The organism is Pediococcus sp. M21F004, assembly GCF_051122535.1.
Lineage (GTDB): Bacteria > Bacillota > Bacilli > Lactobacillales > Lactobacillaceae > Pediococcus > Pediococcus inopinatus.
Window position 1 is genome coordinate 1,207,444 of sequence record NZ_CP177314.1, and the last position, 115,343, is coordinate 1,322,786.

99 protein-coding genes, 2 tRNA genes, 3 rRNA genes, 6 pseudogenes and 1 other annotated feature (1 of these 111 running past the window's edge) are annotated in these 115,343 nt (G+C 39.2%); of the genes and pseudogenes, 25 read left to right on the forward strand and 85 right to left on the reverse strand.

Annotated features, from left to right (window positions below):
- The 17 genes from ACLHK8_RS06255 to ACLHK8_RS06335 all read right to left on the reverse strand — a co-directional run.
- Window positions 1-1,164: the 5' portion of a metal-dependent hydrolase family protein gene (locus ACLHK8_RS06255; RefSeq protein WP_057775161.1), read on the reverse strand. 42 nt of this gene lie to the left of the window's left edge; only the first 1,164 of its 1,206 coding nucleotides appear in the window; it begins with the start codon at window positions 1,162-1,164; its stop codon lies beyond the left edge, outside the window.
- 140 nt (window positions 1,165-1,304) lie between these two features.
- Window positions 1,305-2,072, reverse strand: a complete 768-nt coding sequence (locus ACLHK8_RS06260; protein WP_057775164.1) for a sulfite exporter TauE/SafE family protein — start codon at window positions 2,070-2,072, stop codon at window positions 1,305-1,307.
- 570 nt (window positions 2,073-2,642) lie between these two features.
- The gene (locus tag ACLHK8_RS06265) at window positions 2,643-4,118 is read right to left on the reverse strand and encodes an MFS transporter (RefSeq protein ID WP_434520231.1); all 1,476 of its coding nucleotides are present in this window, start codon (window positions 4,116-4,118) and stop codon (window positions 2,643-2,645) included.
- A 155-nt stretch (window positions 4,119-4,273) separates the two neighbouring features.
- Window positions 4,274-5,500 carry a KxYKxGKxW signal peptide domain-containing protein gene (locus tag ACLHK8_RS06270; protein WP_434520232.1) on the reverse strand — a complete coding sequence of 409 codons (1,227 nt, stop codon included), beginning with the start codon at window positions 5,498-5,500 and terminating at the stop codon, window positions 4,274-4,276.
- A 139-nt stretch (window positions 5,501-5,639) separates the two neighbouring features.
- Window positions 5,640-6,797, reverse strand: a complete 1,158-nt coding sequence (locus ACLHK8_RS06275; RefSeq protein WP_063696540.1) for a cation:proton antiporter — start codon at window positions 6,795-6,797, stop codon at window positions 5,640-5,642.
- A gap of 18 nt (window positions 6,798-6,815) precedes the next feature.
- The gene (locus tag ACLHK8_RS06280) at window positions 6,816-8,147 is read right to left on the reverse strand and encodes a dihydrolipoyl dehydrogenase family protein (RefSeq protein ID WP_434520233.1); all 1,332 of its coding nucleotides are present in this window, start codon (window positions 8,145-8,147) and stop codon (window positions 6,816-6,818) included.
- A gap of 27 nt (window positions 8,148-8,174) precedes the next feature.
- Entirely contained in the window at window positions 8,175-9,146 is a 972-nt protein-coding gene (locus ACLHK8_RS06285) for an ABC transporter ATP-binding protein (protein WP_082623322.1), read from the reverse strand.
- The gene (locus ACLHK8_RS06290) at window positions 9,143-10,672 is read right to left on the reverse strand and encodes an ABC transporter permease/substrate-binding protein (protein WP_323714710.1); all 1,530 of its coding nucleotides are present in this window, start codon (window positions 10,670-10,672) and stop codon (window positions 9,143-9,145) included. The genes ACLHK8_RS06285 and ACLHK8_RS06290 overlap by 4 nt, the downstream gene beginning before the upstream one ends.
- A 145-nt stretch (window positions 10,673-10,817) precedes the next feature.
- Window positions 10,818-12,053: a cytosine deaminase gene (gene codA / locus ACLHK8_RS06295; protein ID WP_434520234.1), complete on the reverse strand. Its 1,236-nt coding sequence runs from the start codon at window positions 12,051-12,053 to the stop codon at window positions 10,818-10,820.
- Window positions 12,054-12,074: 21 nt separating this feature from the next.
- The gene (locus tag ACLHK8_RS06300) at window positions 12,075-13,451 is read right to left on the reverse strand and encodes a cytosine permease (RefSeq protein WP_063696535.1); all 1,377 of its coding nucleotides are present in this window, start codon (window positions 13,449-13,451) and stop codon (window positions 12,075-12,077) included.
- 194 nt (window positions 13,452-13,645) lie between these two features.
- Window positions 13,646-14,494 carry an IS3 family transposase gene (locus ACLHK8_RS06305; protein WP_320531864.1) on the reverse strand — a complete coding sequence of 283 codons (849 nt, stop codon included), beginning with the start codon at window positions 14,492-14,494 and terminating at the stop codon, window positions 13,646-13,648.
- Between the two features lie 20 nt (window positions 14,495-14,514).
- Window positions 14,515-15,000 (reverse strand): helix-turn-helix domain-containing protein, encoded by a 486-nt coding sequence (locus ACLHK8_RS06310; RefSeq protein WP_063698689.1) that lies wholly within the window; start codon window positions 14,998-15,000, stop codon window positions 14,515-14,517.
- A 93-nt stretch (window positions 15,001-15,093) separates the two neighbouring features.
- Window positions 15,094-15,167 (reverse strand) — tRNA-Thr (locus ACLHK8_RS06315).
- A 78-nt stretch (window positions 15,168-15,245) separates the two neighbouring features.
- A 5S ribosomal RNA gene (rrf, locus tag ACLHK8_RS06320) occupies window positions 15,246-15,362 on the reverse strand.
- Between the two features lie 92 nt (window positions 15,363-15,454).
- Window positions 15,455-18,377: ribosomal RNA gene (locus ACLHK8_RS06325) — 23S ribosomal RNA — on the reverse strand.
- 228 nt (window positions 18,378-18,605) lie between these two features.
- Window positions 18,606-20,183: ribosomal RNA gene (locus ACLHK8_RS06330) — 16S ribosomal RNA — on the reverse strand.
- Together the 16S, 23S and 5S rRNA genes with 1 tRNA gene alongside form the textbook arrangement of a ribosomal RNA operon.
- Window positions 20,184-20,550: 367 nt before the next feature.
- Entirely contained in the window at window positions 20,551-21,744 is a 1,194-nt protein-coding gene (locus tag ACLHK8_RS06335) for a PLP-dependent aminotransferase family protein (RefSeq protein ID WP_434520235.1), read from the reverse strand.
- 130 nt (window positions 21,745-21,874) lie between these two features.
- Between ACLHK8_RS06335 and ACLHK8_RS06340 the strand changes: the two genes are divergently transcribed.
- On the forward strand, window positions 21,875-22,780 hold the full coding sequence (locus ACLHK8_RS06340) for a LysR family transcriptional regulator (RefSeq protein ID WP_057774962.1): 906 nt from the start codon (window positions 21,875-21,877) through the stop codon (window positions 22,778-22,780).
- A gap of 423 nt (window positions 22,781-23,203) precedes the next feature.
- Here ACLHK8_RS06340 and tyrS read toward each other — a convergent pair whose 3' ends face one another.
- The 3 genes from tyrS to ACLHK8_RS06355 form a co-directional block, all read right to left on the reverse strand.
- Complete coding sequence (tyrS, locus tag ACLHK8_RS06345) at window positions 23,204-24,457, reverse strand: tyrosine--tRNA ligase (RefSeq protein WP_434520236.1); 1,254 nt, start codon at window positions 24,455-24,457, stop codon at window positions 23,204-23,206.
- Between the two features lie 63 nt (window positions 24,458-24,520).
- Window positions 24,521-24,724: a binding site (T-box leader), on the reverse strand.
- A 47-nt stretch (window positions 24,725-24,771) separates the two neighbouring features.
- A complete protein-coding gene (locus ACLHK8_RS06350; RefSeq protein WP_057774956.1) occupies window positions 24,772-25,098 on the reverse strand; it encodes an AzlD domain-containing protein in 327 nt (108 codons plus the stop codon).
- Window positions 25,083-25,793 carry an AzlC family ABC transporter permease gene (locus ACLHK8_RS06355; RefSeq protein WP_057774953.1) on the reverse strand — a complete coding sequence of 237 codons (711 nt, stop codon included), beginning with the start codon at window positions 25,791-25,793 and terminating at the stop codon, window positions 25,083-25,085. The genes ACLHK8_RS06350 and ACLHK8_RS06355 overlap by 16 nt, the downstream gene beginning before the upstream one ends.
- 92 nt (window positions 25,794-25,885) lie before the next feature.
- Here ACLHK8_RS06355 and ACLHK8_RS06360 point away from each other — a divergent pair, with 92 nt between their 5' ends.
- Window positions 25,886-26,383 (forward strand): methylated-DNA--[protein]-cysteine S-methyltransferase, encoded by a 498-nt coding sequence (locus ACLHK8_RS06360; RefSeq protein ID WP_057774949.1) that lies wholly within the window; start codon window positions 25,886-25,888, stop codon window positions 26,381-26,383.
- Here ACLHK8_RS06360 and ACLHK8_RS06365 read toward each other — a convergent pair.
- Window positions 26,380-26,832 (reverse strand): ASCH domain-containing protein, encoded by a 453-nt coding sequence (locus ACLHK8_RS06365; RefSeq protein WP_057774967.1) that lies wholly within the window; start codon window positions 26,830-26,832, stop codon window positions 26,380-26,382. The genes ACLHK8_RS06360 and ACLHK8_RS06365 overlap by 4 nt on opposite strands.
- 211 nt (window positions 26,833-27,043) lie before the next feature.
- Here ACLHK8_RS06365 and ACLHK8_RS06370 point away from each other — a divergent pair, with 211 nt between their 5' ends.
- From ACLHK8_RS06370 to ACLHK8_RS06380, 3 genes are all read left to right on the forward strand, one after another.
- Complete coding sequence (locus ACLHK8_RS06370; RefSeq protein WP_434520237.1) at window positions 27,044-28,090, forward strand: tagatose 1,6-diphosphate aldolase; 1,047 nt, start codon at window positions 27,044-27,046, stop codon at window positions 28,088-28,090.
- Between the two features lie 120 nt (window positions 28,091-28,210).
- Entirely contained in the window at window positions 28,211-28,804 is a 594-nt protein-coding gene (locus ACLHK8_RS06375; RefSeq protein WP_434520238.1) for a hypothetical protein, read from the forward strand.
- Between the two features lie 163 nt (window positions 28,805-28,967).
- The gene (locus tag ACLHK8_RS06380) at window positions 28,968-29,417 is read left to right on the forward strand and encodes a hypothetical protein (protein WP_156406537.1); all 450 of its coding nucleotides are present in this window, start codon (window positions 28,968-28,970) and stop codon (window positions 29,415-29,417) included.
- Between the two features lie 65 nt (window positions 29,418-29,482).
- On the opposite strand, the gene ACLHK8_RS06385 is transcribed toward ACLHK8_RS06380, so the two are convergent.
- The 8 genes from ACLHK8_RS06385 to ACLHK8_RS06420 all read right to left on the reverse strand — a co-directional run bounded on the left by ACLHK8_RS06385 (window position 29,483) and on the right by ACLHK8_RS06420 (window position 37,323).
- Window positions 29,483-30,286 carry a Cof-type HAD-IIB family hydrolase gene (locus ACLHK8_RS06385; protein WP_057774938.1) on the reverse strand — a complete coding sequence of 268 codons (804 nt, stop codon included), beginning with the start codon at window positions 30,284-30,286 and terminating at the stop codon, window positions 29,483-29,485.
- 148 nt (window positions 30,287-30,434) lie between these two features.
- On the reverse strand, window positions 30,435-30,695 hold the full coding sequence (locus ACLHK8_RS06390) for a hypothetical protein (protein ID WP_057774935.1): 261 nt from the start codon (window positions 30,693-30,695) through the stop codon (window positions 30,435-30,437).
- A 149-nt stretch (window positions 30,696-30,844) separates the two neighbouring features.
- On the reverse strand, window positions 30,845-32,113 hold the full coding sequence (locus ACLHK8_RS06395; RefSeq protein WP_063696525.1) for a sensor histidine kinase: 1,269 nt from the start codon (window positions 32,111-32,113) through the stop codon (window positions 30,845-30,847).
- Entirely contained in the window at window positions 32,113-32,799 is a 687-nt protein-coding gene (locus ACLHK8_RS06400) for a response regulator transcription factor (RefSeq protein ID WP_057774931.1), read from the reverse strand. Before ACLHK8_RS06400 ends, ACLHK8_RS06395 begins: the two co-directional genes overlap by 1 nt.
- 109 nt (window positions 32,800-32,908) lie before the next feature.
- On the reverse strand, window positions 32,909-33,565 hold the full coding sequence (locus tag ACLHK8_RS06405) for an ABC transporter ATP-binding protein (RefSeq protein ID WP_063696523.1): 657 nt from the start codon (window positions 33,563-33,565) through the stop codon (window positions 32,909-32,911).
- A gap of 147 nt (window positions 33,566-33,712) precedes the next feature.
- A complete protein-coding gene (locus ACLHK8_RS06410) occupies window positions 33,713-35,173 on the reverse strand; it encodes an ABC transporter permease (RefSeq protein WP_057774926.1) in 1,461 nt (486 codons plus the stop codon).
- A gap of 735 nt (window positions 35,174-35,908) precedes the next feature.
- The gene (locus ACLHK8_RS06415; RefSeq protein WP_105782238.1) at window positions 35,909-36,838 is read right to left on the reverse strand and encodes an IS3 family transposase; all 930 of its coding nucleotides are present in this window, start codon (window positions 36,836-36,838) and stop codon (window positions 35,909-35,911) included.
- Window positions 36,787-37,323, reverse strand: a complete 537-nt coding sequence (locus ACLHK8_RS06420; protein ID WP_063698703.1) for a helix-turn-helix domain-containing protein — start codon at window positions 37,321-37,323, stop codon at window positions 36,787-36,789. Before ACLHK8_RS06420 ends, ACLHK8_RS06415 begins: the two co-directional genes overlap by 52 nt.
- Here ACLHK8_RS06420 and ACLHK8_RS06425 point away from each other — a divergent pair.
- Complete coding sequence (locus ACLHK8_RS06425; protein ID WP_434520239.1) at window positions 37,217-39,535, forward strand: DUF6056 family protein; 2,319 nt, start codon at window positions 37,217-37,219, stop codon at window positions 39,533-39,535. The genes ACLHK8_RS06420 and ACLHK8_RS06425 overlap by 107 nt on opposite strands.
- 352 nt (window positions 39,536-39,887) lie before the next feature.
- Window positions 39,888-40,292 (forward strand): iron-sulfur cluster biosynthesis family protein, encoded by a 405-nt coding sequence (locus ACLHK8_RS06430; RefSeq protein WP_434520240.1) that lies wholly within the window; start codon window positions 39,888-39,890, stop codon window positions 40,290-40,292.
- A gap of 73 nt (window positions 40,293-40,365) precedes the next feature.
- On the opposite strand, the gene ACLHK8_RS06435 is transcribed toward ACLHK8_RS06430, so the two are convergent.
- The 6 genes from ACLHK8_RS06435 to licT all read right to left on the reverse strand — a co-directional run bounded on the left by ACLHK8_RS06435 (window position 40,366) and on the right by licT (window position 47,318).
- On the reverse strand, window positions 40,366-41,241 hold the full coding sequence (locus ACLHK8_RS06435) for an ROK family protein (protein ID WP_434520241.1): 876 nt from the start codon (window positions 41,239-41,241) through the stop codon (window positions 40,366-40,368).
- 123 nt (window positions 41,242-41,364) lie between these two features.
- Window positions 41,365-41,943, reverse strand: a complete 579-nt coding sequence (efp, locus tag ACLHK8_RS06440) for an elongation factor P (RefSeq protein WP_057775292.1) — start codon at window positions 41,941-41,943, stop codon at window positions 41,365-41,367.
- A gap of 303 nt (window positions 41,944-42,246) precedes the next feature.
- A complete protein-coding gene (locus tag ACLHK8_RS06445) occupies window positions 42,247-42,894 on the reverse strand; it encodes an FMN-dependent NADH-azoreductase (RefSeq protein ID WP_434520242.1) in 648 nt (215 codons plus the stop codon).
- Between the two features lie 132 nt (window positions 42,895-43,026).
- Window positions 43,027-44,469 carry a glycoside hydrolase family 1 protein gene (locus ACLHK8_RS06450; protein WP_434520243.1) on the reverse strand — a complete coding sequence of 481 codons (1,443 nt, stop codon included), beginning with the start codon at window positions 44,467-44,469 and terminating at the stop codon, window positions 43,027-43,029.
- A gap of 14 nt (window positions 44,470-44,483) precedes the next feature.
- Window positions 44,484-46,385 (reverse strand): PTS beta-glucoside transporter subunit IIBCA, encoded by a 1,902-nt coding sequence (locus ACLHK8_RS06455; RefSeq protein ID WP_434520244.1) that lies wholly within the window; start codon window positions 46,383-46,385, stop codon window positions 44,484-44,486.
- A gap of 93 nt (window positions 46,386-46,478) precedes the next feature.
- Window positions 46,479-47,318, reverse strand: coding sequence for a BglG family transcription antiterminator LicT (licT, locus tag ACLHK8_RS06460; RefSeq protein ID WP_057775282.1), 840 nt, complete (start codon window positions 47,316-47,318; stop codon window positions 46,479-46,481).
- A 411-nt stretch (window positions 47,319-47,729) separates the two neighbouring features.
- On the opposite strand from licT, the gene nagE reads away from it, so the two are divergent.
- Window positions 47,730-49,727, forward strand: coding sequence for an N-acetylglucosamine-specific PTS transporter subunit IIBC (gene nagE, locus ACLHK8_RS06465; RefSeq protein WP_323714717.1), 1,998 nt, complete (start codon window positions 47,730-47,732; stop codon window positions 49,725-49,727).
- Between the two features lie 58 nt (window positions 49,728-49,785).
- Here the strand turns inward: nagE and ACLHK8_RS06470 are convergent, their stop codons facing one another.
- Entirely contained in the window at window positions 49,786-50,934 is a 1,149-nt protein-coding gene (locus tag ACLHK8_RS06470) for a glycosyltransferase (protein ID WP_063698531.1), read from the reverse strand.
- 18 nt (window positions 50,935-50,952) lie between these two features.
- Window positions 50,953-52,326 (reverse strand): sugar porter family MFS transporter, encoded by a 1,374-nt coding sequence (locus tag ACLHK8_RS06475; protein ID WP_063698533.1) that lies wholly within the window; start codon window positions 52,324-52,326, stop codon window positions 50,953-50,955.
- Between the two features lie 866 nt (window positions 52,327-53,192).
- Here ACLHK8_RS06475 and ACLHK8_RS06480 point away from each other — a divergent pair.
- Together ACLHK8_RS06480 and ACLHK8_RS06485 are read left to right on the forward strand one after the other, a co-directional pair.
- Complete coding sequence (locus ACLHK8_RS06480) at window positions 53,193-53,687, forward strand: ABC transporter permease (protein WP_057775438.1); 495 nt, start codon at window positions 53,193-53,195, stop codon at window positions 53,685-53,687.
- Between the two features lie 153 nt (window positions 53,688-53,840).
- Complete coding sequence (locus ACLHK8_RS06485) at window positions 53,841-54,482, forward strand: helix-turn-helix domain-containing protein (protein WP_323714719.1); 642 nt, start codon at window positions 53,841-53,843, stop codon at window positions 54,480-54,482.
- Between the two features lie 20 nt (window positions 54,483-54,502).
- On the opposite strand, the gene ACLHK8_RS06490 is transcribed toward ACLHK8_RS06485, so the two are convergent.
- The 3 genes from ACLHK8_RS06490 to ACLHK8_RS06500 all read right to left on the reverse strand — a co-directional run bounded on the left by ACLHK8_RS06490 (window position 54,503) and on the right by ACLHK8_RS06500 (window position 55,924).
- Window positions 54,503-54,727, reverse strand: a complete 225-nt coding sequence (locus ACLHK8_RS06490; protein WP_063698536.1) for a hypothetical protein — start codon at window positions 54,725-54,727, stop codon at window positions 54,503-54,505.
- 309 nt (window positions 54,728-55,036) lie between these two features.
- Entirely contained in the window at window positions 55,037-55,342 is a 306-nt protein-coding gene (locus ACLHK8_RS06495; protein ID WP_057775443.1) for a hypothetical protein, read from the reverse strand.
- A gap of 378 nt (window positions 55,343-55,720) precedes the next feature.
- Window positions 55,721-55,924: a hypothetical protein gene (locus ACLHK8_RS06500; protein WP_057775447.1), complete on the reverse strand. Its 204-nt coding sequence runs from the start codon at window positions 55,922-55,924 to the stop codon at window positions 55,721-55,723.
- A 949-nt stretch (window positions 55,925-56,873) separates the two neighbouring features.
- Between ACLHK8_RS06500 and ACLHK8_RS06505 the strand changes: the two genes are divergently transcribed.
- Window positions 56,874-57,074: a hypothetical protein gene (locus ACLHK8_RS06505; RefSeq protein ID WP_057773259.1), complete on the forward strand. Its 201-nt coding sequence runs from the start codon at window positions 56,874-56,876 to the stop codon at window positions 57,072-57,074.
- Between the two features lie 22 nt (window positions 57,075-57,096).
- Here the strand turns inward: ACLHK8_RS06505 and ACLHK8_RS06510 are convergent.
- Window positions 57,097-57,755: pseudogene (locus tag ACLHK8_RS06510) on the reverse strand (transposase).
- A gap of 255 nt (window positions 57,756-58,010) precedes the next feature.
- Between ACLHK8_RS06510 and ACLHK8_RS06515 the strand changes: the two are divergent.
- Window positions 58,011-58,460, forward strand: a complete 450-nt coding sequence (locus ACLHK8_RS06515; protein WP_434520245.1) for a DUF2188 domain-containing protein — start codon at window positions 58,011-58,013, stop codon at window positions 58,458-58,460.
- Between the two features lie 65 nt (window positions 58,461-58,525).
- Here the strand turns inward: ACLHK8_RS06515 and ACLHK8_RS06520 are convergent, their stop codons facing one another.
- From ACLHK8_RS06520 to ACLHK8_RS06580, 13 genes are all read right to left on the reverse strand, one after another.
- Window positions 58,526-59,692, reverse strand: coding sequence for a MalY/PatB family protein (locus ACLHK8_RS06520; protein WP_434520246.1), 1,167 nt, complete (start codon window positions 59,690-59,692; stop codon window positions 58,526-58,528).
- Entirely contained in the window at window positions 59,692-60,558 is an 867-nt protein-coding gene (locus tag ACLHK8_RS06525; protein ID WP_063698542.1) for a DUF3737 family protein, read from the reverse strand. Before ACLHK8_RS06525 ends, ACLHK8_RS06520 begins: the two co-directional genes overlap by 1 nt.
- A gap of 62 nt (window positions 60,559-60,620) precedes the next feature.
- A complete protein-coding gene (locus ACLHK8_RS06530) occupies window positions 60,621-60,944 on the reverse strand; it encodes a carboxymuconolactone decarboxylase family protein (protein WP_063698544.1) in 324 nt (107 codons plus the stop codon).
- Between the two features lie 3 nt (window positions 60,945-60,947).
- Window positions 60,948-61,361: a cupin domain-containing protein gene (locus ACLHK8_RS06535; protein ID WP_057773273.1), complete on the reverse strand. Its 414-nt coding sequence runs from the start codon at window positions 61,359-61,361 to the stop codon at window positions 60,948-60,950.
- 41 nt (window positions 61,362-61,402) lie between these two features.
- Entirely contained in the window at window positions 61,403-62,146 is a 744-nt protein-coding gene (locus ACLHK8_RS06540; RefSeq protein ID WP_057773275.1) for an SDR family oxidoreductase, read from the reverse strand.
- 15 nt (window positions 62,147-62,161) lie between these two features.
- Window positions 62,162-62,671, reverse strand: coding sequence for a flavodoxin (locus tag ACLHK8_RS06545; protein WP_057773277.1), 510 nt, complete (start codon window positions 62,669-62,671; stop codon window positions 62,162-62,164).
- Window positions 62,672-62,828: 157 nt separating this feature from the next.
- Window positions 62,829-63,416 (reverse strand): pentapeptide repeat-containing protein, encoded by a 588-nt coding sequence (locus tag ACLHK8_RS06550; RefSeq protein ID WP_057773279.1) that lies wholly within the window; start codon window positions 63,414-63,416, stop codon window positions 62,829-62,831.
- Window positions 63,417-64,304 carry a LysR family transcriptional regulator gene (locus ACLHK8_RS06555; protein WP_057773281.1) on the reverse strand — a complete coding sequence of 296 codons (888 nt, stop codon included), beginning with the start codon at window positions 64,302-64,304 and terminating at the stop codon, window positions 63,417-63,419.
- A 130-nt stretch (window positions 64,305-64,434) separates the two neighbouring features.
- Window positions 64,435-66,015 (reverse strand): MFS transporter, encoded by a 1,581-nt coding sequence (locus tag ACLHK8_RS06560; protein ID WP_057773284.1) that lies wholly within the window; start codon window positions 66,013-66,015, stop codon window positions 64,435-64,437.
- 5 nt (window positions 66,016-66,020) lie between these two features.
- Window positions 66,021-66,572, reverse strand: coding sequence for a PadR family transcriptional regulator (locus tag ACLHK8_RS06565; RefSeq protein WP_179947330.1), 552 nt, complete (start codon window positions 66,570-66,572; stop codon window positions 66,021-66,023).
- A gap of 117 nt (window positions 66,573-66,689) precedes the next feature.
- Window positions 66,690-68,504 (reverse strand): diguanylate cyclase, encoded by a 1,815-nt coding sequence (locus ACLHK8_RS06570; protein WP_236698826.1) that lies wholly within the window; start codon window positions 68,502-68,504, stop codon window positions 66,690-66,692.
- Window positions 68,505-68,730: 226 nt separating this feature from the next.
- Window positions 68,731-69,315 (reverse strand): uracil-DNA glycosylase family protein, encoded by a 585-nt coding sequence (locus ACLHK8_RS06575; protein ID WP_057773291.1) that lies wholly within the window; start codon window positions 69,313-69,315, stop codon window positions 68,731-68,733.
- A gap of 21 nt (window positions 69,316-69,336) precedes the next feature.
- Window positions 69,337-70,116, reverse strand: a complete 780-nt coding sequence (locus ACLHK8_RS06580) for a Cof-type HAD-IIB family hydrolase (RefSeq protein ID WP_434520247.1) — start codon at window positions 70,114-70,116, stop codon at window positions 69,337-69,339.
- 202 nt (window positions 70,117-70,318) lie between these two features.
- On the opposite strand from ACLHK8_RS06580, the gene ACLHK8_RS06585 reads away from it, so the two are divergent.
- The 3 genes from ACLHK8_RS06585 (at window position 70,319) to ACLHK8_RS06595 (ending at window position 71,924) form a co-directional block, all read left to right on the forward strand.
- Entirely contained in the window at window positions 70,319-70,750 is a 432-nt protein-coding gene (locus ACLHK8_RS06585; RefSeq protein WP_057773295.1) for a MarR family winged helix-turn-helix transcriptional regulator, read from the forward strand.
- Window positions 70,751-70,767: 17 nt separating this feature from the next.
- Complete coding sequence (locus tag ACLHK8_RS06590) at window positions 70,768-71,088, forward strand: DMT family transporter (protein WP_057773297.1); 321 nt, start codon at window positions 70,768-70,770, stop codon at window positions 71,086-71,088.
- Window positions 71,089-71,174: 86 nt separating this feature from the next.
- Window positions 71,175-71,924, forward strand: a complete 750-nt coding sequence (locus tag ACLHK8_RS06595) for a sulfite exporter TauE/SafE family protein (RefSeq protein WP_057773299.1) — start codon at window positions 71,175-71,177, stop codon at window positions 71,922-71,924.
- 93 nt (window positions 71,925-72,017) lie between these two features.
- On the opposite strand, the gene ACLHK8_RS06600 is transcribed toward ACLHK8_RS06595, so the two are convergent.
- From ACLHK8_RS06600 to ACLHK8_RS06655, 12 genes and pseudogenes are all read right to left on the reverse strand, one after another.
- A complete protein-coding gene (locus tag ACLHK8_RS06600) occupies window positions 72,018-72,452 on the reverse strand; it encodes a GNAT family N-acetyltransferase (protein ID WP_057773301.1) in 435 nt (144 codons plus the stop codon).
- A 51-nt stretch (window positions 72,453-72,503) separates the two neighbouring features.
- Complete coding sequence (locus tag ACLHK8_RS06605; RefSeq protein ID WP_057773302.1) at window positions 72,504-72,830, reverse strand: hypothetical protein; 327 nt, start codon at window positions 72,828-72,830, stop codon at window positions 72,504-72,506.
- 96 nt (window positions 72,831-72,926) lie between these two features.
- Window positions 72,927-73,310: pseudogene (locus ACLHK8_RS06610) on the reverse strand (GTP pyrophosphokinase); the annotation flags it as partial.
- A 51-nt stretch (window positions 73,311-73,361) separates the two neighbouring features.
- Window positions 73,362-74,534, reverse strand: a complete 1,173-nt coding sequence (locus tag ACLHK8_RS06615) for an IS256 family transposase (RefSeq protein ID WP_056986907.1) — start codon at window positions 74,532-74,534, stop codon at window positions 73,362-73,364.
- Between the two features lie 82 nt (window positions 74,535-74,616).
- Window positions 74,617-74,934 (reverse strand): hypothetical protein, encoded by a 318-nt coding sequence (locus ACLHK8_RS06620; RefSeq protein WP_434520248.1) that lies wholly within the window; start codon window positions 74,932-74,934, stop codon window positions 74,617-74,619.
- 112 nt (window positions 74,935-75,046) lie between these two features.
- Window positions 75,047-76,009, reverse strand: a complete 963-nt coding sequence (locus tag ACLHK8_RS06625) for a 2-hydroxyacid dehydrogenase family protein (RefSeq protein ID WP_057773306.1) — start codon at window positions 76,007-76,009, stop codon at window positions 75,047-75,049.
- A gap of 202 nt (window positions 76,010-76,211) precedes the next feature.
- Complete coding sequence (locus ACLHK8_RS06630) at window positions 76,212-77,264, reverse strand: DUF6933 domain-containing protein (protein WP_057773307.1); 1,053 nt, start codon at window positions 77,262-77,264, stop codon at window positions 76,212-76,214.
- A gap of 40 nt (window positions 77,265-77,304) precedes the next feature.
- Complete coding sequence (locus ACLHK8_RS06635; protein ID WP_323714727.1) at window positions 77,305-78,024, reverse strand: alpha/beta hydrolase; 720 nt, start codon at window positions 78,022-78,024, stop codon at window positions 77,305-77,307.
- A gap of 58 nt (window positions 78,025-78,082) precedes the next feature.
- Window positions 78,083-79,054 (reverse strand): DUF5655 domain-containing protein, encoded by a 972-nt coding sequence (locus ACLHK8_RS06640; RefSeq protein ID WP_057773311.1) that lies wholly within the window; start codon window positions 79,052-79,054, stop codon window positions 78,083-78,085.
- Window positions 79,055-79,361: 307 nt separating this feature from the next.
- Window positions 79,362-80,093, reverse strand: a pseudogene (locus ACLHK8_RS06645) (class I SAM-dependent methyltransferase).
- A gap of 15 nt (window positions 80,094-80,108) precedes the next feature.
- Window positions 80,109-80,987 carry a proline iminopeptidase gene (gene pepI, locus ACLHK8_RS06650; RefSeq protein WP_057773316.1) on the reverse strand — a complete coding sequence of 293 codons (879 nt, stop codon included), beginning with the start codon at window positions 80,985-80,987 and terminating at the stop codon, window positions 80,109-80,111.
- A 125-nt stretch (window positions 80,988-81,112) separates the two neighbouring features.
- Entirely contained in the window at window positions 81,113-81,568 is a 456-nt protein-coding gene (locus ACLHK8_RS06655) for a hypothetical protein (RefSeq protein ID WP_057773318.1), read from the reverse strand.
- A gap of 228 nt (window positions 81,569-81,796) precedes the next feature.
- On the opposite strand from ACLHK8_RS06655, the gene ACLHK8_RS06660 reads away from it, so the two are divergent.
- Window positions 81,797-82,297 carry a DUF2798 domain-containing protein gene (locus tag ACLHK8_RS06660; RefSeq protein ID WP_057773320.1) on the forward strand — a complete coding sequence of 167 codons (501 nt, stop codon included), beginning with the start codon at window positions 81,797-81,799 and terminating at the stop codon, window positions 82,295-82,297.
- A 54-nt stretch (window positions 82,298-82,351) separates the two neighbouring features.
- Here the strand turns inward: ACLHK8_RS06660 and ACLHK8_RS06665 are convergent, their stop codons facing one another.
- Window positions 82,352-82,996, reverse strand: coding sequence for a DNA alkylation repair protein (locus tag ACLHK8_RS06665; RefSeq protein ID WP_057773322.1), 645 nt, complete (start codon window positions 82,994-82,996; stop codon window positions 82,352-82,354).
- 24 nt (window positions 82,997-83,020) lie between these two features.
- The gene (locus ACLHK8_RS06670) at window positions 83,021-84,991 is read right to left on the reverse strand and encodes an elongation factor G (RefSeq protein ID WP_063696477.1); all 1,971 of its coding nucleotides are present in this window, start codon (window positions 84,989-84,991) and stop codon (window positions 83,021-83,023) included.
- A 559-nt stretch (window positions 84,992-85,550) separates the two neighbouring features.
- On the opposite strand from ACLHK8_RS06670, the gene ACLHK8_RS06675 reads away from it, so the two are divergent.
- The gene (locus tag ACLHK8_RS06675; RefSeq protein WP_434520249.1) at window positions 85,551-87,191 is read left to right on the forward strand and encodes a peptide ABC transporter substrate-binding protein; all 1,641 of its coding nucleotides are present in this window, start codon (window positions 85,551-85,553) and stop codon (window positions 87,189-87,191) included.
- A 45-nt stretch (window positions 87,192-87,236) separates the two neighbouring features.
- On the opposite strand, the gene ACLHK8_RS06680 is transcribed toward ACLHK8_RS06675, so the two are convergent.
- Complete coding sequence (locus ACLHK8_RS06680) at window positions 87,237-87,884, reverse strand: Crp/Fnr family transcriptional regulator (protein ID WP_057773326.1); 648 nt, start codon at window positions 87,882-87,884, stop codon at window positions 87,237-87,239.
- A gap of 93 nt (window positions 87,885-87,977) precedes the next feature.
- On the opposite strand from ACLHK8_RS06680, the gene ACLHK8_RS06685 reads away from it, so the two are divergent.
- Both ACLHK8_RS06685 and ACLHK8_RS06690 read left to right on the forward strand, forming a co-directional pair.
- Window positions 87,978-88,535 (forward strand): hypothetical protein, encoded by a 558-nt coding sequence (locus ACLHK8_RS06685; protein ID WP_057773329.1) that lies wholly within the window; start codon window positions 87,978-87,980, stop codon window positions 88,533-88,535.
- A gap of 282 nt (window positions 88,536-88,817) precedes the next feature.
- Window positions 88,818-90,794 (forward strand): CDP-glycerol glycerophosphotransferase family protein, encoded by a 1,977-nt coding sequence (locus ACLHK8_RS06690; RefSeq protein ID WP_434520250.1) that lies wholly within the window; start codon window positions 88,818-88,820, stop codon window positions 90,792-90,794.
- Between the two features lie 139 nt (window positions 90,795-90,933).
- Here ACLHK8_RS06690 and ACLHK8_RS06695 read toward each other — a convergent pair whose 3' ends face one another.
- Window positions 90,934-91,278 carry a hypothetical protein gene (locus ACLHK8_RS06695; protein ID WP_057773333.1) on the reverse strand — a complete coding sequence of 115 codons (345 nt, stop codon included), beginning with the start codon at window positions 91,276-91,278 and terminating at the stop codon, window positions 90,934-90,936.
- Between the two features lie 173 nt (window positions 91,279-91,451).
- Between ACLHK8_RS06695 and msrA the strand changes: the two genes are divergently transcribed.
- Window positions 91,452-92,291, forward strand: coding sequence for a peptide-methionine (S)-S-oxide reductase MsrA (gene msrA / locus ACLHK8_RS06700; RefSeq protein WP_057773335.1), 840 nt, complete (start codon window positions 91,452-91,454; stop codon window positions 92,289-92,291).
- A gap of 40 nt (window positions 92,292-92,331) precedes the next feature.
- Here msrA and rlmH read toward each other — a convergent pair whose 3' ends face one another.
- The 7 genes from rlmH to yycF form a co-directional block, all read right to left on the reverse strand.
- Window positions 92,332-92,811 carry a 23S rRNA (pseudouridine(1915)-N(3))-methyltransferase RlmH gene (gene rlmH, locus ACLHK8_RS06705; protein WP_057773337.1) on the reverse strand — a complete coding sequence of 160 codons (480 nt, stop codon included), beginning with the start codon at window positions 92,809-92,811 and terminating at the stop codon, window positions 92,332-92,334.
- A 671-nt stretch (window positions 92,812-93,482) separates the two neighbouring features.
- On the reverse strand, window positions 93,483-94,745 hold the full coding sequence (locus ACLHK8_RS06710; protein WP_434520251.1) for a S1C family serine protease: 1,263 nt from the start codon (window positions 94,743-94,745) through the stop codon (window positions 93,483-93,485).
- A gap of 110 nt (window positions 94,746-94,855) precedes the next feature.
- Window positions 94,856-95,659, reverse strand: a complete 804-nt coding sequence (locus ACLHK8_RS06715; protein WP_057773341.1) for an MBL fold metallo-hydrolase — start codon at window positions 95,657-95,659, stop codon at window positions 94,856-94,858.
- A gap of 51 nt (window positions 95,660-95,710) precedes the next feature.
- The gene (locus ACLHK8_RS06720) at window positions 95,711-96,793 is read right to left on the reverse strand and encodes a two-component system regulatory protein YycI (RefSeq protein WP_057773343.1); all 1,083 of its coding nucleotides are present in this window, start codon (window positions 96,791-96,793) and stop codon (window positions 95,711-95,713) included.
- 14 nt (window positions 96,794-96,807) lie between these two features.
- Window positions 96,808-98,130 carry a YycH family regulatory protein gene (locus tag ACLHK8_RS06725; RefSeq protein ID WP_063696465.1) on the reverse strand — a complete coding sequence of 441 codons (1,323 nt, stop codon included), beginning with the start codon at window positions 98,128-98,130 and terminating at the stop codon, window positions 96,808-96,810.
- On the reverse strand, window positions 98,127-99,974 hold the full coding sequence (walK, locus tag ACLHK8_RS06730; protein WP_434520252.1) for a cell wall metabolism sensor histidine kinase WalK: 1,848 nt from the start codon (window positions 99,972-99,974) through the stop codon (window positions 98,127-98,129). Before walK ends, ACLHK8_RS06725 begins: the two co-directional genes overlap by 4 nt.
- Before the next feature lie 18 nt (window positions 99,975-99,992).
- Window positions 99,993-100,694 (reverse strand): response regulator YycF, encoded by a 702-nt coding sequence (yycF, locus tag ACLHK8_RS06735; RefSeq protein WP_057773349.1) that lies wholly within the window; start codon window positions 100,692-100,694, stop codon window positions 99,993-99,995.
- A 382-nt stretch (window positions 100,695-101,076) separates the two neighbouring features.
- Between yycF and ACLHK8_RS06740 the strand changes: the two genes are divergently transcribed.
- Window positions 101,077-101,149, forward strand: a tRNA-Lys gene (locus tag ACLHK8_RS06740).
- A gap of 169 nt (window positions 101,150-101,318) precedes the next feature.
- On the opposite strand, the gene ACLHK8_RS06745 is transcribed toward ACLHK8_RS06740, so the two are convergent.
- Window positions 101,319-102,188 (reverse strand): MurR/RpiR family transcriptional regulator, encoded by an 870-nt coding sequence (locus tag ACLHK8_RS06745; protein ID WP_063696460.1) that lies wholly within the window; start codon window positions 102,186-102,188, stop codon window positions 101,319-101,321.
- A gap of 188 nt (window positions 102,189-102,376) precedes the next feature.
- Here ACLHK8_RS06745 and ACLHK8_RS06750 point away from each other — a divergent pair.
- Together ACLHK8_RS06750 and ACLHK8_RS06755 are read left to right on the forward strand one after the other, a co-directional pair.
- Window positions 102,377-103,392, forward strand: a pseudogene (locus ACLHK8_RS06750) (Gfo/Idh/MocA family oxidoreductase).
- 21 nt (window positions 103,393-103,413) lie between these two features.
- Window positions 103,414-104,375, forward strand: a pseudogene (locus tag ACLHK8_RS06755) (Gfo/Idh/MocA family protein).
- Between the two features lie 276 nt (window positions 104,376-104,651).
- On the opposite strand, the gene ACLHK8_RS06760 reads toward ACLHK8_RS06755, so the two are convergent.
- On the reverse strand, window positions 104,652-105,284 hold the full coding sequence (locus ACLHK8_RS06760; RefSeq protein WP_082854792.1) for a LysM peptidoglycan-binding domain-containing protein: 633 nt from the start codon (window positions 105,282-105,284) through the stop codon (window positions 104,652-104,654).
- 537 nt (window positions 105,285-105,821) lie between these two features.
- Here ACLHK8_RS06760 and ACLHK8_RS06765 point away from each other — a divergent pair.
- Window positions 105,822-106,190: a DUF1304 family protein gene (locus ACLHK8_RS06765; RefSeq protein ID WP_434520253.1), complete on the forward strand. Its 369-nt coding sequence runs from the start codon at window positions 105,822-105,824 to the stop codon at window positions 106,188-106,190.
- A gap of 68 nt (window positions 106,191-106,258) precedes the next feature.
- Here ACLHK8_RS06765 and ACLHK8_RS06770 read toward each other — a convergent pair whose 3' ends face one another.
- From ACLHK8_RS06770 to ACLHK8_RS06790, 5 genes are all read right to left on the reverse strand, one after another.
- On the reverse strand, window positions 106,259-106,804 hold the full coding sequence (locus ACLHK8_RS06770) for a C40 family peptidase (RefSeq protein ID WP_156486304.1): 546 nt from the start codon (window positions 106,802-106,804) through the stop codon (window positions 106,259-106,261).
- A 280-nt stretch (window positions 106,805-107,084) separates the two neighbouring features.
- Window positions 107,085-108,281, reverse strand: coding sequence for an MDR family MFS transporter (locus ACLHK8_RS06775; RefSeq protein ID WP_057775224.1), 1,197 nt, complete (start codon window positions 108,279-108,281; stop codon window positions 107,085-107,087).
- Between the two features lie 114 nt (window positions 108,282-108,395).
- Window positions 108,396-109,787 (reverse strand): replicative DNA helicase, encoded by a 1,392-nt coding sequence (gene dnaB / locus ACLHK8_RS06780; protein ID WP_063696455.1) that lies wholly within the window; start codon window positions 109,785-109,787, stop codon window positions 108,396-108,398.
- 106 nt (window positions 109,788-109,893) lie between these two features.
- Window positions 109,894-110,346 (reverse strand): 50S ribosomal protein L9, encoded by a 453-nt coding sequence (gene rplI, locus ACLHK8_RS06785; protein WP_057775228.1) that lies wholly within the window; start codon window positions 110,344-110,346, stop codon window positions 109,894-109,896.
- Between the two features lie 5 nt (window positions 110,347-110,351).
- Window positions 110,352-112,376 carry a DHH family phosphoesterase gene (locus tag ACLHK8_RS06790; protein ID WP_063696453.1) on the reverse strand — a complete coding sequence of 675 codons (2,025 nt, stop codon included), beginning with the start codon at window positions 112,374-112,376 and terminating at the stop codon, window positions 110,352-110,354.
- A gap of 354 nt (window positions 112,377-112,730) precedes the next feature.
- Between ACLHK8_RS06790 and ACLHK8_RS06795 the strand changes: the two genes are divergently transcribed.
- Entirely contained in the window at window positions 112,731-113,909 is a 1,179-nt protein-coding gene (locus ACLHK8_RS06795) for an MFS transporter (RefSeq protein ID WP_057775233.1), read from the forward strand.
- Between the two features lie 52 nt (window positions 113,910-113,961).
- On the opposite strand, the pseudogene ACLHK8_RS06800 reads toward ACLHK8_RS06795, so the two are convergent.
- Window positions 113,962-115,323: pseudogene (locus tag ACLHK8_RS06800) on the reverse strand (FAD-dependent oxidoreductase).
- Between the last annotated feature and the right edge of the window lie 20 nt (window positions 115,324-115,343).

Here is a 115,343-nt window from a genome sequence, read left to right on the forward strand (position 1 = left end):
TTGTTGAACAGCTTCAATCTTTTCTAAAGGGTTCTTGTTTAAAACTAAGAAATCAGCAACTTTTCCAGTTCCTAAACTTCCATAATCCGCACTAATTTTCAATAAATCGGCTGCATAACTAGTTGCTCCCAGCAAAGCTTGATAGGGAGTGGCACCAATTTTATGGACCATTAACCCCATTTCCTCCCAGGTTCCCGTTTTAAAACTATTAAATGGCGTCCCGGCATCGGTTCCAACCACAAATTTGACGCCTTTTCGCATTGCCATTGTCATGTGTTCATAAAAAGCCTTTTCTACCTGTTCATTCTTAGTACTCATATACGCAGGAATTTTGCCTTTACCGTACTTAGAAATACATGCCGGTGCATTCAAAGTGGGGACTAGGTATACATGATTAGCTTTCATAAATTCGGCCTGCTGTTCGTCAATGTAGATTCCATGTTCAATAGAATCAACCCCGGCATCTAAAGCCTTTTGAATTCCTTGGTGACCTTGCGCATGAGCTGCCACAATCATATGTTTTGAATGGGCTTCTTCAACAGCCACTTTCATTTCTGCTGTCGTCAGTTCTGTATCATCAACTTGATCAGTTGCAGACATAACGCCACCAGTCGCCATTAATTTAATGTTTTTTGCACCATTTTTAAAAGCAATTCGAACTGCTTTTCGCATTTCGTCTGGAGAATTAATTAAATAAGAAAAATTAACACTGCCATCTTCATTTTCAGGGGCATCGCCATGACCACCGATGATTGAAAAAGGCCGCCCACTTGGCATGATTTCGGGGCCAAAAACTTCGCGCTGTTTTGCGAGCCGATTTAGTTTGATGTCGGTATTAAATGCACAACCGCATTCACGAATATATGTCACACCAGATTCCAAAAGATCCTTCAAATTTTGTAATGCTGTAAAGGCGACTTCCGTTTCTGTTAAAAAATCCATTTTACTTGTGACGGGATTCATCATAATATGCGTATGGGCATTAATCAGTCCCGGCATCACATACTGTCCATGCAGATCAACCTGAAGATTATCATTTGAAGGGGTTTTAGTCCCCATTTCCATAAACTTGCCAGTCTCATCATCTACCGTAAACCAAGCATCCGAAATAATTTTGTTATCGACTCCGTTAAATACCTCAGCATTATAATATGTTGTTTTCATTTTGCGTTTTCCTCATATTTTCTTTAAGATTTCCTAATGCAATTTTAACATTGATGGCATAGTTTAGACACTTTCAATTTAAATCTCTCTAAACAAAAAGCGATTTTCACTGAGGATTTCCCAGCAAAAATCGCATTCTTTTAAAAGTAGGCGGTATAAAATAAATAGCCCGCCAGTCCAAACGCCGCAAACGCAATAATTGTCCGCAGTGGTTTAATCGGAACATGGCGAATTACCACTGGCCCTATATACCCGCCGACGAACATGCCAATTCCTAGCGGCACTACCATCCACCAATAAACTTTCGTGGTGAACGCATAAATGATCAATGATAAGATGTTTGTCATAAAGGACGCGAAGTTTTTAATCGCATTGATCTCCGCAAAGGGTTCGCTCAAAGTCACAATCAAAATTGATAACAGGATCATCCCCGCTGAGGCACCAAAATACCCGATATAAACCCCAACCAAAAGAATCGTGAAATTTTTAAAAATAGTCACTTTTAAACTTTTCTCAGTTGGTTTAGGTTGGGTCGGCTTTTTCCTAAATTGAGACCAAAGCATCAAAATTCCAGCACCGAAAACTAAAAATGGCACCACCCGTTCAAACGTGGCAGCCGGAGCAAAAGCTAATAAAACACTCCCAATAACGCCACCAATTAGGGCATAGGCTGTAACCTGAAGTGCTGTTTTTCGACTGTGGTGTAACTCTCTCAGTGAGGATAAACTAGAACCGGCTCCAGTAAAAATCAGAGCGGCAGTGTTCGTCACGTTGGCACTAATCGGTGGTAAACCCAACAATAGTAGAACTGGGTACGACACTAACGAAGCCAGACCGGCAATCGAAGATAAAAGTCCGGCAGCAGCGCCTGTAGCCAGTAAAATAATCAATATAAGCCATAATGACAAAACAGCCAACTTCTTTCTAATCTAATTTGTAATAACCTCGAAGGGAAAGATAGCCTTCCTTCTGTAGTTAACCAGCCTCCATATTACAACTTATTACTCAGATAGGAAACTTAGCGGATTTTCAAGTATGTGGCAGGTTTTAGTAGGTAGTGCCGCTAATCAGATTTTGTTTAAGTTCTTATCTGCTTTTGGTTCCGTTCCGGTGCTGATGTGGGGCCGTGTGGGTCGCTTGCGAGCTAATTTCTCACCCTTCAGGCCAGAAGTGGATCTCTCCAGTCTTCCCATGTCTCTAAGCGATAAATCGCCAAGTGACATCGCCACACTCTCCCATCAACGCCTCCACTACACCTATCATCCAGGTTTCACGAAATAATCTTCACCAAATTACCCATGGTGCTGCTGGCTGCTGTACCCAATTAGAAGATTAACGGTCTTCTCGTGTTGCGAAAAGGCTTTTTCACTTTCCTACTAAAACTTTACACTAACAATTTTTAACTGTTATACCTGGAGTCCGTTTGAAAACCAGAATGATTATTTGGGGCTGAATGTCGCTTGCGGCCTAGATATTAACTATTCTTGTGGCTGAACCCGTTTTTCCATTCTTTGCGCCCAGATATTAATTGCCAAAGAAATTAACATCAAAACCAAGGCCACCACCATAATATTATGGAGCCCACTATGCAAAATGACCCGCATTTGCGGAATCAAATGTGCCGGTAAGGACTTGATATTGGTCGCATCACTAAGTTTATTCATCATCTTCATTGTAATTGATCCGTTTGACCGATTAACACCTTTTCGCAAGGCATCATTCATTACCAGCCCAAAAATAGAAGCCGTGAACGTTTGACTAAGCATTCTGACCAAAAAACTAAACGATGTTGCAACCGGAATATCGGTCTTGTCCGCATCTTGTTGAACCTTTACCTGTAATTCATTAAAACAAGCCCCATTACCAAAGCCTTCAAAGGCTCCAGCCACTAGCAAAACCCAATAAGGAGTTTTAACACCACCCACAACTAAGAGCAGAAACGAGGCAATCAACATAATAATCCCTAATGCCACAACTTTATGTGGTGTGAAATAACGGCGTAACGGCGCCACTGATCCGGATCCCATAAAATTAGTAAACGAACTAGGAATTTGCGTAGCCCCACCAATTAATGCGCTGGTACCCAGCAATCCTTGAGCCCACATAGGACTATAAATGAGGAATCCAACAAACGCACCCCAAATTAATGTAAATAACGTAAAATCAATCATTAAGGCCCGATTTTTAAACAGTCGACTAGGAATAATCGGATCAATAGCGCTTTTTTCAAAGCGAGCCATACTTCCCAAACAAATAATTGCTATCACGAAGAGCCCACCTACAAGCATCCCGCTAGCGCTCCCAATCATTTCAATTCCGGCCAATAAGCTGATTAACCCTAGGCTCATAAAAATTGACCCCAGATAATCAACTGGTCTGTTTTTATGTGGATCTTTTTCTAGTTTGTAGTAAATCTGAACTAGGAGGGCGGAAAGCAATCCAATTGGAATATTTAAATAGAAAACCCAATGCCAAGTAAAAGCATCCACAATGAATCCACCCACTAAAGGTCCGATAATCGTTGCCGTACTATAACTTGCCGAAACCAGCCCTAACACCTGCATACGTTTACGCGGATTTTCATACATTCTTGCATAAATAATGTAGGGTAACGAAACCACACCTCCATTACCAATTCCAGCAATAGTTCTGGCAATAATCAGAAAAACGATATTTGGAGCTAGCCCTTGGAGTAGGGAACCGCCCACAAAAAATAACGCAGCCAACTGATAACTCCGCTTATTTCCAATATGTTCTCCCAACTTGCTCCATAATGGTGTACTGACAGCTGTTCCAAGTAAAAATACGGCCACGATCCAGCCCATCATTTCAATTCCGTGTAAATCAGAAATAATTGCTGGTAATGCCGTATTAATAATGGTGCTGTCCAAGCCACTCATCGCGTTTGATAACAATAAAGCGCATGTCACAATTAATATATTTCGTTTTGACAAAGAATTTCTCTTCTTCCCTTAAAAAGTTCACGCCTTTTATCTTACAACTTATTTAGTTTTGGTGGTACACCATTTCGCTGAATCTTTTCAAACAAAAATAGCCATCCAACTCACAGTTTAGTGAGCGGAATGGCTATTCTAATCTCTATTAAACTCTATTTTTGTTTATTATTTTGGATGACATATGTGCCACCAGCTAATTCCGAATGTCCATCAGCATCAAATCCGGCACTTTGCGCCATCATTTCAGAAGATGAATTATCATCTTTATCACTATTGGCAGATGCCTTCTCTGTTGTCTGGGCAGCTTCACTTTGAGCATTACTAATAGCCCGTGAAGTTGTTTGGAACTGAACTACAGGAATTGCAGCTTGTTGATAATCATCATTTAAATCAGCAACTTCAACTTTTGTAGCCGCCTTTGTGTCCGCAAATACACTCAAATCACTCAAATAAGCGCTTCGATCAACACGCTGATGAGCCGTTGTAGCTCTTTGAACGTCTGCAGTTGCTTGGCTCATTACTTTTGAAACCGTTGCGTTCATAACAGTTGTTTGCACAGTTGTAGTCGTTGTCACTGCCTTAGTAGCCATTGTTGTGGTGGCGCTGCTGGCAGCTGAAGAACTTGACTTAGCATCTGAGCTGACTGATGCTGAACTAGCAGTTGAAGGCGTTGAAGCACTGGAAACTGCTGAACTAACACTTTCTGAACTTGCAGCAGAAACGGAAGTCGCTTCACTGCTTGTTTGGTCAGTATTTAAATCTGAAGATGAACCTGGAGTTGCTTCACTTGCGGCAGAAGATGCAGCGCTAGTTGCATCTGAACTAGTTGAAGCAACCGCACTACTTGCAGCACTACTAATTGGTGAAACGCTCGCAGCACTAGAAGATGCTGGATAAACCACGCTCGATGATGAACTAGGTGTTGTGCTTAAACTAGGAGCTAACGAAGCGGCCACCGAACTGCTAGCACTACTTGCAGCAGCTACTGAGCTAGCAGCAGAACTAGCTGCTGCGGAACTCAAAGCTGAACTTGAAGCCTCAGATGCCTTTTTAGCACTTTCACTAGCAGCCGATTTTTTTGCACTGCTTGAACTTGCTGCACTACTAGAGCTGGCAGAAGAAGCGTTACTTGCTGTACTTGCTTGACTCACACTACTAGTAGCTGAACTAGTTGCATAAGAATCTGAATAAGCATAGCTACTAGACTTAGTCTGATTTGCACTAGTTTCTGTTGAAGTTGCTGAAGTATCCGCTGATACATGGGGTGTATTAAATACGCCTACAGCATTAATGCCCACCAAAACAAGGCCTGCATACAACCATTGTTTATGTACCTTATACATTTTGAAATGTAATTTATTATCTTGATTATTCTTCATTTGACAAACCTCCAAACCCTTTTGACTGATTAAGAAACTTTTAAGTTCATTATACGACATTTTTTAAGATTTGGATACTCTTTATCCGAGTTAATTGCAATTATTTTTACTATTTTTATTTCTTTTGTTAGAATTCGTCTTATTTAGCCAAAACTTTTCTTTGGTGGCCAATTGCATGCTTCAATATAAATGGTGCAATCATCGTCACCAGAATAATAACCAAAATCACGTCAGAGTAGTGGGTTGGATCAATTAAGTGGGCTGAAAATCCAATTTGCGCAGTAATCAACGCCATTTCTCCTCGCGAAATCATCCCTGCACCGATCACATAATTACTGGTTAAGTCAAAACCTGATAGTTTGCCACCTAGGCCACAACCGATTAGTTTTGTGCCAATCCCAAGCACAGTCATCAAAATGACAAACCCTAATGACTGCAATAAATGGGAAAAGTCCATATTTAATCCAACACTGATAAAGAACATCGGAATAAACACCGCGTACCCAATTGGTTCAATACTTTGATCAATTTCTTCATGAGCGGGAGTCATCGCAACCGCAATCCCAGCAAAGAAGGCCCCAACGGCACCACTAAGCCCCACAGACTCCGCTAGCCAGGCCATCCCTAAACAGATAATCATCGACATAATCGTGCGACTAGACGTCATAAATAATCTATCTGCCGTACGCATCAAATATGGCGCGATCCATTTAATCACAAGATAAACGCCAACGAAATACAAAACCTGTTTTAAAATAACTAGACCCAGATTCTCATTTCCAGCCGAATCGCCCATCATGCTGACCATGATGCTCAACAAAATAACGCCAATAATATCATCAGCCACAGCCGCTCCTAAAATCGTTGCGCCCTCTTTAGTATCCAACACGTGAAACTCTTTAAGTACTTCAACTGAGATACTTACCGAAGTTGCTGAAAATACGACACCAATAAAGAAACATTCTAAGCGACTAAAATGAAATAATAATCCTGCGCCACCCATGATTACCCCAGGGAAGATCACCCCAATCACGGCCACCACAAGTGCCGGACGTAAATACTTCTTTAGTAAGGCGATATTGCTTTCCAAACCAGCGATAAACATCAGAATAATCACGCCAAGATCCGCAAAGGTTTGAACCAAGGTATTCAAATGAATCCAATTTAAAATAGCCGGACCCAAAATGACTCCGACTAAAAGCTGCCCAATAACCCCTGGGACACCCATCCGTTGGCTATAATGACCAAAAAATAACGTTAAAAATAGTATTAAACAAAGTGTCCCAATGAATTCCATATAACAGCCTCCGTAAAGTTAGATTAAATAGGATAAATCGCTAGCTGCGGTTGGATAAGAGAAAATTGTTTGTTTTAAATTTTCTGGAGTCAATTGACCATTAATTGCCATCGCAAAATAATTAATAAAATCATCTGCTTCACTACTCATCAAGCTGGCTCCAACAACCGCACCTGTTTTTCTAGATGTTATTACTGTAACATGTGCCAACGGTTCGTTCAAGCGCCGATAAGTAAACCAGCTCGTTAAATCTAAATCTTTAATTTCAAATTGATCGGCATCTTTTTCAGCTTCAGAAGCTTTGATTCCTACCATTGCTAAACGAGTTTCCCCGTACACAACAGTTGGGATTGCCGGATACGTGATAGCCGCCTGATTGCCAGCTAGATACCCAGCTAAATATTGTGCTTCAAATCCAGATACTGGTGTGAGTTTGGGTTGGCTTTTATCCACAACATCCCCAATGGCAAAAATATTTTCAGCCGTTGTTTGTAAATGATCATTTACTTGAATTCCCCGTTTGGAATACGTAACACCGGCCTGTTCTAAAGCTAGCGCATCGTCATTAGGCACCCGCCCAGCGGTACAAAAGACTTCATTCGTCTGTAAACTGAATCCTTGAGCACTCACAAGCTCAAAGCCTTGCGCATTTTTATCAATCCGACTAACGTCCACCCCAAAATGGAATTGAACACCCTTTTCTTCCAGTTGGGTAATTAACCGTTTTACATCCGCTTTTGGAAACGCCTTAAGTGGTCGATCGTTATGATGCACAATGTGAACCTGCGCACCGGCAGCACTTGCAATTGCCGCAAACTCAAACGCAATGTAGCCACCGCCCACAAAAGTAATGATCTTAGGCATTGTTGGCATTTTTAGGAAGTCCGTACTAGTTTTAAAATGTTTTTTACCATCAATTTCTAGGATTCCAGGACGAGCGCCAGTTGCAATCACAAACTTATCAGCTTGAATCTGTTTTTCGCCCACTTGGATTGTATGGGCATCCTTAAATTTTACTGACCCATCAATCACCGTAATACCGGCGTCTTCTAAACCTTTTTTTGTGCCCGAAGAAACCGGATCCGTGAATGTTTTTTCGAATTTCATTAAGTCGACCCAGTTAATCTCCGGAGCCTTTTGAATGCCTTTTCCCACCAAATGTTCTGCATGCCGTTTTGCATCCAAAGCAGAAATTAAAACTTTTTTAGGATCACATCCGCGATTAGGGCAGGTTCCACCCCATAGATTTTCTTCAACAACGGCCACTTTCAGGTTTTGAGCCTTTAAGTCATACGCCAATGCACCACCGCCAGGGCCAGCACCAATAATCACAACATCAAATTTTTCCAATTTTGATTCACTCCTCTGATTTTTAGTTTATCGTTGAACTTCACTTAAATAACGCATGACTTGTTGCCGATTTAGATATCCGACTTTCTTTTGATCATGCATCACCAAAATCTCATCATTTTCTGCCAGTTCCATAAAGGCACTCTCCAAGGTCTCCGTATCGTCGAGCTCCTTCAAGTTATTTGCAGCATTACTACTTTTTAGGACATATCCCGATTTTACTAGTTTAGCCAGCTGGGTTTCATAGATATTTTTTGCAACTGAACTAGCAAAGAAATTTTCTATAAATTGGTTAACCGGATGCTGCACGATATTTTCCGGAGTATCCGTTTGAAGGAGCTGGCCGTGACTCATCACGCCAATTCGGTCACCCAATTTCAATGCTTCATCCATGTCATGGGTCACGAAGATAATCGTATTATGCATTTTTTGATGTAAATCTAACACTAAATCTTGTAGTTGTGTTCGCACAATTGGATCCAAAGCACTAAAAGGTTCATCAAATAAAACAACTGGGGGCTTGGCCGCAATTGCTCGAATAATGCCAATTCGTTGCTGTTCTCCACCTGATAATTCATCCGGCATCCGATCACGATATTCTTTGGGGTCCAGACCAACTTGGGTAAGGAGATTATCAACAATTTCGGCCGTTGTTTTCTTCGGAATTTTCTTCATTTCTGGAATGACACTCACATTTTGGGCAACTGTCATCGTTGGAAATAGCGCAATTTGTTGGAGGACATAACCAATATCAAGTCGTAAACTTTGCGTATCAAATTCTTTCAATTTTTTGCCGTTAAAAAGAATGTCACCATCTGATTGGGTAATCAATTGGTTAATCATTTTTAAAGTCGTTGTTTTTCCGCTTCCAGAAGTCCCAACCAGGACAAAAAGTTCGCCCGGTTGAATTGCCAAATTCAGATCTTGAATGGCCAAGTTTTCACCAAATTCTTTTCGGACATCTTTAAACTCAATAATGGGTACTTTGGGTTTCATCATTTATCATCCCTCAACAATCCATGAGAAATTAAGTACTGCTTGGCGACTTTCGCAGCGGACTCTTTTTTCACATTTACTTTATAATTCATTTCCTGCATATCCGAATCCGAGATCTTACCCGATAACTTGTTCAAGGATTTTACAATCTGAGGATGACTGGTTGCAAACTTTTCAGACATGATGGGGGCTCCTTGATAAGGGGGAAATACATGCTTAGTATCTTTTAACATTACTAAATCGAGCTGCTTAATCTGACTATCCGTCGAATAAGCATCTCCCACGTTAATATTTCCGCGCTTCAGTGCCTCATACCGTAAACTGGCTTGCATTGAACTTACCTTGAAATCTAAGCCATACTTTTTCTTAATCCCTTTTAATCCATCTTGGCGGTTCATAAATTCCAAGGTCATCCCGGCATTAATTTGGTTTTCGATTTTACGTAAATCTCCGATTGATTTCAAATGATATTTTTCTGCAAATGATCTTTTAACAGCCACCGCAAAAGTATTTTGATATTTCATGGGCTTCAAATAGGCCATATCGTTTTGCGACTTGAGTTCATCTCGAGCCTTCACATAAGTTTTATGAGCACTCAAATTAGCGGTATTGCCTTTGCTTTTAACCAGGCTTTCGAGCACAGTCCCAGAAAATTCCGGATACATATCAATACTTTTACTTTTAAGTGCATTGAATAGGAAACTAGTTGTCCCAAAGTTTGGTTTCAGGGTCACGGTGACATGTTTATCATCTTGTTCAATCAAATCTTTATACATATTAATTAAAATATCCGGTTCTGAGCCGAGTTTGCCGGCAATAATAATATTTTCTTTAGGTTGGGCCGCGGCCTGATAGCCGATCACTCCAACAAACCCGACAATAATCACAGCAATGGTCACGATAACGGTTCGTAACCGGGCTTTTTGGAGAACTTTGATCAGGGTACTTAAAATAATCGCAAGTAAAGCTGATGAAATTGCCCCAATTAAAATTAATGCCGTATCGTTTTGGTCAATTCCGAGTAAGATAAAGTTACCTAGACCACCCGCGCCAATCAAAGCAGCCAAAGTTGCAGTCCCAACAATCTGGACTAAAGCAGTTCGAATCCCAGATATAATTACAGGTAGCGCAATCGGGATTTCCACTTTACTCAGTTTCCGCAGTCGCGACATTCCGAATGCATCCGCAGCCTCTTCGATGGAGGGATCGATTTCATCAATTCCCACATATGTATTTTGAAAAATAGGTAATAGTGCATAAACAACTAGCGCGATAACTGCTGGTACACTTCCAATTCCCACCAGAGGGATTAACAACCCCAACAAAGCCAGTGAAGGAATCGTTTGTAGCACACTCGTAATTTGTAAAAGGACCTCTGCCACACTTTTATGGTGAGTTGCCCAAATTGCCAAAGGTACCGCAATCACAATGGCAATCAGTAAAGAGGTTAGTGAAATCTGTAAATGTTCCCACAATGCTTTAAGAAGTTCGGTTCTTTGATCTAAAAATGTATTCCATAATGTCGTCATAATAGCGCTCCAAAATTAGTTTATGTTTTCATTCTCTCACATTCCAGTTGAATTGCCATGCAATATACTCAAGAGCTTGCGTAAAAAAACAGATGAAACCGCGGCATATCGGGCACTGTTTCATCTGTTTATTTCTCTGGAATTATCAGAAATTAAGTTTTACTTCTTTAGGTTTAGTTTCAACTAATACTTTCCCTTGGCGAATCGAATATAAGACTTCCGGATGCTCATTTAAGGCATTATAAAAATTATTGTTATTCATAATAATGCAATTAGCAGGTTTCCCGACTTCGATTCCATAATGATCACTTATATGCAGAGTCTTTGCGGCATTGTTCGTTACAAAATTATATGAATCCATGATACTTTGGTAACCCATGAGTTGCTCAGCATGAATCCCCATATGCACGGCATCCATCATATTACCGTTTCCCATTGGGTACCAAGGATCCTTAATATCATCTTCTCCAAACGATACATTAATCCCTGCTTCATTCAATTCTTTAATACGGGTAATCCCGCGCCGCTTCGGATACGTATCAAAACGACCACCTAAATGAATGTTCACCAGTGGATTTGAAACCATGTTAATGTTGGCGAGTTTCAATAAACGAAACAGTTTGTAGCAGTATGCATTATTATATGAGCCCATCGCAGTGGTGTGACTGGCTGTGACACGATCAGACAACCCAGTTTCATAGGCTAAAGTTGCAAGTACCTCTAAGTTACGCGAGTTGGGATCGTCAATTTCATCACAATGCACATCGATCAAACGATCATATTTTTCGGCCAGGTCTGCAATATATTTTAAGGATTGGACGCCATAATCACGCGTAAATTCGTAGTGGGGAATTCCGCCAATCACATCTGCACCCTCTTTAACGGCCGTCTCCAATAGTTCTTTACCCTGAGGATAAGATAATACCCCTTCTTGTGGGAAAGCGACCAACTGAATTTCCACTTCATCTTTCATTTCGGCTTTAACTTCTAACAAAGCTTCCAAAGCCGTCATTGTAGGATCTGTCGTATCCACATGGCTTCGAACTACTTGAATACCATTTTCAATTTGTTTCCGAATGGTGGCTTTTGCTCGGGTTTTAACATCTTCGCGTGTTAATTTTTTCTTCCGTTCTGACCAAATTCGAATGCCATCAAACAGCGTGCCACTTTGATTCCACTCCGGATCTCCAGCAGTTAACGTTGCATCCAAATGAACATGAGAATCAACAAATGGGGGTAATAATAATTTTCCATCAGCTTCGATGATCTTTTCATTTTCTCGTGCAGTTAAGTGTGCGTCAATTTCTGCAAACTTACAATCCTCAATCCTTATGTCCTGTTTATTCGCATTATTTTCAATATAAACATTTTTAATTAACATGATTTACGCTCCTCGGTTTTATTAATTTGAATGACTAAGTAATATATGGCATTTAATCTTCATAACGACGTAATACGCAATTCCTACCAAAATCATGGTAATGAATGTTGCACCGGTATAATTTCGAATCCAAGCTACATGTTGAAGCAGCAAGTAAACTAGCACACCCACGACCCACAAGCAAAAGGCCAGCCAATGAATACCGCCTCGATACCAATACCGACCACCTTTTCGAGATAACTCTGTGGCTTGATAGTGTCGTCTTCGAACCAAGTAGAAATCCACACATATAATACTGACGATGGGGCCAAGCACCATGCCAACGTAATCCAAAAATGCCGTAAATGTGTCCAAGAAGCTTCCGACAAAGACCGGAATAAAAGTAACTAAAGTGGCAAGAATTGTGACAATCCACAGCGATTTTTTAAGACTTAGTTTTGGAAAAATATTATTAACGGCTGATCCGGCTGCTTGTAAATTAACCGCATTGGCAGTCATACTGGTTAACACAATGACAATCATGGCAATTGATCCTAGTCCCAACCGATTTGCAATTGTGCTTGGATCAGAATTGTTGGCATCGTAAACTCCAGAAGTTACTGCAATACTAATTGTGGCAACCAAACCAATAAAGGCAAACCAGAACACACCTATGTCAGCCCCAAGAAACGGAGCGGTAACTGCAGTATTCTTTTTATTAGTAAACCGGGTAAAATCTGCGCCGGCCGTAACCCAAGCTAGATTAAATGCAGCAAGTGTATCGATTGCACTGCCAAAAGGCATTTTTTGATGAGTTGGCACCTTCCAATTCGCAATTTGAGAAAACGATACATCACGAAAAACAACGATCGATTCCCATATAACGAATATAATAACGAGAATTATCCCTATTCGCTCAATGATTTGAATCGACCGTTGTCCGGCGGAAATACTTATTAAGTGTAAGATACTCATAACTAAGATACCAAAAATCAATCCTTTAGCGCCACCGGGTTGTCCATAAACTGGCCAACCTAATAATGAATGTAAAATATATGACATGGAAGTAGCAGCGATAAAAGTGTTAACAGCTGTCCAACCTACGAATTGAGTCACGTTAACAACTGAAGGAACAACACTCCCCCGAATTCCAAAAGAAGCACGGGAAACAGCCATCGTTGAAGCGCCTGTTTTATATCCCATGTAGCCTACAAGTGATAAAAATATGTACGAAATACTTGAAGCAATAATTAAAGCATGAATACCACCCCAGAAACCACAGGCAGCAATAATTCCACCTACAAACCACGTTCCATTGTTTGCGTTAGCACCAATCCAAGTAGCGAACATATCCCAATAAGACATATGACGGTCTTCAAAGGGAACAATATCTACTGCGTATCGATCTTTGGTTTCCATTAAAAATTTCCTCCTTAGAATTTTACACATTTTTATTGATTATACACTTCTCACGAAAAAAATCGAGGACTTTTTGGTAGCGGTTCATAAAACGAAGTATATTTATTGTTCGCAACCTAAGCTTAAATATCTACCAGCCTTTGATTCGACACAAAAAAAGCCATTGAACTGAACCCCATAATTTGGAGTGAATTTTAAGCAACCAACTGGTCGGATAGGTTTCGGTATTGTACCGGAGTTTTTCCGGCCAGTTTTGTTCTAATTCTTTTATTATTATAATAACTAACGTATTCAGTTATGGCTATTCTTAATTCTTCGTAGGAGGAATAGTGGTTATTATGCACCGTTCCAACTTTTAAAATATGGAAACAACTCTCAGCAACCGCATTATCCAGACAAGTCGCTTTGCGACTCATACTCTGCATAATGTGGTTTTTCTTTAGCTTGGAAACATACTGATAATTCTGATATTGAAAACCTTGATCTGAATGAATTGTCATCTTATAAGGTAATTGTGGTTTTGAACGAATTAAATCCATTAAAGGTTTTGTGACAAACGCTACATTAGGGCTAAGACCAATATTCCATGACAATATCTCGTTACTGTAAAGATCAACAAATGAAGTAAAATAAGCACGCTCAGAAATCGAACCAGAACCCCAGCGAACTTCAGTCACATCGGTCACTACTTTTTGATAAGGTCGATCCGTATTGAATCTGCGATTCAGTTTGTTTTTAGCAAGTTTACCAACAGTACCTCGATAAGAATTATATTTTCTAGTTTTTCGATCAAAAGCATGACAAAGCACGTCATTTTGTTTCATGATCTTTAATACCACTTTATGGTTAACAATTTTACCGTTGTTCCTTAATGCATCGGTAACCGTACGATACCCGAAATCTGGATTATCTTGTCTAATTTGAAGAATTTCATCCACTAAGTCCTGGGAATAATTAGTTTTATATTGTCGGTTAAGTGCATCATGATAACTACTACTTGACATACCGACAACTTTTAAAATAAAGCTAAGCACTTCGTTCAAATCACGCCTTAATTCAGCAACTATTTGTGCTTTTTCCTGGTTTTTAATGCTTTCTTTTTCTGAACCAAGGCGTGTAATTTTTCCAAATAAGCTAATTTAACTCTCAATTCACGGTTTTCTTCTTCTAATTCCTTTTTAGACTTTTCATTATTACTATCTGACATGGTATTTGACCGCCTTTGATTAGGATTAAGGCGTCCTTGTTCAAGAGCTCGTTCCCATTGCCAAATTACAGCTGGATGTTTAATTCGAAACTGCTTAGCAGTTATCGGCAAGGATGCATTTTGATCTAAACGCCATTTAATTACTTTCATTTTAAACGAATAATCAAAGTAAGTCTTCTTATGGTTTAAACTTAGACCTTCAACACCGAACTGTTCTAACCTGCGTTTCCATTCATATAAAGTGGCAGAGCCCTTGATACCGTACTTTTTCATGATAATACTTTGCGGCAGGCCACTAGTTAATTCTAAAACTGCATTTATTTTATTTTCCTTTGAGAACATAACAAAACCCCGATAATTTGGATTACTCCAATTATCGGGGTTCAGTTCACCATTGATTTTTCAATGACTTTTTCTCATGATATTTTTTATTTAAGCCACTTATCGGATTCGGACCGATGACCCCTTCCTTACCATGGAAGTGCTCTACCTAGCTGAGCTACAGTGGCAATAATAAGTATACCATATTTGATTAAAATGACTATTTAGACACAAAAAAAGCTCCCAATTAAGGGAACTTACTAAGTGCATGGCAACGTCCTACCCTCGCAGGGAGCGATCCCCCAACTACTCTCGGCGTTAAGAAGCTTAACTTCTGTGTTCGACATGGGAACAGGTGTATCCTTCTCACTATCGTCACCACACTTCTCCGATCCACTTCCGCGGCTCGTGTGAAAGAAATTTATTCTCTCAAAACTAAATAATATCGAAATCTTCTCTTTGAGAACACCACTTTGTGGTTAAGTCCTCGACCGATTAGTATTGGTCCGCTCCATGTATCACTACACTTCCACTCCCAACCTATCTACCTGATCATCTCTCAGGGGTCTTACTTCCATAAATGGAATGGGAAATCTCATCTCGAGGCGAGTTTCACACTTAGATGCTTTCAGCGTTTATCTCATCCATACGTAGCTACCCAGCGATGCTCCTGGTGGAACAACTGGTACACCAGCGGTATGTCCATCCCGGTCCTCTCGTACTAAGGACAGATCCTCTCAAATTTCCTACGCCCGCGACGGATAGGGACCGAACTGTCTCACGACGTTCTGAACCCAGCTCGCGTACCGCTTTAATGGGCGAACAGCCCAACCCTTGGGACCGACTACAGCCCCAGGATGCGATGAGCCGACATCGAGGTGCCAAACCTCCCCGTCGATGTGAACTCTTGGGGGAGATAAGCCTGTTATCCCCAGGGTAGCTTTTATCCGTTGAGCGATGGCCCTTCCATACGGTACCACCGGATCACTAAGCCCGACTTTCGTCCCTGCTCGACCTGTCTGTCTCGCAGTCAAGCTCCCTTGTGCCTTTACACTCTGCGAATGATTTCCAACCATTCTGAGGGAACCTTTGGGCGCCTCCGTTACTCTTTAGGAGGCGACCGCCCCAGTCAAACTGCCCACCTGACACTGTCTCCCGCCACGCTTAGTGGCGCGGGTTAGAGGGTTCACACAACGAGGGTAGTATCCCACCAACGCCTCCACCGAAACTAGCGTTCCGGTATCTACGGCTCCTACCTATCCTGTACAAGTTGTACAAACACTCAATATCAAGCTACAGTAAAGCTCCATGGGGTCTTTCCGTCCTGTCGCGGGTAACCCGCATCTTCACGGGTATTATAATTTCACCGAGTCTCTCGTTGAGACAGTGCCCAGATCGTTACACCTTTCGTGCGGGTCGGAACTTACCCGACAAGGAATTTCGCTACCTTAGGACCGTTATAGTTACGGCCGCCGTTTACTGGGGCTTCATTTCAAAGCTTCGCCGAAGCTAACTCATTCACTTAACCTTCCAGCACCGGGCAGGTGTCAGCCCCTATACGTCATCTTACGATTTTGCAGAAACCTGTGTTTTTGATAAACAGTCGCCTGGGCCTATTCACTGCGGCTGATCTTGCGATCAGCACCCCTTCTTCCGAAGTTACGGGGTCATTTTGCCGAGTTCCTTAACGAGAGTTCTCTCGCACACCTTAGGATACTCTCCTCGACTACCTGTGTCGGTTTGCGGTACGGGTAGTTAAACTCTAACTAGAAGCTTTTCTCGGCAGTGTGACATCAGGAACTTCGCTACTTAAATTTCGCTCCCCATCACAACTTGTCCTTAAAAGATAAAGCATTTGACTCTATCTAAGACTTGTTGCTTGGGCACACTTATCCAACTGTGTGCTTTCCTTAGCCTACTGCGTCCCTCCATTGTTCAAACAAGTTTAACTAGTACAGGAATCTCAACCTGTTATCCATCGTCTACGCCTCTCGGCCTCGACTTAGGTCCCGACTAACCCTGGGAGGACGAGCCTTCCCCAGGAAACCTTAGTCATTCGGTGGACAGGATTCTCACCTGTCTTTCGCTACTCATACCGGCATTCTCACTTCTAAGCGCTCCAACAGTCCTCACGGTCTGCCTTCATCGCCCTTAGAACGCTCTCCTATCACGCCACCTTACGGTGGCATCCACAGTCTCGGTAATATGTTTAAGCCCCGGTACATTTTCGGCGCAGAATCACTCGACTAGTGAGCTATTACGCACTCTTTAAATGATGGCTGCTTCTGAGCCAACATCCTAGTTGTCTATGCAACTCCACATCCTTTTCCACTTAACATATATTTAGGGACCTTAACTGGTGGTCTGGGCTGTTCCCCTTTCGACGATGGATCTTATCACTCACCGTCTGACTCCCGGACATAAATCAATGGCATTCGGAGTTTATCTGAATTCAGTAACCCTAGATGGGCCCCTAGTCCAAACAGTGGCTCTACCTCCATGATCCTAAGTCCGAGGCTAGCCCTAAAGCTATTTCGGAGAGAACCAGCTATCTCCAAGTTCGTTTGGAATTTCACCGCTACCCACACCTCATCTCAGCACTTTTCAACGTACACGAGTTCGGTCCTCCAGTGCGTTTTACCGCACCTTCAACCTGGACATGGGTAGGTCACTTGGTTTCGGGTCTACATCTGCATACTCAGTCGCCCTATTCAGACTCGCTTTCGCTACGGCTCCGTTTCTTCAACTTAACCTGGCATGCAAACGTAACTCGCCGGTTCATTCTACAAAAGGCACGCCATCACCCATTAACGGGCTCTGACTTCTTGTAGGCACATGGTTTCAAGAACTGTTTCACTCCCCTTCCGGGGTGCTTTTCACCTTTCCCTCACGGTACTGGTTCACTATCGGTCACTAGGGAGTATTTAGCCTTGGGAGATGGTCCTCCCGGATTCCGACGGAGTTACACGTGTTCCGCCGTACTCAGGATCCTGAACTGAGGGATCTTCATTTTGCCTACGGGGCTATCACCCACTCTGGCCAGTCTTCCCAGACTGTTCGGCTATGAAAATCTTTGGTAACTCAAATGTTCAGTCCTACAACCCCAGGAAGCAAGCTTCCTGGTTTGGGCTGTTCCCCTTTCGCTCGCCGCTACTCAGGGAATCGATTTTTCTTTCTCTTCCTGTGGGTACTGAGATGTTTCAGTTCCCCACGTCTACCTCCAGCCACGCTATGAATTCACGTAGTGGTAACAACGGATTAATGTTGTTGGGTTTCCCCATTCGGAAATCTCCGGATCAAAGCTTACTTACAGCTCCCCGAAGCATATCGGTGTTAGTCCCGTCCTTCATCGGCTCCTAGTGCCAAGGCATTCACCATGCGCCCTTTATAACTTAACCTAACTTTATCGAAGATAAAGTGGTTTTGAGTTTAGCGATTATTTTAAGAACTAATCTTGTTGTAAAACTCTATAAAACGCAATGTTCTCGGTTTAATTATCTGATAATTAAAATTAGAAAATTTTTCGATATTATTTAGTTTTCAAAGAACAAATTTTGAGAGTAAACCTCTCAAAACTAAACAAAGTTTCGACATATGTGTAGGTTTCCGTTTCTAAATATCCTTAGAAAGGAGGTGATCCAGCCGCAGGTTCTCCTACGGCTACCTTGTTACGACTTCACCCCAATCATCTGTCCCACCTTAGACGGCTAGCTCCCGAAGGTTACTCCACCGGCTTTGGGTGTTACAAACTCTCATGGTGTGACGGGCGGTGTGTACAAGGCCCGGGAACGTATTCACCGCGGCATGCTGATCCGCGATTACTAGCGATTCCAACTTCGTGCAGGCGAGTTGCAGCCTGCAGTCCGAACTGAGAACGGTTTTAAGAGATTAGCTTAACCTCGCGGTCTCGCAACTCGTTGTACCGTCCATTGTAGCACGTGTGTAGCCCAGGTCATAAGGGGCATGATGATTTGACGTCGTCCCCACCTTCCTCCGGTTTATCACCGGCAGTCTCACTAGAGTGCCCAACTTAATGCTGGCAACTAATAATAGGGGTTGCGCTCGTTGCGGGACTTAACCCAACATCTCACGACACGAGCTGACGACAACCATGCACCACCTGTCATTCTGTCCCCGAAGGGAACGCCTAATCTCTTAGGTTAGCAGAAGATGTCAAGACCTGGTAAGGTTCTTCGCGTAGCTTCGAATTAAACCACATGCTCCACCGCTTGTGCGGGCCCCCGTCAATTCTTTTGAGTTTCAACCTTGCGGTCGTACTCCCCAGGCGGAATGCTTAATGCGTTAGCTGCAGCACTGAAGGGCGGAAACCCTCCAACACTTAGCATTCATCGTTTACGGCATGGACTACCAGGGTATCTAATCCTGTTCGCTACCCATGCTTTCGAGCCTCAGCGTCAGTTACAGACCAGACAGCCGCCTTCGCCACTGGTGTTCTTCCATATATCTACGCATTTCACCGCTACACATGGAGTTCCACTGTCCTCTTCTGCACTCAAGTTTCCCAGTTTCCAATGCACTTCTTCGGTTAAGCCGAAGGCTTTCACATTAGACTTAAGAAACCGCCTGCGCTCGCTTTACGCCCAATAAATCCGGATAACGCTTGCCACCTACGTATTACCGCGGCTGCTGGCACGTAGTTAGCCGTGGCTTTCTGGTTGGATACCGTCACTGCATGAGCAGTTACTCTCACACACGTTCTTCTCCAACAACAGAGTTTTACGACCCTAAAGCCTTCATCACTCACGCGGCGTTGCTCCATCAGACTTTCGTCCATTGTGGAAGATTCCCTACTGCTGCCTCCCGTAGGAGTCTGGGCCGTGTCTCAGTCCCAATGTGGCCGATTACCCTCTCAGGTCGGCTACGTATCACAGCCTTGGTGGGCCTTTATCTCACCAACTAGCTAATACGCCGCGGGTCCATCCAGAAGTGATAGCCGAAGCCATCTTTTAAAAGAAAACCATGCGGTTTACTTTATTATGCGGTATTAGCATCTGTTTCCAGGTGTTATCCCCCACTTCTGGGCAGGTTACCCACGTGTTACTCACCCGTTCGCCACTCACTTTATAGTTAAAATCATCTTCGATGCAAGCATCTCTAAATCATTCAACGAAAGTGCGTCCGACTTGCATGTATTAGGCACGCCGCCAGCGTTCATCCTGAGCCAAGATCAAACTCTCATATTATACTTGAGTTTTTACAAGCTCATTTGTTGTTTCATTGTTTAAAACGAATTGACTTCGCAAATGTTTGCTTCAAAATTTTCATTTGAAGACCCTACACATTTTACTTTGTCGAAACTTTGTTCAGTTTTCAAAGGTCTACCAATTGCCGTTTCGGTCTTTGTAACTTATCAACCGCGACAACTTTATAAGTATATCATCTGGTGAAAAGCTTGTCAAGAAAAACTTTTATTTCTTTTTTCGTCTTGGCACGCTTATCTCCGTCAGACAACGTATATAAATATAACAACCTGAGAACATTTCGTCAAGCACTTTTTCAAATTAATTTCATTTCTTTCGAAAAGCTTTCACCAATTTCACCTATACCAATTTAAACGGATCTCTTTTGATGACCGCTAGACAGGCCATTTGATAGCCGTTGTATTCCTAAATCAATCTGTGAAAGAGTTACATTACTGAAACTGATTCTTGCACCATTTCGATGTGTCTTATCTGGAAATAGATTGGTAGATGGAATCATCATCACGTGAAAACTGGGTTTTAACTGATTATTTTGCACTTTTTCCAAGTCAAGATCCTCAGGCACTGTCAACCAAGTAAAGAATCCTCCTTGCGGTTTTGTATAGTGAGCAAAATCCGGTAAGTATCTTTCCATTGCATTCATCATGGCATTCCGTTTAACTTGATAGCTCTTTTGCAGCTTGCCCAAGTGCTCATTCAAATCGTAATGTGTTAAATAGTAGTCAACCGTTTGTATCATCAAACTAGAAGTTTCTAAATCGGAGCCACCTTTAAGTTCTTGTAGTCGTTCAAAAAGGTCATTTCCTGCTGTTAGCCATCCTAAACGCAGGGCAGGTGCTAAGATTTTCGAAAAACTACCCAATTGAATCACGCGATCTTGAGTATCCAGTGACTTTAAAGTAGGTAATGATTCCCCTTCATAACGTAGCCAACGATAGGGAGCATCTTCTAATAGCAGAACATCATAACGATTAGCCAGTTCAACCAACTGTTTCCGTTTAGCTAACGACATAACTGTTCCCGTCGGATTTTGAAAATCAGGAATTGTATAAATTAGTTTTACGTGTTGCTGAATTAAAATTTTTTTCAAATCTACAAGGTTCATTCCGTCTTCTTCCATCCCTACTGTATAGTAGGTTGGTTCATACGCATCGAACGCAGCCAAAGCCCCAATGTAAGTGGGCCCTTCAACTACCAGGCCATCCCCTTTATTGATCAAAAGTTTAGCAACCAAGTCTAATCCTTGCTGTGCGCCTTGGGTCACCATAATTTTAGAAGCGTCCACTTGCGTCCCATCAGCCGCTAATAATTGGGAAATTTGGTTACGCAACGGCTCAGACTCTTCACCAATTTGATATTGGAACGGCGTCTGCTTTCCACTAATAACATTTTGAAAGCTGTCGCCAAGCTCTTGGGTAGGAAACAGACTTGCATCTGGAAATCCTCCAGTAAAAGAGATCATTTCCGGGTCATGACTCGGATAGATTGCATTCAACCCGCTTTTTGACGTTATCGAAACCCGACTTGCAAATTCTTCTGTCATTTCTATTTCCTCCCATAATATCTACAATACTTATTGACTCCATGATACTAATTATTTAATATGAAGTAAAACTCAACGTTCTCAATAAAATGTGAATCCTTTTCACTACCAAACTAAAGCGGAGGCTAATATGGCTAATTTTTCTTACGAAATATTTGCACAAGTTGTCACAACTAAAAATTTTGGTCAGGCTGCAAAAGTTTTAAACGTTACTCCCAGCGCGGTAAGCCATGCTATCAGCCAACTAGAAAATGATCTCGGCTTTCCTCTATTCATTCGAAACCGGACTGGTGTGGAGATCACCCCTGACGGTCAACAAATTCTGCCAGTTATTCAAAATATTTTAAATAGTGAATCACAATTACAACAAGTTGCCGATCAAATTCGGGGTTTAAACTCAGGTACGATCCGGATAGGTGCGTTCAGTAGTGTCTGCATTAATTGGTTGCCCACCATTATCCAACATTTCAAGAAAAAATATCCCGGTGTTGATGTAACCATCACTCAAGGAACGTTTTCAGAAATTGCCGAAATGACAAGAATTGGCACAGTCGACATTGGTTTTGCCGCACTGCCTGTAGACGCACAATTAACTACCGAGTCATTAGTAGCTGACCCCATTTATTGCGTCACGCCCGCTAACTTTGTCCCTAAAAATAAAACCTATATCACAACTGACGATATTGGCGACTACCGCTTCATTTTACAACAAATCGATTATGATCGTGACACAAAGAAGACTTTGGATCGCTACGCTGTTGCACCAAATGCCCTTTCGTACTCTATTGATGATCAATCCATTCTTTCAATGGTAGAAAGTGGCCTTGGGTTTGGAATCTTGCCTCAACTAGCTCTTCAAAAATTGACTGGTGATGTCAATGTTTATCCATTTTCTCATCAGTATTACCGAACAATTTGCCTTAGTGTCAATAAAACTCAAGCAGAGGCGCCCTCCACGAAACTAATGTTGACGGAAATTCACGACTATCTCGCAAACCGTTATCAAGCTGATTACTTAGGACAGCCCGTTAAATAAACAAAACGACTAGTTTCAACAAGCAATTTTACTGCTTGAAAACTAGTCGTTTTTTATTTTTTCTTCTATATAGTAGTTGCAGTTTCGAAGCCAGTGGCGATCTTTCGCTAAGCCTTAGGACAGTTTGGCACGTCAAAAGGCCGGAAATAAGTATGCTTCCCGCGGGATTGCGATCCCGCACTACTCCATTTCGTTGGTTGATTTTTGAAACGAAAATCTTTCTTATTCCGTTCGCTGTCGATTCTTGTGGCACAGTTTGGCCGCAAGAACTCGCATCCAGCACCACTCTTACTGCACTTTTTTGCTATGCCTTAGGACAGCTCGGCAAAACAAGAGACTGATTGTAAGCACAACTCCCGCGGGATTGCGATCCCGCATCCGTTGTGCTTACAATCAGCCTCTTACCGTTTTGCCTCACTCACTTTACTTAACCCTAGCCAAAAAGTACTTCTTTTTTCCACGACGCACAATCACAAACTTGCCGTCAAAATGCGCACTAGGATCAATTTCAGCGTCTACATCCTGCACCTTTTCACCATTAATCCGAATAGCTCCGTTTTTTACATCTTCTCGTGCTTGGCGTCTTGATGCCTCAATCTTTGTATCATCCACTAGCCATAAAATGATATTTTTCTTTTCATCACTAACCTCAACAGAAGGCATATTCTTAAAACCTTGTTCAATTTCTTCTGCTGTTAGGTCTTGCACTTCACCGGAGAACAATGCTTGAGTAATGTGTTGGGCCTCCACTACCGCCTGTTCACCATGCACAAATTTGGTCACTTCTTCCGCCAAACGGCGCTGAGCTTCCCGTTTTTCTGGATGCGTCTGAACCTTATCTGCTAATTCGTTAATCTCGTCTTCACCTAAGAATGTAAAGTACTTCAAGTATTTCACAACATCCCGGTCATCTTGATTAATCCAAAATTGGTAGAATTCATATGGTGAAGTCTTCTTTGGATCCAACCATACAGCGCCACCAGCCGTTTTTCCAAACTTTGTCCCATCAGCCTTAAGCATTAATGGGATCGTGAGCGCAAACACGTCCGTATCTGAACCTTCAACCTTATGAATTAAATCGATTCCGGCAGTAATATTTCCCCATTGATCGGCACCACCAATCTGGAGTTGCACATTTTCATGTTTGTATAGATGAAGAAAATCAATGGACTGCAAAATTTGGTAAGTAAATTCCGTGAAAGAAATTCCCACTTCCAAACGACTTGCCACAACTTCTTTGTTCAACATCGTGTTGACGTTAAAAAGCTTTCCGTAATCGCGAAGAAAATCTAACAAAGACAACTTTGAAAGCCAATCATAGTTATTTATAATGGTGAAATTTTCTGTCCCAAACAATTTAATCATTTGTGCAGATATGGCATCTTCATTATGTTTAACTTGGTCCATCGTCTGCAAAACTCGTTCTGAATTTTTACCAGACGGATCACCAATCGCACCCGTTCCACCACCAATAACAATTACTGGATGATGGCCTTGGAGTTGGAATCGTTTCAACATCATAAAAGGAATCAAATGGCCAATATGCAAACTGTCACCCGTAGGATCCACCCCACAGTACAAGCCAATTTGTTGCTTCTCTGCTAATTCGCGTAGCCCCTCTTCGTCAGTTGTTTGATTCACAGCCCCACGCCATTTTAGTTCATCAATAATATTCATAACCGTTCCTCCTCATTTTTTGTTTCAAATAGTATAAAAAAAGTCCCTAAAGTCAATAAAGACTCTAGGGACGAAATTCTCCGCGTTACCACCCAAGTTATTGCAATTAACTGCAACCACTCAACATCGATAACGAGATGAATCGCTAATTTATAGATTTAGAAGCTTGATAACTGTAATTCACAACCACCACATTCTGGTTCTCAATACCACCAGATCTCTGAAATGTTGGGCAGTCTGCTACTTCGATTATCGCATTGCTTTTGATATTAGTTTCATGTTAAGAGAGTTATATTGATAAGTCAAGAATTTTTTTAAAAAGCCAACCGAATCAACGCCATGCTTACAATCCCCACCACAACAATCACAATCAGACTTTTTGAAATAATGGCCGCCACAAAAGTCGGTACTGTTGCAAGCAGATTTTCATAATTAACCGTTGGCAATGACCCCGCATGATGGGTAAAAATATTTTCCATAATTAAGGCCGTCATAATCACCAATGGCACAAAGCTTAAATACTGAATCAGCCATTTTGGCAAATCAAAGTTTTTAACCAGGACAAATGGGATTACCCGTGATAGCCAAGTCACGATGCCACACCCGATAATTGTCCATAATACGTTCATCGTGAGCGCCATTGTTCAATCACCATCCCTAAAAAGCAGCCGACCAACGTTGTCACAATCAGCGCTACATTATTTGAAAAGAAAATCGTTAATCCATACATCAAAAAGCAGACTACCACGACCATAAAAATTTGAAAAACAAAGGCCTTACTTTTATCCGTAATCATTTGTAGATAAAGTAAGCCAATGAACATTGCCACCAAAGCAAAATCCAGCCCAAATGCTTTCGGATCGCCCACCAAATTACCCAATAATCCGCCAGCTGCTGTGGCAAACGCCCACGTTAAGTAAGCCACAATGTTTGCACCATGAATCCAGCCAGGTTTGAGATGATGATCCGTGAAATTAAGCTTGTTCATACTCAATGCAAACGATTCGTCAGTTAACAACGATCCGATGCCAATGTTTTGTCCCAGTGAATCCTTCCGAAAATATTGGGCAACTGTGGTGCTCATCAAAATGAATCGCGCATTAACCAAAAAGACCGACAACATGATGAATGGAATGGAGCTTCCAACCAGCATTAAGCTCACCATAATAAATTGTGCCGACCCCGCATATGTAATTAGCGACATTAAAAATATTTCTAAAACACTCAAACCACTTGTTTTCCCGACGACTCCAAAAGCAAGGCCAATTCCTATGTATCCCAAAACTGTTGGGATTGCCTCTCTCACACCCGTTTCAAAATCTAACTGTTCGTTCACAACATCATCCCTTATTGATTAGTTTCTTTTTAAATTCATTTGTCTACTTATTTGTTATAATTTAGACAAAATCACGTTTTTTGGAGGCCATCATGAAAACTTTGTACATCGATCGGGTCACAGTTTCAGACTACACCTACCTAATTGCTGTTGGCGACCATGGGCTAGCATTCGTAGGGTCCAGCAATTCAGAAGAAGAACTGCACCACTACATTGCTAATGCCCAGCTCTTAAAAAATTCCGACAAAACGAATCCTTATAAAACGGCACTCAAAAATTTGCTGCTCGGCAAATCCCAGCAGTTTACTCTTCCAATTGAATTTAATGGGTCCCCTTTTCAAAAATCCGTCTGGCAGGCCCTACAGACCATTCCCTACGGAGAAACGACTACTTATAGCGCCCTAGCCGAAAAAATTGGCCGACCAACTGCTGCTCGAGCGGTTGCCAATGCCGTCGGAAGAAATCCCAATCAAATCGTTGTTCCTTGTCACCGCGTCTTGCACAAAGATGGTTCAATTGGCGGCTATCACGGCGGATTACCGTTGAAACGTCAGTTATTGGCTCTTGAATCACGCGTTAAAAATGCTTAGCCAACAACTTCGAAAACTTCACAAAAACAGGTCATGTCTTCAGTGAACGTTTGGCCAGCTTCCTTAAACTCGTTTCTAAAGAATGGTTCATGAACACTCCGCCAATAAGCTAAAGTCCGGTTACCCTCACCTTCATGGTAAGCATGTTCAGCTGTCATATTTTTGTATGGCATAATTTCGGTTACCACGGTCTTGGTAATGCATACCGGATGCCCACTGCCATCCAAAATAATGTTATATTCGCCCACTTGCGGATAAGGTTCGTTTTCTTCATATAAGTCATATGCCGAAGTTGTCGCCGTTTTGATTCCCTTAAACGTAAGATCTGCCAATTCATTTGCCATTTCAGGACTATTACCAAACGCCCAAGCACTGTAAGTAGCATTTTGAAGATGATGTTTGCTTACAAACGATTGCCAATAAGCCTTTATTTCTGCCTTATGATCCATAAAATCACCTCGTGAAATATTTCCATCATTATAGCATTTTAATGCCATTTAAGCTCTCCATTGCAACGGAACAATTTCATCTTTCTAAACGTTGTGATACGGTTACTCTGTACTCAGTTTCACCAGAAGTTATTTTACTGACCTAGCACAGATGGACTGATTGAGAATATAATTAGAACAAAATATTAATACCAAAAAGGAGAAAAAATCCATGCCAACAAAACTATCACGTGGTAAATTTGAAAACCTTCAAAAATTAGCTGATGACGAAGGGACCTTAACTATCTTAGGCCTCGATCAGCGTAAATCGTTTCAAAAATTAATGGCGCAATCACAGGAACAATCTGGCCATCAATTTAATGAAAAACAATGTTATGAATTCAAACAATTACTTTCTGAATACCTTTCTCCTTACGCCTCAGGAATTTTACTGGATCAAGAACTCGGATCCGAAGCCATGAAGACTAAAACTACTCAAGCGGGTCTCATCACTGCCTACGATTGCTCTGAACCAGATAATTCTAAAAACAATCATTTTCCGCGGCTTTTATCCAGTCTTTCTTTAAATCGTCTCGCCCACACCAAAACAAACGGTGTAAAAGTACGGGTGGCTTACAATCCCCATGGTGACGCGCAGATTAATGATCAAAAACAAGCCTTTTTGGAACGTATTGGTGCCGAAGCTTTGGCAGCTGACTTACCACTTTTTATCGAACCAATTGTTTACGATGACGCCGTTACAGATAAAACAAGTGCAGCATTTGCTAAAATCCAGCCAGCGTTAATCATTGATACTATCAAGGAGTTAACTAAATCACGATATCATATTGACATGCTTCAAATTGAAATGCCAGTTAATTTGCAATTTGTGGAAGGCTTTGCTGAAACTGACGTGACTCCCGTTTATTCAAAACGAGAAGCGGCTAAACTCTTCAAAGAAGCTAGCGACACAACCACCCGCCCATTCTTATATAAAAGTGGTCCAGAATCTATTGAAACTTTTAAATCCGCAGTTAAATTTGCTGGTCAATCTGGGGCTAAGTTTGCTGGTATATTAGTCGGTCAGTCACTATGGGAGGAAGCCATTCAGCTTTATGTTGCTCAAGGCGAGCCGGCCTTAAAAGACTGGTTAGCAACAACTGGCAAAACAAATCTAACGACTTTAAATGACATTCTCGAAAATTATGCAACTCCTTGGTATGACCGGTTTGGTGGTCAAAAATCGCTTGAACTTTTCGATAATCCATTCGAGCTATAGGATCTCACCTTTAAAAATTAAAATAGATTGTTTTTTTGTGAGAACGGTGTTACGATATCGGTGTGATATCACGTAAACGTTTTCATATTTCTATTTTAAGTTATGGGGAGGTAGATTCTTATGAACATTAGTGCTGATATTTTAAAATCTCAAATTACATTTAAACCTCAAAAAGACGGGGTTGATCCTTTCTTATCTTGGGCTCACATTCAAATTAATGGCGAAGAATATCCACGTGGGGGCAAAAGTATCCTCAAGCACCGCGTTGCACATCCAAAAATGCGTTCAAAAACGACCGTTACATTTGATGATGACAAAATCACGATTCTAATAGAGGGAAATCAATACAAAAGTTATCCCATTAACCAGCTAAAATCACTCACCGTCTTAATCATGCGGGGCTTTGCTGTGTATTATCCAGGAAGAGTTTCCAATAACACCATTGCGATCTTGGAGTTTCCGGATACTACCTATTATTTTGATACGCCCACACCTTTACCGGCAGCTGTCCTATTGGCATCGCCTATTTTCAACCAGACAACTGTCAACGATCCGATGCATCTCAAACAATTCGGTAGTATTCAATCTCTGCAAGACATGAATGACGCCATTGCCCGAAAAGGCTATGAAAATATGGTTAAAGATACGCCCCTCAGCTTGTTAGCCACCACGTTTAACCCTGAAGAAGAACCCTATCAGCTCATGTCAAATTGACAAAACTCTATTTGGGGCTTAGTCTTGGAGAAACTTACTTATCTACACCAAGGAGGCGCCAATTATCAGAGAACAACATAAACGTCTTATTAAACCAAAATATGGTTCGCGTGCTTTTTCAACATTCCTATATGTAATTTTTGTATTAGCCGTCATCTGTTTATTGACAGTTTTCAACAAAAGTTTTGGTGTGATTGTTGCCACGAGTGATCCAGTTGTGAACCAAATTACGGACACCGTTAATGCAAAAATTCCACAATACGACGGCTATACGATTCGGGTCACCTCAGACGTCATTAAACCTGATTTAAAAACTGCCGTCGAACAGGTTTACGAGGGTAAAGCAATCAAAGTGGATCCAACTGGATTTCAAGACAGCGTTAAAAAACAGCTTGAATCTGATGGCATATCGCCACTCATTATCAATTCTGCAATTGGCGCCGGTGTGCAAACCAAGCTAACCAGTGAATATCAAAATGCTTTTCAAAATCAGTATTTGCTAGAAGCCCGTGAGCAACTACCGATTTACAAAGGATGGACTTATGCGATCGCGTTAATCACATTTGTCCTGGGAACCCTTTTTCGAATCCGGTATAATCGTTCTAAACACTAAAAATAACCAACAAAAAACTTCCGAAGCAGCCACAATAGCCTCGGAAGTTTTTTGTGTTCAATTCTTTACCACTGTTTTAATAAATTCTCAATCGTAACAAGAACGCCATTTTGGTCATGATCAGGCGCTACATCGTTTGCGATTGCCTTTATCGTTTGCGGCGCATTAGCCATCGCAAAACCAAGCCCAGCTTCTTTGAGCATTTCTGCATCATTGCCACCATCACCAAAAGCGACCACATTAGTCATTGGTACATGGAGCTGACTAGCGACACGCTTGATGGCGTTCGCTTTATGTGTATGCGGAATAATCAGGTCAATATCACCATGCCCTGATGAAACAGGCAACAACTCTCCGGCTAACTCATTTTGAAGCATTTTTACAATTGACTCTGTTTGCTCATCTGGACAAGACATTCCCAGTTTCAAAACCGTATCATCAATCTCATCCCAGTCTTTTACTGACTGCAATTTATAATAATATCTAGCGGTCATTTCAGAAAATGATTTTGGCTCAGAATCTAGAATATAAGCACTGTGAACTGCGCTAACAATCGGATGCACATCTGGTAAACTATCTAAGAATTGAATCGCATGCTGATATGCAGCTGGATCCATTTTTGCTGAATACATGACTGATTCATCTGGTTCTTTTACTAAGGCCCCATTATCGGAAACAAACCAAATAGTCGAAGCTGTTTTGGGGAAGAACGCCCGTAACTGCGAATCTTGATTTCCACTGGCAACCACGAAAGTTACATGTTTTTCCTGCATTTGAGGATACAATTTTAAAAAATAGTCATGATCAAAATCCTGGTCACTATTTAAAAAAGTTCCATCCATGTCAACGGCAATTATTCTATCTGTCATAATCTTCTCCTCCAAATGCACTAAAATTTATTTTCTAGTGCAAACGTGTCTAAAAAGTAACTGGTCATAAACTAATTACTTTTTTTAAACACTTCTTTTTAAATCATAACAGAAGGCGCTTACAAATTAAAGTAAGCGCCCGGTATTTTTATGCTAATTTTTCGTTACTGTTCACAGTTTTATTTTTCATCGCTTGAATATATTTTTTCCCAATCACTACGCGACCATTAAAGACTTTAATGCGCATTAACGAACGACGATCCTCTTTACAAACCGTATTCATATCAAGTTCGATTAAGTACGTATTCTCGTATTCTTTAATTGCTCGCCCGCTAAAACCATTTTTAATCATTGGGCATTGGCTGCAAATAACCTCAAATCGTTGATAACTGCATTCTTCATCTCGCATGATCATCCCTCCAAATTTCTTATAATTATTATAAGGTAGACTTTAAAGGAAAAGTATGAATTTTTCATGAAGACCATGTAATTAAATTATGAATCACCAAAAAACATGCTGCTTATTTTTCCTCAGAAAAAAGCAACATGTTTCTATTTTTATTTTGCAACTGGTAATAACACGGTGAAAATTGAACCACCACCTGGATTATCAGTTATTTTAATATGGCCATTGTGTGCTCTGACGATCCATTCAGCAATTGATAAGCCTAACCCATTACCGCCTGTCTGTTTATTCCCAGATTTTTCTTCACGATAAAAACGCTTGAAAACTGATTTCTTATTTTTATCGCTAATTCCGATCCCAGTATCGCAAATCTGAATCTTTAAATTACGATTTTCAATACTACTATTGACTGTAATCGTTGCGCCAGTTGGGGTGTATTTGATCGCATTATCCAACAGAATAACAATTAATTGATGTAACCTTTTGGCATCAACCAACACAGGTTTATCCACATTAATTGAAGTTACTAATTTTTTGTCTTCGCTCTCAATCAAATCCGTATAAGGTTCCAAAATTTCATTCATAAATTCAGAAAAGTTAACTGGTGCTTTTTCTAACGTAATTACGTTGGAATTTGCCCGTGCTAGCGTCAGCATATCGCTGGTTAGTCCATTTAGCCGCCGAATTTCCGAAAGCGACATGATGATGGCCCCAATTTGATCTTTAATCGTATCATTGGGCTTTGTCATTAAACCTTCAAGCTTATTTTGAATAATTGTTAACGGAGTTCTGATTTCATGAGCCGCACTGTCCACAAATTCTTCTTGTTGTTTCCACGCTTTTAACACCGGCTTCATGTTGTACCGTGAAATGATGTAACTAATGATGAACACAATCAGCCCAAAGATAATCAAGGACGCCAAAAGTAGGTCTTTAAAGCGATTCACACCCTGAAGTTCGGGCGTTACATTTTTTATAACTAAGACATATTTTGGTTGTTTACTGGCTTTAAGTAATTTGTCATCCCCACGTTTCATGGTCATTTTGGAACGCACCTTCACGTAGGCACAACGCAACGTTGTATCTCCCGACTTTATATTGAAAATTCTATTAAGCTGGTTTTTATTGACCTTAATTTTAGAAACCGTGCTCGCCATATTGTTCAAATACTGCGAGTTTAGAATCTTTCCCTTAGAATTATAATAGACCGTAATTGTTTGAAAATCTGGCGGTCCCATCATATTTGTACTGTTCGCGGCCATTTGTGTACGCTGTGTCAACGTACTATCAATGCTGTTATACGTATTGCGCTGGTAAAACAAAAAAATGATCGTTCCAAGAACTGTAAAAATAATTAAAAAACTGAAAAATTCCAACAGAAACAGTCTAATTTGCTGCTTTCTATTTACTATTTTATCCATTAATTCACTTCCAAAAGAAATCCTACATTACGTAAAGTTTGAATTAGTTTGGGACGGCCTGCCTTTTCTAATTTTCGCCGTAAATTACTAATATAAATATTTACGACATTAATCGTTGTGTCTGAATCCATCCCCCAAATCCGATCAAAGATTTGTTCTCGAGAAACAATAATATTCTTATTTTGTGCCAAATAAGCGAGAATCTCGTACTCTTTTCCCACAAGCTTTAAAGGTTGATCATCCACCATCACTTGACGATTTTCCGTATTTAACCACATGTTATCATCAACTAACAAGCGTTTATCATCTTGATAAACCCCGCTTCGTTTGAGTAAAGCTTTCACGCGCACGATTAATTCTTCACGATGAAATGGCTTCGTTAAATAATCGTCGGCCCCCGTGTCAAAACCCGTGATTTTATCTTCCAAACTATCTTTCGCCGTTAAAACTAACACTGGTGTTTCAATTTTAGCTTCGCGAACTTTTTTAATGATTTCCAAACCGTTCATCAGCGGCAACATCAGGTCAACGATCAGCAGGTCATAAGGTTCTTCCGTCGCCAAATATTCGCCTTCTTCACCATCAAACGCCTGTTTGACTGAACCAATATCAACTAAAAAGTCACGCACGCTGTCTGAAAGCTGATGATCATCTTCAATTAATAATATTTTTACGATATCTGTCATCTTGCATCCCTAATTTCTTTCATTTTTTATCTCATATCTATTCTAACCTATAAAATGAGGTTAAGACAAAGAATAATATTGTCCTAACCTCATCTCTTCGCATTTTTAGTTAGGAAACCACAAATTTACGATCCTCTAAACTAATTTTTACATCACCCTGATCCGCAATTTCTGGATCATGAGTCACAATAATCACTGTTTTATGATGCTCATGGGCCAAGTCTTGGAATAATTTGATAATCATTCTCGAATTTTCACCATCCAAATTTCCAGTGGGCTCATCCGCGATGACAATGTTGGCATCCACCAACATGGCACGGATAATTGCGACACGTTGTTGTTGGCCTCCAGAAAGTTTTTGCACATTCTTCTTAGCGTCCGTTTCTTCAATCCCGACACTCTTTAATGAATCTAAAGCATACTGTTTTTCGCCTTGGTGTTCAGAGTCGGTCACCGAAAGTGCCGTCATAATATTGTCCAAAGCAGACATGTACGTCAGCAAATTATACTGTTGAAACACGATGGCTACCTTATGTTTGCGATAATTGGTCGCACCTAGTTTTTTAATATTTGTCCCATCTAGAAATATATCACCCTTTTGGGGCTTATCTAAGCCCGCAATAAAGGATAGGAAAGTTGTTTTTCCAGAACCTGAGGAACCAACAATTGTGTAAACTTTATCAGAATCAAAACTTAAGTTTACATCTTCATACAGCGGTTTATCGGCTTTTCCATACCAGTGGGTTAAATTTTTAACTGTTAACATTTCGTCAACTCCTCATATTTTGCATTATCTGGTCATTCCGGTATTGGTATATGGAACAGTGTGGATCACTGACACACTTGACATGCCAATCCTTCCACTCCAGATACATTTAAGTTTTTTAATTAGTTAAATTACTCTTAATCACATTTATTCACCAATCAATATATCTTTTGGTCGCAACCTCAAAATACTGATAGCTGACACACAGACTGCTAAAGCTATGATTACAAGCCCCATCCCACCTAGTTTAATCACTGAACTTGGCGTGATACTTGTGTTTAGCGTCTTCAATGCTTTTTTATTTGATGCACTAGTTGTCGTCGCGGATTGTGTTGCCATGCCACCGCCACGCATACCGCCGCCGGCCTGACTTGAGCCAGGAGCTCCGCCACCACCAGGTCCACCAGTCGAACCTGTGGTGCTTGAAACCGAGGTGGTCTGCTGCTGGGCTAATAATTGGTTACCAACCTTGTTGCCCACAAAACTCCCTAGCAGAAGGGCCACAACCATCGCACCAATTAAAATAACGAATAATTCGGAGAACAATTGACCGACAATGTGCAATTTAGATTCGCCCAAGGAAACCAAAACTCCGATTTCTCGTTGGCGCGTTCTAACGGACAAGATAATGATCAACGCCAAAATAATTGTTCCAGCAATCGCAACTAACCAAACAATCTTCTTAGCAAAAGATTGCACGTTTTTCATTGGTTGTAACAATTGTTTGTAACTGGCATCGTCTGAACTTACTGAAAATGAACTACTGTTTATAATGCTTTTAATTTTTTTAGTGGTTGATTTTTCTTTTGCTGAATTTTCAAGCGTATATGTCACCGTGCTTGATTTACCCTCTGTACCCGTAATTGTTGCAGGCAGCGTGTAGCTGGTATAAATCGTGTTACTTGGTTCGCTACCCGGCGCAGTACTGCTGGTTGATTTTGCTTTGTAAATTCCGACAACTTTTAATTTAATTGATTTCTTACCTGAAGTTGTCATTTTAACTGTAATTGTGTCGCCGACTTTAATACCATTTTCCGTTGCCAATTCTTTTTCAATTACAACGTTTTTCGTATTGGCATCACTAGTGGTAATATTCCGCCCAGAAACGATTTTATTCGATTTAGAAACGAATGTTGAGGTTAGTTTAGTACTTGAAACCCCATCAATACTGATATCACCAGTAGAAGCGCTACCTTTCATACCACCGCCGCTCATGCCACCAGAAGTGCCAGTAGTCGTGGATACCGTATCAAACGAACTGGCGTTTACAGATGCCGTATTCGTAATATTATAGTAGGCAACAGTATTTAAACTACCAGCCTTTTTAATTTTAGTGTTAGATACAGTAGGCGTCGTGATCGTCTTTGGCTTGGATTTAGACGAACTAGAACTCGGTCGCATCTTTGAAAACATCTTTTCTCGATTAGCCGAAACACTAATCGTGGTACCTGCCGATTTTGTCACACTATTGGTTGCTGACACTGCGGCGTTTTGAATAATGAGTCCTGATAATACAAAAACCAAAATTGCTGACATAATGAGCAGCAACAACAAACTCTGACCTTTTTTATGGGTCAAGTAAAGCATTGACCGTTTTAAATAATTCATTTCCTCATCTCCTCGTATTGATGAGTTTCATTTTACGAAGCCTACGTTAAACGAAGATTAAGGGCTGTGATTAAAATAAAATTCTTGTGGCCGCAGTTCTGGCCGCAAGAATCATGGCACTACTCCGCTCTTTCGTTGATTTTCGTACCGAAAATCTTTTATGCTCCGGACGTTGTCCATTCTTGTGGCCGCAGTTCTGACCGCAAGAATCATGGCACTACTCCGCTCTTTCGTTGATTTTCGTACCGAAAATCTTTTATGCTCCGGACGTTGTCCATTCTTGTGGCCGCAGTTCTGACCGCAAGAATCATGGCACAAAAAAACCGAATCACATTCGCGGTATGATTCGGTCTATAAGCTAAATAAATAGCTTTCAATAATGTAAGTTAATTTTTACAGGGGAGTTGAACATATGGAAAATATTCCATCATCTTCCAAATTTGGAAGGTTTTAAAAACCCGCCTCCTTCTTTAATGAATATATTCATAATATGACGCCGACTTTAAACGAAGATTAAAAGTAACAAAAGAATCCAAATTTCTTTTTATACAGAAGGAAAAGCCTGCAAGCTACGACTTTTCACGTAATTTATGCATTTATGATATCATCCTTATGCTACAATTAATTGAAACATTAAAATCGGTTTAATAGACAGGATAGGTGCGTTTATCGTGAATAAAAAATTGTTATATTTAGCACGGATTATGAAGTGAACCCATAAAATTGGACAAATATTTATGCTGCTCTCTGAACGGCGAGTTCTCGGTATTTTACCGGGGACTTGCCGTTCAATTTTGTTTTAATTCGACGATTATTATAAAAACCTATCCATTCGGTCATTGCTTGGATTAAGCTAGCTTTATCTTCAAAATGTTCATCCATCATTTCAGCTTTCATAATGTGAAAGAATGACTCCATCGCCGCATTATCAAGACAAGTTGCTTTACGTGACATGCTTTGATAAGCGTGATGTTGCTTTAAAACCTGCTGCCAGTGTCGATGTTGATACTGAAAGCCTTGGTCAGTATGGACTGTTGTCCGGTAATTTAGTTTTGGTAGCTTTTCTAAAGCCTCTTTAAGCGGTTTAATTGCGAATTTAACTGTTGGATGTTCACTAATATTGAATGCTAGAATTTCTCCAGAAAACAAATCAAGAACTGGTTCGAGGTAAACTCGTTCGTTCATTCCCATGTTTCCATATCTGAATTCACTAACGTCTGCGACGAGCTTTTGATAAGGTCTATCGGTTTTGAAGCGTCGCTTTAAGCGATTAGCGGCGATTTTACCCACTAAACCTTTATATGAATTATATTTTTTAGTTTGTCGATTAAAGGCATGACACAACCACCCGTGTTCCTGCATAATTCGCAAAACGCGTTTATGATTAACTTTAAATCCTAAATCATGTAATGCATTTGTAAGTCTTCGATAGCCGTATTTTTTGGTGTATTTTGGATCTTTTTGGCGAATCTCGTCTATTGCTTGAATAATCTGGTCATCATCAAATTTACGTCTCTCATGACTCTGAGTGTAGTAATAGGTACTGCGTGGAATTTGGATTACTTTAAGAATCAGTTTGATAGAAGTTTGGAATAGTTGCCTTAACTCGATGGCTATTTCTGAGATTTCTTTTGTACTGATTTTTTCCGAGTTAAGGCCTCTAATTTTTTTAGGTAGGTGTTCTCAATCTTTAACATTTCATTTTCTTTTTGAAGCTGTTTTAAATCCTCTTTGGCTGTGGAATTGTCCTTTTGGACAATGGGTTTGCGACTTTTATTCTTGTGTTTTACCATGTTCTTGGCGTTGCCTCGCTTTCGCTCTAGACCCACAATTCCTAATGCCTTAAACCGACTTTCCCATTGCCAAATGGTACTCGGCGAGGATAAATTAAAATGTAAGGCAGTTACTGGAAGCGAGGCCTGATTTTGTTTTCTCCAGTTTAATACATCGACTTTGAACTGGCTAGCATATTCTAAATCCATTGCTTTGCGTTTAAGACCGTTAAGGCCAAATTTCTCATATCTTTGAATCCAATTTAAAACTGTGGCACTACTACCAATCCTGTATTTGTGTGCTAATGAATTAACGGGCAGACCACCTAAATATTCAGTTACTACTTTCACTTTGAAATCAAAATTAAATTTAACCATAAAAGAACCCCCAAGATTAGATTTTATCTGTCCAATCTTGGGGGTTCACTTCATTATCGGTTTTGGCATAATTATATTTTTTGTCTACATTTTATTTAAACAATTAAACGATTATACCGGCTATTCGGCCGATGATTATCTTTACCACTTTTTCTTTCAAGGGGAGTGGCCAACGCAACATTTACGTGGCATTCATAATCCACTAGATTTAATCCAGTCTATTCAAAATCACACCCGCCTCAATAATGGCCGTTTTGTTGCTCATACAGGCGTGCAGTTATTTATGCAGTTTCCAAAATCAGTCTATAACATTGCCAATAGCGTCGTTTACGTTTTAGTAGGTCTATTGATCAATATTCATGTTTTTGGACGACTTAAAAAGCTTCGGGTCAGCTACCTAGCTTTGACTTTTGCCTTGATGTGGATTTGCTTACCTGACTTTGGCACTTCAATTTTATGGCTATCTGGTGGTTTTAACTATCTTTGGGTAGCACTAATTTACCTAGGTTTCTTACTACCCTACCGCTTTAACTACCATGCCAAGCATCCCCGTTTAATGTTTATTGGGATGCTGATCCTTGGCTTTTTGGCCGGTGGTACAAACGAAAACACAGCTCCCCTAACCCTATTCGTCGCCTTTGTTTTTACTATTTTTGATTGGAAAAATAGTCAGCTCGGCTGGAAATGGGCTGGCGGCCTTTCTGGTGCAGTCAGTTTTATTGTCTTAGTTATTTCTGGCATGAACCAAGTGGCCGTTCGTGGTGATCAATTCGACATCGCTAGCTTAATTAGGGGCACACTTAAATATTCAGGGACATTACTTTTAGTTTTAATTTTATTAGCCAGTTATTTATACATCCAGCACCATGCTTACGGGCGTGATTTTAAATGGCACGAACAACGTAGCTATTTTGCCGGTGTAATTTATGCGGTTGGTGGATTTTTAGGGATTGTAGCTTTAGTTGTTTCCCCACAAATTCTTAGTCGTGTATTTTTTGGCCCCAATGTTTACTTTATCATCGCCCTTTTAAGTCTTCTTTACGATCATGCTAAACTCAGACAAAATTATTGGTTACCGCGTATACTGCCAGTTATTGCGACAATAATCATTGCCTTTATTAGCATTCCCATTTATGACAATGCCGTGAAAACTAATTACCAATCCTTTACTTATTGGAAAGCCGGCGACACCATTGCCCGAACTGATTACAAGCATAATATCATGCACGCAAAGGTCCCAGGCATGCCACCTGTCACTGATGATCATAATATGTATCTTTCTTCAACCTATGTTAGTCCTGGCAAGCCTAATAAGCAGTGTTTTAACGTTTGGATGGCGCGCTATTACGGCCTTAAATCGGTCACTATCGATAATACGTTATCACCTGCCAAGGTGCCAATCAATCGAAAGAGCATTACTTGGCGAACCTACCAATGGTTAAACCATTTCCACAGCCAAGTCTTAAAAACTTTTCAATCAAAATCCGTTCACGCTGCGACCACTATGAAAACAGCTTATCTACGTTATGTTGACGAATCAGGCAAGCAGGTCGGAACTGAACCAATTAGTGGTAATGTCGGTAGCACGTTTAATATCAGTCAGGCTTCCGTTGGAGGCTACACAACAGTTACTAATAATCCGCAAAGCTATACTTTTACAAACGCCGCAAATCAATCTATCACAATTCATGTAAAAAAGACGCCCAAACAAACTAGCGCCAAATTAGTTTATCGCATTAAAAAAACGAATAAAATTGTTGGCACAGAACCAATTAGCGGAAAAGTGGGACAGGCTTTCGATCTCAGTAATGCTTCGACTACTGGGTATACAACTACAAAAGAGGCTCCTGATTCCTACACATTTACTAATCAGGCCAACGCCGACGTCAATATGTGGGTACGACCGAGTTTACAAGGCGTCACAATTAATTATTTACAAGGTCACAAACAAATTAAGCAGGTCTTTGTTCAAGTCAAAACCGGTGACACATTTAAAATTGCTGCTCCGTTAGGTTATCGATTACAAAAGAATCAGGCGAGAACTTTAACAATGCCAGCCGCGGGGTTGGGGATCTTAAAAATTCAAGTTCACAAACGATCGTTTTGGCAGCGTATCATTTTAAATCCGGTATCACGTTGGTTAATTATTGGTGGAATTATTTTTGTTGTTTGGGATTCGTTTATTGCCTGGCGACAAAGTAAACACGATTAAACGTGACACTACGTTGGCTCTGGTGATCTTTGGACAGAAAAAGACCGAATCACATTCGCGGTATGATTCGGTCTTTGAGCTAATTGAATAGCTTTTAATGATGTAAGTTAATTTTTACAGGGGAGTTGAACATATGGAAAATATCCATCTTCTTCCAAATTTGGAAGGTGAGAAAAAATCACTTCTTTCTTAATGAATAAATTCATATTAAAGCCCCTACTTTAAATAAAGATTAAATACGCAAAACTTTTTAAAAATTACTTTGAGCAGTCTTCTTTACTTATTTAAAGTAAGCTAGTAAACTTAGTGTGTTGTCAAAGTTACAACAAATATTTGAGAGATGGTGAGCATAATGAAAATCAATATTAAAGATGAAGCCCAAACATATTTAGCAAAGAAGATTCCCGCTGGTAAGCACGTATTTTTAGCTTTAGATGATGGCTCCAGTAAGTTTTCAAAATTAGGTGGCTCCTGTTCGATCGGTAATAAGTTTCAATTAGTTGTCACTGCCCAATCAGACTCAGATTACGCGGTGGCTCTTGACAACAACGCTGATCTCTACATGACCACTGGCGATCCAGAAACAACTTTCCTTGGTAACGGCTTGGCACTTGATTACAAGAATGCTTCTTTAAAGCTTACTGATGATAGTGGTGTTTTAGATGGTGCTGTGACCGTTGAAAATTACAAAGCACCTACTCAAGATAAAGCAGCAATGAAAGACGAAATGACAACTTTGGGCGGAAAAATCTGCTAATAAGTTTAAAAACCGATATAAACTAATAAATATGAAAAGAGATGGCAAGTTTGTCATCTCTTTTTTGATATCCTTAATTTTTACCATATGTCTGGTCAAAATCAACGACCGCACCCCGTAAATTAGCTTGATCAGTATATTTGCATGCCACAACTTCCGATTTAATTGAGGCAATCTTAACTTCTTTACGGATTTTTTCGATATTTTTATTAATATTTGGAATCAAATCTGGATTATTGGATACTGCCCCACCAATCACAACTTTTTCCGGATCAAAACTATACTGTAAGTTGTATATCCCCTTAGCCAACGTCCAATACATCCTTTGAACGGACTCGATTGCCAGTTCATCACCAGTTTTGGCCAGATTGAAAACTTCCTTACCCGTTTTTTCAGTTTTAGCAATTTGATTATAATGAGCTGCCACACTTACCGAAGTCCCAAGATTGCTGACAGTTTGATCATCACTGGATAACATGTAGCCGAATTCACCACCAAATAAGTGAGCGCCATGCCAAATTTTATGATTTACAATGACCGATCCACCAACCCCGGTACCGATAACAAAAAATACTAAACTATCGGCTCCCTGACCAGCACCATCTTCAAGTTCTGCCAGTGCCGCACAGTTGGCATCATTTTCCATGCTCACTTTTAAACCAAATCGTTTTTCGAGCTCTGGTTGAATCTCAAAATTATGAATATACGGAATAGCGCTAGCGCCTTCAATGACACCCGTTTTCTTATTTACAGCACCCGGCGAACTAATTCCAACCCCGGTGATTTGATAATTTTTCTTCATTGTAAAAACTTCACTAGTTAATACTGAATAAAACTCATCCAGTGTGTGTGGCGTTTTTCGCACAACATGTTCCACCAATTGGTTTCCATCCCAAACGGCAAACTTGATTGAAGTTCCACCGATATCAATTAGACCTAAATTATTCAAAATGAATCACTTCTATCTATTTTATTTATCTATTTACGAAAGCGGATACATTTATATTATACGACAAAAAAGACGACTCCATTTATGAAATCGTCTTTCACTGTTTAAATTTAAAATTGATTACTATTTATTTTCGTCAAACTTGGAAGCACGACTTAGGTAAGTTCCTTTTTGCGTATTAACATCAAGAACTTCGCCTTCCTTGATGAAATCAGGAACGTTAATTACCAAACCGGTTTCCATTGTAGCAGCCTTACCAGATCCGGTTACAGTTGCACCTTTAATAGATGGTTCTGTTTCGGTTACTTTCAATTGAACTGTATTTGGCAAACTGATTCCGATAACTTCAGTATTGAAGTAATCAATCTTAACATTCATGTTTTCCAACAAGTACTTCATTTCATTTTGAATACTTTCAGTTGGAATTTCATATTGTTCATATGTTTCCAAATCCATAAATACGGCAACGTCACCCTGGGTGTATAAGTACTGGGCATCTTTTGTTTCAACAACTGCCTGTTCAACTTTTTCTTCAGGACGCATTGTTTTTTCAACTGTTGAACCGGAACGCAAGTCATATAACTTCATCCGCATAACAGTATTACCCTTACCTGGCTTATGGTGTTCAGATGCAAGCACTTTAATTAACTTGCCGTTTTGTTCAAATGTCATACCTGCTTTAAGATTTATTGCTTCAATCATATTTTTCTCCTCGTGTGTTACTTCGAATTTATTTACAACTACCTTCGTTAAACGATCTCGCTCCAGGACTCATACGATCGACTTCCCTTCGTTTTAATATCCATTGTCTAGTTTAACACTAACGTAATGGCTAAGGCAAAGCGCTTCCGTGTGATACTGCTCATTAGAGTGATTTTATCATTGCCTATTGCACTTATTAATGCCCAGCAAAAGTTTTCATGTGAAACATTTTCATAAAGTAACTTTCATAATCAATTGAACCCACAAAAAAACACAGCTATTTCTCTGCGTTTTCTGGTTATTTTAAAACTCTTTAGCAACCTCTTCCGCCTGTTTCGCAATTAATTCACGATTAGCAGCCATGTCTTCAGGACCACGATGCGAATTACCTTCGCAATAAATTCCTTGGTAATCCTTTATTCCAACTTGCCCCAGCAATGCCTTTAAATAACTATCGCCTAAATCAAGTTTTGCCATAAATTCGTTGTCAGTATGATGATACGTGCCACCGGATGACTGGATGTGAAGTGCCTTTTTGTCATGCAACGTGCCTTCAGGACCATGTTCGCCTTCTACCCACGTTTTGGTAGAAACGATCACCAGATCCAAGTACATTTTCAAACGATTAGGAATAAATAAATTATACATTGGGCTAACAAATACATATTTATCGGCATGAATAAATTGTTCTTGAAGCTTTTGTTGCCGACTTAACAAAATCTGTTCATTTTCAGACAACTCTTGATAAGTTGTTCCGTTGGTCAGTTTTGTCCAACTATCTAGGTTACTGCTGTTGATCTCTGGGACACCCTCTTCATATAAATCATGCACAATAATCTGGTCCTCAGGATGCGCCCTTTGATAAGCCTCAACAAAACGTTCACCAATCACAACAGAATTAGCCACATTCGCAGTTCTTGGATGGGCCTTAATCACTAACACAGTACTCATTTCATCATCTCCATTTGAATTTCTATGCCTTTAAGATACCACAAACCAATCAAAATTCCGCTCAAAGTTATCTGACACAAAAAAACCAGCAAGTCTCACTTACTGATTTTTAAAACAACATATTTTCGTTAGCTATCCTAAATCTTCCCCATTGCTGGCAATAACCTGTTTATACCAGTCAAAAGAGGCCTTTTTATAACGATTTAACGTTCCGTTACCTTGATCATCTAAATCAACGTAGATAAATCCATAACGTTTTGACATTTGTCCAGTTGAAGCACTGACCAAATCAATGCATCCCCATGGCGTATAACCCATCAGATCCACGCCATCAGCCACAGCACCGGCCATTGCTTCAATATGTTCGCGACTATAATCAATTCGATAGTCATCTTGAACATGGAAATTCTCATCTGGTTTATCAACGGCGCCTAACCCATTTTCAACCACAAACACCGGCTTTTGATAACGATTATACAATTCGTTTAACGCAATCCGTAAACCGATTGGATCGACTTGCCATCCCCAGTCACTGGCCTTTAAGAATGGATTTTTAACCCCACCAATTAAGTTTCCAGAAGCTTGCTCTAAACTTTTATCTGCAACATCAACCGTAGCCGACATATAGTAGCTAAAGCCAATATAATCAACCGGGTTAGCTTTAAGAATGGCCAAATCATCGTCACCAATCTCTAGGTCTGAAAAGCTGAATCCGTATTTATTCATCAGTTTTTCCGTGTAGGCAGGATATTCTCCACGAACCTGCACATCTCCACAAAAATGATTGAATGCTTGATTCTGTTCAAGGGTTGCCAATTGGTTAACCGGATTTGAATCATATGAATAGGTTGTGGCATACAACAACATGCAGCCAATCTTCAAATCGGGATCCAATTCATGACCAATTTTAACGGCCTTGGCACCAGAAACAAACTGGTTATGCCAAGCCTGGTAGATATTTTGTTTGTCATTAGCCCCATTCGAAGCGACTAAACCTTGGCCCATCACTGGAAATGTCAGAGCACTATTAATTTCATTAAAGGTCATCCAATACTTAACTTGCTTGTAGTAGCGCGTTAGTACAGTTCTGGCAAAACGTTCGTAGAAAGTGATTAACTGACGATTCTTCCAGCCTCCGTATTTTTTAACGAGATTTAATGGCATTTCATAATGCGAAATTGTAATTACGGGTTCAATACCATACTTTTGACAAGTTTCAATGACCTGGTCGTAGAACTTCAAGCCAGCTTCATTTGGTGTTTCTTCGTCACCATTTGGAAAAATTCGTGACCAAGCAATTGAGAAACGATAACATTTGAAGCCCATTTCAGCGAATAACGCAATGTCTTCCTTAAACCGATGATAATGGTCGATTCCATTATGATTTGGATACGTATACTGTTTTTCATCAATCGTCCAATCAAAATCGGGCTCGTTAACTAATTTGAATCTTTCTGGACCACCGGGTAAAGCATCGGCAATTGATAATCCTTTACCGCCTTCTTTGTAGGCACCCTCTAATTGGTTAGCAGCAGTTGCGCCACCCCACATAAAGTTTTTTGGAAATTTACTCATAATCGGATTCCTCCTTAAATAATATACAAAGCAACATCATCATTGGTAACCGTTGTTTTTTCATTAGATACAATTTCAACAAAATCTTTTGTATTTGTCACAATGATTGGTGTAGTAATATCGTAGCCTGCTTTTTTAATGGCGTCCAAATCAACGTCCATCAACAATTGACCTTTTTTAACCTGATCATTATCTTTCACATGCGCTGTAAATGGTGCACCCTTGAGATTAACGGTATCTAAACCAATATGAATTAACAATTCAATTCCTGTATCACTCTTTAAGCCAATCGCATGTTTTGTTGGGAAAACTGTCATAATTTCACCATCAAATGGTGCGTAAATCTTGCCTTCTTCTGGAATAATGGCAACCCCATCACCCAACATCTTTTGAGCAAAAGTATCATCTGAAACACTCTCTAAATTAATCATTTCGCCTTTAACAGGGCTATAAACTTTCTTTGTTTCTTTAGCACCTGAAGTGACATCACTCGTGACAACTTTTTTAGCATCTGATGTTTCGGCTGCTTTGGCCGTAGCTGGGACTTTTTCGTCGAATCCAAATACCCAAGTCAGGATAAACGTTAAGACAAAGGAAACGATTGCCACGATAATGGCATTAATTAAATTCTGACCATCTGTTTTGCTGACGAATTGAGGTAGTGAAATCAAGGATGGAACCGCGAAAGCAAAGGATTTTAAGTGAACAAATTCCATGAACAATCCAGTAACCCCTCCAGAAATCATTGCGGCATACATTGGTTTCTTAAATTTCAAAGTAACTCCGTAAATCGCTGGCTCCGTAACTCCAGCCAATAAGGCAGAAATTCCGGCAGCACTCGCAACCTGACGGGTATTTGCATTTTTAGATTTAATTGCCACTGCAAAACTAGCAGCACTTTGCGCAATATTAGCAGCTAACATGGCAGGCAAAATCAAGCTATCTGGTGATGCAACTGATGCGGCCAAGAAGATTGGTGCAAATGCCCAGTGCATCCCAGTCATCACAATCAACGGCATAAAGGCTGCCATCAACGCCATTGCTAACCAGCCAGCCTTTCCTTGGATAAACAGAATGATTGCTGACAATAATTTACCAGCGTATGTTCCAATTGGTCCAATTAAGACAAGTGCTAGCGTTCCGGTAATAAACAAAACAAGTAACGGTTTTAAAATACTCTTAAGCGACGCCGGACAAACCTTATCGACACCCATTTCAATATATTTCATTGCCCAAACAACCAATAAAATAGGAATAACGGAAGATGAATAATTAACTAGTGTAACCGGAAGTCCCATGAAATGAACGGCTTTTCCAGCAGTTACCATCGCAATTAAATTGGGATGGATCATCACTCCGGCAATCGTCATCGCCAACATTGGTGTGACTTTAAAATATTGGGCAGCTGTGTATGCCAACATAATGGGAAGGAAGTAGAATGGTGCATCCCCAAAAATGTTTAAAATGGCATAGGTCTGGCCCTTTTCGTTTAACCAACCAAACAGTGGTAATAAGATCAAGATAACCTTGATCATCCCACCACCGATTAGGGCTGGAATCAAAGGTGACATACAAGATGAAATGAAGTTAGCAAAGCGGTTAAACAAATTAACCTTTTCTTTACTGTCGTCCTGATTTTCATCAGGAGTTTGATCTGCGTCTCCAGTACTAATGTTGCCTAATTTTAAAATTTCAGCATAGTAATTGGATACATCGTTTCCCATAATCACTTGATACTGACCTGATTGATGATTAATCCCCATTACGCCAGGAATTTCTTTAACTGCATCATCATCGACAATGCTTTCATCCTTAAGGCGAAAACGGAGCCGCGTCATACAATGAATCAGAGAATTAATATTTTTTTCTCCACCCACTGCTTTATAAATTTGTTTTGCTGAATCTTTATAATCCATGAGATAAAACCTTCCTTTTTCGTTAAATTTCGATAAAAAAAGACCCAAATAGCTAAATAAGCTACTTAGGTCATGCTCAATTAAGATAACACCCTATAAGTTTTTGACGAGGCGACTAATGTGCACCGTCAGATATAATAATTCTGTACTGCTGATTTCGTAGTTATATTTTTCTCGAACAAACGTCTGGACCTTACGAGAACATTCATACGGACCAGCATATTTCTTCTTCAAAGTTTTCAAAAGATCGTCGTCATCATCGTCATAATGCTTATTTTGAAGCACCCGTTGTGCGAAAAATTTCAAATGGGTAATGAAGCGATAATAATTCAAGGAACTCTCATCAAACTCTGTGTGGTAGTAATTTTTCACGATATCTTCGACTTCTTTGACCATGTTCGTCACATCGTACGCAATATTTTGCTCGTCACCAGTCTCAGTCTCCGCGTTGACAAAATGTAACGCCACAAAGGCACTTTCGTCATCTTCCAAGGTAATCCCGAGATCACTTTTAACAACCTCAACAAATTTTTGACCAACCGCAAACTCATCTGGATAAAAACGTGCAATATCCCATTTTAATGGATTCCGTAAAATAATGTTATCGCGATATCTCTGAATCGTTGTGTGCAGATGATCCGTTAAGTTTACATAAATGATCTCGTTTAGTTGCTTACCTAACTTAATTTTTGCAAAGTTGATAATCTTTTCTGCAATTAAAATCTCGTTCATCGGCACGTCAATTACCAAATCCGTGAACTTATTCATCGTGTCTTGATCCTTAATAACAAATGTCTTCTCTACCTTGGAAATATCAACCTCTTGTCCCTTTTTCTTACCAAATGCAATCCCCGGCCCCATCAATAGAACATCCAAACCATCATGATTTTCTGAAATGGCCGTGTTATTGTTTAAAACGCGTTTTATTTTCACAATAATCACCTAAAAAGACTTATCCACTCTAGGCCAAAAAAACTCCCACAGCGAATAAGTCATGCTCAAAATTTTGATAACACCTTATTATATTCAATTAATGTTACGCATCACACATGCTTACCGTTACGTAATAACATTGTGACAATGTATCCATACTACCAGTGAATACATCACATGTCAAACGCTTTCATAATCTTTTTTTATTTTCACCCTAAATGGGGAAAACAAGCTTTCAATCCCATTATAATCGCGAGATTTTCAGGTAAACCAATTTTGAATTTATGTATATAAGCGCCTGTATGTGTCACTTTATGTAACATGACCACTTGCATTTATATTTTGTGTGTCCTACACTAATAAAAGAAATTATTTCCAAAATCTTTCATTTATTTTCAGGAGGCTTTCATTGTGAAAACATATTTTCAGAGATTAGGCCGATCACTACAGTTGCCAGTGGCTGTTTTACCCGCAGCTGCTCTCTTGGTCGGAATTGGTTTTTGGTGGGCTTCGGCCGATAATGGTTTTATCGCCCGCTTCCTTCAAGCCGGTGGTAATGCGATTCTAACTCAATTACCCTTACTGTTTGCGGTCGGAACCGCACTTGGGATGGCAAAAGATAAAGATGGAGCCGCGGCACTTGCAGGTCTTGTGGCCTTTGAAATTCCTACCAATGTCCTAAAAACGAGCTCCGTTGCCACTCTTTTAGGAACCAAAGTTGCTGCAGTTGATCCCTCTTTTGCAGCAATCAGTAACGTTTTTATTGGGATTATGTCCGGCCTAATTGCCGCTGCTTTGTATAATCGTTTCCATGAAACAAAGCTCCCGATGGCATTGTCCTTCTTTAGTGGCAAACGATTAGTTCCAATTCTAGCGGCCATCGTCATGTTGGCGGTTAGTGCTGTTTTGTTAGTCGTTTGGCCACCTTTGTATCACGCCTTGGTTGTCTTTGGTAAGTTCATTGTTGGCTTAGGACCAATTGGAGCTGGTATTTATGCGTTCTGTAATCGCTTGTTAGTACCGACTGGATTGCATCAAGCTTTGAACTCAGTTTTTCTATTTAACGTTGCTGGTATTAATGATATCGGTAAATTTTTGGCACATGAAGGTCCAAAGGGAGTTACTGGTATGTATCAGGCCGGCTTTTTCCCAGTCATGATGTTTGGCCTCCCAGCTGGAGCCTACGCCATTTATAAAAATGCGCGTCCGGAGCGAAAAAAAGAAGTTGGTTCGCTGATGTTGGCCGGGGCCTTTGCTTCTTTCTTTACTGGAGTTACTGAGCCTTTAGAATTCTCATTTATGTTTGTGGCATGGCCTTTGTATGTCTTGCATGCATTCTTTACCGGTCTATCAATGGCCTTTGCCGCCTTCATGCATTGGACCGCCGGTTTCTCATTCAGTGCTGGGCTGGTTGATTATGTGTTGAGTCTCAAGAATCCGATCGCAAATCATCCTTTGATGTTGATTTTACAAGGAATCGTCATGGCAGTAATTTATTACTTTGGTTTTAATTTCGCCATTCAAAAATTTAATTTAATGACGCCTGGTCGCGAACTCGTAACCGATGAAGATGATGATGCTCAGGTAAGCATCCAAACTAGCGACAAGGATGATAAATACTCAATCCAGGCAAAAAAAATCTACGTCGCAATTGGCGGAGCTGATAATATATCGGCGGTTGATAACTGTACCACCCGTCTTCGTTTGCAACTTAAAGATACAGATAAAATTGACGAAGCTGCCATTAAACGAAGTGGTGCCGTTGGTTTAAATAAACTAGATAAAGTTAATTTGCACATTATTATTGGAACTGAAGTTCAATTTGTCGCAGACGCCTTAAGCCAACTCTTCAATGAAAAGCTGCCTCTTTCTAAACTTGAAAGTAGCACTGAAACTAAACCTGATTCTGTAGAAAAGCCCGCTGTAGATTCTTCCATTAAATCTGCTGTCACAAGCGAATTTTATAGTGTAGCTGAAGGCCAATACATGAACATTGAAGATGTCAATGATTCAACCTTCTCGCAAAAGCTATTAGGTGATGGATTTGCCATTGAACCTAAAAATGGGCAGATTACGGCGCCAGTTGACGGGACGGTAACCACCGTCTTTCCAACTAAACATGCGATTGGTTTCACCACTGATTCTGGATTAGAGATCCTCTTGCACATGGGAATTGATACGGTTGAATTAAAAGGTAAACCATTTGATGTGAAAGTGACTGATGGACAAAAAATCAAGCATGGCGATTTAGTTGCTAATGTTGATTTACAAGCAATCAGAGATGCTGGTAAACAAACGCCAATGATGGTCATTATCACTAATATGGCTGCCGTCTCCTTGTTGAAGTTCAACATGGTCAATGCACAAGTTACTCCCGAAACAAAAGTCTTAGAAGCAACTACAAAATAAGATATGTATATAAAAATTGGTACGTGGATTAAAAGTGATCCACGTGCCAATTTTTTGTTTATTTTTCAGAGATCTTATCAACAATACTTTCAAAATCGGTCAAGGTTTGCTTCCATGTAATAGATTGTAAATGAGAAACACCTTTTTGAACCATTGCTTCAAGCCTTGAGACATTTTGTTTTGCTTGTACAAAGGTTTGAGCCAAATCTTTTTCATTGAAACTAGTCTTTAGATACGCGCCATTTGGTAAGAAATATTCACCAGTTCCTTCATTGAAATCAATCAAAGGTAACCCACAACTCATCATTTCAAACGGAACTAACGAAAAGTTGGTCATTGAGGGTGCAATCCCGAAATCACAACGGTTATACAAGTCAATCATTTCTGGTTTCGTTAATTTACCAAGGTTTTCACCATTAATAAATTTAGCATCCTTATCAGTCCCAAAATAATGTAGCTTCAATTTCAATCCTTGCTTTTCCAAAATACTTTGACAATTTTTTAAAGTTAATTGAATTTCAATTGGTGCGCGTCGTGGACTACTCCATTTTGTGTAAACTGCAACATCAATTATTTTTTTATTTTCATATTTAGTGAAATCATGTGCATGGTAGGGATACTGTTCCAAATTAACTGGGAAATTAATCTCATCAATCGGACTAGTCACTTTACAATTTTCGCGAATCATTTTAGCGCACCAAGGACCAAGCGAAACCATATGAAGTCCTAGCTCATACGTCTTCTTTGCCATTTGATATCGATCACCAAATGGATAAAAGTAAGGTTCGTAATCTTGTACAAAGTACATTTTGTACCCCGGTTTATTTTTAATCACATAAGCCGATTCCCACAGCGTTGCCAACCAAATATCAGAGTTATGCACATCAAGCTGTGCCATATCCAAACAAGTACCTTCATAGCCTTCATAATTAAATTCAGCATTTTGTTCCATCTCGTGAACCGTTTGAGGAACGTAGCTTAAGTAATAAACCTGATAGCCCTGTTTACTCAATAACGTTCCCAAATGTAACATGGTCGTTTGACCACCATCATAGGCAATAATTCCCGTAGTCACAAACGTAATCGAATGGTATTTGTCTTTCTTGGTTTGTTTAACAGGTCGATCATTAAAATAATCTAAAATCGAATCATAATCATGAATATCGCCCTGGGGTACATCTGCCGTAACTGTTTTAACTGGTTTCATCATAATTCACCTCTAAATTTATTTCAGCGCTTGAATCCCTTTTACTGTTTGATGACGCTGCTGAGTGTTCGTCAACATATTGTTCTTCGTTTCCGGAACAGCCAAATATACAAATAGAATCGCTAACAATCCGCATCCAGCGAAAATTCGGAAAACTGATGACAATCCCAGTGCGGCCATTAAGCTTGGATAAATCAAACTAACGGCAAAATCAGCTATCCACACAAAGAAAGTTGAAACACTCATACCGACATCGCGAATATCGATGGGAAATAATTCAGATAAAATTAACCAAGTTAACGGGCTAATTAGACCTTGCTGACAGATCAAGAACAACGTAATTAAAATTAAGACCCCAATCGTTAAACTAGTCCCACTGAGAATTCTAGTCACAATACTTAAAGCCGTTAGAATAGCTGTGCTTCCAATCAATCCAATCATCAATAACCGCCTTCGGAAATAGCGACCAACAATTCGAACACTCATGCCAACGCTTAACACGGAAACAATCCCGATGATGACACTACCGTATAAAGAAGAACTCCGAGTTAAGCCAGTTTTTTCCAACATCAATGTCCCATAGTACATAATCGCATTGACTCCGGTAATTTGTTGCACGATTGCTAAACCGACCCCAATTAATAGAAGTTTTATATTGCCCGAAAAAACAACTGAATGTAAATCCCGAGAGGCAACTTCCGGATCAGTTTGAAGTTCAGTAACCTCCGCCTTAGCTTCTTTAGGGCGAAGATATTTCAGCATAACTGCTTTAGCTTTCTTCAAATAGCCCTTTTTCCATAACCAAATTGGGCTTTCAGGAATTGATCGGTTTTCAAAAATCAAGACCCACGCTGGCAAACTAGCCATAAATAACATAACCCGCCAAATCCACATGACGTTTGAAAATAGGCCGCCAATAATCGCATTAACCAAATAGGCTAAAAATTGCCCCAGCACTATTTTGAAATCATTGCGGGTAACAACCATGCCCCGTTTATTAATCGGTGAGATTTCTGATAAGTAAACCGGGATCACCTCGGAGGCCGCACCGACCGCCAAGCCTAAAACAAATCTGAAAATGATAAAAATAACTTTATTGGGTGCCAACGCACATAATAAGTTAGCGCCAATGAATAGACTTGCAATCCATTGAACAACTTGATGCCGACCGTAAGTTTCAGAAATTTTACCAGTAAACATCGAGCCCAAGGCAGCTCCCAAAATTAAAATGCTTGATACTAATCCTTGGCTTGCGGCGTTTAAATTCAATTGAGACGCACTGGACATAAATGGCAGTGCCCCATTGATAACACCGGTATCGTAGCCAAACAACAAACCACCAATCGTAATTACACTAGTGGTGTGACGCAAATTTCGCGTTCTCTGATGCAAAAAAATCACTCCTTAGAAAACAAAAAAGACCCATAGTAATTTAGCCGGGGTGTCACAACGTATCTTCTCCTGACTAAATAATTAATAGCTCTGCTCAAATAAACCGTAACACTGATTTTTTTACACTTCAACGAAACCCACTTATAAAACATCTCTGTTGTCACAAAAAGACATACCACACTGGGTATGTCTTTTGTTGAAAAATCGTCAATCTATAACTTAGATTATCTATAAATAGTTTTTAAATTATACCGAAAATACTTAACAAAAAATAACATTAAAACACTTGTTGCTTTCTTGGCAATTGGGTACAATCCCAATCCAATAATAATCAGAACTACACATGAAACCATTTGATATGCATAAAAACATCCACCTTCAGACCACTGAATTCAAACTTATTAGAGGCTCATTATTAAATGTCAAATTAACTTAATATTTTAAAAGGGGGGGAACTAGAGGTTTACATCTGCGTAATTTGCCGGTTTACACTAATGTGACATTCCGCCTCAAAGGACTGATTCCTGACGGTTGCAAGTGGTTGCCCCCTAGTTTACATTGAAACAAATATTTTTTAAATCACAAATTTAAGTTCAATTTTTCCAAAATATCGTATAGGGCTTTTGTACCGCATTGAAAAAAATCCCTTTCAATCAGGTTTCAGCCTCCTTAATTTGACTTCATAATTTGCTTAAGTTAATTATTCTGAACTTCAGAATCACGTTACTCGCTTCGCAATAAAATATTTTCACGGAGGGCCCAATCTTAGTCCGTAATTGCGAAAGCCAATGTCTACCATCGCCATCACTACCTGATGCATGATTCCTTGTCATCGTGCTCTTTTGGATGACCAGTAACAATCTGGTATGTTTGACCGTTTTAAATCTCTTCCCATCTCTAAGTCAGCTGTTCTAAACGGTCAGGCCGTAGCCTCTGTCATTTTTATGATGACTTCAGTTATCCTAGTTCTGGCAGTTGGCTTCTTAGTTGGTTTCCGTAGTCAAGCATCTTTTTTCGAATGGGTCCTTGCAGCCTCACTACTAATTATTTTTTCCATTGCCATTACCTGGTTATCAATTCCTTTTGCACTAGCCGCCCAGAGCGTTGATGGCGCCAGCGCCTTCTCTTATTTGGTATTAATATTACTGTTCGTTAGTTCCGCTTTTGTCCCCGTTTCCGGTATGCCGAGAATTATTCAGATCTTTGCTGAAAACCAGCCTATGACACAGGTAATTCAAACAATGCGTCAACTGTTAGCCTCACAGCCGATTGGCAACCACGGTTGGTTAGCACTAGCCTGGTTAGTTGGTATTGCGTTAATTTCTTATATTGCTGGAACGAGAATTTACAGGCATGTTTAAGTTCAGCACAAAATTATAACGTTTTAAAAATAAATCAGCCTATAATCGTTATTTTATCACGGTTATGGGCTGATTTTACATTCTACTTATTTACTAATTTCAAGCATAAGAATTCTAATCTGTAGTAAACTAGTACTATGAGGAGCGTTTAGAATGGACATATCAGAAAAGCTCAAACGATGCAGAACAGATAAATCATTAACACAGGCCCAAGTTGCAGAAAAATTACACGTTTCACGAAAAACAATCTCTGGTTGGGAAAACGGCCGTAGTTATCCGGATATCAATAGCTTTGTGAAATTAAGTGATTTATATGGAATTTCACTCGATTTGTTGCTGCGCGATGATCGTGTTCTGAGCTACTACAAAGAACAAAACAAAAAGAACCTTCAAATTCATAATATTGCTAAACGATCCTACATTTTCAACTTTGCTTTATGGCTATTATCTTACGTTGAATTTTTTAGAATTGCAGGGATTCACTTCTTACTGATTCCTACGTTACTTGCAATAAATATTATGATTTTTATGTCTTACTATGACAACTGGAAAAAATTTCATAATCGTAAATATTCAATTATAGTTATTGCTAGTTTTATTCTTATCTTCTTTGTACATACAATGTTGAATACACTTAATATCAGCTTTATTCAACGCTTAACAGATGGAAATGTTAGCTATGTATCTAATTTCATGTTAGGCAGATTCATGCTCATTGCATTAATGACGTTTAGTCTAACAATCGTGATTTTTGGTCATGATATTTTAAAAAGCCAAAGAAACCAAGTTAAATAGTTTATTTCAACTAATTAAATCTACAAACCACTAAGAAACTCAGTCAGTTCATTAAAAATCATAGAAATACCCATACCTAAAAATATAAACGCGTAAATTAATCCACTCCAAAATGCATAGGGTGCAAAACCACTTGTCCCGTTAATTGTATGCTTCCGAAATGCCCTAAAAGTCTTAAAAAAAGCAACGAATTGCCAAATTCCCAGCAAAATAAATACGAGGCCAATCATATTTTCTGGATTCACTCTTGTCACCTCTTAACTTACTTATCTTATTGCTGTTAACAAATACCTGGAAGTATTTGAGTTTTGTTCTTCTTAAGGATACTCTAAATTTCATTTTCATATCGAAAATAAAATCAATTCAAACAAACAAAAAGGACTCGACACTGTTTTCAAAAAAGTGTCGAGCACTTATTATAATTGATTTTTTTATACGTTTCAAAATATCCTAGCATAATCATTTTTCTAAATGTTTTAAAAATGTAGAGCAAGGGAAAAAGTGCCTCTAAGTTCAATGGCTCGCTACCCTGCTACCAATCAATATTTTGTAAATTAGATAAGCATATTTATTCGGTTCTGAGATGCTGGAATCAAGTTACGAATCTCTTCAAATAAAGCAATGGATTGTGCATCCAACTTAATTTTATGCAAAGCAACTCCTCTTAAAATTGTGATTTCTTTAATAAAAGTCCTACCTTTAGCGTAAAGGACAAAATCACTCACATCACGTTTAGCAATTGCGTCATAAAAATCATCTGTCACTTCTATTGCTCTTTGCCTTTCAGCAGTATTTTTTAGCATGCCTAACCTAGTTCGAAAAATATTCAAATCGCCTTTTATTTTCTGTTGTCTGTCCATACCAAATCACTTCAAATTCCTTTCTACTAGAAACGAATAAGACCCCTACCAATATTAAAATTTACTTTATGTTACAATCTCACCTAAAGTAGAATATGAGTGTTAGTCCTATCATGATAAAACCAACCCCAAACCATAAGCTACTCCAAAATGAGAGGGCCATCCATCCAGAAGTATTAGCATTCATACTGACACGCAACTTTTTCCATTGTTTGTAAACCACATAAAACTGTATTAATCCAATTAGGACAATGAATACACCAACTATTCTGATTAAAACATACGGATTCATGATACTCTCCTCTACTTAATCCCATACACATTTAAATGAATAATAGCCTATCAAAACTCGCCTTAATTTGGTTACCCCGCTGCTCTTCAAAAACCATTTAGCACAAAAGTAATTCCAAATCCCAAAAGAATTACTGCAAAGAGCAACCCATACCAAGTCCCAAATATTGTAAATGCGGTGGTTCCCTTATTTGACTTAGTTCTTAATGTATTAAATCCACGAAAAAATGAATAAAATTGCCAAGCAGCTACCAACAAAACGACAACCCCAATTAATCTTTCACCAGACATTATATTATCTCCTCACGTTATACAGTTTAAAACTCTTACGTACTTTTTCATCCGTCCTACACTTTTCATAACTAATTCCCCATAATGTTTTTACTCTGTTAAAGAAAGGCCTTCTCTTCAAAGGTTATACTAGCACTAAATATATTTAAAAAATCAATTAGAAATACATTGGTTGTCTGTTTCTGTAAGACTCACAAAAATTGCGTTGTCTTCGTTATTCAGACCCATATTTTACAGTACTTGCCGCTCTCATTTGAACTTCAATTGTACTAAACAAACTTGTCTTATTTGAAATCGTATTAAATCGTATCCATAGATTCATACTACATTCATAGTATTATTTATCCATGAACTAGGATACAAGCGTAATAGTTCTTTGCTGTCTCGCTGTCACTTTCAAAACGCTGTATACTTGCTGGATTTCTCCAAGCAGTTATCATTGGGTCTGTCTTCTCGATCGAGACTCGTGATAATTGCCCTGGAAGTTATTGGCATCATCTTTGGTATTGACTATGACACCAATTGATAATGGTTCACTGTACCAATGAGCCGTCCGCACCTTTTATGGGAGTATCACCTATTCATTACCGTGCGATACAGACCGCAATTTGAAATTATCCATCACTTCTTGCAAGATGTGGGCGTTTTTTCATTCGATTTCATAAAAACTATTCCTACATTCGCATATTATAAGGAACCATTCGAAAAGAATTAAATCGAAAACATTTTACAAAAAAATGGACACTTATTAAGTCCTTCTATGGAAAAATAAATGTATTATTTTAAAAGTCGCACTTAAAGACTCCAAAATAACATTGCTGACAAAAAAGTATATTAAAAAATTCAAAATGTTCACAAAATAGCCACTATTTCAAATTAAGTGAAAATAACAAACATGATGGTGGTATTATGATCAGTAGTTCTAACTTTTTAAAGGAAGATGATTTCATTGGTTGAAAGATTAACCGGAGTTGTGGCTTTATTGTTGGCAATATGGCAATTCTATTCTGTTTATAGAACATTTAGGCACCTAAAACAGCATGGCGGAAAGGAAACCTCTTCATTTATTTTAGTATCCTTATGGAGTGCTGCTTTCTTTGGCCTCATTATGGTCTTTATTGGTTTTATGTTGATGCTAAAGCAATTTTAAATACCTAAATTGTCAAATTAAGTTAGAAAAGAGTTAATACCTCATTTGTGACATATTTTATAAAAATTCTAATCGGCGTTTTATAGCCTAAAGACTTACGTGAGATGCGATTTCTTCTTGTACTAATTTGTTGAACAAATTCGTCAAATAAATCACAAAAATCCAACAACTTTTCAAGGCCATCTTTTCGAAGAAGACCATTATTATTTTCGTTAAGTCCTCGCTGATTAGGTACACTCACTTGAGCAAAGTACGTACTAATATCGTGTTTGTTGAAAATTCTTTGCCAACCAGCAAATTCTGTATCTTTCATTGGCAACTGACGTACATCAAAATAACCACATTTGGACATTCTGTAAAGTGTTCTAGTATTACAGCTAATCTGGTGTCCCGAACGACCGATGATCGTGTCAGGCGTCCAACCATCTTTTATGCATTCGTTAATGTAGTCGGTCTCGTCAACGGACAAAGTAATACACTTGCACCCACATTTGGCCTTGTTTTTTATGTAGCATTCCAGATAATCAACAACGCTTAAACCATCTTCTAAAGCGCTATAAACATGATAAATTGTTTGTTTTGCACGCCCAAGTACTGAGATACTTTATAAGCTTTTTTACCATTTTTCCAGAATGCATATATAGTTGTGAGTTCAGTTGTGCTTAGATGTCTGTAGGCTATTTGTGGTCATCACTTTCTATTTTATTAGCGTAGAATGAAAGCTTACTACAAATGGTTTCTTTCTAACTTAATTTTACAAGCGGCGACTCTAAATAATGCGTTGTTACTAATACTTAAATTTAAGTTGCAACAACTTCAGTATCAGAAAATTCAATTCTTAATTTTTTAAGCAAATATTTTCCTCACCATTTTATATTCGTATATAATAGTAATCATATAGAATATCTTATACACGTAATGTAAGGAGGTTCCCCAATGCCCTGGAATATGGAAGATTATCCAGCTTCAATGAAGAACATGAAAGAATTAGTACGCAAAAAAGCCATCGATATCGTCAATGCCTTACTGGCTGCTGGCTATCCTGATGACCGCGCAATTCCGATTGCGATGAAACAAGCTGAAAAATGGTATGCAGATAGTGACTGCGTAGAACGTGCAACCTTTCGAAAAGCTCCTGATCCCAGCAAACATGATAAACATGATGGAGACAAAAGTAAGTCACGTTTATTAGATGCCAATGAAGCGGTCTTTTTCGAGGATGGTGAATGGCAAGTAAAAGCTGAAAGTGGCAAGCAAGCCAGCGAAAGTTTTGATAACAAAGACGCTGCCATCAAACGAGCGCGTGAAATTGTGAAAAATAAGGAATCAGCCGTTAAAATTTATAAAAAAGACGGTAACTTACAAAATGAAATTCGGCCCCGCTGAACTAAAAAAAGGAACTACTCACTTTGTTGATGAATTTCAACTTTATGAGTAGTTTCTTTTTTAGTTCATTTTTTAAATGCTTCAATGCCTTGCTTGAGGCGATTCAATCCATCTTCGACCATATTTGTCGGACAAGCAATGTTCATCCGCAAGAAATAACATCCGTTGCCACGGTAGACAGTTCCCGCTGATAAAAACAAACCGGTCTGTTCACGGATAAAAACCGTTAATTTTTCTGCGTCATCGGTTACTTGACTAACATCAAACCACAAAAGATAAGTCGCGTTTTCTGAAACAAGCTGAACTTCAGGTATCCTAGTCTCAATAAACTGCGCGACAAATTGACGATTCTCCACCAGCTTAGCTTTCAAGGCCTGCAACCAATCAGAACTTTGCGTATATGCCGCAATTGTCGCCGGAATTGCCAGCAAATTAGGTTCACCCAATTCATCGTTATTGATCCCGCGACTGACCGATTCCCGTAAATTTTCGTTTGGCACAATCACTGTAGCGGCATGCAACGCAGCTACGTTAAAACTTTTACTTGGTGAAACAGTCGTAATTGTGTGCTGAATTAACGCATCTGGCAATGAAAATAGCGGCGTATAGGCTGGTTCACCAAACATCAAGTCCCCATGAATTTCATCACTCAATAAAATAACATGATGTTTTTGACACAAGGAACTGATCTGAATTAGCTCATCTCGTGACCACACTTTTCCAATCGGATTATGCGGGTTACATAAAATCATTAGGGTGCTCACTGGATCTGCCAGTTTAGTTTCCAGATCTTTAAAATCGATCGCATAAGTATGCGCCTGTTGATCATAAACTAAGTCACTGGACAGAACGTGACGGCCATTATTTTCAATCGAGTGATAAAAAATATCGTAAACTGGCGCTTGAACAACCACGTTATCGCCAACATTGCTAATCCTTTGTACAACCGCCGAAATTGCGGGTACAACGCCCGTGCAATATAACATCCAATTCGTTTCGGGACGCGCATGGTGCTCTGTTTCGTACCAATGAGCAACGGCTTTATAATAGTCGGCCTGTGGCTCTTCGTACCCGAACACTCCAAAATCAACCTTTTCGCGCATGGCCTTCAGAATTGCGGGCGCCGTTTTAAAGTCCATATCCGCAATCCACATTGGCAATTCATTACTTTTAACATGCCATTTAATAGAATCCGTTCCTCGCCGCGGAATTAACTGATCGAATTCACCCATTATGCTGACCTCTTTTTTGAAATTCCCTTAGTTGTCACAATCGTAGTTTGTTCAGGGTCAACCTTCGTAGAATCCAAAATCACTTCATCAATTGACTCTGCTCGAATCGTACCACTGATCGGATTTTTCACACTGGTAATGTTAGATTGAATATCAGCATCTATATCACGACAGTATTCAAATGCTAAGTCAGTTTCTAAGAGACGGCAATTCTTCATCACAAGATGATCAATATAACAAAGCCCCTGGTCACTTTCGATCGTACAATTAATCAACGTCAAATTTTTGGTGTTCCATGCTAAATACTCACCATTAATGACCGAATCGTAAACCGTGACATTCTCACAGTTCCAAAAAGCGTCCTTGCTAACTAATGTAGAGTTATGAACTTCAACATTTTTGGCACCATCAAACGCATAGTTACCCATTAAATCTAAATGATCAATATAAATATTATTGCTATTCATCGCGAAATAATTACCACGTGCTTGAACATTTTCGATGCGAATATCTGAACAATTCCAGAGTGTTTCATCAGCATCCGAAAAGTGATCATTTTTTAATGAAATGTGGTGTCCGCGCCGGAATAGTTTGGGAGCCTGCAGCGTACTGTTGGTCACTGAAATATCATCTGTATACCAGATTCCTGATCGCGACATTGTTTCAAAAATTGTGTGGTCAACTTTCACGTGTTTGCTATACCACAAGGGATATTTCCATTTAAAAATTGAATCTTTCACTTCGATATTGTGACTTTCTTTTAATGGTGACTCTCCTTCACCAAAAGTCGTTCGAGTAATCACTGCATCTTTTTCGGCAAATAACGACCGTTCTCCTTCAAAATACTGTTCATTATAATCTGTCATACTTTCTCTCCTTTTAAATACAAAAAAGGTTTAGAAAAATCACTCTCCTAAACCTTAATTATTTAGTCATCTGCATAGATCTTTTTTGCAAGACCAAATGCAGACCAAGCCTTTGGCCAACCGGCATAAAATGCGAGATGGGTGATCAACTCAACCATTTCATCTTTAGTTACGCCATTTTTCTTTGCAATCTTCATATGTGATTCCAATTGTGGGAATAAGCCCTGACTCATCAAAGCTGAGCAGGTGATCATACTCCGGTCACGAGCAGATAATTTATCTTCGCGAGACCAAACTTCTCCGAATAAAACATCATCATTTAATTCCGCAAACTTGGGAGCAAAATCGCCCAAGTTATCACGTCCTGCAGTTTGTTTTTCAGCCATTTTTTAGTCCTCCAATGCGTTATATTGTTCGTCTGAAACGGGTTCTAACCATTCTGGAGTTCCCGCAGTAATTGCCACGTGTGAGAACCAACTGTCTTTAGTGGCACCATGCCAATGTTTAACCCCATCATGAGTAACGACAACATCACCAGGATGCAATTTACGAGCGGCTTTGCCTTCTTCTTGATACCAGCCTTCACCACCAGTTACCAATAAAATTTGGTAGCCATCATGGTGAATGTGCCAGTTGTTTCGGCATCCAGGTTCAAAGGTGACATTCCCCACGCCAACATTGATATCTTTTTCGCCAACCAAAGTGTTTAAATAACTTTGGCCTTGGAAAAATTGTTGATAGGCAACGTTCTTATCGCCAACTTCAAAAAGTCCATTTTTTACTGTTTCTTCATTCTTTGCCATAATAAAATTCCTCTGTTTTGTTTAAATTAAGTTAATTGAAACTAAGCTTGTTTGGTTGGATAAATGGTAAACTCATTGACGTTCACTGATTCTGGTTGATCAATCGCAAAGTTCACAACCCGCGCCACTGCATCAGGTGTGATGCCAACTTGTTTGTAAAATTCACCCATATTATCAGCGACCTTTTTATCAGTAATAGAACCCAATAATTCTGTATTAATCGCGGCTGGATAGAGCGAAACTGTTCGAATGTTGGTGCCTTCCTGAGCACTTTCCATTCGCAGAACTTCCATCAAATTACGAACGGCAAACTTTGTTGCCCCGTAAACACCTGATCCGGCGAAGCTCTTGATCCCAGCTACTGAAGAGGTTGTAATAATTTGACCACTCTTTTGACTCGTGAAAGTTGGCATCACAGCTGCAATCCCATTTAATACACCCTTTAAATTGATATCAACCATGTCATTCCAATCTTTAGTTCGTAATTCACTAATTGGTGAGTTAGGCATAATACCGGCGTTATTAAAGATTACATCCAATCCATCAAACTTCGATTTAGCTAAGTCTACTAAAGCCTGAACTTCATCTGGATTACGGACATCTGTGACACTATAAGCTGCTTGACCACCATCGGCTTCAATATCTTTTACAATTGCTTGTAAACGAGCTTCTCGGCGGGCACCCAATACAACTTTGGCACCATTTTTAGCAACTAACTTGGCGGTTGCTTCACCAATCCCACTTGAAGCACCTGTAATTACAATAACTTTATCTTTGACTGACATATTAATCTCCTTTTTTTAAACCTTTTGACCTAACCAATTATTAACGGCACACTGCGCACACGTAACTCGCGAACCGCGAACAGCCAATCCTTTTTGAATATCGGAATCTGGTAGCAATTGTTGCAACTCTTGAATACTACGTCCAAAGCCACTTCCTTCATGGGTACAAAACGGATAAACTGTTTTGCCCTTCAAATCCGTTTGCCGGATAAACGTCTTAATTACTGCTGGCAGGGTTCCCCACCAAATAGGATAGCCTAAATAAATCACTTCATCCGCTTTGAGATCATGCGTTACTGGCATTATTTCAGGGAATTGACTAGCTTTCATTTCTTGTTTGGCACGTGCTAACGTTGCCTGATAGTCGACCGGATACACTGGTTTTGGCATTAACTTCACAAGTTCACCATCTACCAAACGGGCAATCGTTTTTGCAACAACCTCGGTATTACCAAACGAAACTTGTTGATGCTTACCATCCAGCAACGTTTCTCCATCATGTGAAAAATAAACAACGACTGACATGGTTAAACATCTCCATTCATTAAGTAATCCTTCTTGACTACACTTGTTATCCTACAGCGCTTTTTAGACCTCGTCTAATGCTTAAAAAAACATGTCCCATGCCTAAGAGGCATAACAAAAAAGTGGTCAGCCAATTTAGGCCAACCACTCATATTACTTATTTTACAACCACACCAAGCACACCGATTAACGCACTGGCCTGAAATTGATTTATAATCAATCCTTCTAAATCCTCCGGAACAACTTCTAAAACCTCAAACTCACTTTTGGAAAGATCTACTTTTTTTAACTTAGAACCAATAAAGCTAGTAGAATCAAAGTCACAGCCCTTAGTTATAAAACCAGATTTGAATTCAACATATCGAAAATAGGTTTCCTTAAAACTAGAATTTTTAGCTGCACACTTCGTAAGTTTAGATTCACTGAAATTTGCATAATCTACCCGACAGTCAGTAAAGCTACTATCCTTCCAGCCGTTATTAGAAAAATCAGTTCCTAATAAGTTACAAGTATTAAAGTGATCTCGATAAAAAATACTCTTTTCAAAATGATAGTTAGCAAAATTCATCCGTTCAAATGTACAATCTAACCACTCACCCTCACTAAGATCCGTTTGTTCAAACGTACATCCAACAAAGTTGACCTCTGAGACCTTAACTTTTTCAGGTGTCTGCAAGAACGTACAATTTTCATAGCTTTCACCGGAAACAATCTCGGCCACTTCAAGTTGCTTATCTTTTATCATCTATTTCTCCTCAAATGCTTGCTTGAATCGTTTCATCAATTCAGAAACAACTGGTGATAAAACACGATTTTTTCGCCAAGCCAACACACAATTTGTTTTTACTTCCGGATCTAATGGAAGAAATTTTAATTTGCGCACATTACTATCAATCGTGGCACCTTCAATCACCAGTGCAGCGGCAATCTGCCGTTCCACCAGAGGAAGAATATTATAATGTAGATTGAAATAGCCGATGACATTTAAGTTATCAACGGAACTGCCCGTCCAACTCGATAAAAGCGTCCTGATTTCGGATCGAGCCCCCATCATCAGTGGAACGCCGCTCAACTCGTCAGCCGTAATAGCTTCTTTACTTGCCAGAAATGAATCTTGCGAGACCAGAAGACCCCATTTTTCGGTTCGGGGTAATGTCAAAGTATGATACTTATCCGTATTAATCGGCTCCAGCAAAATGGCCAGATCCACTAACCCTTTATCTAATCGATCCGTAATGTAATCACTGGTTCCCGTCAAAACGGTAAATTTGACTTCCGGATAGTCACGAATAAATTCTTCTAACATCATCGCCATCGTATCAGAGTTATCAGCTTCCACACAGCCAATCCGAATATGACCGCTGAATAACTGTTGCCGCCGATCTACAAAGGCCTGCTGAGTAGCCTGCGTAAGATCCATGATCTCCTCTGCACGGCTCTTCAAAAACAAACCAGCTTCGGTCAATTCCAAATGATTTTTTTCACGTGTAAACAGCGGCGAACCCAACTCTTCTTCTAATTCCTTAATCTGGCGACTAAGTGTGGGTTGAGTTATATGTAACTGTTCTGCAGCTTTCGAGATGTTGCCAATATCTGCCACAGTCCAAAAATAACGCAATAAACGTAGTTCCATTCGGCTGCCTCTTCTCTGGTTTTTATTAGTTTAATTATACATCAGTGGCATGCTATCTGGCTGCTCATGCTTTTGACGAATAAAAAAATAAGGATAAACAAAGTTGTCACCTCGTTTATCCTTATTAATCTTAGTCTCTATTTTTAGAGTTATCTGAAATCTCAACTGAATCCACATGATTTTTAAGTAAAAATACCGCAGCCAAACCACCAATAATCACAATCAGCGCTGCGCCAACTGCAACGGCCGTCATACCACTATCATAAGCCTTAATCACAACTTGTTGAAGTCCATGTCCAAATGGTGATTGACTGATCCGAGTTGAAAAGGCAATGCCATGGCCTGAAAATGGCCCTGCTTCGACCAAAGCTTTCTTTATGCCTGACAGGGCTGCGGCTGGCATATTAACGGAGCCCAAATGAACGTTCAAATAATTCTCATATTTCGTATCTTGTACCAAGCCGAGTCCGACAACGCCAACAGTAATTCCTAGTTGGCGGAACACGTTTAGTAACCCCGACACCATCCCCATTTCACTGGGTTTGACCCCTTCCATACCGGTTGTATTTAACAGTGGATTAACCATCCCATTGGTAATTCCCATTAAAACCATCCCGGGCCACAACGTTTCAAAGCTAACTTTGGGACCAACCGCACGGGCAACCAGTAGGAAGCCTACGCCACCTACAAACAAACTGATACTAATCATCCATTTTTTAGAATAACGTGAACTTAAGATCCCCACAACCGGGCCTAAAATTAATGACCACATACTGATCGTTAATTGCCGAATCCCGGTTTGAAGTGCCGAGTAACCAATGTAGTTTTGCATTAGAGCGGTTAAAAAGGTATTAAACGAATAAATACCAGCTCCCAAGGCAAAAGCCACAATCACAATTCCAACAAAATGCGTACGTTTAAACATCTTCATATCAACCATTGGCGACGTCACATGCAACTCAATAATCACAAAAATAATTAACAGAAGCAAACCACCAACCAGATAACCACTAACTTGTAAATTTAACCATGAAAGATGCGGATTGCTTTCCTTGACGATCAATCCATAAATAACGGCAAACAGCCCTAACGCCGAAAAAAGCATCCCCATTAAATCGATTTTTTGCCCTTTTCCATAACTTGGGGTTTCATTTACGTAAATGACTGTCAACACAACCGCAATTAAACCAACTGGGACATTGACATAAAAAATTGCTGGCCAGCCAAAGTGCTCAATTAAATAACCACCAATTAATGGTCCGGATGCTGTTGAAACTCCTATTACGGACCCTAAAATTCCCAGCGCCAAACCTCTGTCTTTGCCATCAAAGTTTGACGTGACGAGTGCCATCGATAATGACATCATCCCGGCACCACCAATGGCTTGCACTCCTCGACCAACGTCCAACACTAATAAATTAGTTGCCATTCCATTGATTGCGGATGCAATGACAAACAGAATCAACGATCCTAAGAAAATTTTCTTTCGTCCATACATATCGCCTAATTTAGACATGATTAACAAACTAACCGCATAAACTAACGTATAGGCATTTAATACCCACTGTAAATTTGTGAAATTGGTGTGGAAATCAGTGACCATCGTTGGCAGCGCAACGTTAACCACCGTCACATCCAATAATCCCATAAACACGCCCATGCTCATTGCTCCCAAGGCGATCCATTGTTTAACACTCGTTTTTTGCTTCATTTTCTCTATTCCTTCTCTTGTCCAATTTGTGTACGACATTCTTCAATCCATTTTTGTTTCGTTTCACAAATTGCAATACTGAGCCCCAGTGCGCGCACACCCCACTGAAGGGCCTCAACACGATCATCATCTGGTGCCTGCAATTTTTGTTTCAAATGGTCTTGGACACTTTGGTAAATATTTAAATCGGTTTGATTCGCGTTCTCATAATCCTCGAGAATTTTGTACTGTTCAGCTTCGTCAACGCCATCCATTCCACGAAATTTGAAACGATACATTGATTCACGTTTAGCATCCATCGAAACTGGTACTGCCATTAATTCTTGAAAACGGGTCATCCCTTTTTGCGTAATGCGTGTCATCTTTTTCTTACGGGGATCAGCTTGCGCTTCATTAATTTCGATATAGCCCTGATCAGCTAACCGATTAAGCAGCGGATAGAATACACCGTTAGAAATTTCCCGACGGGGCACTAAATTACCTCCAAGGACCCGGCCTAGTTTATAGGCTGACATATCACGTGTTCTCAAGATTCCTAAAATTAATAATTCATACATGTTTGCCTCCATATGTCTAAACGACTTATCTAATATAAGTCTTTCCGACATATTATGCAAGCTTTTTTACAAAATAAAAAAACATGTCAATCGACATGTTTTATAAATCACTCTATTTTAAGCGCTGATTGGTAACTGCGAACGGCTAAAGTAATCACCCTCAACGTAACTGACATAATCCTGGGCAAGAACCCAATTAGCTTCCTTTTCATCCAAAATACCATCCACAATAAATCGAATTTGCCGTTTAGCTGCAATTTTACCCCAGAACTGAATATTATCCTTTATCTGTTCAAAATGATGATCGACGCATAAAGATTGGAGTGGTAATTTAATGCCATCAATATATTGGATCCCCGCATTAACCCGCTCAAAATGTCGGTTATTGCCAATTTGGCTGAGAACTATCGTAATATCATTTTGGTGATAGAGTTCACTTGCACGTCTCAGTAAATCAATCACTGGCATTCGGTCTAGTTCAATGACCAACTCCTCAGGTCCATCCACACTCTTTCGAAAATTAATAATCTTCTTAGCTACTTCTGGGTTCAGAAATTCCGCTGTTGATAGGGTAATGACAATTCGCTTACACTCACTATTAATCAAGGCGTCCGCCATCAGTACTAATCGTTTATCAACTGTTAAATTAACCTGATCAGGCACTCGCCAAGTTTCTTTTTCATGATCATAACAACGTAATCTCATTTCATTGGCAATATGTTTGATCCCTGATTGAACCTCATAAATATTCTGAACAAAATAAGCATAGGTCACACTGCCGTCGCCCAACAACTCTTGTTCTTCACCATCGACCGTAATCGTATCTCGCCCGCGGCGTTTACTATCATATAAAGAATCATCAGCTCGTTTGTACAACACATCAGCTGACTCATCTTCCGCTCTCAAACTCGACATTCCCATGGAGGTGGTTACTTTTATTTCCTTATTATTGTATTCAAATTGCTGGTTGCGAACTTCACGCCAGCAATGAGTCAAAACTGGGAGTACCTCATTAGAAGTACTGTTAGGAAAGACAATGACGAACTCTTCTCCACCAGTTCGATACAGTTGGTAATCCTCACTATATTTTTGCAGTGTACTTTTTATAAGAGTGGAAATTCCTGTCAGGACTGTATTTCCACCCAAATGGCCATATTGATCATTAATTTGTTTGAAACGGTCAATATCAAAAACTGCGAGTGTTAGTGGCTGCCGATTTGTCCGTGCAGTCCCCATGTCGGTAAAAATATCTTGCTGATAAGCTGCATAATTTTTAACATCGGTCATCGTATCGTAATTAGCAACATGCGCCGTATGATTATTACGCACCGCAACGTGGTACTGACGCCATGTAAAGATTGTCATTAACATAAACATTAGAATGGCTTCCCAAGCAACCGCATTATCCATCTGAATTCCCGCAGACTTGGTTGGCAACGTTAGCCAAAAATCAAAGGAAATAATTGCAGATGCGACAATATTGGGGACAAATTTCAGACTAAAATATTTTCTTTTGTCTCGAAGAATAACCAGCATTACTAATAATATCGCAATTGATATGAAAAAACGTTGACTAGTAAAATCACCCATGTGGTGCATGCCCCATACAATAATCAGAGCCACACACCGGAGGGAATATTCACCAGTATTAATATCTTCATCAAGGAGGGAAAATGACAGGATAAATAAGCCAATATTATGATACATCATGGCATTATTGCCACTTTCATATCCAGCAAAATGAAGGACCGAACTTACGCCAACACTTAGTAGAATCAATATTACGCGATACAATATACGTTTGGAATGACTGGCAGATGGCGTTCTAAATGCGGTGTGCCATATGGACATATAAATATCAATAAATCCGACAATAAAAAATATCGCCACAAGTAATTGTGCGATCCACGGACCTATTGCCACCAATCCCATATTTGCCAATTATTTTCCCTCCAATCCAACGTACACGTATTGATTAACCCTATTACACTTATTATAAAATTAACCTGGAAAATTACAAGATTCATCCCTGCAAACTAAATCAAGAGTGTCTTGCATCATTTTAACAGACCTGCCAAACAGCAATCAAATACCGTCCAAACTTAACTATTAATAAATTTTTTAATGAGTGCAATTGGAAACACTAAATTGCTAGCACTTAATTATCCATGATCATTCGTACTTTATTCTGCAAAGCCGGTACAACATCCGTTTCAAACCAGGCATTCTTGTGCATCCAACCATAATTCAATGGTGACGGGTGAACTAACGGAAAATATTTAGGTTGATAGTCTGCATAGTGGCGAACCGTTTCCGTCAGCGTTTTTTGCCTATTCTTTTGAAGATAATACTTTTGTGCATATTGTCCAATTAGAAGGGTTAACTTTATATTTGGCATCAGCGCCAGTACCGGCTCATGCCACTTTTCGGCAAATCCTTTACGTGGTGGCAAATCTCCGTGCGCCCCTTTGCCTGGATAATAAAAATCCAGTGGCATAACCGCAATTTTTCCTGAATGATAGAACTCTTCTTTGCTCAATTTCATCCACGCTCGCAAACGATCACCGCTCGGATCATTCCAAAACACCATCGATTGTTGTGCCTTTCGGCTGGGTGCTTGACTGATAATCATAATTTCAGCTTCGGGTTCTACATGATAGAGAGGCTGAATGCCTTGATTTGTATATATTTTATTTTGCGGATCATCCTGAATTGCTTTAAATATTTCTGCTGCAGATTGCATGTTTTTCTCCATTATTGGTAATTAAATTAAGCCAAAATGTTTCAATCCGTTAACAACGCCGTGCTCCCGAAAATCAGATGAAACAAATTCGGCCGCTGCTTTTGTTTCAGGAATCCCATTGCCCATTGCAACTCCGTGATCGACGGCCTTCATTAAAGAAACATCATTTGGTCCATCACCAAAACCAAACGTCGGGACATTGGTTTGCCCGATGGCCTTTAAAGCTTGGATAATTCCCGTCTGTTTACTAACGCCTTTTAAAACCACATCAAGCGCAAATTCAATATTTCGGTAAAAATCAAACTCAGGAAATTTAGTTTTTAATATCGTATCGTCGGCTTTGTTTTGAGTTGAGGCGAGCATCATATAAACCGGATCAGTTTCGTAACGATTTCTATCAATTGTTGGCAACGGCATATTAAGAAAGGAGTATCCCTTTTCCATCGCTGGATTAACTCCGGTCGCCCACTCGTCATAAGCATCATAAAGTGAAAGGGCAATATCATGTTCATCTGAATACGTAATAAACCGCTTCAGTAATGGCATCGGCACACTTTTAGAGTAGACTTGTTGCCCGTTTAGAGCTACATATTGGCCATTCAATGCCACGATCGAATTAATGTGGATAATTTGAAGCACGTCAGATACAATTCCTGCTGACCGTCCCGTAGCAATGACAGGCAAAATCTGGTTTCGTTTTAACGTATCAATGGCAGACAATACTTCATCGTCTACCCCATGTTGTTCGTTTAAAAGGGTATTGTCTAAATCGAAAAAAACAATTCCTTGGTAGTTTTGCATATTTATTTTCCTCTTATTATTTACAGATCAATTCATACATTTTGTAAGCGTAACTAAACGTACTTAAAATATACGCGCTTCACCTGCTTTATTCAATAGACGATACCACTTGTGGCTAGGTTATTTTCAATAAGCAGTTGCAAATAGTCCTAATATTTACTATACTGAATTAGTAAATATCAGGACTATTCTAGGAGGATCTATGCCAAAATTTCAGCAACAACTCACTCAATTAAGTAAAGAACTAAACAAATCCGAACAATTTTATCGTCAATGGGCCAAACAACAGGGGATCAACTATAACCAATTAATCACTTTATATGAACTGTATACGCAGGAACAGTGTACGCAAAAAGATATTTGTGAAATTTGGATTGTTTCAAAACAAACAATTAACACCATCTGTAATGCTTTTATCACCGATGGCATCGTCCAAACAAGTGAACAAGCCAATGAAGACGGCCGCCAACGTTTATTGAAGTTAACCAAAAAAGGCAACCAGCTTGCCAAACCCATTGTAGAAAAATTATTAAAATTAGAAGCTGATGTGACCAAGCAGCTCAACCACAGCACATTGAAGCTTTTAATTGAAAACATGCATAAACTCAATCAGGCATTTGATGCCCACTTATAAAATAGGAGACTACTAAAATGATTTGGTTAGAACTAATTGTTGCCGGAATTTTTGAAACTGTTTGGGCAACTACTATGAAATATAGTGAAGGATTCACAAAATTAGGTTTCTCAATTGCCACCCTTGTAGCTATGACTGCCAGTTTTTTACTTTTAGCACGTGCCACAAAAACCTTACCACTAAGTATCGCCTACCCCATCTGGACCGGAATCGGAGCGGTTGGGAGTATTTTAATTGGCGTTATTTTATTTAAGGACAGTTTATCCCCTTTAACCTGGGTATTCGTGGGATTTTTATTGATCGGGATTGTGGGTATCAAATTGACTACCGGGCATTAAATTCAGCTCACAACATTCAAGAAAACTAAAAAGGACTATGATAAAGATAGTTATTTAATTACATTTTGATCAAAGGAAGGCTAGTCATGCTTCAGTTTGCATTATTAATCGTCATTGGTTTGTTTGTTGGCCTATTTGTTATTTCGATGGGCGGTGGTGGCGGAGCGATATATTTAGGCGTTTTAACAGCCGTTTTCAACTTGGCACCTGCATCTGCGGCGGCGACATCCATTATCACTGCTTTACCCTCACTAGCGATCGGGTGTTGGCTATATTATCGCCAGGGTCAAATTAATTTTCATCTGGGGAACACGATGCTAATTTCTGCCATTCCATCCGTGATCATTGGGGCTCTTATCGCTCCTTTTATCCCCACTAAACTTTACAACTTGATTATTGGCTTAATTCTGTTCATCTTGGGTGTTCAAGTTTTATATAAACTACGTACCAGTTCGCAACCACAAGAAGCTCATTCTTCCAAACTATTACCACTAATTTTTGGAGCAATTAGTGGCTTAATGGTTGGTGTGGCCGGGTTAAGCGGTGGCGGGCCAATTATGGCCGGCTTACTCGTAATGGGTGCTTCCATGATTCAGGCGTCCGCGACTTCCTCTTATGTACTAATTTGCATGTCCGTCATTGGGGCAATTACACATCTTTCCGGTGGCCAAATAGATTGGTCAGTTGGGATTAGTTTGATGTGTGGTGCAATCATTGGGGCCGCAATCGCTCCAAAACTCATGAAAAAAGTTGCCGTAGGTCGTGGGGCGGTCATCTTAAAAATTATAATGGGAGTCCTCCTAATATTTATGGGACTCAAAACCTTTTTAAATTAAAAAGCCGAGAAACGAATCTTCTCAGCCTAAAGTAAACCTATTTTCTTAATTTTGAATTTCAGGGTCTCAATTGACCTCGTAGCGTACTGTTCGTTACTTATCAGCCTGCATCGTAAATTCAACTTCATTTGTGTCTGTATCAATACCTTGTTTCACAATTAAAAATCCCTGCATTTTATAAAAATTCACTGCACGCTCGTTCTTCTGATAAACACTTAAGGTTAAGGGTAACTTTATTTGTTTGGCCCGCGTAACTAATTTTGTGCCCAATCCTTTGCCTTGCATATTCTTTTGAACAAACAACCCAGCAATATAACCATCTGCCAGACCCAAAAAGCCCCGAATAGCCCTATTCTCAACGGCAAGAACCAGCGTCGTGTTTTGAATCTGTTTGGCTACTTCATCATAATTTTTTCGCCAGTACTCAGGATCAACAAAGTCATGCGCCTGAGTATTTCCTGCCAACCAAATCTGCATAACTTGTTTCAATTGAACTTCATTTAACTTATTTACAACCTGAATTTCCATCGTTACCTATACCTCAAATTCTTGAATGTGGTAGCCTGTCTTCTCCGAGCTTTAGTTGAACGGCCCAAACGTAATGTGGGTGGCGATAAGTCCATATCCTAAATTAGCATCCCGCAACTCTTTTTCACTAAGATTTCCCAACTTATCTTTTACATAGGTATACAAAAGTCGACTGTTTGCTGGGAAACTCATTGGTACCATGTAATTCACCCGATAGTCTTCCCATATTTCTCGACACACCTTGAATTCATCAGCTCCTGCAGCTAATTCTTTCGCGCGTTTTAACAAGCACTGTTTATACTCTGCAGGTTGATTACTAAGATCTTCCCCATAAGCCGCATCGATCAAACTAAATAACTTTCCAGATTCATTTTCCATGTTGTGACACTCCCCCGTTTGGATAAACCTTTTGCTTATCATACCATAAAAATAGCACAGTTGATAGGAAACATCAACGTGCTAAAATTTAGAAATTTAAACCTCGTAATTATTCAATTTTTTGTAGATTCCCTGCATTTTAGTTTCAATACCAGACAGTTCCTCGGCATATCCATGTAAATCATTGCTATATTGGGAAACTAGTTTATCGTCAATATCATTTTTATATCGTAATTTGTGTTCCAAACTGGCCCACATATCCATCCCGACCGTCCGAATCTGAATTTCAACATTCACATCACGACTGCCTTTAGATTGGAAAACAGGGACAGAAACCACCAGATGTAGGCTCCGGTAGCCACTTGCCTTTGGATTCTTGATATAATCTTTACGCTTAATCAGGGTCACATCCGATTGATTCACCAGCAGCTTTTCAATTAGATAGACATCATCAATATAGTTCGTGATCACCCGAATTCCCGGAGAGTGTCAAATTTTATGTGTAAATAGAAAAGCCTCTCGTCTTTTTCTTTAAAACATAGATTCTAAAGTGTCTTGAACTAAGTTGAACCCTTTATGCGATCGTTGACCAAACTTATCATTATAATCAAGAATTACGGTCATCAAAGTTCTTTCCAACGATTCTTCGTTTGGAAATTGTTCTCGTTTCTTCGTTTGTCGTTTAAATTTTTTGTTAAATGATTCGATAAGATTAGTGCTGTAAATACTAGACCGGATGGCCGGTGGAAAATCAAAACATACTAGTATTTTTTGATTCTTTAATAACTCTTGCGTAATTTTTGGATATCTTTTACGCCAACGATCAATAAAGTTGGCTAAGCTATGCTCAGCCATTCGTTTATTAGCTGCTTTATGAATTAACTTAAAGTCATTTAACACAGTCTGGCGGTCGTGAACGCGTACATGATGCGAAATATTACGACTTACATGAACTAAACATTGCTGAATTACTGCGGTTGGATAATATTTACCAACCGCGGTTTCTAGGCCAACTAATCCATCAGCGACAAACAGTAAGGTTTGTTGAACCCCACGATGTTTCAAATCTGCCAACACTTCAGACCAAACTGAACTAGACTCTGTGGGAGCTATTTTATAAGATAGAATTTCTTTATACCCATTAGGCTGAATGCCAATTGCAATATGAACTGCTTCTTTGGCAACTGTATCACGTCGTAGGGGGAGATAAGTGGCATCCAAATAAATGACGGCATATCGTTCTGATAGAGTTCGGTTCTTAAAAGCCGTAACCTGTTCATTGACTACCTTAGTCAGATTAGAAACGGTTTGTGGCGTGTAATAGGAACCATACATCTTTTCCATCAAATCTGCGATTTCATGAGTAGTAATTCCCTTTTGATAAAGCTGAATGACAGTTTGTTCTAACTGGTCTGTTCTACGTTGATAGGCCGGTAAAGTATGGTTAACAAATTCTCCGTTCCGATCACGTGGAATCGTAAGATTCAATTCGCCATATTTTGTATTAAAGGTTCTCATATAGTGTCCATTACGTGAATTTCCAGAATTGAAGCCATTTCTATCATATGGTTCATAACCTAAGAATGCAGAAAGTTCATTTTGTAAAAGCTCATTAATGGCTATTTCCAGCTGATCTTTGAAAATGATATCTAGGTCTTGATGCTGTGCTAGTGCTGTGACGATTTCTTTGGTAAACTGATTCATGGGGAAAGCCTCCTGTGATATTTGTTTAGACGCTAACTATCATAAGGGAGAGGCTTCCCTTTTTCAATTCCCAATGAATCATTTACACATAATTATTTAAACACTCAATTCCCGCAATATCAAAAATATGCATTTCAATATTATCAATCGTCATTTCATAACCCTTACGCCGCATCTTTTCCGCAAGGCTTTGTACATCTTTCATCCGTTCTTCCATATGATGAATTGGGTTATGATCGTAGTTCACCTGAAATTCAGCATCGAGGTTTTCCAGCTTAGTCCCAATCTCATTTGCGCCAGCTTCGCCTAATTGATAAAGTTTGCCCAGTTTCTGCAAGTTCTTAATATCCGGCATATCTTTGGGCTGCTTAATGTTTGTCCCCAATTTATTAAAGTTCATAAAATTTCTTCGCTCAAGTATCACAAAAATCACTCCTAATTACGACCTATTTTAGCACTAAATAATCGCTGGTCCCATTTAAAAATAGTTTAAGTTTAAAACACAGTTACCTCTATGGGTTAACAACGTATTTAGCTTTTTGACCTTCATTCACTAAAACAATGTTGTCGGCCACAATTTTACCCATAGCATCCCGAGCTTCAACTGTGGCATTACCGATGTGGGGCGTTAAGATCACATTTTTCATAGTTTGGAAACCTGGTGTAACTTTTGGTTCATGTTCATAAACATCCAAGGCCGCGCCACCGATTTCTTTATTCTTCAAGGCATCCCTTAACGATACTTCATCAATAATTGGTCCCCGTCCAACGTTAATAATGGCGGCATCCGTTTTCATTTGGTGAAAGACATCTTGGTTAAACTGATGATAATTTGCGGAAGTTTGTGGTGCATTAATGCTGATGAAATCGCTTGTTGCCACTAATTGATCAAATGATACATATTTTACGCCCAGACTGCGTTCTTCAGGATCGGATTTTTGATGCGGTTGCCAATATTGCACATTCATCGACAAGGCGGATGCTTTGCGCGCAACTTCTTGCCCAATGTTTCCTAGGCCAACAACTCCCAGAGTTTTCCCGGCAATTTCATGTCCTAAGAAATAAAGCGGCGCCCATCCTGGAAAGCCTTCTTTGCGCATCTGCGCGTCACCTTCCACCACGCGATGACTCAAAGCTAACATTAACCCAACCGTAACTTCTGCAACCGAATTTGTCGAAACCAGTGGTGTATTGGTCACCACAATCCCTTTTTCTTTGGCATAGTCAGTATCAATATTATTGAACCCCGCCCCAAAATTAGCAATTAACTTCAACTTGGGGGCATGGTCAATAATTTCCTTATCTACTTTGGTTGACAGTGCGGTGATCAAATATTGTGCATCGGCCACATTTTCCATTAACTCTTGTTGTGAAATTAGCCCGTCACCACCATAAACACTGTAATTCAATTGATGTTCTTTTAAAATGGCGGTTGTCTTTGTTGGCAATTGCGCTGCTAAATAGACCTGACTCATTTTTACATTCCTCCAGAATTTGTTTATTTATACAACTGCATTATTGTCCAAATAACGATGAACTACAATAACTACTAACCAATCGTAAAAAAATAAAAACCAACATTTGTTAAAACAATGTCGGTTTTATATGAATAATTTCAAAAGTGAAACACTCAAAACGATCGCCATAAGCCCATACCGTTTCGATCTGTCGTTTGATTTACCAACCTGCTGACATGTCGTTAATCGTCTGCAAGTATTCAATTCCCATTTCTACACCGTCTTTAATATCTTCTTTAGCATTTTTAACATTCTCTGCGCTAATTTCTCCGGTTACTTCCATAAACGTCAAAAACTTCTTGATAGAACCGGCATTAGTTTTAATTTCCGCAGCAGAATATGCTGCTTTTCGAGGAAACCAATCTGAAAAATATTCCAGTACATCATCAGCAGACTTTAAAGGCGTTTTAATCGTGTAAAAAGCCATAAATTCATTGACGAAAAATTTCGCGTTGTTCACATGCTTCGTGACAACCTTTTTACTTAATCCTTGTGCGTTAGTTAAATAGTTTTTGAATTCTTCAAGCAATAACTTGTTGTTAGCCTGAACCTCAGCTACTACCCGATCATATCCCGCGGCATCGCCTTCAAGTAGCGCTGGATTTTCCTCATACTTATCCCACTGATGATAATCGGCCCAAGTTTTGTTTACTTGATAGGTAGTTTCCGGTAATTCAGTCGCATTTTCAGCGATTGACAGCCCCTTATCAAATGCCCGTTTCACGGCTTCTTTCGCAACAATATAATCTTTTTGTTTATACGGCGTCTGCATTAACAAATTCATCAAGTCTACCTGAATCAACTCTCGATAATCAATAAATCGACCAGCATCTGCCATTTTAATCATATCGACAATCACCCCAGTTACTTGGCGGTTGAATCCAACATTAAGCTCAATTTTTCCAGCCATCGCAAAATACGCATCGATATCTTTATCAGAAATACCGGCAATCTTAAACGCTGCGCGAATCCCATCCGTAATAAATCGAGCCAAATTAGTTTTATTTTTCGCATTTATATTATAGAGAACCACCGTTGCATATGTTAAATCATTAACCAAAATTACAATCTTTTTTCGATTCACCGAATAATAATTTGCATGCCAAGAAAAGAATGGATTTGCCGTCGCAAAACGTTTTGCTTGGTCTTTATCCGCTACTCTAACCAGTTTATTGAAAATTGGTAATGCTTTTTTTGTCGGATTAATAATCATTTTGTATTCTCCTGGATAAACTTTTATTTTCTATTTTAACCTAGTCCAATCCTTGCAGCCACTGAATTAACTGCTGAGCTATTTGGCGTTGTTGCGATTGATTACTAATGGTCGCCGGATTATCGCCTTTTTGAGCACCGTAACTTCCAAAACCAGCGTGATTACCACCCTTAATTTGCTTATAGTCTGTCTCTTTGGGTAATAAACGCTTAGCTTTTTTATATGCGGAGTGATTCAAAACACCATCGCGACTAGCTGTAATTGATAAAACTGGTAGCTTTGTTGATTTCAAACTACCTTTCTTGTCTGGATAACTTGCCAAAAAGAAAACACCCTTCAACCGTTGCTGATGCGTTTTGGCATAACGACTAGCCATTACACCACCCAGTGAATGGCCACCAATTACATAGTTCCGCTTTGAATTTTCCAGAACATGATTTGCTTTATTTGGCGCTAGCACAGCTAAGTCCATTGGAAACCGCACAATATAAACTGGATACCCAGCGTCGGCTACTTGCTTGGCCCAAATACTATAGCTAGCCGGTTCGACCAAAGCCCCCGGATAAAAAATCACCAGCGGATTTGTTGTGAGTCCACTTTTAAAATATAGTTCTGGCTTGGTGGTCGTTGCTTGTTGAGCAATTTTATCTGCTGGTTTACTTGGTTGGTATATTTGCGCGCGTAAGTATAGCCAGCTACCAGCTAATAAAACTATTACGGCAATTATCGCGGTAAATAAAATTTTTGTTCTTTTTTTCATGCATTGTCCCTCACTAAGAGTTTCAACATATCCTTACTTTCTGATTATTTTAATGCTTTTAAATATTATTTGATTTTGTTAAAGATGCTTTACTAATCTGCCACCCTTGTTTCATTAAACTTAGAACATATTCTAATTGATCATCATTTTTTAACTTAATCTCATAGTCTCCATTGCCCCAATGACCAGTTTGACTGACATCTCTAAACAAACCCTTGGAATCATTCAATTCTCCCTTTGACAAATTAATCCATATCTTCATTGCCCGTTGTTGGGGAAGAAAATCAATAACATTATGATGATGCAATCGGAAACCGATATATACCTTTGTTGGTTTAATTTCAAAAGACGGATCCCACTCTAACAAAGTATCCTTCATTTTTTGATAGAGATCTTGAATTGTTTCAGAACTTGCTAACAATAAATTCTCTTCGGTTGGCGCTACTAATTCAGACGCACTATCGATGTTTACACCTTTATCAGAAATATTCTTGCCCGTATTCTTTTTTTCTGTACTGTGTGAAAAACGTGCAAAATTACTAGGTTTTGCGATCTGATTTAAAGTCACATAATTGTTCTTATACTTTTGTGCTTCAAACAATTCAATCGGTAAGTCTGGATTATTAATAGCATCTAACTGATATGAGGTAAAACTACCGGCAATGAAAATAACCTTCACCTGTGTCCAATCAAAATATTCGACTTTTCTTTGCGCTTGAAAGTGCTCATTGTAACCTAATGCAAAATCAGCTTTATGATTTAACAAAGTATTCAGGTAGGCGAACCCTTGATCAATCACACTATATTTTGAAGATTTCTTATATTCAATAATAACAAAAGCATTTGTATCCTGATCATAAGCAATTGTGTCCAAACGATACTTTCCAACAGCAAACTCGCTGGCGACAAAATCAATTCCTAAGGTTAGCTTGAGATTATTCTCAACTAAATCTTGTAAACCACGCTCTAATTCGAAATTACTTCCCTCGATCTTTTCCATCTCTTGCTTATTTGTTCTATAAAGTTCCATTAATAAATATCCTCTCTAAAATACAATTTAAAACACAAGCTAAACTATCTAAAATTGATGGAGTTTTAACAAATATATAAAGTTTATTATTTCGTCCATGAATAACTATACCATAGGGTTAAGACCAATATCTTGCGAGTAAAAAAACATGCATTTAAAATAGAAAATAACATAGGTGGCCAATATGAAAAAACAGATGAACGAACTTTACGAACCAAACAAAAAATCAAGATGGCAATGGTAAAACTTTGCCAGGACAAAGTTGATTTTGATACGTTGCTTAAACGGATTTTTTATGTTTTAAATTTTATTTTTTAGTTGCCGCAATAATCAGCATCATTGGGCGCCGCATTTCGTCTTTCATTCCTGGTAGATCCATCATATTTTTCGGAGGCATCGGTTCTTGGACATGATCAATCGTAAACCCATTATTTACTAAACCTTCAATATAAGTCGTCAATGTATGATGATATTTCGTTACGGGCGTTCCTAAAAAGCTAGCAGTCCGCTTGCCTTCTTCAAAATAATGATCAACGGGAAAATATTTAATTTTTCCATTTTCATCATAAATCCAATCTTGATTACCCTCAGCTGTAAAGATCGGATGTTCAACAGAAAAAACGAATCTACCCTTTGGTTTGAGATACTTCTGGACTGCCTGCACGATATCCGTAAATGATTCCAAATAGTGAAATGCCAGTGAACTCATCACAACATCAAAAGTATTTTCAGGAAATTCAACCTTAGAAATATCAGCCAGTTGATAGGTCACATTCGAAGCAGTGGTCTTCTGCCGTGCCACTTCTAACATTTTTTCAGATAAATCAACCCCAGTCACAGCCTTAGCCCCGTGTTCAGCCGCATAAATACAATGCCAACCGTAACCGCAGCCTAAGTCTAAAACCGTTTTGTCTTGAAAATCCGGCAATAGCTTTTTTAATGTGGGCTACTCACCGGCACCTGCTAAACCATTTTTACTCCGATTCATCTCACTGTATTTTTCGAAAAAAACTGCATCATCATAAATATCGGCCATCATAAACCTCCAGTTAGCTTAGTCGTTTTCTGCCAGCCAATGATCAAGGACATCAATAAACTCATCATGTTGATCCAAAAGTGCCAAATGATGGCTGTTGGCAAATAAATGCCACTTTGCGCCAGGAATGTGATCATAAACGGATTTAGCAATTAATGGGGTACATAAATCATCCGTCCCGTTGGTAACTAAAACTGGTACGTGAATCTTTTTAAGGTCATCAGTTACTTCAAAATCACTTATAGTCCCATTTTCAGTGAATTCATTAGGTCCTTCCGCAATCAAACTAGCGCGTTTCCCGTTAGTTTCACGACGTAAAGGTTCTGGCGAATTTTCATCAGGATCATCCCAACAATACCGTTCCATATAACGATCATTAGCTGCTAAATATTTAGGGCCCGTAAAGTTGCCTGTCCGTTCTGCTTCTGCAATGGCCGCGCGATCTTCATAACTTAAATATGAAATCAAACGGTGTTGTTCTTTAGTCCATAGTTTGATCGAGGCTGGTGAGCCATCAATCATGACACTCTTAATTCCTTTTTGATCGTATTGCGTTAAATAAAACATTTCGAGCATTCCGCCCCACGATTGGCCAAGCATGTGGATTTCATCCAAATGCAAGTACTTACGTAAAGCAACAAGTTCTTCGGCCCAGGTCTCTTTAACATAGACCCCTTCATCTTCTGGAAGAGAGGATTTTCCACAACCAACTTGGTCATACATAATTAACTGACGACCAGTTTTGGCGTAGTCATCCAATAATTCAAAGTAATTATGCGAAGAACCAGGACCACCATGAATTAATAGCAATGGGGCCTTGTCCTTACTTGGTTCACCAACGATTCTGTAATAAGTTTTATAGCCGTGAAATGGCATGTAGCCTTCTTTAATTTTCATAAAATTATTCTCCCTTTTATGTAAGATAGTTGCGTTAGATTTATTGTACTCCTGAATGTGTTGGCCGCTTTAAAAATTTGGGCAAAAAATCACACTATAACTAACTTAATTATGAAAAAATAGTTCTATTTTTTTAAAATAACCACCTTATTTGCATAACGACGTAATAACGCCCAAATTTCGGCTCGTTCGTTGTTTCGAAAGCTACGTTCCCACTTTAAATAGGGGCTCAAACGGCTATATTGATTGGTATTCTTGGCGAGATGATTTTTCAAATAGCGTTTTGTCAAATAATACAAGTTCCGCAAATGAGAAATATCTTTAAAATAGATAATATCCGCATCTGTGAATGTTTCTTGTCCATAACGATACTGAACACCCTCAACGATCCAATCAGTTTGTTTCAGAATCTTATTTATTAATATTTCCCGCTCTTCCGGTGTTCGATGAATATCTCCTGTTGGTTTTCGTCGCCAATTGAGATCATCTAAGGACGTGACAGAAATCCCATATTTTAAACCTAATTTTTTGGCAAGTTGGGTTTTCCCACTGCCAACTGGACCAATTATTCTAATTTTCATGATGACCCCCCGCCTTATTGCTAACTATTCAAAAGCTTATCACATAAACTTGGTGCTCGTTTTTAAAAATCCTTCCATATAATTAGTTACCATAGTTTCTATGTAAACTTATTTTAATCACGTCAATTTCTCAAGCCCTTACAAAATTGTCACACAAACGTAACTTACGAACACCTTGCCATTCCCGGTATACTAACTAATGTTGCTCAAAAATAAAGGAGAAAATTAATGCCAAGAAATTTAAAAGAAGAAGTTGTTTTCACTGCTATCATGGCCGGTTTAATGGTCTTTGTGATGGTTTGCTATAACGTGATGTTAGTTCAAGGATTTACTAAGGGATTCATGATGAATTCTCTTTCAGATTATCCCGGTGGGTTGCTCGTTGCCATTATTTTGGACTTGTTACTCGTTGGACCAATTGCTAAGAAGCTTGCATTTAAATACATTATCAACGACTATATGAAGAAAAATGTTGTCCTTATCGGAATTACCATTTCAGTAATGATGGTTCTCGGTATGGTAACTTGCATGTCACTTTTTGGAATCATCATGTCCCACAACGTAAGTTTAGCAAGTTATATTCACGCTTGGGGTTTTAACTTCATCGTTGCTTTACCACTCCAATTACTCATCGTAGGCCCAATCGCTCGCGCTGTGTTAGGTAAGATGCAATCAGCAACTGATAAAGCTAAAGCAGCACAAGAAACAACTAGCGAAGAAATTGAATAACATTTTTAATAGGCATCCCCTTAATTGGGGATGCCTATTTTTGAATCAATTTATCTAAATGTACTTTGATGCTTCTCTGATAGCTAGGTTGCTCAATTGATAGCTATTCAAAAACTCAATTACCCACGCTGGATCTGTTTTACTATACTGGCGAAGCGCCCATCCAATTGCCTTTTGAATGAAAAATTCATCAGTTGCTCGATCAAATAAAATCGCATCAGTTAACATTTTTTGATCCGTATATTGCTTCTCCATCAATTGAAGGTTCAAGGAAACACGTCGCTCCCACATGTTAGAACTTTGGTAGAACAACTCAAAAACTGCCGTTTTTTCGTCCGGGTGACGTTTAATGTATCTGCCGAAAACTGCTCGTAGAGAATCTACACTATCCCACCAACTTTTCTGTGCGACAAATTGACTGAGGAAAACCATATCTTCAAACTTAAATTTTTTAAGGTTCTTATCTGCCAAATCAATGGCAACATACTGATACTCGCGATACTCTCTCGCATAAAGGTTACTAATCCACTGGCGGAGCGTCATCATATCAAGTACTTTGCTTGCCTCAAAAAGGGGTTGGCTCTGTTCTTTTCGTTCAGGCGTCTTCAATCCTAAGAAAGAAAAACGATTTTTCATATACTTTGCCATTGCAACAGCATTTTTAGGGTTGGCTTTAAATTCGAAGTCTAATTTTTCCATACTAACCTCAATGTTTTGTATTAATCATTTATTTTTTAAAGTATCTAACGAATACGTATATTCAACATGGGCCATGCGAGGCACCTCATCCCAAGAAACTGGATAGCCCGCCCCATGTGCACAGAAAACAGAATCCGGCGTATTTTCTAGATCTGAAGTTGGATTGTACTTCAGTTTTTCAATAACCTCATCGGCATTATGACAGGCCTGATACCCACCAATCACACATTCCAGCTGTCCTTTACCATGCGTATAAGCACGCACTTCTTGCGCATAATCTTGCATCTCTGAAACGGGAGCAACTCCCGTCAGCGTTGTTAGCGCCCCATCGTCATTAGAAGTCATTTCTGGTGTATCAAAACTGCCACTCATCTTTTGAATATCGTTCATGGCCCGACCAACTTGATCTTGGCCAACCTCTAATCGAAACTGGTACCACGGCTCCAATAATTGACAGCCACCACGTTCCTTTAACATCATCAATCCTTGTCTCACTGCTCGCCAAGTTGCTTCTCGAAAGTCACCGCCGACTGAATGGACATTACTAGCTTTGCCACCGACGAGGGTAATCTGCATATCTGTAATTGGTGCCCCAACTAGGACCCCAAGATGTTCTTTTGAACGTAGATTAGTTAACACTTGATGTTGCCAGTTTTTTCCGAGTACATCGAGGGCACATTGCGTGTCAAAAGTTAGGCTACTTCCCTTTGGTGCTGGTTGAAGTAACAGATGGACTTCTGAATAATGGCGCAGAGGTTCAAAATGGCCCACACCCTCGACAGGCTGTGTGATTGTTTCCTTGTACAAAATACTGCCTTCACCAAAACCGACGTCTAAGTTAAATTGTTCCAGGAGAATCTGCTGCAAAATCTCCAACTGGATTTCACCCATGATTTGAACGCGAATTTCTTGAAGGTGGCTTGACCACGAAACGTGCAATTGTGGATCCTCATCTTCCAGTTGCCGAAGGGCCGTTAAACACACATGAATATCTTGACCTTTTGGATCGAGCGCATAATTTAAAACCGGCTGAATCGATGGGGTCGCGCCATCTGCCTCATCGCCAAGTCCTTGTCCAGGATAGGTTCCCGTTAACCCGGTGATGGCACACACACCGCCGTCTGTAATGTTCTGCTGCACCGTAAATTTAGCGCCATCATAGACTCGTAATTGATTTGCTTTTTGATCTTCTAATAAAATCGCCTTTGTAGCCAACGTACCACCGGTTACACGAACCCAAGTAAGTCGTTCGCCCTTTTCATCATGAGAAATTTTAAAGACTCGAGCCGCAAAATCCGGTTTAACTTCAGTTTCACTGGTCCATCGTTCAATCCCATCAAGAAAAGGATCAATGCCGGCAACTTTAAGTGCTGCCCCAAAATAACAAGGAAAAACTTCACGGCGTTTGATCATTTGCTGCACTGTATCTTCATCGAGATTTCCGATATCTAAAAAGCTTTCAAGGACTGTGTCATTACGCATGGCAATCTCTTCATTGGCGTCATCTGAAAGCTCAGTCTTGCCTGTACTAAAATCAATACATCCCTGAGAAAAAACTGTTTGTAATTGATCCAGGACTTGTTGCTTATCCGCCCTGTCCATATCCATTTTATTCACAAAAACAAAAGTCGGTACGTGATAGCGTTCCAATAATCGCCAAAGTGTGCGCGTATGGCCTTGAATCCCGTCAGTTGCAGAAATTACTAGAATGGCATAATCCAACACACTTAAAACTGCTTCCGTTTGTGAGGCGAAATCCACATGCCCGGGTGTATCTAGCAATGTGAGATCAAGGTTATGATAGTGAAGATTTGCTTGATGCGAAAAAATGGTGATACCATGCTTTTTTTCGAGATCATCTGAATCAAGAAAGGCATCCCCATTATCAACGCGACCAAGCTTTCGCAACTCACCAGCCCGGTATAGCAATGACTCTGATAACGTAGTTTTACCGGCATCGACATGGGCGATGATACCTGCAACGATGTGCTTCATATTTTCCCTCCTGTTAAATCTATTCTTAATTTAAATTATAAACATTTTTACCGCATTTGCTTAGATAATTTACCTGCGTTACGCATATCTTGAATTTTTTCAAAAATAATTTTTAAAATTCTTGGTTGACAATTCTTGTTGACCAGTTGTATGCTTGTGGCAACATAAATCGTCCTTAAAAACCGATGAGGTGGAGATCAAGATTACTGTGCACGCAAAGAGAGCCATCGTTGCTGAGAATATGGCCGAACGCAAGTAATTAAATGGACCACCGAGGGCTTTTCCGAAATTTCGAGAGTACGGAAAGACGTGCGACATACGTAAGTTGTCAGGAGAATGTTAGTTCTCTATAAAGTAGGGGTGCATATTTAGGTTTTTCGCGAACCTAAAATGGACCCAATTGAGGTGGCACCGCGGGAAACCGTCCTTAACACATTAGTTGTTAAGGACGGTTTTTTGATTTCTATAAACGGGGTGAAACACATGGTAGGACAACGATGGCAAGGCTCATTGATCAATTTCAAGACAAATTATGCAACTTATTTGGAGGAAATAAATCATGAGAATCTTTACAAACAAAAAGGCTTTATTAATTGCCGGTATCATTCTTATCGGCGGTGTTAGTTTCGGAATTCACGCTAATTCAAAACAAGCCGATGCAGCACCAGCACAAAAAATCAATTTATACGAAGCAACTAATTTAACCAGTCTCGATGCATCGAAAATAACCGATGCTGTTTCCAGTTCTCAGTTAGGCCAAGTTGATGAAGGGCTGTATCGCCTAAACAAGGACAGCAAGCCGGTTAATGCATTAGCTACTAAAACAACTATTTCTAAAAACGGCAAAATTTATACAATTAACTTACGCCATAACGGTCGCTGGAGCGATGGCCAAAAAGTCACTGCGCACGATTTTGTTTATTCATGGGAGCGCACGTTAAACCCCAAAACCAAGTCTGAATTTACCTACCTGTTTGCCAGCATCAAGAATGCCAATGCGATCATGATTGGCAAAAAAGCCCCCAGTACTTTAGGGGTTAAGGCGACTAACAAGTATCAGTTAAAAATCACCCTCAGCAAACCTGTTCCCTATTTCAAAAAGCTATTAGCCGGAACAACCTTTTATCCGATCAGTCAAAAAGCCGTCGAAAAATACGGAAACAAGTACGGAACATCTGCTAAAAAAACAGTTTACAATGGACCATTTGTTTTAAAAGGTTGGAACGGAACCAACGATAATTGGAAACTAACTAAGAACCCCACTTATCGCGATCACAAAATTGTAAATCTCAAAGAAATCAATTATCAAGTTATCAAAGAATCATCGACTGCTTACAATTTGTATCAGTCTCATAAACTTGATATGGTCACTTTGGCTGGTGAACAAAATACGCAAAATAAAAACAATCCTGAGCTAAAAACATTGTCATCAGGCCGCGTTGGTTTTATTCAATACAACGAAAAAGATAAAACAGCCTCAAATAAAGATTTACGAACTGCTATTTCTTTGGCAATTAATCGTCAGCAATTAGCAACTAAGATCCTTGAAAATGGTTCTACAGCCGTTAAAACGTTTGGGGTTCGTAATATGTTGAAAAATCCCCAAACCGGCAAAGATTTTGTCGATGATGCGCATACGCCCAAGACGATGGATTACAATATCGCTAAAGCTAAAACGCTCTACCAAACCGCACAAAAGCAGTTGGGCAAAAAACAATTAACCTTAACCATTACTTGTGCAAATGATGATACAAGTCAACATACGGCTGACTTCATCCAGGGGCAATTGATGAATCAATTTAAGGGATTGAAAGTAAATATTCGTACAATGCCATTTCCTTCAATGTTAACTAAAGTTTCTCAAGGAGATTTTCAACTTAATTTAACTAGCTGGGGCATGGATTTTGCGGATCCTACCCAAGCACTTACCATTTTAACTTCAGACAGCAATTCTAATATGGGCCATTATCAAAGTGGCACCTATGATGCGGCCATGAATGCCGCAGATGGCAAGGATGCCATGAATGACTCCGCTCGCTACCAAGATCTTGTTAAAGCTGCTAAAACGGCCACAAATGACCAGGCTGTCACACCTTTATATGAGAGTCGTTCCCGTATGTTAGTCAATTCAGATTTGCATGGGGTTGTTTACAACAAGTTTAGTGGTGCCCTGGATTTTCGCACTGCCTTTGTAAAATAATCATCAAATTGGGCCTATCAATAATTGATAGATCCGATTTTTTGTTTAAATTAACTTAATCATTCTTCCAGCCATCACAATCTTACCCTCTTGATTAAGTTTAGAAAATTGGCGACTCAAGGTTTCCGGAGTAATACTTAACCAATTCGCCAGATCTCGTTTACTCAATGGAAGTTTAAAATAACGACTACCAATTCGACCGGCGGTATCTTCCAGATATTTTGCCAAACGATCATGGGCAGTGAGCGTTCCGTATCGTGCACTGCGATTTTCTAAATCCGTTAAACGATTCCCAAACGCATTAATGATACTAACTGCCAACGTCGGTGTTTTCTCTAATAAATTCTGAAAGTCCGACTTACGAATTGAACAAACCAGCGAATCTTCCACCGTTTCAGCAAAGTTTTGGTGAGTTGCATTCGTGAATAAGGCAGCTTCACTATCAACCGCATGTTCATCCAAGAAATATAGAATTTGTTCTTGGCCGTCTTCATCCAATCGATAAATCTTGATGCGCCCGCGATCAACGACCAGCAACCGATCCACATCCGACCCGGCCGAATAAAGTGTCGTTCCGGCAGCAAATCGCTCTTGATGCGTTGAAATCGTTGTTAATTTTTTGATTGTATCATCATCCAGCCCAACAAAAATTGGTGCCGATTGAACACATTCAAACGCAGAATGATCAGCCATAAGTTTGTTCCTCCTAAAATTGACATATATCAATTTATTATCTTAACTCTGATTATATACTAAGTTTATAAAAACAGAGGAGGAATTTTAATCATGACTAAATACAAAGCAAATATTGTCCCACTGAATGACAGCAAAATCGGTACTAGCGCTCATGGTACTGCCACTTTTGTTGAAGATAACGATAAACTAACCATTACTATTGAAATGTTTGATACCCCCGCAAATACAGAACATTGGGAACATTTTCATGGCTTTCCGAATGGTAAATCTGCTGAAATCGCAACGATTGCCCAAGATGCTAACCACGATGGGTTTGTCGATTTAATGGAAACTGAATCAGTATCTGGAACAACAATGGTCCCGTTTGACGATGCTCCTGAGAACATGGATATCCCCCACGATCGCTATCCAGTGGCGAATGCTGAGGGCCACTTTGCCTATACTAAGGTTGTCCCATTGTCTAAACTACAAGCCAATTTTGAAAAAGCGTTTGGTAGTAAAGAACTCCAATTAGATAAACGTGTCATCTATATTCATGGTGTACCCGAAAACCTCGATCTGCCCGACACTGTTGCCGGCATGGTTGGTGATTTTAACGCGCATGTGACGTTACCAATTGCGGTTGGTAAAATTGAACGCATTGACTAGCCACCCGTTCATAAAATTCACGGGCTAAAAACTAAGACGAACAATAACTCTTCAAAAAAATAAACCTGTGATATTTGCCTCAAAGGCCATATTACAGGCTTATTTTTTAATATGTCATTATTTATGCGGAAGTAATAAACTCAAGTGATCAACTTTCTCCATTTTTACACCGTCCATAATATGGCATAGTGTATAATTACTTAGGAATACTCATAATAATCAGTGCGCGTATTGCGTACCAAAACAGATTAAATTATCAGTCTAAAACAGAGTGAGGCTTTTATGGATCAAATCGAAATTTACTTAGAAAAGAACATTTTTCACATTATTTCTCAAAAAGATCTTCAAAATCTACGTATTTGGAATAAAAAAACGCACGAAGAAACTTCTTTCACACTGGTCAGCGAAGGGCACTATCAAATATCTGCTGAAAAAGTTATTGCCTTACTTGATACGACTAAAAATGATCGTGCCTACATCATTTTTGGCGACCACCAAGAGGTTAATTTAGCACATAGCCAATTAAAACAACTTAGAAATGATCAAGTCACTCAAACAACAATCGGTGGTATTCCTCTATCTTTATATGTATCTTTAGATGATACTCTCCGTTTTATGTGTAATCTTCTACCGAGTGCTCGGGCGTACTACCTAAAAAATAACGTACATACTATCAATGTTAATAATGATACAGTATCCTTAAATTTGGATATTTACACTCGATTTTTCCCATTAAAGGCCCTCGACTTCAAGGTCACGCACCGCCAGCTGGAAAAATCGTTCACACTGACTGATTTTATTCCCAGTTCAAGTGACCAAGTTGACAACAATACGTTCATTAATCACATTCAAATTAGTTATCAACCAGCCAAGCAATTACAAAAAATTGCGCCAAATATCAATTTAAATGGCTATAATTGGCAATTCTTTGATCTTCGTTTTCAACTTCATTTTGCCACAATGGAAGTTCGTCCACGTTCATTTCGCGTTGACTATAATGCGAATTGTGCCAAGGATTGTGTGGTCCCTTACACAAACAATCTTTTACTTTATTTGGATTGGTATGGTACCCAAAAATATAATAAGCTTTCCCACCGAATTGCGTTTGTTCCTAAGGATACCTACCAAACTTATCTAGAATTCAAGAAAAATGATCATAAAGAAAAACCAGTCTTCCATTCAAGAACTGTGTTAATCAGCGAATATCCACAAAAAGCTCAAGACAACGGCTTCGTTCTTTTCAGCTATTTGATGCACAAAAAATCATCTGAATTTGATCCATATTTCGTCGTTACCAAAGACTCACCAGATCTTGCCAATTTAAAAAAATATATGGATCACGTCGTTTTTTATAACACGCCCGAACACGTAAAAATCTTTATGCAAACGGATATCCTGTGTCATACCCATTCTTCAGACTACGCCATGCCCTTTCGAAATAATTATTTTATCGAAAAGAAGAAGACTATTCATAAGGTGTTTTTACAACACGGCATAACTGCAGTCCGTAACATTGATCATCTGTATGGAAAAGATGCTCAGCCTGATTTTACCAATAAATTCATTGTGAGCTCAGAACGCGAAAAGCAATTAGTCATTGATAAATTAGGCTATGATGCTAAAGATGTTGCCATTACCGGATTTGCCCGCTTTGACCTATTGTTGAAGCATAACAATCGGCTAACTTCCTTTTTAAAACGTAAACGGGTACTTTTGATGCCAACGTGGCGAGAAGAGTTAGTCAACCTTTCAGATGATGAGTTTGTAAAGACGGACTATTTCAAAGAACTCAATAGTTTAATAACCTCCAAACGATTATTAACCATTAAACAATCCCAACATCTTACCATTGATTTCTATTTGCACACAAACTTCCAAAAATTTGCTCATCTGTTCCACTCTAATGAAGTTAATATCTTGCATGAAGGTCAACAAACCGTTCAAAACATTTTGAAATCTCATGGCATCCTAATTACGGATTTCTCAAGTGTTGGCCTGGATTTTGCACTCCTAAACCGTGCAGTTTTGTACTACCAGTTTGACGGTCTGCCAGCAAATGGGGCACTTAGCGATCAATCTGAGAAAATCCTTCCTGGACCAATCATCACAACTGAAGAGGAGCTCATTTCTGAACTTCAAGTGAAAGTAAAAAATAATCGATTAGACGATAAATATGCTAAAAACGTTTCACAAAACCTTTATAAGTTTCAGGACCGTCATGCTCGTGACCGTATTTTCGAGCTACTCCGTAAACTTTGATGATTTACTTCATAATTAATTCAACAAGTATCTAAATAAGAGAAAATATCTACAGAACAAACAAGCGTAATTAACAATTTCAAGATGCATCCCTTGAAATTTAGTTAATTGCGCTTGTTTTGAACCATCTTATTCCATTTTATGTGTTTTTGTTAATCAAAAACGCACACCGTTGCCAAGCCAGATACAAGAAATACTGGCGGGCAGTAGTCATCAATTGCAATACAACCAACAAAACTAAATAGTATCGCGTTGGGTAATTTTCAAATATCGTCCAGAGAATAAGTAAAACTGCAAGAAATGAAATTCCTTGAAAAACGCGAGCCTGTTTAATTGTTTTGACGATACTTTCATCTTTAGCCATCACATCGCTGATCTGTTCAAGCGTAAACTGCTTCTTAATTACATTAGTGCGCTTCTGAATGACATACCAAACTACCGCCAAAGCGATAAAAATGATCAGCATAATCGTAATAGATATCATATATTCTCCTTACTTTCAAAAATGTCTTTGTTGTACATTATATCGCAAGATGAGTTAAAGCTCTTAAATAAGCCTCACTCAGCCTCCTTGAGGATATCGTAGTTCATAACAGGTGCAATTCTTGTCCGTTTCCTGCATAATGCTCTTGAAAAGTCGAAAGGGGGGGAGACAAAGTGAAACTCGATGAACAGACGACTCTGAGCGATATTTATAACTTAATTTTAAATCCAGCAACCAGAGACTGGGAACGGACCCAATTACTCGCAATGAAAAACGCCGTCGAAACTGGCGCGCCGTTTACCCCAGAACTTGAGCACCTTGAAGTCGCCTTGCGTCCTTTGGCTTGGCGTGATAATTTGACGCCCGATGTAGCAGATTTTTATTCAAGAATTACGGATTCACCAGAAAAAGCTACTCACTTTAACGTGATAAAGCACCAAAATTTAGACGATCCCCACTACGAACGCGCAGTATTTGCTGGCGGTTGTTTTTGGTGTATGGTCGAACCCTTTGAAACGCGACCAGGAATCATTTCTGTATTATCTGGCTATATCGGTGGCCACGTGGACAAACCGACTTATGATCAAGTAACCAGTCAACAAACTGGTCACGTGGAGGCCGTTGAAATTGTTTTTAATAACCAAATTGTTAAGTATGCAGATTTAGTAGAGCTTTATTGGCAAATTACTGACCCTACTGATAACATGGGTCAAATTAACGACCGTGGTGATGAATATCGGCCAATTATCTTTGTGCAAAACACCCAACAACAAAAAATTGCGGAAGCCTCCAAACAAGCATTGAGTGCATCGGGAAAGTATAAAAAACCGATTGTAACTGAGATTTTGCCTGCAACTAAATTCTGGCCTGCGGAAAACTTCCATCAAGAGTTTTATAAAAAGAACCCAGTTAGATACAAAAGAATGGAACATGCCCGTCAACAGTATTTAGCCATGCAACAATTCCGAGGAACCCTGCGGATGTATCTAAGTAAGGCTAGGAAGAAAAAGTGATTTATTCACCCACATGCTTTTAATCCTTTGGATTCTTTTATCACTTATGATATGGACTCCCAGCATTAATCATAAATGCTCGGTAAACCTGCTCAACCAACACCAACCGCATTAGCTGATGAGGTAACGTAAACCGCCCAAACGAGATATGTGCATTCGCCCGCTTAATGACGGCAGGACTCAATCCAAGCGAGCCGCCAATCACAAATGTGAGATCAGAGTGACCGTACGTTGCCAAACTATCGATCTCTTTAGCAAACTCCTCTGACGAACGTTCCTTCCCCAAGATCTCCAAAGTGTACACATACTCACGTTCTTTGATCTTATTTAAGATTCGTTCCCCTTCTTTTTCTTTCACATCACTCATCTCTGCGTCACTTAGAGATTCCGGAGCCTTCTCATCGGGAACTTCAACAATGCTGAACTTGCAAAATTTGCTCAGTCTTTTTGCATATTCCGCGATTCCCTGCTTAAAATACTTCTCCTTGAGTTTTCCAACCACAATAAACTTGATGTTCATAAAAACCCTCCTTTACACAAGTTATTCACAAAGTTATCCACAAGCTGGTGGATAAGATTCCTATATATAGGGGTAATTTTAAGATCACCACAACATAGGCTATACACAACTTGTCAACATAAAATTTAGTTATCCACCGTTCCCAACACTAACACACGTTCGTATCCACAGGCTAGAAACACTATCATGTCAATGATTATAGTGTTCTGTTTTTTGTGAAACAAATTTAATCCACAGATTACGCCCATGCCTGTGGATAACTTTCATAACCGATTTGCAACCTAATCCACCTTGTTTTTGGACTTCATCAAAAATTGTCATTTGAGTTGTGCACAAAGTTATCCACAATTATCCACAAATGTTTTTCACAGCTTTTTTTGAGGTGAACGATCCATAATTCTTTTTGGGGGTAATGTTCGTTATTATTTCCATAAATCCCCGTTTTACCTTAATAAAATCTTTAGAATATTTAAAATCATTCGGAATCACATTTCGTCCTAAAAATAAAGGTGATTCCGCAAACTGACAAAAATTTATGGCAACTAATAGTCTTTAGAAATCCTTATACATTTCCTGTGTATAATTCTACACTATCTTCATTTAATAAAAAACAACGTAAAGACACAAAAAGACGCCAAGCCTTAACTTGACGCCTTTCTAACTCATTTAAATTATTTAGCTTCGGAACTCAACTCACTGGTTGTTTCTGTTAGCTTGATTGTTCCTGTTTTCTGAGTGTTACCTTGGTACCATGTGATTTTAACTGAATCGCCGACTTTGAGTTTATATAACTTATCTCGCAGCGTTGCCACACTGGTAATCTTAGTGCCATCCAACTTAGTAATAACATCGTACTTCTTCAAACCGGCATTACGTGCTGGTGAACCGGCGTATGTCTTATAGATTACAGCCCCTTCGTTTACCTTTGAAGAGAGCTTCAAAACTGACTTTTGCTGACTAGCAGTAATATCTGTCAAATCCAACAAGGATGCTCCAATCGCTGGCCTAACAATTTTACCTTTAGAAATTAATTGATTAATAATCGTCACAACTTCATTGGAAGGAATCGCAAATCCCATCCCTTCAACGCTCGTACCAGAAGAACTACTGCTAGAAAGTTTCATCGAATTAATTCCGATAACTTGACCAGCTAAATTGATCAACGGACCACCTGAATTACCTGAGTTAATGGCTGCATCCGTTTGAATAACAGTTGCTTCGCCCGTTTCTTGACCGGCTTCATTCATTGTGGCAACTGTTCGCTTCTTAGCAGAAACAATTCCTTGCGTTAACGAAGTTGCATAATCAGAACCTAGAGGAGAACCAATTGCTAAGGCTGTTTCACCAACTTTAATACTGTTTGAATCTCCGAAACTCGCAACTGTTGAAACCGATGAAGAATTAATCTTCAAAACAGCCAAATCAGTTACAGTATCTTTTCCAACCACTTTCGCAGATAGCTTCTTACCATTACTCATGATGATTTCTACTGCGTTAGAACCTGAAATAACATGGTTATTCGTTACAACATAGGCCGCATTGCCACTCTTCTTGTAAATGACACCAGAACCTTCAGCGTAGGTTTCTAACTTGCTGGAATCTGAACTACTGGAATTAGAACTTGAAGATGAGTCTCCAAAGATAGATCCGTAAAGACTATTACTTGAAGTAGAACTTTCCTTCTTTAAATTAATGACCGTCACAACGGCGTTTTTAATGCTGCTGTAAGCTTTTTCGGATTGGCTACTAACATTGACCTTCACATTACTGGTTTTTGTCGAACCGGTGCTGTTGGAACCACTTGGAACCGCCGTTTCCGATTCGGCCTGCCGATTACTCATGTAATTAGCCGCCCCAAATGCAATTCCTCCACCAATTAAACCAGCAACTAATGCTGTAATGATAACTGTCCATAAATTTTTATTTTTAAACATAGTTATATGCGATCAAATGATCGCGCCATCCCCCTTTGTTTAATTATTGTAACTGTTTTCATAGTATCAATAAATTGTGATGAAAATATGAACGATTTTAATATTTTTTATTAAATTACGGTCAATTTAGACGCACTTGTATGGTCTGTGTCTAATAACTGAAAGTCATGCCCCACTGCTAGGTCTTTGTTTTTCATCATGGAAGCCACCGTTAAGTGAGCTAACTCCTTCATATTATTATGTAAACTGAGATGTCCAAGAAAGATCTTCTTAGTATTATATCCCATTACATCCATTAAAGCATTGGCGCCATCTTCGTTAGATAAATGCCCATGATCACTGAGAATTCGCTGTTTTAAAGGCCAAGGATATCCACCCATTCGTAACATTTCAACATCATGATTCACTTCAAATAAGTAAGCATCTGCATTTTCAATCTGTCCTTCAACCCGCTCCGAAACATAACCGGTATCCGTTAAAATCACAAATGTTTTACCATTATGATGGAATTCATAAAACTGAGGTTCAGCAGCATCGTGTGAAACTGCAAAACTCTCTACATCGAGATCGCCAAACGATTTCGTTTTGCCAACCTCAAAAACATTTTTTTGCGCTTCTGGAATCGGACCAATCTTGGGCGTAATTGCATTCCAAGTTCCTTGGTTTGCGTAAATATCAAGGTTATACCGTCGTGCCAAGACCCCGGCGCCCTTAATATGATCAGTATGCTCATGAGTTAGAAATAAGGCATCAACATCAGAAAGATCTCGTCCAATGCTGTTCATAAGACCTTCAATTTTCTTACCACTTAAGCCCGCATCTACCAGCATCTTATGCTGTGGGGTTTCAATATAAGTCACATTACCTGTACTACCGCTTGCCAAAATACTAATCTTCATGTCATCTTCACTCATGAATTACTTTACTCCTCTTATAAAAAACTAGATTGAACTTAAATTAAGTATCTACTGAACTTCAGATGAAGTTGAACTACTTACCGATTTAGCAGCCTTTGCTGAACTGGAACTAGTCGCTGTCGCGCCAGTGCTTGAGCTTGCTGTTCCCACACTGCTGCTATTGCTATAGGTGCTACTATAGCTATTCCTGTTCGTCGTCGTTTTGACACTGGTCTCCATACTAGATTCAACCGCTTGTTTTGAGCTTGAAACAGCTTGACTTAACAAACTGCTATCATCTTCTGAACTAGACGCTGAAGAGGCCGAACTACTACTCGACGAGGATACCTGCGTATTGTACTTCATAATGACACCTGTGAAGGCATTAATACGGTAAAACTGAAGTGCTGAGCTACCTTTACCATGAATTGCAATATACCAAGTTGGCACATAAACCGATCCCTTTTCAATACTTAACAGTCTCGTATATCCTAAACGGGCCCATTTGATGACCGTATCGTTCGGCATCTCATTATACTGGTAAAGCCAAATAATTGCACGTTCCTGACTTATCGTATCCTGCTTTTCTCGAAGTGGTTGCGCATTTGTTAAATAGCCTTGTGTATACCCAACAACTTGATGAGCATCATTAACTTTAAATCGAATTTGCCCCGACTTGGAAAAAATGCGTTGACCAGATACTTCTTGCGTATAGATAATCTGAGTATCTGATGAAGTAGCCGCATCGTATTGATAATGTTTGCCATTTACAATCTGGACACTATCTTTCACAACCTTATCCAAAGTTTTATCTGGGTGTTTCGTATTTAGGCTAATGGGCGTATTAAATGTACTAATAATTTCTCCGCTTACCATTTTTGCAGATTGACCAGCCAGTTTGTTCATCTTGGTTTTAACTTTTTTGGTACCAGACGTTTGGGTTGAAATGTAATACCCCTGACCCTTTTTATTAGATGGTTTCTTAAAGGTAATCGAATCATCGCGCATTTCTTTCAAAATTGTTGCATTATGACTCGTGCCTGTTGCTGTTGAATGAACATCTGAATTATTCTGGAGAAAGGAGACAACCAAAAAGATATCTAATGCCGCAAACGCTGCTAAAAAAATCAATTCAATTCTTTTGAAATCCATGCGTTTTCATCCCCTTACTGTTGTTGATCTGAAAGTAATTGTTGATACGATACCCACTGATTTTTATAGTTTACATACCAAGTTGGTGTCAAATTGACCACTAGATCACTAGCCGGGTTAGCTGTCCATTGATAACCAATTTCAATGTTGTTAATATCAGCTGTACGATATCCACTGGCTTTCAACCGATCCAAAACTACCTGCGTTGAAGGAAGCGTCGTGCGTTCTTTTCCAGTCGGAACTGGAATTTGTAAACTATATAATGAAAAGTTAATTTTTTTAGTCCGTGGACCGGTAATCTGAACTTCAACTGTCCCATAATCGGTTTGGTTAAAAATTGGAAAGCCTTCTACGTAACTTCGATAAACAATCGCATTATTTTTTTCATCGTACTTGTAATAACGCATGTTATCTAACGGAACTTCCATTTTCTTCAATAACGTAAAACTTTGTGACATAGCTTTACTCATATTCTCGTGATACGCCTTGTGACTCGCTAAATCTTCATAAGCTACGGTTCCTTTTTTATTGTTAACCGTCATTCTTTTTGAATTATTATCATTGTAAATTGTCTTACCAGACTGCTCTTTTGTTGTAACCGATGAGGCATTATCACTATTAATTAAGGTTGAAACAAAATAGGCCGCTGTTTGCTTATTAACAAGATAACTATATTCTGGTACCTTCACTGAATCTTCATACTCAGTCATCATATGGTGATTAACCAATGTTTGCTTAACAGTGAATTTCTGAACATTACCACTGATAATTTCTTTAATGAGGGCCAGGTTTTGTTTCCTAGTCTGGACCTTATAAATTGCATAGTTCGTGTCATTTAGTAAATACACTTGATTACGCTTCTCAGTCGAAAAAACAATTCGTGAGATTTTCCCACTAAATTTAATATTTTGTTTAAAGGCATTATTCAAAATCCCGCCAGTCACACTGTCCGGATATTTTAACATCACCGTATTTTCTCGACCCATTAATTCTTCGTATTTTTTCCGATTATTGGTAGATTCTTTAGTGACCCTTGTTAAACGCCAATCTTCAATGGCACTTCTCATTGAATCAGTCAGATTAACTTTCGTATTATTGATTAAATGCGAAGTTGAATCCGCTTGAGTGTAAATCACTTGTGTTGGCAAAAAAACGTCCCCAAGTGACTTATTCGCTTGTTCACTTTGAATCACACTTGTATTTGTACCCGATTGTTGTTTCGTTTTTTCATACCGTGCCGGACTGGTCCAAATAACCCAAGACAAGCCAATGCTCAAAAGGATCGCCAAAATAAGCCCAATATGAATTAGTAGACGACTTGTACGCATTCCTCTCATTCCCACTGATCCTCCTCATCTAACGGCTCATAAGGAAGTGAAATGTAGAATATCGACCCTTTGCCTTCCTTACTATCAACCCAGATTCGACCACCATGCATAGAAATGATTTCCTTAGAAATTGCCAATCCTAAACCAGTTCCTCCTTGAGCACGAGAACGAGCTTTATCCACTCGATAGAAACGATCGAAAACATGGGTTAAGTCTTTCTTTGGAATTCCTAGTCCCTCATCAGAAACGCTCAAAATGACATGATTATGCGTTTCAAGCAAGCGACAGGTAATTTTCCCACCATCTGGAGAATACTTGATGGCATTATTCATAAGATTATCCAACACCTGCTGGAATTTATCAGTATCAACTTCTACCCACAAGTCACGGCGGGTGAATTCACGTTTAATCGTATAACTCTTATCTGGATTATCATCTGTTTTTAAAATCATATCAAAACGATCTAAAACGTGATTGAATAGTTCATTTAAGTTAATTAACTCTAGATCTAATTTAGCCGTCCCAGAATCCATGCGTGACAAACTAAGCAAGTCGTTAATCATGCGAATCATCCGATCTGTTTCATCTTGGGTGACCTTCAGAAATTGAGGAGCCACCTTCGGATCCTTCCATGCACCGTCTGTCAACGCCTCAATATAGCTCTTTAAACTCGTTAAAGGTGTTCGAAGTTCATGGGAGACATTTGAAACGAATTGTTTTCGGTCTTGATCAATTTTTTGTTGTTCGGTCACATCATGAAGTACACAAACAAGCCCACTAATGAACCCTGATTCACGCTGAATTAAGGCAAAAGAGGCATGTAAAATTAGATCTTGAGTTTTGGTTGAAAAATCAAGCACAATGTCATCTTGATTTTCTAAGAGTTCTCGTAATGTATAAGTCGTCCGAATATCCAAGACATCTAAAATGGATCTTCCGGCCGTATGCTCGCCATCAGAACTCAAAAAATCAAGCGCCATATCATTCACAATGGTGATGCGCCCCCGACGATCAGTCGCAATCACCCCATCGGTCATATGCGCTAACACACTGTCCAAACGGCGTTGTTCAGATTCAGTTGATTCTTGTGCCTCTTCAATCCGCACAGACAAGTTATTAACTGCTGAAGCTAATTGACCTAATTCATCTTTTCCGTAAACATGAACATGGCCGGAATAGTCTCCGCGGGCAATTCGCATCGTTTGTTTTTTCATTTCGTCAATTGGTCGCGTGATGGCTCGCGAGATAATGATCGCTAGCAGCAATCCCACGACAATCGCAAAGGAGGCCGCCACAAAGAAGATCAACATGATGTTGTTGACATTTTTATAGACACTCTCTAGATTAGCACGGACATATAGAGCCCCAACCACGGTATTTGTGTTGCCACTCGTATTGATTAACGGAATAATCGAAATATAATATCGATTATGATTCCCTTGATCATAATTAACTTGCTGATACGACCGTGAATTATAAATAACATTTTTAATGGCCCGGTCGGTCGTTTTTTGACCAACCAATGATTGCTCGTTTAAGTCACTTGAAGCTCGCACAGTTCCCTTGTTATCAATAACTCGAATTTCCGTAATATTAGTATTATTAACATCCGATACAATCTGTTGAATCTGTTTATTAGCCGAATTAGTGTTACTTTTCACCAGCTGGTCTGAAATGGTATTGTCCACGTACGTTTCCAGCTGGACCTGAGTTTTAAATTGACTCAAATTTCGTTGTTCCAATTGACGTACAAAAATAACCCCGACGATTTCCAATGTTATCATTAATAACAAGGCGAATACCAAGGCTATTTTAAAATTTATCGATTGGTAAAAACGGGTTTTCTTGTTCATAAGCAAACATGACTCCCATTATTTTTCATTTTCTGGATTTCTTAAGTAATATCCTACACCACGACGTGTGACAAGATAAACTGGATTACTTGGACTTTCTTCAATCTTTTCTCGTAATCTTCGGACCGTAACATCAACCGTTCGGACATCACCAAAATAGTCATATCCCCAAACAGTTTGAAGTAAATGTTCCCGGGTCATTACTTGCCCCATATGTTGGGCTAAGTAGTACAATAATTCGAATTCACGATGGGTTAAATCAAGTTGATCCCCATGTCGAGACACTGCGTATGCATCTGGGTTAATATCCAGGTCGCCTACTTTAATGTCGTTATTTTCTTGTTCGGCACTCACCAATTGATCTTGGCGACGTAAATTAGCTTTAACTCGCGCAACTAACTCACGATTTGAAAATGGCTTGGTCACATAGTCATCAGCACCTAATTCCAAACCAACTACCTTATCTAGTTCAGAATCCTTAGCCGTCACCATGATAATTGGAATACTGTGTTTGGCACGTACTCGTCGGGCAACTTCTAATCCATCAATTTTGGGAAGCATAAGATCTAGTAAAATAAGATCTGGACTGTCATCTTCGACTTTTTCCAGAGCTTCTTCCCCATCATAGGCCGTAATAACTTCATAGCCCTCTTTAGTTAAATTAAATTTTACAATATCAGATATTGGTTTTTCGTCATCGACAACTAAAATTTTTTGCATAAAGCTTTGTTCCTCCCTACAGAGTAATTCTTGTTTTAAATTATATATTCTATTTTTGGTAAAAAGCTTAAAAACATTGCGTTCTTATTATACCACACGTGTTTTAACGGTTACACGGACAGCTTTGTATTGACTAACATTATAGGTATTTAGAACCAATTTTACTTTATCTAGCTTAGATTTAAGGTGAATTTACTTCATTTAAACAAATGAATCCCTTTATTGTAACTGTGTTAATATTCAGTTGTCCCATCCCGTTTGATCGGCAACTCAAAAAACTGATAAACTAGCAATCCTAACAGTGAAACTGCGGTGAAATTTTCAAGAAACGGTTGCCACGACTGAAAATATATGATAATATATTGTAGTCGGTTAATGATATGGGTGGTTAGCTCAGCTGGCAGAGCAACGGACTCTTAATCCGTGGGTCCAGGGTTCGATCCCCTGACCACCCATAAATACCAATTAATCAGTAATCATGCAGTGTTAACAAACACCGTGGTTACTGATTTTTTTATTGTTCTTACTGTTATACAGAGTTATTACAAATTAAGCAACTAATTAATCTTATCCCCACACCGATCTAAAAAGACCACTATTCTTTGACGAAGAATAGTGGTCTTTTTAATTGTCTTCAAATAACTCATCTGAATTTAGTAAGGTTTGTGTTTGCCTTTGATTTAATAAATTATGCGTATAAGCGTGACTATACATCAAAGAAAATACAATATCCAAAATATACTCAAAAGCGATCTGAGATGCAAAAGTTCCAATTTTACTTTCATCTTCATGTTCATCTTGGGCGGCTACAATGGTTAATTTAGTTTCCGCTGTCTTTTTAGACTGAAGTTTACCAGTAAGTAAGATAGTGGAAATCCGTTTGTTCTCAAGCAACGCCATCATTTGTGTATATTCCGGAACGTTGGCTCCATAAGAAATAAACAAGGCACAATCCGTTGGGTGCACATTAGCAATCACCCATTTTTCATCAACATATTCTTCAGCAATGACGGGGAAAATATCTAGTTTTATGAGCTTATTTTGAAAACTTCGTGCCCGGATTTGCGAGTCACCGCGGCCAAAAAAGAAGAGTCGTTTACCAGTTAATAGCATTTCTGCTGCGGTTTGTAGTTGCTGTGGGTCAACTTGAGCTTGGGCTCGTTTAATCGCCGTGGTCGTCAAATCAGCCATGTTTTTAGTGATTACGGTAGCCGATTCCGTTGGATTAAATGGAAAGTTTGCATCGACGGCTCCCAAAGAGACGAGTTGTTGCGCTAAACTATCGCTGGCTGCTAATTTCAAGTCACGAAACCCTTTATATCCTAATTTTTTAGACAAGCGCACAATTGCTGAATGCGACGTATAGGTAAAGGCTGCCAGTTGTTCAATTGTCATCCCCGGAATATCGGTTAGATGTCCTTTAATATAGTCTTCAATACGCTGCTCTGTCTCAGTTAAATCGGTACGCTGTTCAAACTGCTCAAGTAATGCCATTTACTTTTCACCTCTCCATTGATACTAGCACAGACCATGCTTTTTCTGACCAAGATGGGGTCAAAATGTTTAACTAACTAGCCCTTTTAACTCATATATTCGATAGTTGGGTCCTGTTTCCTTAAAATTAACCCCAACTCCTGAATTGAACTTCATAATAAGCTCATAATCTTAAGGAGGTCATATTCATAATTAATGGTGCATTTATTGGAAATGGAAAAAGTGCCAATCGGTATCATCTGCCATTTGTGTTAAAGCTAAAAGATCAATTTAACGTCAAAACAATTTATTCCCCTAGTGGAAAAATCAGATGGACTCCTATCTCTGGTGTTCATTATACGACCAACCTTGACGATATCTATAAAGATTCTGAAATTCAGCTAGTTGTGGTCACAACTCCCAGCAAGTTCCATTACTCAACGGCTAAGGACGCTTTAAATCACGGGAAAAATGTTTTAGTTGAAAAACCTTTTTCTGAAACTGCAGCTGAAGCGCGCGAGTTGTTTGATTTAGCTAAACAAAAACATCTTTTTATTCAATGTTACCAAAATAGACTTTTTGATTCCGACTTTTTGACGGTTCAAAAGGTCATTAACAGTGGCCTATTAGGTGATTTACTTGAAGTAGAATCTAATTACGATTACTACCGCCCAGAAGTTCCAGAAAATACTACTGGTTTTAGTAAAATTAATAGTTTTCTCTATGGTCATGGTTGTCATACCTTGGATCAGGCCATCAGCTTTTTTGGTAAACCAGATAAGGTTCACTATGATGTGCGGCAGTTGCTGGGTAGTGGCCATATGAATGATTACTTCGATATTGACTTGTATTACGGACAAATGAAGGTCAGCGTTGCGTCAAGCTATTTTCGCATCAAGCCCGTCCAAGTTTTGTTGTTTACGGCAAAAAGGGCATGTTTATTAAGGAAAATATGGACCGTCAGGAAGAACATTTAAAGTTATTTTACATGCCTAATCACGATGACTTTGGGATTGATCACCCTTCAGACTACGGGACCTTAACCTACTATGATGATAATAATCAATACCATGAACAAAAAGTTACCTCAGTTAACGGGGACTACAGTCGCGTTTATTCCGCTATTTATGCCTCTATTGTTGAAGGCAAAAAGAAACTCATTAAAGATGAAGAAACCATTCAACAGATTAAAATGTTGGAACAAGGCATCCAAACGTGTCATTAATTTTGAAAGGAAGTTAATATAATGAAACTAGCCGTTTTAGGAGCAGGAAAAATTGTCCAGGACTTTGCTACTATGGTAAATGATTTACCAGAGATTGATATCAAGGCAATTTTTGGTCAGAAACAGGACCTCCCAGTAATGAAGACTTTACAACAAGCAGCTCATATTGATGCAATTTATACAGATCTAGACCAGTGTTTAGCATCCGATGTCAGCACTGTCTACATTGGATTACCCAATTCTCTGCACTTTCAATTTGCTAAAGCAGCGTTGCAAGCCGGTAAAAACGTTATTTGCGAAAAGCCTTTTACTTTGAACTCCGAGCAATTAAAAGAATTAGAAAGATTAGCTAAATCCAATCAGCTAATCTTGTTAGAAGCCATCACAAATCAATATTTAGTCAACTACAAACAGCTAAAAAATGACCTGCAGAAACTGGGAGATATCAAAGTTGTGACATGTAATTACTCTCAATACTCATCCAGATACGATGCATTTCGGAAGGGCACTATTTTACCAGCATTCGACCCTAAATTAGGTGGTGGCGCATTGATGGATCTGAATATCTACAATATTTATTTTGTGATTGGTCTGTTAGGTGCCCCAACCGATGTCCACTACTTAGCAAATGTGTCTCATAATATTGACACTTCTGGAATTTTAACTTTAAATTATCCGCAAACAAAGGTCGTCAGCATTGGTGCGAAGGATGTTGATGCGCCCGTAACAACAGCAATTGAAGGAACTTTGTAAGTGGTCCGACAAACGTCTTAGATCACTATGCAGTTAGTATAAGGGGACAACAGCCTCAAACAATTGATGTTAAAGTCCATGCTCACCGCATGTTCCAAGAATTCCAACAATTTACGAAAGTTATCGACAGCCATGACTTGGAATTTACTAATAAACAGCTCCAACGTGATGAAATTGTAATGCATGTGGTTGATCAAGCTTTAGCTGACAGTCAAATTAAATTAGGTTAAATTAAATACGACAAGCCTCTATCTTGATATAAACGATAGAGGCTTTTTTAATCATTTTGTACACAAAAAGCTGCCCGTAAAAGGCAGCTTCAATGAATCTTATTTAGTTTGCTGGCTTTAGTGCCAGCTGTTTATTTTAATAAAATATTTTGATCCTTAATCTGACTTTTCTAGTTGCTTTGCAAAAAAACAGTGCGAAACTCTGCAATTCAGAGTTGCACACCGTTTTTTGTTAGAAAATATCAACAACCGCTATAATTCCTAACAACTTTTAAATTAAAGTGCCCAAGCAGCCATGCCTTGCGCGTTGTACAAACTAACAGCAGCGTTGACTTGTTGTTCAACTGATCCACCACTAATGTGCATATTTTGGAATAAACCATAAGCACCACTAGTACTATTACGAACAGATGGCTCCCAGTTTGATTCTCGTGTAATAATCATGTTCCAAGTAGCAGAAGAAACACCAGTCCGTGATTCCATTTGGCTTAAAACATAACTCTTCAAATTGCTACCAGTGTAACTCGTTGAAGTTGATGTGCTTGTTGATTTTGTTGTGTTTGAACTTTGCGTATTTGTAGATGTAGTATTTGAGCTTTGTTTGTTTGTTGAGCTAGTATTTGTCTTTGGCGTTACACTCTTAACAGCTGGTGTTGATTTCACTTCGCTCTTCGTAGCAACTTTAACTTCGCCATCACTCTTAAGTAATAACTTTTGACCAACATAGATCAAGTTTACATTTTTAATTTTGTTCGTTGTTGCTAATTTTTGATAGCTGGTCCCGTTATTGAGGTTATATGCAATTTCTGAAAGTGTATCGCCTGATTTGACTGTGTAAATTTCATCAGCATGAGAAACTGTTACCAATAATGTGAGACCCATAAATAATGCAGCCATCATAGCCACCATAAATTTTGTAACGTTTGTTCTTAATGTCATATTATATATACTCTCCTTGTTTTTATAAGCTACCTAGAAGAATACACTTTGAATATTGCAGTTATGTTTCAATGAGGTTTATATTCATTGACCTTCACTTACGTTCATGTCACAATTCTGTAATATAAGCTTCGTTTTCCCCTTAATTTAACTGAAGTTAATCGCACTTAACCCCTTTATTGATGGGACATGATGCAATTCGTTAGGATCGTTGGTATAGCTCTATTCTTCTGGGAAAAATCACTCGAAATTTTTCCAATTTAACCAATAAATCAAATTGACAGTAAAATTTTTTTATAAATGAATGACTTTGCTCTCGTTAGGTATTATTGAAGTTCATTCCCCTTTTGGACTTGTTATAGGATATGTTTGTTATTCAATTTAAGTACAGAATTACAAATTAACCCATAATATCCTAATTTTCTTATAGAGTTTTCATGACACGACCTGTTAACTTATTTATAATCTACTTATGTTGTACTTTTATTAAAGGGGGCTTTTTCTTTTATGTTATTGACCATCACTGTCTCAATTAGTCTGCTCATTGCTTTAGAGCATATTTACTTCTTGTATATCGAACTTTTCGCGCCGTACGAAAAAGTTGCCACATTCTTCAGCTTGCCTGAAAAAATCATTGAAAATCCAATTGTTCAAAAATTCATTCAAAATTTAGGGTTGTTCAGTGGGTTTGTTGGACTGGTGCTTATTCTAACCATCGTGATTGTCCCAAATGACCCCATGAAATACGTCCTAATCTTTCTAAATTTGTTTGTCTTTCTTAATGGAATTTATGCAGGGTTTGTATTTTCACGAAAATTCTTCTTATTAGAAGCACTGCCGGGTTTACTGGCTATGATTTTAGCAATCCTAATTTAGACTTCACTATCTTAGACAATTTAAAAACGGGTGACCAAATTGGCCATCCGTTTTTTGCTTAATTTAATTTAACCATTTACGTGGCCTGAGAAACTTGGCATAAACGCACCGCTAACTGTTTGAACGGATACATTTTGACCAGGTGCAGGGGCTGCAACGTATTTTCCACTACCTATGTATATTCCAACATGGTAACTTGCTCCTTGTGATCCCCAAAATAATAGATCGCCAGGTTGGGCCTCTGCAACAGTATGTTTAGTCACATGACCTTCTTGGACCACTGTATTATGTCCCAAGCTGATGCCTGTAGTGTGTGCATAAACCCATTCAGTGAAACCTGAGCAATCCATTCCACTCATTGATTCACCAGCCCAAACGTAAGGGATATTCATTTGTGCTAAGCTTAAAGCCTCAGAAACGACTGAACTATCACTTGTCGAGGTGCTTGTTGTCATTGCTTGAGCTGTCGCGTTATTTGCTGTTGTTTGTGCAGCGGTATATTGTTGATTTCCTCCAGCACTTGCATCAGCGCTCGCAACATTTGTTGCACCAAAAGTAATCCCGACTACCCCAACTGTAAGAACAAGCACCTGTTTGAAATTCATTTTTATCATAAGACTTCCTTCCATATTAACTTATTTCTTATCATTCTAACAAGAATAACCTTAACATGCACGTAATACGCTAGCATATAAATCCGTTTACGAAATCATCTCAAAATATGACAAAAAATTACAGAGCTAGCAAGTATTCAAAAAGTTCACCTTCACTTAACTACATATTGAGCAACTTTTAAACTTCATATTAAGCTACAAACACCTTTCTAATAGTATTTGTATTCATAAGCACAAAAATAACCAACTCTGAATTCTCAGGATTGGTTTTTATCTGACTCTATTTATATTCTGTTAATTCGTTCTTATCTCGTTCAATCAGCACAATGTTTACAAATAAAATTAATGCGATGGCAACGGAAGCGACAACGAATAAGGAAACGAAAGAGAACGTATCAATAATTAAACTACCAACAAGTGGACCAACTGCACGCCCCGCTGACGGAAAGGAGCTTGCCAATCCTTGATATCGTCCCTTCATCCCATATGGAGAAAGAAGGTTTGCGATTGCCGGAATCTGCGGAAATGTGATTGCCTCCCCGATCGTTAAGATGATCATTGCCAAGACAAAGGCAATGTACTGGGTTGCAAACACCAAAATTACAAATGAAGCAATTATAAAAATCATTCCAAAATAAACTTGATGGAAAGGATCTTTAAACATCTTGCCACCCTTCCAACTTAAGAAAGCTTGAACGATTACGATAAAAAGACCATTAACCGTCCATAAAAAGCTGTAATCTTTAAGTGGAATATGCAAACTCAACATATAGACCGAAATATTACTGTTCCATTGCTGATAAAAAATCCAAATAACAAACAAACTAATGAATAACGTATACATAATAACCACATTCACATGTGGCATTCTTTGCGTTTTTGAAGCGGGTTGCGCATCTTGATCCATTTGCTGTAAACTCTCTGGTCGCTCTCGTTTGACGTGATAGTTCATCGCTGCCACTACAAAGAAGACAACATACAAAGCAGTTGAAATCGCAAATAAGGGCGCTACATCATCCTTAAACATCAAACCCACAACTGCCGTTCCAATCATCACACCTAAATTTTGGACAAAGTACAACATATTGAATACAAAACGCCCATCCTTACTATGCACGGTTGTCCCTAACGCATTAACAAATGCTAGAATCCAACCAGTCCCCAATCCAATGCAAACTAACATAATCGGATAGATCGGCCAATCATTAACAAACACCAAAACTAACATGCTTAAAGCCGTAAAGGCAATTCCTCCAAGCAATAGATAATAGCCATCATGTTTGTCGAACAAACGGCCGGCAACAAATGATCCCACAATACTAGCCACTGAGTTTAGCATTAACACAATTCCCACAACTGTGAGTGAGTGTCCAAGAATGTTGTGCATATACACGGTTGTTAATGGCCACACAAAGCTCATCCCAATGCTATCCATCCATGAACCAAGCAACAAATAACGTAATTTAAGTTCTTTCATCGTCCCCTCCATCTAAACTTCATTTAACTAAAAAACTGCATAATATAACAGTTTCACATTAAAGCTTACCCAATAATCGGCCAACTTCTTCATGCAAAACTGCTAATTTTGGAGCTAGTTATCAGGTACGTACGCAATGGGCGCAAATTTGTTGTAAGACTTTACAAACAACAGCTTCACAGTTCCCCGCGCACCACTTCGGTTTTTCTCAATAATAACTTCAACCGGCCCTACATCCGGATCTTCACTCTGACGTGGATCTGAATCGTTCCCATCCCCGTCTTCGCCATCTTCTCGATCGTAGTAGTCTTCACGATACAAGAAAGCTACGATATCAGCATCTTGTTCAATTGATCCAGATTCACGAATATCTGACAATACTGGTCGTTTGTCCTGACGCTGCTCAACCCCACGAGAAAGCTGGGAAAGTGCCAAAACTGGTACTCTGAGTTCTTTTGCTAGCTTCTTTAGCTGACGTGAAATTGCAGAAACCTCTTGTTGTCGGTTTTCTTGGCCAGAACCTTCAATTAGTTGTAAATAATCCACCACAACTAATCCCAAATTGCCTTGTTCTTTAGCTAATCGGCGACATTTGGCCCGAATTTCAGCCATCTTAACTCCCGGCGTATCATCGATATAAATATTAGCCTTTGCTAAACTTCCCATGGCAATCACTAAATTTTGCCACTCTTCTTCATCTAATTGACCCGTTCGTAAGTGATTGGCATCAATACTGCCTTCCGCACACAACATCCGATTAACTAGTTGATCAGCACCCATTTCCAAACTAAAAATGGCCACTGTTTTATCCGTTTTGGTTCCCACATTTTGCGCAATGTTTAATGCAAACGCAGTTTTACCAACAGCTGGTCGGGCAGCTAGAATGAAGAGCTCATCCGGATGAAGGCCTGCCGTAATTTTGTCTAACTCACTGTAACCAGTAGACAATCCGGTAATTTCATCGCCGTTTTGATACAATTTATTAATTTCAGTCATTGAATCGGTCAATACATCAGAAATCTTCTTGAATCCTGATTGATTACGATCTTCTGAAACTTCGCTGATTTCTCGTTCCGCTTCATCTAAAACATCCCCAACGCTCTCATCTTGCTGATAGCTTTTGGTAACAATCTTAGTGGCAGCTTTGATCAAACGCCGTAAAATAGCCTTTTCTTGAACGATTTTTGCGTAGTAGACAACGTTGGCCGCAGTTGGAACGGAAGCTGCCAACTCGGCAATATAACTGATACCGCCTACATCGTCTAACTGATTTTGCGCTGTCAAACGGTTATTCATTGTGACAACATCAATCGCTTCATCCTCATCATTTAACGTGACCATGGTTTGGAAAATAATTTGATGAGCTCGTTGATAGAAATCTTCAGGTGTCAGATATTCCATGGCTTCCACAAGAACTTCGGAATCCAAGAAAATGGCTCCTAAAACGGCTTTTTCCGCCTCACTATTTTGTGGCGGTGTTTGATTTTCTAAACTATCATTATTCATGTTTCTACCTCTGATGACTCGGAAAGTTTCTAAAATATTTTTTTTATAACTGCCCTTTATCGGTACCTTAAAACAGCCATTTCACCACAAAATAAACTGGATTTAGTTACTTTTCTGCAACGTGAACGCGAATTTTAGCTGTTACCCCTGGGTGTAATTTAACGGGTACATTTGTATAGCCCAACACACGAATTGGGTCGGTCAATTCGATCTTTCGTTTGTCTAATTTAAGTCCAAACTGCTTTTCAAGTGCTTGCGCAATTTGTTTACTGGGAATCGATCCAAACAACCGGCCGTCAGTACCAGCCTTAGCGGTTAATTCAACCACTGTCTTATCGGCTTCTAGAGTAGTTTTTAACTGCTTAGCTGTCTCCAAAACTTCTTCTTCATGTTTTTCTTCAGCACGTTGTTGCCCTTTTAAACTGCTCATGGCACCCTTTGTGGCTAGCTCGGCTTTACCATTTTTAATCAAGAAATTTTGTCCATAGCCATCTGGGACATTCTTAACCTCGCCACGTTTACCTTTGCCTTTAACATCTTCTAAAAAAATAACTTTCATGAAGTTCACTCCTCGTCGTCTTTATTTTCTTTATCATTTTCTTTTTCTAAAATGGTGGTTAACTGCGCTTTAACTTCAGCAACGGTTTGATCTTCAATTTGTGTAGCGGCACTACCCAAATGACCACCACCACCCATTTGTTCCATAATTAGCTGAACATTAACATCACCAGCACTTCGCGCGGAAATTCCGACTACTTTTTCAGAACGCCGGGTAATAACAAATGATGCTTCAATTCCAGAAATTGAAAGTAAGGAATCAGCCGCCTGGGCAGCCGTAACCGGATCGTATGTCCGCTCTTCTTCACCCACACAAACTGCTAAGTTTTTATTTATAAACGCCACAGATTCAATGAGATGATTACGTTGTAAGTAACTATCCACATTTTCCTTCATAAAGTGACGAATTAATCCTTCATCTGCCCCAACTGACCTTAAATAGCTGGCGGCATCAAAAGTTCGGGTTCCCGTTTTTGTTGTAAAGGATTTTGTATCAATTTCAATCCCCGCCAGCATCCCGGTTGCCTCAATTTCATTGATCGGTTCACTATCTTTAGATTGGTACTCAAACATTTCAGTAATTAATTCACAAGTTGAAGATGCATAAGGTTCAATATAAACCAAAACCGGATTTTCAGGAAATTCTGTGCCTCGTCGGTGATGATCAATAATCATAACACGATTTTCAAGCTTTTTATACAGCTCAGGTGCGGTTGTTAAAGAGGGTTTCGAATGATCCACCATAACAAGTAAGCTCTGACTATTCGCATTCTCTAAAGCTGCTTCTGGCGTGATAATTGACTCTTTAATAGCAGGATAATCCTCTAATGAAGTTAACAACCGTTTAACGTCTGAATGTAAATGTTCTTCGTCCAATACAATCCAGCACTGCCGGTTATTCATTTGTGCAATTCGCCGAATACCTAAACATGCACCAAGTGAATCCATATCGGATTGCTGATGACCCATGACAAAAATTTGATCGGCCTGTGACATCAATTCAGTCACGGCCTGACTAATCATCCTAGCTCTTACCCGCGTCCGTTTTTCCATCGGATTAGTTTTACCACCATAAAAACGGGCCTGATCATCTGGCGCTTTTACAACAACCTGATCGCCACCACGTCCCAAGGCCAAATCAAGATTACTCTGCGATAAATCTGCCAAATTATTTAGGTCTTGATCCCCATAGGCAATCCCAATACTTAATGTGATTGGAAAGTTCTGTTTGGAAGTAGCTTCTCGAATGGTATCCAACAATTTAAAGTTATCAGCTTCAACTTTTTGTAAAACTTCAGCATACATTAACACAAAAAAGTGATCATCATCGACACGTTTGAGATACATCCCAAATTCCTGTGCCCAACTTGAAATCTGATTTGTGACAAAACTGCTTAGACTTGAGACATCTGAATCCGCCATTGACTGGGTAACCTCATCGTAGTTATCCAAGAAAACCTGCCCAATTACTACTTGTGAATCATCATAAGCTTCTTCAATTTTGGCATATTTGGTGATATCCATCATGTATAAAACATGACTGTCCTGCTCAGTTAATAACGTGAATTGCCGATCACCCCAAGAAACAGTGACTGTTCCTTTTTCTTCACGATGATCCTCCAAAAGTTTTGCAAGATCTTTATCGACATCGACAATTTTTTTACCTAAGACATCTTTATCGCCCATGTAGCCTTGCATATAAGGATTAATCCACTGGATTTGATCTTCATCCCCATAAATCAAGATTCCAAGTGGCATTCGTAAAAGCGAATCCTGTTCGCTACGTTTAATTCGAAACGAAAGATCCGAAATGTATTTTGTTGTTTCTTCATTAACTCGGTGAAGTGTGTCGTTAATAAAGACACTTCCCAAGATAAGAAGGATCAATAAGACAACTCCCAATATCCAGTTGTAATAAAACGCAACACCTGCGCCAACGAGTGATAACAAAATAATATAAATTGCTAACAACCGTAAACGAGGGTTCCGCATAAATACTGGAATCCTTTCTGCTAAACGTAATTTTTTCATAGTTTCTCCTCGAATTGTAGACTAGTTTCATTTTATCACAAAGACCCATGACAAAGAACCGTGAGTAACTTATGTACGGACAACAAAATAAGCTAAACTAATTTTTTGAGTTACGTTCCACGTGAAACATTTTATGCACAAAATAACAAAAAATGTTTTTACCATTGAAGTTCACCAACCTTATCCGACCTTTACGAAACTCCTTTTTTTGTTTAAACTAAGCTAGTTATGGAGGTATTGCTATGTTAAATAATCGCTTTTTTCACTGGCTAATTATGCGCATTGAAAATCCTTTTTCGCTGCTAAATAAAATCTGAGCCTGCTACTTAATTTTTTAGAGAAGAAGGAAAAAATTTGGAATCACAAAAGGAATTATCCGGAAAAACTGTTTTACTCATGGCAATTGCTACTGGAATTATTGTAGCTAATTTAAATTATATCCAACCGATTGAAGGCTTGATCGCAACTAGCTTTCAAGTTTCCAAAGCCGCTGTCGGTGTTGTCGCCATGCTCACCCAATTGGGATACGCGTTTGGCCTTTTATTCATTGTGCCATTAGGGGATATCTTCAATCGTTATCATCTCATTCAAATCATGTTAAGTTTATCAATTTTAGCATTGTTACTGGCCTTCTGGGCACCATCCCTTATCATATTTGGCACAGCATCTTTACTAGTTGGAATTACTTCCGTGGCTCCCCAAATAATCATTCCCTACGCGGCTTATTTAGCCCCTAGTCTCCATCAGGGAAAAGTTTTAGGAAACGTCCTCAGCGGATTATTAACTGGGATCCTATTATCTCGCTCAGTCAGCGGTTTATTAGGAAGCTTTCTCAGTTGGCAATATGTCTATTTAATCGCCGCGATCATTTGCACAATCTTATTAGGTGTCTTACATGCCTTCTTACCAAGAGATCCACGTTCACATCAGACTATGCACTACGGCAAAGTTTTGGCATCTCTGCCGAAACTATTAGCTAAAGAAAAACACTTACAAGGATCTGCCATTAATGGCTTTTGTTTGTTTGGCGTGTCAAACGTTTTGTGGTCCACTTTGGCATTTTATTTAGCTCATCAGTATCATTATGGTAGCGACGTTGCTGGCTTGTTGGGCCTGTTAGGAATTACGGGCGTTTTATTTGCCTCAATCATTGGTCGTTTGGTTGATGCCTATTCACCAAGAATCACAATTGGTCTTGGCATTCTTTTTTCAACCTTGGCATTTATTATTTTTGCTGGCCTTGGGCATTTCTTTATCGGCTTAATCGTGGGAATTATCCTCTTAGACTTAGGAACCCAATTTGGGCAGGTTTCAAACCAAGCCATTGTTCAATCATTGAGTTTACAGGCGAGCAGCCGTAACAATTCCATTTTCATGTTTAGTTACTTTTTAGGTGGCTCCTTAGGAACTTTCTTTGGGACATTTGCCTGGAGTAACTATGGCTGGATTGGTGTTTGTATTGTCGCCGCCGTTTTCTTAGTTTTAGCTCTCCTTGGACATTTATTTTTAAAAGAACCGCAAAAATTAAGTTAAACTAAAACACCTATCAATCAGCGTAATCGTGGATTGATAGGTGTTTTTTACTCTAATTAACTTGTTTTGTTTGTCGTTCTTGTTCAATTGCTAATTGGGCTACCAAATTTAAGTAATTAAACGGTTCATCATAATGAGGTTGAAAAAGCATGTCTACAAAGGCTAGATCATCAATTGTATTCTTATTTTGAATACAAATCGAAATTGCATTCGCCGATTGCGCAACCTCATGCTTACTAAATAATTGCGCACCTAAAATTTGCCGATTTTTTCGATCATAAACAAGTTCAATCGTTAATAAATCCGTGGTTGGCATGTAGCTTGGTCGATAGTTCCCCTCATAAACCACAGAGGCTGCATCTAAGCCTTCTCTTTTAGCAGAATTAAGTGTTAACCCACTGCTAGCTAAAGTTTACCCAAACAACTCCATAGCTGAAGTTGCTTGCGTTCCCATGTTCTTTTGGATTTTACCAAAAATATTTATCCCCGCTAAGGCCCCCTGACGAACAGCATTCGTTGCTAGGGGAATGTATGCATTATTGCCTGCTGGATTGAAATACGAAACACACGCATCTCCTGCTGCATAGACATCAGGATTTGAAGTCTGCTCGTATCTATCAACTAGAATCGCACCGTGGCGGTCCATATCAACCTGCCCGCGTAACAGCTCCGTATTAGCCATAAAACCAGTGCTGACGATTGCCAAATCAGCTTTAAGTTCACCTTTATCGGTTTTAAGGACGATTTGATCATCCTTATCAGTGCCATGAAAGGCCTGGACTTTTTCGTCTAAATGAACATGAACGCCATGATCTTTGAGTAACTTAGTAACTTTCCCGGAAAGTAACGGATCAACATAATTGTTCAATACTTGATCATGCGATTGAACCAGTGTAACTTCATGATCGGTATCCGCATAGGCTTCTGCTAGCTCAACACCCACGTATCCACCGCCAACAATCGCAATATGTTTATGATTTTTAGCCGATTCATAAATATTTTTAGCTTGTTCATAGCTTTTACACAACAAAACTCTTGAATCATCAATTCCCATCAGAGGAGGGACGACCACATAGGAGCCAGTGGTCATAATCAGCTTGTCATAGGTATCCGTGAAAACTTCTTTGGTCAGCATATTTTGAGCAGTAAGCTGGTGCGTTTTGGTATCAACGCTTAAAACATCGTGTTGTGTTCTAACAGTCGCTCCCTGCTTTTCTAGATCTTCAGGACTCGCATAAAACATATCTTCCAATCGCTTGACGTCACCATTTAAATATAAAGAAATCCCACACGATAAGAATGACACGTTATCATTTCTCTCATAAATTGTGACTTCTGTGTCGGGATGAGCCTTAAAAATTTGGGTGACAGCTGCAATTCCGGCGTGTGTACAACCAATTACAACGACTTTCACAATGATTTCCCTCTTCCTCA

Bases quoted from the DNA above. Each gene is read 5' to 3' on its own strand.
- ACLHK8_RS06270 (WP_434520232.1), bottom strand. From the start codon at position 5,500: ATGAAGAATAATCAAGATAATAAATTACATTTCAAAATGTATAAGGTA.
- ACLHK8_RS06275 (WP_063696540.1), bottom strand. From the start codon at position 6,797: ATGGAATTCATTGGGACACTTTGTTTAATACTATTTTTAACGTTATTT.
- ACLHK8_RS06285 (WP_082623322.1), bottom strand. From the start codon at position 9,146: ATGATGAAACCCAAAGTACCCATTATTGAGTTTAAAGATGTCCGAAAA.
- ACLHK8_RS06290 (WP_323714710.1), bottom strand. From the start codon at position 10,672: ATGACGACATTATGGAATACATTTTTAGATCAAAGAACCGAACTTCTT.
- codA (WP_434520234.1), bottom strand. From the start codon at position 12,053: ATGTTAATTAAAAATGTTTATATTGAAAATAATGCGAATAAACAGGAC.
- ACLHK8_RS06300 (WP_063696535.1), bottom strand. From the start codon at position 13,451: ATGGAAACCAAAGATCGATACGCAGTAGATATTGTTCCCTTTGAAGAC.
- ACLHK8_RS06310 (WP_063698689.1), bottom strand. From the start codon at position 15,000: ATGTTCTCAAAGGAAAATAAAATAAATGCAGTTTTAGAATTAACTAGT.
- ACLHK8_RS06335 (WP_434520235.1), bottom strand. From the start codon at position 21,744: ATGACAGAAGAATTTGCAAGTCGGGTTTCGATAACGTCAAAAAGCGGG.
- ACLHK8_RS06340 (WP_057774962.1), top strand. From the start codon at position 21,875: ATGGCTAATTTTTCTTACGAAATATTTGCACAAGTTGTCACAACTAAA.
- tyrS (WP_434520236.1), bottom strand. From the start codon at position 24,457: ATGAATATTATTGATGAACTAAAATGGCGTGGGGCTGTGAATCAAACA.
- ACLHK8_RS06350 (WP_057774956.1), bottom strand. From the start codon at position 25,098: ATGGCGCTCACGATGAACGTATTATGGACAATTATCGGGTGTGGCATC.
- ACLHK8_RS06360 (WP_057774949.1), top strand. From the start codon at position 25,886: ATGAAAACTTTGTACATCGATCGGGTCACAGTTTCAGACTACACCTAC.
- ACLHK8_RS06365 (WP_057774967.1), bottom strand. From the start codon at position 26,832: ATGGATCATAAGGCAGAAATAAAGGCTTATTGGCAATCGTTTGTAAGC.
- ACLHK8_RS06370 (WP_434520237.1), top strand. From the start codon at position 27,044: ATGCCAACAAAACTATCACGTGGTAAATTTGAAAACCTTCAAAAATTA.
- ACLHK8_RS06375 (WP_434520238.1), top strand. From the start codon at position 28,211: ATGAACATTAGTGCTGATATTTTAAAATCTCAAATTACATTTAAACCT.
- ACLHK8_RS06385 (WP_057774938.1), bottom strand. From the start codon at position 30,286: ATGACAGATAGAATAATTGCCGTTGACATGGATGGAACTTTTTTAAAT.
- ACLHK8_RS06390 (WP_057774935.1), bottom strand. From the start codon at position 30,695: ATGCGAGATGAAGAATGCAGTTATCAACGATTTGAGGTTATTTGCAGC.
- ACLHK8_RS06395 (WP_063696525.1), bottom strand. From the start codon at position 32,113: ATGGATAAAATAGTAAATAGAAAGCAGCAAATTAGACTGTTTCTGTTG.
- ACLHK8_RS06400 (WP_057774931.1), bottom strand. From the start codon at position 32,799: ATGACAGATATCGTAAAAATATTATTAATTGAAGATGATCATCAGCTT.
- ACLHK8_RS06405 (WP_063696523.1), bottom strand. From the start codon at position 33,565: ATGTTAACAGTTAAAAATTTAACCCACTGGTATGGAAAAGCCGATAAA.
- ACLHK8_RS06410 (WP_057774926.1), bottom strand. From the start codon at position 35,173: ATGAATTATTTAAAACGGTCAATGCTTTACTTGACCCATAAAAAAGGT.
- ACLHK8_RS06420 (WP_063698703.1), bottom strand. From the start codon at position 37,323: ATGGTTAAATTTAATTTTGATTTCAAAGTGAAAGTAGTAACTGAATAT.
- ACLHK8_RS06430 (WP_434520240.1), top strand. From the start codon at position 39,888: ATGAAAATCAATATTAAAGATGAAGCCCAAACATATTTAGCAAAGAAG.
- efp (WP_057775292.1), bottom strand. From the start codon at position 41,943: ATGATTGAAGCAATAAATCTTAAAGCAGGTATGACATTTGAACAAAAC.
- ACLHK8_RS06445 (WP_434520242.1), bottom strand. From the start codon at position 42,894: ATGAGTACTGTGTTAGTGATTAAGGCCCATCCAAGAACTGCGAATGTG.
- ACLHK8_RS06450 (WP_434520243.1), bottom strand. From the start codon at position 44,469: ATGAGTAAATTTCCAAAAAACTTTATGTGGGGTGGCGCAACTGCTGCT.
- ACLHK8_RS06455 (WP_434520244.1), bottom strand. From the start codon at position 46,385: ATGGATTATAAAGATTCAGCAAAACAAATTTATAAAGCAGTGGGTGGA.
- ACLHK8_RS06470 (WP_063698531.1), bottom strand. From the start codon at position 50,934: ATGAAACCAGTTAAAACAGTTACGGCAGATGTACCCCAGGGCGATATT.
- ACLHK8_RS06480 (WP_057775438.1), top strand. From the start codon at position 53,193: ATGTTTGACCGTTTTAAATCTCTTCCCATCTCTAAGTCAGCTGTTCTA.
- ACLHK8_RS06485 (WP_323714719.1), top strand. From the start codon at position 53,841: ATGGACATATCAGAAAAGCTCAAACGATGCAGAACAGATAAATCATTA.
- ACLHK8_RS06495 (WP_057775443.1), bottom strand. From the start codon at position 55,342: ATGGACAGACAACAGAAAATAAAAGGCGATTTGAATATTTTTCGAACT.
- ACLHK8_RS06500 (WP_057775447.1), bottom strand. From the start codon at position 55,924: ATGTCTGGTGAAAGATTAATTGGGGTTGTCGTTTTGTTGGTAGCTGCT.
- ACLHK8_RS06515 (WP_434520245.1), top strand. From the start codon at position 58,011: ATGCCCTGGAATATGGAAGATTATCCAGCTTCAATGAAGAACATGAAA.
- ACLHK8_RS06520 (WP_434520246.1), bottom strand. From the start codon at position 59,692: ATGGGTGAATTCGATCAGTTAATTCCGCGGCGAGGAACGGATTCTATT.
- ACLHK8_RS06525 (WP_063698542.1), bottom strand. From the start codon at position 60,558: ATGACAGATTATAATGAACAGTATTTTGAAGGAGAACGGTCGTTATTT.
- ACLHK8_RS06530 (WP_063698544.1), bottom strand. From the start codon at position 60,944: ATGGCTGAAAAACAAACTGCAGGACGTGATAACTTGGGCGATTTTGCT.
- ACLHK8_RS06535 (WP_057773273.1), bottom strand. From the start codon at position 61,361: ATGGCAAAGAATGAAGAAACAGTAAAAAATGGACTTTTTGAAGTTGGC.
- ACLHK8_RS06540 (WP_057773275.1), bottom strand. From the start codon at position 62,146: ATGTCAGTCAAAGATAAAGTTATTGTAATTACAGGTGCTTCAAGTGGG.
- ACLHK8_RS06545 (WP_057773277.1), bottom strand. From the start codon at position 62,671: ATGTCAGTCGTTGTTTATTTTTCACATGATGGAGAAACGTTGCTGGAT.
- ACLHK8_RS06550 (WP_057773279.1), bottom strand. From the start codon at position 63,416: ATGATAAAAGATAAGCAACTTGAAGTGGCCGAGATTGTTTCCGGTGAA.
- ACLHK8_RS06555 (WP_057773281.1), bottom strand. From the start codon at position 64,304: ATGGAACTACGTTTATTGCGTTATTTTTGGACTGTGGCAGATATTGGC.
- ACLHK8_RS06560 (WP_057773284.1), bottom strand. From the start codon at position 66,015: ATGAAGCAAAAAACGAGTGTTAAACAATGGATCGCCTTGGGAGCAATG.
- ACLHK8_RS06565 (WP_179947330.1), bottom strand. From the start codon at position 66,572: ATGTATGAATTATTAATTTTAGGAATCTTGAGAACACGTGATATGTCA.
- ACLHK8_RS06570 (WP_236698826.1), bottom strand. From the start codon at position 68,504: ATGGGATTGGTGGCAATAGGTCCGTGGATCGCACAATTACTTGTGGCG.
- ACLHK8_RS06575 (WP_057773291.1), bottom strand. From the start codon at position 69,315: ATGCAATCTGCAGCAGAAATATTTAAAGCAATTCAGGATGATCCGCAA.
- ACLHK8_RS06580 (WP_434520247.1), bottom strand. From the start codon at position 70,116: ATGCAAAACTACCAAGGAATTGTTTTTTTCGATTTAGACAATACCCTT.
- ACLHK8_RS06585 (WP_057773295.1), top strand. From the start codon at position 70,319: ATGCCAAAATTTCAGCAACAACTCACTCAATTAAGTAAAGAACTAAAC.
- ACLHK8_RS06590 (WP_057773297.1), top strand. From the start codon at position 70,768: ATGATTTGGTTAGAACTAATTGTTGCCGGAATTTTTGAAACTGTTTGG.
- ACLHK8_RS06595 (WP_057773299.1), top strand. From the start codon at position 71,175: ATGCTTCAGTTTGCATTATTAATCGTCATTGGTTTGTTTGTTGGCCTA.
- ACLHK8_RS06600 (WP_057773301.1), bottom strand. From the start codon at position 72,452: ATGGAAATTCAGGTTGTAAATAAGTTAAATGAAGTTCAATTGAAACAA.
- ACLHK8_RS06605 (WP_057773302.1), bottom strand. From the start codon at position 72,830: ATGGAAAATGAATCTGGAAAGTTATTTAGTTTGATCGATGCGGCTTAT.
- ACLHK8_RS06615 (WP_056986907.1), bottom strand. From the start codon at position 74,534: ATGAATCAGTTTACCAAAGAAATCGTCACAGCACTAGCACAGCATCAA.
- ACLHK8_RS06620 (WP_434520248.1), bottom strand. From the start codon at position 74,934: ATGAACTTTAATAAATTGGGGACAAACATTAAGCAGCCCAAAGATATG.
- ACLHK8_RS06625 (WP_057773306.1), bottom strand. From the start codon at position 76,009: ATGAGTCAGGTCTATTTAGCAGCGCAATTGCCAACAAAGACAACCGCC.
- ACLHK8_RS06630 (WP_057773307.1), bottom strand. From the start codon at position 77,264: ATGATTATTAATCCGACAAAAAAAGCATTACCAATTTTCAATAAACTG.
- ACLHK8_RS06635 (WP_323714727.1), bottom strand. From the start codon at position 78,024: ATGAAAAAAAGAACAAAAATTTTATTTACCGCGATAATTGCCGTAATA.
- ACLHK8_RS06640 (WP_057773311.1), bottom strand. From the start codon at position 79,054: ATGGAACTTTATAGAACAAATAAGCAAGAGATGGAAAAGATCGAGGGA.
- pepI (WP_057773316.1), bottom strand. From the start codon at position 80,987: ATGAAAATTAAAGAAGGCTACATGCCATTTCACGGCTATAAAACTTAT.
- ACLHK8_RS06655 (WP_057773318.1), bottom strand. From the start codon at position 81,568: ATGAAAATTAGAATAATTGGTCCAGTTGGCAGTGGGAAAACCCAACTT.
- ACLHK8_RS06660 (WP_057773320.1), top strand. From the start codon at position 81,797: ATGCCAAGAAATTTAAAAGAAGAAGTTGTTTTCACTGCTATCATGGCC.
- ACLHK8_RS06665 (WP_057773322.1), bottom strand. From the start codon at position 82,996: ATGGAAAAATTAGACTTCGAATTTAAAGCCAACCCTAAAAATGCTGTT.
- ACLHK8_RS06670 (WP_063696477.1), bottom strand. From the start codon at position 84,991: ATGAAGCACATCGTTGCAGGTATCATCGCCCATGTCGATGCCGGTAAA.
- ACLHK8_RS06675 (WP_434520249.1), top strand. From the start codon at position 85,551: ATGAGAATCTTTACAAACAAAAAGGCTTTATTAATTGCCGGTATCATT.
- ACLHK8_RS06680 (WP_057773326.1), bottom strand. From the start codon at position 87,884: ATGGCTGATCATTCTGCGTTTGAATGTGTTCAATCGGCACCAATTTTT.
- ACLHK8_RS06685 (WP_057773329.1), top strand. From the start codon at position 87,978: ATGACTAAATACAAAGCAAATATTGTCCCACTGAATGACAGCAAAATC.
- ACLHK8_RS06690 (WP_434520250.1), top strand. From the start codon at position 88,818: ATGGATCAAATCGAAATTTACTTAGAAAAGAACATTTTTCACATTATT.
- ACLHK8_RS06695 (WP_057773333.1), bottom strand. From the start codon at position 91,278: ATGATATCTATTACGATTATGCTGATCATTTTTATCGCTTTGGCGGTA.
- rlmH (WP_057773337.1), bottom strand. From the start codon at position 92,811: ATGAACATCAAGTTTATTGTGGTTGGAAAACTCAAGGAGAAGTATTTT.
- ACLHK8_RS06710 (WP_434520251.1), bottom strand. From the start codon at position 94,745: ATGTTTAAAAATAAAAATTTATGGACAGTTATCATTACAGCATTAGTT.
- ACLHK8_RS06715 (WP_057773341.1), bottom strand. From the start codon at position 95,659: ATGAGTGAAGATGACATGAAGATTAGTATTTTGGCAAGCGGTAGTACA.
- ACLHK8_RS06720 (WP_057773343.1), bottom strand. From the start codon at position 96,793: ATGGATTTCAAAAGAATTGAATTGATTTTTTTAGCAGCGTTTGCGGCA.
- ACLHK8_RS06725 (WP_063696465.1), bottom strand. From the start codon at position 98,130: ATGAGAGGAATGCGTACAAGTCGTCTACTAATTCATATTGGGCTTATT.
- walK (WP_434520252.1), bottom strand. From the start codon at position 99,974: ATGAACAAGAAAACCCGTTTTTACCAATCGATAAATTTTAAAATAGCC.
- yycF (WP_057773349.1), bottom strand. From the start codon at position 100,694: ATGCAAAAAATTTTAGTTGTCGATGACGAAAAACCAATATCTGATATT.
- ACLHK8_RS06745 (WP_063696460.1), bottom strand. From the start codon at position 102,188: ATGGCATTACTTGAGCAGTTTGAACAGCGTACCGATTTAACTGAGACA.
- ACLHK8_RS06760 (WP_082854792.1), bottom strand. From the start codon at position 105,284: ATGGTGGCTATGATGGCTGCATTATTTATGGGTCTCACATTATTGGTA.
- ACLHK8_RS06765 (WP_434520253.1), top strand. From the start codon at position 105,822: ATGTTATTGACCATCACTGTCTCAATTAGTCTGCTCATTGCTTTAGAG.
- ACLHK8_RS06770 (WP_156486304.1), bottom strand. From the start codon at position 106,804: ATGATAAAAATGAATTTCAAACAGGTGCTTGTTCTTACAGTTGGGGTA.
- ACLHK8_RS06775 (WP_057775224.1), bottom strand. From the start codon at position 108,281: ATGAAAGAACTTAAATTACGTTATTTGTTGCTTGGTTCATGGATGGAT.
- dnaB (WP_063696455.1), bottom strand. From the start codon at position 109,787: ATGAATAATGATAGTTTAGAAAATCAAACACCGCCACAAAATAGTGAG.
- rplI (WP_057775228.1), bottom strand. From the start codon at position 110,346: ATGAAAGTTATTTTTTTAGAAGATGTTAAAGGCAAAGGTAAACGTGGC.
- ACLHK8_RS06790 (WP_063696453.1), bottom strand. From the start codon at position 112,376: ATGAAAAAATTACGTTTAGCAGAAAGGATTCCAGTATTTATGCGGAAC.